Raw genomic sequence first — 113,577 nt, forward strand, 5'->3', positions numbered from 1 at the left:
CGATCGCGTTCGCCACCGCGGCCTGCGCGCCGCCGACCCCGGCCTCGCCCGCGCCCTTGTTGCCGTACATCGTGTACGGGCTCGGCGTGACCTGGTGCTCCAGCCGGGGCACCGGCAGGTCCGCCGGGCGCGGCAGCATGTACGCCTTGAAGCGGTCGCTGAGCAGCCGCCCGTCCGCGTCGAACACCAGCCGCTCGGTGAGCGCGGCGCCCACGCCCATCGCGATCGCCCCGTGCGCCTGCCCTTCGACCAGCGCCGGGTTGATCATCACGCCGCAGTCGTGGGCCATCACGAAGTCGAGCAGCCTCGCTTGCCCGGTCTCCGCGTCGACCTCGACCACGGCCGCGTGCAGCGCGCTCGAGTAGGTCGGGTACGGCTGGATCCGGCCGTGCTCGTCCGGGACGTGGTCGATGTTCCCCGGCTTGAACGCACGGGTCGCCTCGAGCGTCGGCTCCACGCCGGACGCCTCCGCGAACGCCCGGGTGAGGATCGCCGCCGCGACCTCCGGCACCGGTACGGCACGGCCGTCCCCGGCCCGTACCTCGCCGTCGGCCACGGTCACCGCGTCCGGGTCGGCCCCGAGCAGCCGCGCGCCCACCGTGGCGATCTTCTTCCGCAGGTCGCGGGCGGCGAGGGCGGCCGAGCCGCCGCCGGTCACCATGCCGCGCCCGCTGAAGTTGCCGAACCCGTTCGGGCACCGGTCGGTGTCGCCTTGGACCACGGTGATCCACTCGAGCGGCACGCCCAGCTCGTCGGCGACGATCTGGGCGATCCCGGTGTCGTTGCCGCCGCCCGGGCTCGTCACCCCGGTGAGCACGGTGACCCCGCCGGTCATGCTCATCCGCACCGTGGTGACGTCGAACCCGGAGACGAACGTGCCGGGGCTGTCGGCCGACTCGGGGGTGAGCTCGAAGGCGAGCCCGATCCCCAGGTACCGGCCCTGCTCGCGCAGCTCCGCCTGCCGCCTGCGCAGCCGCTCGTAGCCGAGCGCCTTGAGCGCCTTGTCGAGCAGCCCGGGGAAGTCCCCGCTGTCGATGTTCAGCCCGGCCGGGGTCCGGTACGGGAAGCGGTCCGGCGGGACGAAGTTGGCCCGGCGGACCTCCGCCGGGTCGAGCCCCAGGCGGCGGGCCACCAGGTCCACGACGCGCTCCATCACGAAGTGCGCCGAGTCCTTGCCGAACCCGCGGGCGGCGGAGAGCGGCGGCTTGTTCGTCACCACGACGTGCAGCTCCACCTGTACGGCGGGCACGAGGTAGCCGGAGGAGAGCGTGGTCGCCGTCATGTTCGGCATCGCCCAGCCCGCCTGCGCGGTCATCGTGCCCGCGTCGGCGATCACGCGGTCCCGGAGCGCCGTGATGCGCCCGTCCCGCGTCACCCCGACCTCGACGTGGTGCACCTGCTCGCGGGCGCCCAGGAGGAGGGACTCGTGGCGGTCCTCGATCCACTTCACCGGCGCGCCGGCGAGCCGGCTGAGGACGCAGACGAGCACCTCCTCCGGGTGGCCCTGCATCTTGAGCCCGAAGGCGCCGCCGACTCGGGCGGTGACCACGCGGATCCGCGTCTCGTCGATGCCGAGACTCCTGGCGACCATCCACCGCAGCTGGTGCGGGTTCTGCAGCGACCCGTAGACGGTGAGCGTGCCGTCCATCCGGTCCCAGGACGCGAGGTATCCCCGCGGCTCCATCGGGGCTGTCGAGGTGCGCCCGGTCCGGATCGTCTCGGTGATGACGAGGTCGGCCCCGGCGAGCGCGGCGTCCACGTCGCCGGTGCCGTACCACCGGTGCAGGACCACGTTGTCCGGCCACTCGTCGTAAACGCGCGGCGCGTCCGGCGCGAGCGCCGCCTCGGCGTCGAGCACGTGCGGCAGCCGCTCGTACTCCACCCGGACCAGCCGGGCGGCCGCCTCGGCCTCCCGGCGGGTCCGGGCGACCACGGCGGCGACCGGCTGGCCCGCGTACACCACGGTCCCGTGGGCGAGGCAGCGGATGTCGACGCCCCGCGCGCCCCGCACCACCGGGTCGATGAAGTACGGGATCGGGCCCGCGTGCTCGGCCGCCTGCTCGCCGGTGAGCACGAGGACCACGCCCGGGCTGCGCTCCGCCTCGGTGACGTCGATGCGCCGGATGCGCGCGTGCGCCACCTCGCTGCGCACCACCACCGCGTGGAGCATGCCCGGCAGGGTGATGTCGTCGACGAAACGGCCGCGGCCGGTGAGCAGGACGTCGCCGTCCGCCTTGCGGACCGACGAGCCGATGGCCGGGCCGCGCCGGGTGGCGGCCTGGCTCATGGCAACTTGACCCGGATCCGCTGGCCGACCCGGTAGACGGGGTTGCGCTTCTCGACGTCGTACATGTCGAGCTCGCCGTTCTCGTCGAGCCGCTGCTGCAGGCCCTTGGTGAGCCGCTCGTGGCTGGTGATGAGGAACATCTGGCCGTCGATCGAGGGGAACGGGGGCTCGTGCCAGGTGCCGCGGTGCAGGTTGATGCACACGTCACCCGGGATGATGAACGCCCGGACCGTCTCCAGCGGGGGGAAGCCGTTCACCAGCGGCACGTCCGGCGGCGCCACCACGGCCACGTACGGCTGCCCGCCGAGCGGGATCATCGTCTGGGTCATCTCGACGTGGCGCTCCAGGTTCTTCACGGTGTCACCGCGAAGGCCGACCCGGAACACCAGGAACTCCGGCGGGGTGTCGGAGTCGAGCTTCACCGGGCCGTGGACCCGGTTCTTGCCCTGGTAGAAGTCGATGGGCAGCCGCGGGGTGGCGTCGAGCGACATCACCTCGCCGAACGGGGCGAAGTCCTCCGCGGTCACCTCTTGCGGGGTGAGCAGGTGCTCTGGGATCTCGAGGCTGGACAATGCGTCCTCCGATGATCGTTGCTGGGCGGGATGGTCGCGGGGGCGTGGCGTGGGGACGGCCCGGCGACGCGGGCCGGGGTGGGCGGCCCACCCCGCGGTGGCCGTACGGCCGAGCGGGGCGGACCGCCGCCTGCCGGTCGATCGGTCGGTCGGGGGATCGCGGGGGCTGATCAACCGGCCGGCCGTGCCACGGGCTCACCCGGTGGTGGTGAGGCGCTTGGGGAGCCCGGGAGCTCGGGGGTGAGGAGGGCGAGCAGGTCGGCGACGGCCGCGTCCGCGGGCGGGTCGAGCAGCAGCCCGGCCGCCCGGTCCGCGTTGCCCTCCCCGGCCACGGGCGCGACGTACCGCAGGAACTTGCCGACCAGCTCGTCCCGGGTGAGCGGGGCGCGCCGGTCGCCCGCGGGCAGGTCGACGAAGCGCTCGTACCGCTCGCCGGACCGCGTGGTGACGGTCACCCGGGTGGCGGTGTACTCCGGGTAGCGGGCGTTCATCCGGTCCGAGGCGTGGATCCGGACGACGGCCGCCACCCGGTGCACCAGCGGGTCGGCGATCCGGTCCGGCGCGTACTGCGCGCCGGTCACGTCCCGGTCGACCAGCGCCGCGGCCGCCACGTACGGCAGGCTCAGCGTGCACGGGATCGCCGAGCCGCCCGGCTCGACGGTGCGGTCGACGAGCACGCGGGCGACGTCGTAGGTCTCCACGTCGACGTCGGCGATCTCCGCCGGGTCGAGGTCGTGCTCGGTGGCGATGGCCACGCACGCCTGGGCCGCGCCGTGGGTGTGCCGGCAGCCCGCGAACCGCTTCTGGTGCACCTCGAGGATCGTCCACTCCTCGCCGAGCCCGGCGGTCAGCGCCGGGTCGCCGGGCGCGCCGCGGAACAGCGCGACCAGGCCCTTGGGGTGCTCGAGCACCTGCGGCCAGCCGGTGAGCCCGGCCTTGGCGTGCAGCGCGCCCTCGGCCCCGGCCCGCGCGATCTGCCCGGCGAACGCGGGCTTCGCGGTGGGCCCGGCGAAGATCGACTCGATCATGATCGCGGGGACGAAGAACGCCGCGGCGCCCATCGCCGAGACGATCCCGCCGGCGTCGAGGCCGAGCAGCCGGGCGCACCCGGCGGCCGCGCCGTACCCGGCCGCGATCGGGAACCAGCCCGCCGCGGTGGCGCCCGGGTGCAGCACCCGGCCGATCCGGTTCGCCACCTCGTACGCCGCGACCGCCGCGACGGTGAGGTCGCGCAGGCCCGCGCCGGTGGCCTCGGCCACGGCGAGCAGCGCGGGCAGCGCGTGCGACGGGTGGAAGCCGCCGAACCGGTAGCCGTCCTGGTGCTCGAGCACGTCGGCGGCGCAGCCGTTGAGGTACGCGGCGTCGGTGACCGGCGCGGCGAAGCCCGCGCCCAGCACCGTGGCCTCCGGCCTCCCGCCGCGGGCCCGTACCAGCTCGGTGATCGCCCTGACCTCGGGCACCCGGCCGCCCGCGAGGGCGGTGCCGAAGAAGTCGAGCAGCAGCGCCCGCGCCTTCGCGACCACCTCGTCCGGCAGGTCCTCGTAACGGAGGCCGGCCGCGAAGCGGGCGAGGGCGGCGGTCGCCCCGGTGTCCGGTTCGCTCATCACGCCTCGCCGAGCTGCTCGCGCAGGTGGTGGGCGATCTCGCCGAACCGCGGCGCCTTGGTGATCTCCAGGGGCCGCGGCCGGGGGAAGTCGACCTCGACGATGTCCTGGATCCGGCCGGGCCGCTGGGAGAGCAGCACGATCCGGTCCGCCAGGTACACCGCCTCGGAGATCGAGTGGGTGACGAGCACGACCGTCTTGCCGGTCTCCAGCCACAGCTCCTGGAGCATCACGTTCATGCGGTCGCGCGTCATCGCGTCGAGCGCGCCGAACGGCTCGTCCATGAGCAGGATGGACGGGTTGTGGATGAGCGCCCGCGCGATCGCCACCCGCTGCTGCATGCCGCCGGACAGCGCCCGCGGGTAGTGGTCGAGGAAGGCGGCGAGGCCCACCATCTCGGCGAGCTCCGCGGCCCGGCGGCGCCGCTCCTTGCGGCTCACCCGCTTGACCTCGAGCGGGAGGGCGATGTTCTTCCAGATCCGCCGCCAGGGCAGCAGCGTGGCCTGCTGGAAGACGAACCCGAGCGAGCCGAGCGCGTCCCGGGAGGGCTCGGTGTCCCCCTCGGCGAACAGCGGCCGGTCGCCGATCACGATCGAGCCCTCGGTCGGGGTGATGAGGCCGCCCAGCATGCGCAGCAGGGTGGTCTTGCCGCAGCCCGACGGGCCGAGCAGGACGACGAACTCGCCCGGCCTGATCTCCAGGTCGGTCGGGAGCAGGGCGCGTACCCGCCCGCCGTCGCCGACGTACTCCTTCCCGACCCCGCGGATGGAGATCGCCGCGCCGCTGCCCGCGCCGGACCTGTCCTTCTCCGGCCGTCCGCCGGGGGCGGGTTGCTGCATCGTCGCTCCAGGGGTGGTGGGGATGGTGCTCACGTGGCCGTGTTCAGTCGGCATAGGCGCTCTCTGACAACTCGTCCCAGCGCCCGCCCGGGCCGGGAGTGCGGTACTCGGTGGTGGGGGCGGCGTCGGAACGGATGAACGACATCGTTCCGCCGCGCGAGTAGAGGGGGCCGTGGAAGACGTCGGGAGAGCGGAAGAAGTAGCCCCCGGCGCGCATCACGCCGAGCGGGCCCATGAGGACGTCCCCGTAGATCTTGAAGGACTCCTCGTAGACCGGGTGCGCCTCCTCCATCGGCGACTTCCAGCCGGGGAGCATCGCCGCGAGATAGATATAAGCGGTGTCGTCGTGGCGCAGCACCTTCGACATCGCGCCCGGCTCGAGCTGCACCTCACCGCTCCACCCGGCCGGCACCCACGGGATGCGCTCGGTGGCGATGCGGAGCAGCGGCTCGCCGGAGCCGGTGCCGGAGGCGAAGCCGGGCGCGCCCCAGAACCCGCAGTAGAGCACGAGGCCGCGCGGCGAGGCGGTGAGGTCGATCTCCGTGCCCGCCTTGGCGTAGACGTAGTCGTTCACCTTGAGCGGCTCGCCGTCGAGCACGCCCTCGCCGGAGAGCACGTAGATGTCGACGGCGCTCGCCAGCACGCCCCTGTGCCGGCCGGTGAGGCGGACGAGCGTGGTCTCCGCGCCGTCGGTCGCGTCCCGGCTGAGCACCTTCTTCAGCCCGCCCTGGGCGAAGCCGAACTCACCCTCGGGGACCGGCTGCCAGGGCAGGTCCTGGCTCTGGATGAAGTCGACGTCGGGCCGGTTCCACATCACATGCTCCCGGGGTCGTGCGGGGCGCCGGCCGCGCGGCGGCCGAGCAGCCGCCCGAAGCTCAGCGCCGGGGTGACGCTCATGCCGCTCACGAACGCCTTGCCGGAGAGCGTGCTGCCGCCGATCACCTCGCCCGCGGCCCACAGGTTCTGGAACGCTCCACCGGAGGTGACCACGCGCAGCTCGTTGTCGACGACGACGCCGGCCGGGCTCTTGAGCACGGTGCCGTGGTTGAGCACCGCGTAGAACGGCGGCTTGGCGATCGGGGCCGGCAGGTGGGTACGGCCGAGCGGGTCTTGGCCGGTGGCGACGGCCGCGTTGTACTCGGCCACGGTGCGGGCGAGCCCCTCCGGGTCGATGCCCGCGGCCTTGGCGAGCTCGCGCAGGTCGTCGGCCTTGGTGAAGGACGGGTGGCTCGCGAACGCGCGCTCCAGCTCCTCGGCGCTCCAGGTGGGGAACAGCGCGGGGGCGGTCTCCCGGATCGCCTCGTCGTACACCACCCAGAACTTCAGCTCGGGCTGCTCGACCAGGTGGCGTTCCCGCAGGTCGACGCTTGGCGCGTCCTCGGCGACGAACCGCTCGCCGTGCACGTTGACGTGGATCTCCCAGGGCTGCCGGGACTGCGGGGTGAGCACCGGGAAGTCGTCGAGGTGCACGGTCTCCCAGGTGCTGCCGGGCTTGAGCACGCCGCCGTAGGTGGGGAGGAACCGGTCCTGGCCGCGCACCCGGCCGCCCGCCTCGACCACCGCGAGGATGCCCGAGCCGTCGCAGTTCGGGTCGGCCGGGCCGGCGAGCGGGGCGCCCTCGGTGAGCTTGGGGAACAGCTCGGGGTTGCCCGCGTAGCCGCCGGTGGTGACGATGACCACCTGCGCGTCGATGTCCTGGAGCGTTCCATCCGGTTTGCGCACCGTCACCCCGGCGACCCGGTCCGGGCCGTCCACGCGGATCGCGACGAGCTCGGTGTTGAGCTCGAGCGTCGCCGAGCCCGCGCACGCCTTCTCGAACTCGCGGGCGAGCACGTCGAGGATCGACCTGCCCGCGTTGCGGCCCCAGTAGGTGCGGGGCAGCAGGTACGCCTCGTGGAAGTGGAGGACCGTCGGGCAGTCCGGGTCCATGTCGAAGTCGTGCGCCATCAGCCACTCGACGGTGCGGGGCGCGTGGTCCACCGCGAGCCGGACCAGGCCGGGGTCCGCGGTGTTCTTGCTGATCCGCATGACGTCCTCGAAGTGCAGGTCCGGGCTGTCGAGGATGCCCTTGCGCCGCTGCAGGGACGTCCCGCCCGCGGAGAGCTGGCCCCACGAGCGCCACAGCGTGCCGCCGATGCGGTCGGCCTTGTCGATGACCGTGACCCGCAGCCCCTGGGCCGCCGCCTCGATGGCCGCGGGAAGGCCGGCCGTACCGGCGCCGACCACCACGACGTCCGTCGTCATACGCTCTCCTCGGGGGCCGAGTAGTGCGACATGTGCCTGACCTCTCAGATCGCGTCGAGGAACTCGGTGGTGACGAAGTCGCTGACCGGCCGGGACGTGTCCTTGATGATCCCGGACTTGCGCATCAGGTCGATGCCCTTCTCCCAGGCGGCCAAGTCGATGGAGAGGAAGTCGCCGTTGGCGGGCTTGGACACCTTGAGCTCGGCCTCGAGCTTGGCCTTGGCGAGCGCCTTGTCGGAGACCTCGATCTCGTTGTACTTGCCGACCGCCTCGAGCACCTTGTCGTGGTTGGCCGGGTCGGCCATGAAGTTCCAGGCCTTGCGGCAGGCGCGCAGGAAGCCGGTGATCGCCTCCTTCTCCTTCTGCGCCACCTCCTTGGTGACGAAGTAGGAGTCGCCCGGCATCGGCGCGAACTGGTCGGTGTTGAGGTAGTGGAGCTCGATGTTCTTCTGCCGGAACGCGGTCTCCGAGCCGATGTAGGTGATGAACCCGTCCACCTCGCCGCGGGTGAGGAACTCCAGCGAGCTGACGTCCGCGCCGGTGACGACCTTCTTCACCTTGGTCGGGTCGAGGCCGACGGCGACCGACATCGCGTCGAGCAGCAGCTCGGTGGACCCGCCCTTGGAGATGACGCCGATCGTCTTGCCCTGCCACTGCTCGGGGTGGGTGAGCGGCTTGTCGGGCGCGGACGCGACGCTGTACTGGCTGACCTGGTCCTTCTGCCCGATCGTGACGATCTCGGTGTTCTGGTCCGCGATGAGCGGGCAGGTGATGATCGACGCGGCCTTGCCGAACATCGCCTGGCCGGCGGCGACCTGTGAGACGGAACTCGCGGTGCCGGTACCGCCGATGGCGGTGATGTACAGGCCCTCCTCGGCGAAGTAGCCCTCGTGCTGCGCCACGTAGACGTCGGCGTGGGCGATGATGTGCTGGAACGGGGTGACGTAGACGAGGTTGCGGAGGTTGTCGGCGGCGGAGCCGGGGGAGCCCGCCGACTCGGTGCCGGACGAGCCGCCGGCACCGCAGGCCACGAGGAACTGGCTACCGGCCAGGGTGGTGACGAGGAACCCGGCACCGGTGAGGAACTTGCGGCGATCCATGGTGTGTTCCTGTTCTCACAGTTTCAGAGCGAGGTGGGGCGACCGGACGACTCGTGCCAGGGGATGGCGAAGCGCCGGATGGCCGCCGTGATGGCGTAGAGGAGGAAGCCGAGCACGGTCATCACGATCACGACCGCGAAGAGCATGTCGGTACGGAGACCGGAGAGCATGGTCACGGCGAGCGCGCCCAGACCCTCGTCGCCGCCGAGGTACTCGCCGACCACGGCACCGGTGATGGCGAAGACGATGCCGAGCTCGATGCCGGTGAGCACGTACGGCAGCGCGGACGGGATGTCCAGCGAGATCACCCGCTTCCACCACGGGGCCTGGATCACCCGCATGAGGTCGCGGTGCCCGGGGTCGATGGAGCGGATGCCGAGGATCGTGTTCTGCATCATCACGAAGAACGCGATGATCGCCGCCATGACCACCTTTGAGGTGGAGCCGAAGCCGAACCACAGCAGGAACAGCGGGACGATGGCCACCTTCGGCACGACCTGCGTGGCCACGAGGAACGGGGAGAGGACCTTCTCCAGGTTCCGGGCCTTGCCGAAGATGATGCCGAGGGCGATGCCGACGACCGCGGCGAGGAGGAAGCCGGCGATCGTCTCGTACAGCGTCACCTTCATCGCGTCGTAGATGACCTGGCCCTGCAGCAGCTGCACCATCGCCTCGCCGACCTGCTCGGGCGGGGGAAGCATGAGGGGCCCGACGTTGAACACCACCGTGTAGGCCTTCCACGCGCCGAGGAAGGCGAGGAAGAGCAGCGGGGTGGTGATCCACAGCGTCAGCGTGGAGACACCCTTCCTCCGGCGTCCCGCACGACTGGTTTCGGACGACTTCGGCTGGGGATCGGACATAGCCGCCTCCGTGTGTGTTGGCCCGCTGAGCGGAACGCCGTACCGGATAGGAGGATGCTGACGATGCTAAAGGCGGCCCCAGGGGTGGTCAAGGTATGAAATGTACGTTTTACAGCTAACTGAGGGTGGTGGGATTGTTACTGAAGTCGCACGGTTTGGGGTGTCGTCGCCAGCGAGGTATGGGGGATTTTTCCTGTTTGATGGCTATATATGCGCGACTGGGGGGATGCTAACGTCACAATGTGATGCGGACGTTACGCTAAGCGCGAACGTTCCTGTCACCGGAACGGTGGCCAAGCTGGCGTGACACCTCGGCCGCGGCCTCGCGGACGAGCGCGCCGTACTCCTCGACCTTGCCGACACCCAGCCGGCCGACCGGCCCGCACACCGAGATGGACCCGTACACCCGGCCGGTCGCCTCGTACACCGGCGCGGCCACCGACGCCGCACCCTGCTGGCGCTCGCCGAGGCTCACCGCGTACCCGCGGGAGCGGATGACCTCGAGCTCCTCGCGCAGCCGCTCCGGATCCTGGATCGTGATCGGGGTCAGCGGCGCCAGCGGCTGCTTGGCGAGGTAGTCGCGGATCTCCTCGTCGTCCAGCGCGGCGAGGATCGCCTTCGACGAGGCGCCCGCGTACAGCGGGTAGAGCCGCCCGAGCTGGACGGACATGTGGATCTCCTGCGGCGACAGCACCTGCGTCAGGTACATGCGCTGCATGCCGTACCGGACCGAGAGCGTCGCGGTCTCCCGGGTGCTCGCCACCAGCCGCTCCAGGTACGGCTGCGCGATCCGCGGCACCTCCATCTGGGCCATCGCCGCGAGGCCGACGCTCACCGCCCCCGGGCCGAGGCGGTAGCGGCGGGTGCGTTCGTCGAACGAGAAGAAGTCGGCGGCGGCGAGCGTGCGCACCACCCGGTGCACGACGGTCTTGCTCATGCCGAGCGTGCGCGCCAGCTCCGAGACGCCCACGTCGGGCCCTTTCGCCTCCGCGACGGCGAAGATCACCTGAAGGGCACGCTCGATTCCGCTGCTCGTCTGCCCTTCCTCGGAAGACGAGCCGTTCCGAGATCTGGAAGACGTCGTCTTCTTCTCCGCCCGCACACTGCGAGCATAGCGGGATCCCGCGGAACGGCGTTCCGGCGCGGATTTGCTACAACTGTCCAATGGCCACGAAGACCCTGGTGGTCGGCGGTGCGGGCGGCATCGGCCGCGCCTGCGCCGACCGCTTCCGTGCCCTCGGCGGCGATGTCGTCGTCCTCGACCGGGCGTTCGGACACGACGCCTGCGACCCCGAATCGGTACGGCAGGCCCTCCGCGACGTCGATTCGCTCACCAACGTCATCCACGCCGCGGGCTCGGTGGGCGCGGGCGGCATCGAGGACCTCACCCTCGACGAGTGGCGGCGCGTCCTCGACGACAACCTGACCTCCGCGGTGGTGGTGATCCAGGCCGCCCTGCCGCTGATGCGCGACGGCGGCTCGATCGTCCTGTTCAGCTCGGTCAACGGCCGCCACGGCGGCAACCGCCTGTCCGGTCCCGCCTACGCCACCGCCAAGGCCGGCCTCATCGGCCTCACCCGCCACCTCGCCAAGGACCAGGCCGCCCGCGGCATCCGCGTCAACGCCGTCGCCCCCGGCCCGGTCGCCACCCCCATGCTCGCCCGTCTCTCCGAACCCGAGCTCGACGCCCTCCGCGCCCAGATCCCCCTCGGCCGCATCACCCATCCCGACGAGATCGCCGCCACCGTCGAATGGCTCTGCTCCCCGGCCGCCGCCTCCATCACCGGCGCCGTCATCGACGTCAACGGCGGCATGTGGATGGGCTGACCTCCCGCGCTTGCAGCCGAAGCGTGACCCGGGTGCGACGGGGCGCGAAACCGACGCGCGATTCGGGGCGCGCCGCGGGAGGAGGTGCGGCGACCTGGGACCGCGCGTGGCGGGTTGGCCGCGTGTCCGCGGCGTCAGGGCGGGTTCGACCTCGGCGCGGCCCGGGCGGCGGCGGTCGGCGGAAGAACCGGGCGGGCGGGCATCGGTCCGGTCGGCCTCGCCGATCGGTTGCCGGATACCGGGCCGTGGTCCTGGCCCATCACCCCTGTTTGGCCGGGGAGCCGCCGCTCGGCGGCTCGTACTCCAAGGCGAACATGCCGCAGATCTCGCGCAGGCACTCCTCGAAGACCGGCTCCAGATCGCGGTAGGCGAAGTCGAGCTGCTTCATGACCTCCATGCAGAGCAGGCCGTACAGCCGGATCCACGCGTTGAGGAACACATGAAGGGCCTCCGGCGGCAACAGCCCGCCGACCCTGGCGGCGTAGTCACACACCTGGGCGCGGAGGGACGGATCCAGCTCGTCGAGGTCCGGAACGGGGAAGCCCTGCCCCTCCCAGACCTTTGCGATCTCCTCCATGAAGACCCGCCCGAACTCGTACCCGGCCTGGTAGCGGGGTGAGTCGGCGTCGGCCTCCCCGGGCACCCCACGCGGGCTGGCGAACATCCACCCGAACTCGGCGGGATGCGCGATCGACCAGCCCCGCAGCGCCCGGCACATGGCGAGGATCCGCCGGTTGGCCGGTGCCGCCGCCCACGCCGCCCGCGTCTCCTCGAGCACCGTGGTGAGCTCGCGATAGAAGCCCGCCGTCACGGCCTCGACGAGCTCGTCCCGGCTCGCGTAGTAGCGGTACAACGCGGGACCGCTCATGCCGAGCTCCCGCGCGAGCGCGTTGATCGTCACCGCCGAGGAGCCCTCGCTCACCAGCAGCCTTCGCGCGGCCGCATGGATCTGGCGCACCGTCGCCTCCCGCAGCCGCTCCCTGCGACTCGCGGTGTTGCGTGCAGTCATCGAGCCCCTCTCGCACGTGCCGTTGACACGGCCAAGTATCGCAGTGTTAGAGTCATTAACCAAGTTAATACCTCTAACTCAACGTATGGCGACGCAGCCACACGACGTTATTCGGGGAGCTCCGCATGGAATCCGACAGCCTGACGCCCAGGCGCGGCCGTACGGCGATCAAACCCCTGGAGCGGATCTTCGCCAAGCACGTGACGGAGGGAACGGTCACCGACGTCGGCCTGGTCACACCGACGCTCAAGCGCATCCGCATCCACTGCGCGACCCTGGACGCCTGGGCCTACACCCCGGGTCAGCACGTCAGGGTGGAGATCAACGACCCCCTGTCCCTGTACGGCATCCTCCGCCCCGGAGACACCCTGCGCACGTACACCATCTGGGATTTCTCCGTGGCGGACCGCACGTTCGAACTCCGCGCCCACCTCTACAACGGAAACGGCATCGGCCTGAACTGGGCCCGCAACGTCAAACCCGGCGACCCGGTGAAGTTCTGGGGCCCCATGGGTGATTTCCACCCGAACCCCGAGGCCCTCTACCACGTCTTCATCGGCGAGGAAACGGCCTCGGTCGCATTCGGCCCCATGATCCGCGCGCTGGGCCCGACCGCGTCGATCTACGGCGTGCTGGAAAGCGAAACCCCCGACGACGAGGTCCCCATCCCCGGCCCGCACCGCCTGGTCCGCGTCCACCGCAACGGCGCCTCCGCCGTGGCCTCCCACACCCTGCTCACCGCGGTCTGCAACCTCGACCTCCCCGGCAACGCCGGCATGGCCTACATCGCCGGCGAGGCCCGCACCTGCCAGCTCATCCGCAACCACCTCGTCCGCGACCGCAACTGGCCCCGCAAGTCCATCAAGGTCAAACCCTTCTGGGCTCCGAACAAGCGCGGCCTCCACCACTGACCGCAGGGCGACAAGGCGACCAGGACGGTCCCGGCCGACGCGACTCGACGTCCTGCAGCGCAAGCCTCTTCGGAGAACATCCCCCAGGGGGACACCGAACTTGCCGGGGCGACCGGAGAATCGTCCGATACGTGAGAGCGCGAATCGTTGCCGTGACGTGCCGATATACCCTTCCGGCATGTTCATATTCCCGATAAGTGTTTGCCTCACCTGATAGGCGCTTCGCAGACTTCAGGCGTCGATTCGCGCGGCCGCGCGCACCCACATCCCGCGCTCACCCTCTTTGGAGGCTGTCCTCCCCATGTCGCCGCTGGACAAGGCGATCCGGCTGTATCGGATCGACGCGATAATCGCCTTCGGACTGGCCGCGATCGTCGTCGGCATCGGGCTCTATACGAGGAACGTCCTCGGCATCATCCTCTGCCTCGTGGTCGCGGCCGTTCCCGCCATGCCGGGCTTCGCCGCCCTGATGGTGGTCAAGGGCTTGCAGACCGGGAACGCGGACAAGGTCTTCCGAGGCGTTCAGGCCCTTCGGAAGTTGCTCTACTTCACCTTCCTGGGCATCGGCGGTGGCCTCGCCGCCGCGGTCCGGCTGCTGCTCGATGAGTTCAAGCCGACCACGCTGATCGGCGCGCTCATCCCGGTGGGCCTGCTGACCGGCGTCGCCGTCCTGCTCCGCTACTCGTTCCGCGTGCTGGACCACCCGCAGATCCAGGAGCGCCTCGTTCCCCGTCCACAGCAGGAAACGCACCCAAGCTGAGGCTCCTCGCCCAGGCCGAATCCGGCTTCCGCCTTAGTCTCCAGTACTCCTCGCAGGCGGACGGAGGGCAAGCGAGGTCAAGATCCGGAAACCGTCGGCGCTGCGCATCCGTGGAACCGCGATCATGGCTGCGGTCTCGCTCGCACGGGCGTTTCGCCTCGTGGCCGAATCAGCGCCAGTTCGTGTGTTCGCCAGGCGGTTGGGTCTCTGCGGGCGGAGGAGAGACACTGCGCGCCGCTACGTGCCCTGGTCAGTGGCGGTGTTGAGGGGTGATCGCAGGTGGTGCCGAAATAGGACGGTACGGACGCTGAACTAAGAGGTGGGGGCGAGCTGGATAAGGGCCCAGACCGTGCGCCCGTGCGGGTCTCCGTAGACGCCCCAAAGGGTCGCCATGTCCTCTACCAGGTAGAGGCCCCGCCCGCCGGTGGCGTCGACCCCGACGTGGCGAACCTGTGGCGGGTCGGCCGGCCCACCCTGGTCGGTAACGCCGATGACGAGGAGGTCATCGCGGTTGTCCAGAGTCAGCCGAAAGCGGCCTTCGGGTAGCCCGCTCCGAGTGTGCCGCAGCGCGTTGGTGACCAGTTCGGAGGCGACGAACTGCGCGACCTCGGCACTGGGTCCGTTGCCGAGGTAGTCGGCGATCATCTGGCGGACCACACCCACCTGCCGGTTCGTACCGGGGAAGCTGCGCCACAACCGGCGGACCGGTTGTCTGTCGCTCAGCGCTCGGGTCATTGCGCTCTCCCTGTGTTTGTCCAGGTCAACCCTGAGATTGATATTGAAAGTACTAGTGCTGTACTGTAAGTACAAGCACTTTGAGTACTTGCATGTAACTCCTGGTACTGCTCAGGTATGGAGGAGTGATCCCGCGCGAGGCCGGGTGACCCGAGGAGGGCGCACATGTTCGGACTCGTGGTCCGATTCACCTGCAAGGACGAAGCCAGCGCCGAGGCGTTCGACCGCCTCGTCGCCGAGACCATCGAACAGATCCGCCGACACGAGCCCGGCACGATCGTCTACGCCTCCCATCGCGTGGAAGGCCGCCCGCTCGAGCGGATCTTCTACGAGCTGTACCGGGACCGGGACGCTTTCGAGGCCCACGAGCGGACCGAGCACACCCGCCGTTTCCTGGCCGCCCGCGACGAGTATCTGGCCTCGGTCGAGGTCGACTGGCTGCACCTACAGGACGGGAAGGGCGTCACCCCGTGAGCACCGAGTACCAGCGCGCCCTGGGCCGCCGCATCGCCCAGGAACGCCGACGCCGCGGGCTCTCCCAAACGGAGCTGGCCCGTCTGGTCGACCGATCGGTGGCCTGGATCTCCCAGGTCGAGCGCGGCGTACGCAGGATCGACCGCATGTCGGTCCTGGAGAGACTCGCCGAGGCACTCGACGTGCCGCTGGCGGAGCTGGCCGCCGAAGCGCCGCTGATCGCGGCGGCCGACGAAGAGATGCCGGGGACCGCAAAGCTACGTCTGGTGCTGTCGGGTGTCCACGCCCTTCATGCGATGCTCCACCCCGCTCCCGCCCCACCCGTGAGCGAGCTTCGCTCGCAGGTCGAGCGCGCGTGGGAACTGACCCACGAAAGCCGGTACACCGAGCTGGCCGACCTGCTGCGCGGCCTGATCCCCGAATTGGAGGGCGCCGCCCGCTCGGCCGAGGCCGACCGTCGGCCCGAACTGTTCGAGCTGCTGGCCACCACGTACCAGACCTGCTCGGCATCATTGGCCAAGCTTGGCGAGCCGGAAGCAGCGTGGATCGCCGCCGACCGTGCCATCGCCGCGGCCGAACGTACGGGCAATCCGCTCCTGATGGCGGCCGGAGCCTACCGCCTCGGCTTCGTCTTCCTCGGCGCCCGCCACTTCGACCAGGCCGAGGAGGTGGCCCGCACCGCCGCGGATGCCCTGTCGAATCTGGCCGACGAGGGAAATCCTGAGGCGATGTCGCTATGGGGCGCCCTGACCTTGCAGCGCGCCATGGCCGCCGCCCACCTCAACCAGGCCGACCCCGCCTATCACCACCTCGCCCGCGCCCGCGAAATGGCCGAACGACTCGGCGAAGGCCGCAACGACTTCAACACCGAATTCGGCCCGGCGAACGTCGCCCTGTACGAGGTCGCGGTGGCCGTCGAACTCGGCGACGCCGGCCGCGCCATCCGAATCGGCACAACCGTGGACACCTCCGTTCTCTCCAGCGAACGCCGAGCCCGCCTCCACATCGACCTCGCCCGCGCCCACGCCCAGCGCCGCCAGGTCGACGATGCCGTCGCCGCCCTGCGAACGGCCGAATCCATCACCCCAGAGCAGGTGCACAACCACCGAGTCGTCCGTCGCCTCGTCGCCGACCTTCTCACCATGCAGAGTCCCCCGTCCGCGGAGTTGCGCGAGCTGGCCGAACGGGTTGGCGCGTAGGAAGCGCAGCTCGATATGGCCGTATCAGGGGCCACCGTTCCTGGTGGCGAAAGGCTCGGCACCCAATCACGACCGAGCTGGGCAACGCGACTTGATAAGCAACTGATTCAACTGGTTGATCACGGCGAATCTGATGCATTTGGTAATAGAAATGATTCGTGTGTCGATGTTGCTTACAGGTCTCTGCTAAATGGATGGGAAGAGTTTCTTGCCTGTCCGTAGAGATCGCTGGCGCCGGATGGTTAGGGTATTGTTGCTGGTCGGTTATGTTGTGGGTCCGCTACGTTGCTGGTGTGGCCCGGAGGAGGAAGAGTTTCTTAGAAAAATACTGGGGTTACGGCGTACTTGTGGCCATTATCCTCGGCTGGTGGTTTGCGGAGGACAAAGGCAAGATCGCCCCCTTGCTGATTGTGGGTAGCCTGCTGGCGATCTTTTATTTTCTCTTCAGAGTCCCCAGGACGTGCGGTGCCGAAGGTCGCGAGGGTCCGTGCCGAAACAACGCCCAAGGCCTTCTCTTCGGATGTAACCAGGTCCGCCAACACAAGCGGCAGAATTTCGCGAGACGGCTGGGTAGAGAGCGATGGCGCAGACTGAACAGAGGACTCTGGACCTCACCTAAGGATGCCGTGGCGACACTCTCATGTCTCGGTACGGTGGTCTCGGCCATAGCGGCAACAATGGCGGTCATTCTGGACCGAGGTTAGACCGCTGGCGTCCTTTCCGGCTAGAGGAAACTCCGGAAACTAAGCTCACCTTTCCCTGGCTAGTGGTGAGACTCGATGGTTATGCCTTTATCGGTGTCTCACAGTGGACTGGGAATGGCGAAATACTTGGCGGTTCTCTCGCCTGCCGACACTGAGATTCACTTGGTCTCGAGGTCGCGGTGGCGGAAGCCGTACAGGCCAAGGGCGACCAAGGCGGCTGCGATGGCGGTCAGGGCCAGCAGCGGGGTCCAGGTGAGGTCCTCGACCGGGAGGCGGGGGATGTGGCTGAACGGGGACAGGCTCGTCAGCCAGGTGGGGAGCCGGAGGATCATGCCCAGGTAGCCGGTGACGGCGATGTAGCCGACATAGACCCAGGCCAGGGCGGTCGCCCGGGGGAGCCAGCCGACCAGGGCGACGGTGAGGCCCGCCGTGGTCCAGAGGGCCGGGATATAGGCGGCGGAGGCGGCCATGGTCTTGGCGAAGAGGTCGGGGTCGGACGTGGTGGGGGCGCCGGTGGCGGCGAGGGCCAGGCCGGAGAGGAGGAGCATCGCCGGGCCGCCGATCAGGGCCACGGCCAGGTGGCTTGCGAGCCAGCGGGTTCGGGACAGGGCGGTGGCGAGGACGGCTTCGGCTCGGCCGGAGGTCTCCTCGGCGCGGGGGCGCAGGGTGGTGAGCACCACGTGGATGGTCGCGACGATGGTGAAGACCGTCATGACCATGGCGATGAACGCGTCGGTCACCGTGGTGCCGCCGAGGTTGGCCAGCGCGTCCTGCAGCACCTGGATGTCGCGGAACATCTCCTCGATGTCGCCGAGGAACGGGCCGTACGACGCGCCGAGCAGGAGCATGCCGACGGCGAAGCCGATCAGCATGCCGCGGTGGAGGCGCAGTGCGAAGCCGATCAGGGTGGTGAGCAGGCGGGAGGCGGCCGGGCGGCCGCGCCGGGCGGCGCGCAGGCCGGCGCCGAGGTCGCGGCGCAGGCTGAGGGCGAAGCCGACGGCGGCCAGTACCGCGGCCGTGGCCAGGTTGAGCAGCAGGGGCCACCAGCGGTTGTCGAGGTAGGGGAAGGTCTGCTGGGCCCAGCCGATCGGAGAGGCCCACGACAGGGCGCTGTCCGCCGAGTCGCCGGCCGCGCGGACCAGGTACGCCGCGCCGACGACCGCGATGCCCATGCCCGAGGCGCCCCGGGAGTGGGCGGTGATCTGGACGGCCACCGCGGCGACTCCGGCGAACGTGATGCCGGCCGCCGCGTACGCCGCGCCGTACAGCAGCGAGCCCTCCCAGGTCATGCCCTCCAGGCCGAGTGCGCCCATGCCGAGCGCCAGGAGGATCCCGAGGGCGACGTTCACCGCGACGGCCAGGATCAGCGCGGCGGCGAGCTGGGCGTGGCGGCCCACGGCGGCCGCGCGGATGAGCTCGGCGCGGCCGGTCTCCTCCTCGGTCCGGGTGTGCCGGGTCACCAGGAGGACGCTCATGATCCCGACGAAGACCACCACGAAGCCGAGCAGCTGGTGGCTCACGATCGAGCCGTAGTGGTAGTCGGTCAGGTAGTGCGCGGGGCCGGTGAACGCCAGCCCGGCGGGGGTGTTCATCGTGGCGGCCGTGGTCTGGCGGGCGGCGGCGGTGGGGTAGATGTCGCCGAAGGCGGCCGCGGTCCACACGCTTCCGAGGGCGAGGGCGGCGAGCCAGACCGGGATGCGGACGCGGTCGCGGCGGAGGGCGAAGCGCAGCAGGCGGCCCGTTCCGGCCAGGGCGTTTCCGGTTGCCGAGCCTGCCGTACGGCCGATGGCGGGGGTGGCGGTGGCCGTCAATCTCATCACCTTCTCGCGGGGGTGCCGCCGGTCTCGGTGGCGAGGTCGTCGCCGTAGTGCCGGAGCATGAGCTCCTCGAGCGTGGGCGGGTGGCTGGTGAGCGCGCGGATGCCGAAGCCGACCAGGTGCCTGATCGCGCCGTCGAGGTGGGCGCCGTCGACCGCGAACCGTACCCGGGTGCCGTCCACCTCGGCGTCGTATACGCCGGGCAGCCGGTCGAGGCCGGTGACCGGGGTGGCGGTGTCGGCCTCGACGGTGGTGCGGGTGAGGTGCCGCATCTCGGCGAGCGTGCCGGACTGCACGATCCTGCCCAGGCGGATGATGCTGATCCGGTCGGCGAGCTTCTCGACCTGGGCGAGGATGTGGCTGGACAGCAGGACGGTACGGCCGGCCGCCTTGACCTCGCGGATCACGTCCTGGAACACGACCTCCATCAGCGGGTCGAGGCCGGCGGTCGGCTCGTCGAGCAGCAACAGCTCGGCGTCGGAGGCGAGCGCGGCCACGATGGCGACCTTCTGGCGGTTGCCCTTGGAGTACGTGCGGCCCTTCTTCGACGGGTCGAGGTCGAAGCGTTCGATCAGCTCGTCGCGGCGCCGCCGGTTCAGCCCGCCGCGCAGGCTGCCGAGCAGGTCGATGGCCTCGCCGCCGGTGAGGTTGGGCCACAGCTCGACGTCGCCCGGCACGTACGCCATGCGCCGGTGCAGGGCCACCGCGTCGGCCCACGGATCGCCGCCGAGCACGGTGACCGAGCCCGCGTCGGCCCGCAGGATGCCGAGCAGGATCCGGATGGTGGTGGATTTCCCGGCGCCGTTCGGCCCGAGGAAGCCGTGGACCTCGCCCGGGTTCACGGTGAGGTCGAGGCCGTCGAGGGCCCGTGTCGCCCCGAAGGTCTTGACGAGTCCGGAGGTGGCGATGGCAGCGGTCATGTCGTGTCCCGGTCCGTGCTTTCGCTCTGCTCGGTGGTGGCCTGCCGTTCGGCGGCCTTCATGGCGTCCCGCCAGTTGTCGTAGATCTCCTCGTTGATGACGCCCTTGGCGAGGATCTCGGCGTTGATCCGCATCCACTTGACCAGCGAGCGGGGGTCGCCCTCGACGAGGTCGATCCCCAGCAGCCGCTTGACGTGTTCGTGCAGGACGAGCGTGCCCAGTTGCCACAGGCACAGCAGGGCCGCCGATTCCCGGAGGTTCTCGGTCGGCTTGAGGAGCCCGTTCGCGATCCCGTCGGTCAGGTAGGACAGCGAGTCCTCGACCATCTCGTCGATCAGTTCGGCCACGTGCGGAGAACCGTCGGCGATCGTCCTGGCGAGGTACTTGAGGATCGGCGTGTCGCCGTACGCGTCCCGGATCGCCTGGAGGGGGTCGAGGTTCCTGCCCTCCGACATCGCCCTGCTCTTCTGTTCCCTGATCAGGGAGGCGATGTGTTCGTCGCAGGCGGCCTTGAGCCCTTCCTTCGAGCCGAAGTGGTGGATGACGAGCGGTGGCGACACGCCCGCGTCGGCGGCGATGTCTTTCAGGTTGGTGGCCGCCACGCCGTGGGTGGCGAAGCGCTCGATCGCGGCGTCCCGGATGCGCGCCCGCGCGGTGCGGTCGGGATCGTCGGTTCGCCTGCGCCGGGGCGGGCCGTTCGTGCTCATGCTCGCCATCCGCCTGAACTCTGGTCAGTTCCCTGAATCGAGTTCAAATTAAATCGCGTTCAGTCCGCTGTCAACGGTTCAGCCGTCCCCGGTCGCCGCCCGGTACGGCGTGCCGCGCGCGACGGCCAGGCGCGCGTGCAGCCCCGCCAGGCCCGCCAAGGAGTCGACCTCGCGCTTTTCGTATTTGTCCGGCGTGCCGTCACGGCCGTACCCGTTTCGCCGCCACGTCAGGACAAGGTCAAAGACAGGGAAGGCGATCGTCGGAGATTGGTCAACGAACACTCGGCGTGTCGGCTCGCATACGGAGCGACAAGCCGGTGGGCTTGGAGGCGGCCGACGCAGCCCCGCTGCCGAGGCACGAAGGCATACCGCTGTCCTGTTGACCAGAGACGTCCGCGGTGATCCAGGCACCGTCGGGCCGGCCGTACCCGGTCCGCCCGGGAACGGCCCCGGTACGGCACGGCCGTACCCGCGATGCCTGCGTCACGGGACGTGGCGAGGGGGAGACATCCATGACCTTAAGACCGGTCGCCACCGCGTTACTGGCCGTGGCGCTGGCAATGACCGGCGTCCAGCCGGCGAGCGCCCACGAGCCGGGCACGCCCAACGTCGCCCCGCGGTCCGTCCAGGCGAAGCAGTGGACCAAGCTGGCGGGCACGTTGGCCCGGGTCAACGATGGGGCGGGCGCGCTCCGCCTGGCCTCGTACTCGCTGGTCTCCGGCGCCGGTCAGAGACTCGAGGCGTACCTGCGCGAGGGCGACAGGTTCGTCAGGACGCCGTACCGCGAGGCGGTGGTGTCGCCCGGGCAGCGCTGGGTGGCCGCGATCCGGGGCCACCGGGTGGGGGAGGCCGTCCGGTCGCTCGACCTGATCGACCGGCGCACCGGCGTGACGCACACCATCACCATGCCCGCGCCGGTCACGTCCCCCGAATGGTCGCCGGACGGGCGCAGGCTCCTGCTCACCGCGTACCAGCCGCGCCGTGGCAGCGGCCTGGCCGTGATCGGCTTCGTCGTCATGGACGTGGCCGACCGCGAACCCCGGCTGGTCCGGACCGGGCCGCGCAGCGTCGTCCACGACCGGGAGGCCGGGCGTGAGTACCGCTTCTTCTTCGCCGGCCGGCCCGATCGGGTGCTCCGCACGCACGGCGAGGGAGAGGGGACCACGACCGGGTCCCTGATCGCCGTCTACGACCTCCGCGGCAGGCCGGCCGGGCGGTACGCGGGGGTCGGCGTGCCGGACGGGTGGTCGGCCGCGCCGCTCTTCTCGCCGTCCCGGCGGTTGTTCGCCACGGTGGCCCGCCACGACCGCGGCGCCAGGGCCGAGATCCGCATCGTCAACGCGTCGACCGGCAGGGTGCTCAGCCGGATCGGCGACAGGGACATCCGTGCCTTCGCCGGCTGGTACGACGACGAGCACATCATCGTGAAGCGGGAACGCGGCCGTACCGCGCTCTACCAGCGCGTCGACCTGTCCGGCCGGGCCGACCTGGACCTGATCAGGGAGAGGCTCGTCCTCACCGGTGGCGAACTCAAGCCGCGCCTGGACCGGGTGTACTTCGTGCGCCGGGGCTAGCGGCGTACATGCACGTCACATCGGCCTCGCACCGCCTTCCTCGGTGCGGGGCCGATCGCGCGTTTTCCGCCGTTGACCGCGTACGGCTGGGCGGCCGCGGCCGAGCCGTACGGGTCGCCCTGCCAAAGGCGGGATGGTGGGCCGGAGCCCCGGGGCGCGGCGCCGGCGCGCTATGAATCCGGGCGTTCCCCGGCCGGTGGCGTCGAGCCTGTCGTACGGTCGCCGCTGTAGTGGGCGATGAGCGGCAGGAACAGGTCATCCACGACGGCGGTGATCCGCTCGTCCGGGACGGTGTCGAAGGTCATGAGCATGTCGTGCCGCAGCAGGTCGAACGGCATGTCGAGCACGTGCCGCGGGACGCGGTCGAGGTCGAGTTCGCCGCGCTCGGCCGCCCGGTCGTAGACGCGCCGCGACGAGGGACGTCTGCCGCCGAGGGCGAGCTCGCGCAGCTCGGCGGGGCTCGTCCGCACCTCGGCGAACAGCACCCCGAGCTGGGTCCCGATCATGGCGGCCAGCTCGCCCCGCCTGCGGGTCATCGCGCGCAGCAGCGCGATGAGGTCGCCGCGCAGGCTGCCGGTGTCCGGGATGGGGAGCGGGTTGGTCTCGATGTGGTGCCGGATGGCCGCGACGGCGAGGTCGGCCTTGCCCGGCCAGCGGCGGTAGAGCACCGCGCGGCCGGTGCCCGCGCGCACGGCCACGCGTTCCATGGTCAGCCCGCCCCGATCTCGCGACGGCCTTCCGGGGTACCTTCTGGTGGGCCACCGGCTTCACCGTTCTCGCCGCCCTGCTCGCCCTCACCCTCCCCGGCAGGGGCGAGGCCGCGGGGGAGCCCGTCACAGGTCCTTCCGCGGACGTCCGCGTCGGCGCGGCCACCTGATCCGGCGTGGGCAGCCGGCGCCCGGCATGCGGGTACGGCCCGCCGCCCTGACCTGGCCCGTCACAGGTTCTCCCGCGCGTGGCGGCCCCAGTCCGGGGTGGTGCCGTCGACGTCGGTGAACCCGTACCGCTTGGCGAGATCCCAGCTCGTGGTAGCGGTGCCGGTGAGGCTCATCCGGTCCGGGTCGGCCGCGAGGTGGGCGATCCCGCGCCCGATGTAGCGGGGCGTCTCTGACGCGGCGAAGTGCGGATCCTTGGCGATCGCGTCCCGCCAGGTGTCCGCGGTCACGCCGAAGTGGTCGAGCACGGCCTCGGACCGCAGGAACCCGGGCGTCACGGCCACCGCCGCCGCGCCGTACGGCCTGAGCTCCTCGGCCTGGGCCCGGGCGAGCCGGATCACCGACGCCTTGACCAGGTCGTAGAACAGCGAGCCGCGGTAGCCGTCCCCGACCCCGTCGGTGACCTCGACGACCAGCCCGCCGGGCGCGCGGGTCAGCAGCGGGGCCGCGTACCAGGCGGTGATGATGTGCGTGTCGATCGCGTTGCGCAGCATCCGCAGCCCGTTGCCGAGGTCGTGCTTCCAGAACGGCACGCCCCACTCGGTCAGCGGGTCGCCGCCCCAGATGTCGTTGACGAGCACGTCGAGCCGGCCGTACTCGTGGTCGATCCGCTCGACGAGCGCCCGCACCTGGCCCGGCTCGTTGTGGTCGACCCGTACGGCGATGCCGGTCCCGCCGGCCTCGGCGATGAGCCGTGCCGTCTCCTCGATGGTCTCCGGCCGCCGCATCGGCGACGGCGAGTCCGCGGTGGTCCTGCCGGTCACGTAGACGACCGCACCGGCGGCCCCCAGCTCGACGGCGATCCCGCGTCCGGCGCCCCGGGTAGCACCGGCGACCAGCGCGACCCGCCCGGTGAGGTCGATGGCGGTGGTGGCAGAGGTCATGCCGCCGAACTTACTTTATGTCCATTAATAAAGCAATTCGGTCTAAGATGGCCCCATGCCCGGTCGCCCCCGCTCCGTGAGCGACGAGGCCATCTTCGAGGCCGTCACCGCCGTGATCTCCGACGTGGGCCCGAAGGGCCTCACCCTGGCCGCGGTCGCCAAACGCGTCGGCCTCACGGCCTCCGCCCTGACTCAGCGCTTCGGCTCCAAGCACGGCCTACTCGTGGCCTTCGCCACCCGCGAGGCGGCCAACGTCGCCGGCATCTTCGCCAAGGCCAGGGCCACCCACCTCGACCCCCTGACCGCCCTCATCACCACCCTGTCCACCCTCCCGACCGGCATCACCACCCCCGAAAGCCTGGCCAACAACCTCGCCTTCCTCCAGCTCGACCTCACCGACCCCGAACTCCGCCCCCACGCCGTAACCCAAAGCCGGGCCCTCCGTGCCGAGATCACCACCCTCCTCACCGAGGCCATCGAGTACGGCCTGCTGGCCCCAACCACCTCCCCGGAAACCCTGGCCGCCGACCTGTATGCCACCTACTGCGGCGCCATGCTCACCTGGGCCATCGACGGCACCGGCCCCCTGCCCGACTGGCTGACCCAGCACCTCGAGCGCACCCTCGCCCCCTACCTCACGCAGTCGACGGACGCCACCCGTTGAGTGGCCGTCCGTCGAGTCTTGGGTGCCTTCAGGAGTCCTCGAGGGTGCCGGTGGCAGGGTGAAGACGACAGCAGCGGGCGAGACCCGGCGAGACGCGATCGACCGCCGAGCGGATACCCCGCATCAGACGGCGAACTGCAACGCGCGACCTCACAGCAGTGATACGGGCCGTGGCCCGGCAAGTGGCCCGAGGCGCGAACGACACAAAGGCCGACCGCAGTAGCCCGTGGCGTGGATCAGCCGCGAAGCTCAGCCGCCCGCCCAACGGAAGGAACCGCCGGAAAGCGGTAGTGGACAGTTCGCTTATTTGGACTGGGCCATCTTGCCCCACTGCATCCCGTAGTCACTTTTGGGAAGGATGCCCTTCCCCTCATATGCGACTTTGTACTGAGTCGGGTCCCATTGACCGTCGGTATCCCGTAGTACGGCGGTCAACTCGAAGGGGCGCCCTTTGTTGTCGATGATCAGGGGAACCTTTTGGCCATCGTGGAGTATGTCGGCGAGGAATTTGAACGAACAGTACCTTTGTCTTGTCGTGACGTAGAAGAAGAAAACCACGTCCTCGTCGCGTTTGAGGGAGATGGTCTTCTCGGAGAAGTAGGGCCCCACAAACCTATAGCCCTTCAGTTCCTGGGCGTGCGAAGGGTCCGAGTCCAGGTCGAACCCCAGCCGTATGATGTCCTCCTCCGCGCCGCCGGGAGGATCCCAAAAGATCGTTCCATCGTATGGTGACGAGCACCTCTTGTCGGCGGTGATCTGCATGATACGCACTTGCTTGTCGCTGTTTCCGCGCAGGACGACCTTGAGCTGCATCCGGTCGAGCGGAACGCTCCCGTTCCGCTTGAACCACCCCCTCTGGTCTTGATGGGTGAGTTTGTTCAACTGGGCGAGTTCGGAGTCGCTCAGATCGATTGGTTCGGGTAAGACATGGGTGTTTCCGAGCCCGAATTCCTCCGACTCCATCTCCACAAGGTCGATTGCGACCGGCGGGTTCCCCGCGACTGACGTGGACGGACTGGTGGGTGAGCTCGAAGGCGGCTGCTCTGAATCCTCTGAACCAGGAGTGGGAGTGATGCCCGCCAAATACTCGGCCGCATAACTGATCGCAAACGGCAGGATCACCACCGAGCCGATGATGGCAAGCCGCTTACGCTTTCGAGTATTACGTGCTGTCGCGGCCTTCCGCGGACGACCAGTTCCGGTAGAAGTACGAGATCCGCGTCGCCCCATCCACTCCTCCCGCCGGCTTGGTCTGGGATTGTGATCCTAACTCGTACAGAGATTTCGCGCGATGGTTTGCTTTGCGATGTCACGTGACGGCGATCGGCCCACTCCGCCTGGGAGTGGACGCGAGAAGCCGTTCAAGAAGGAGGGAGCCAAGAGATGGGCCGGCCTAGGTCGTGAGCGGAAAGCCGCTGCCGATCGCGATGAAGTCGCTGGCCGGGATCCGTTGATCGGGTGCGAGCACCCAAAACGACACCCTGGGCCGAAGTGGGTCCGCGACGCCCGTCGTTATTGTGAGACTCAAATGGAGCGGGCGCGTGAGATGGCCGAACGATTCTTGACGCTGCCGCAGCCTCAGCGCCGGGCGTACACTCAAGGGCGGTCGCCAGGGCCGTTGCTCTGATTCTCGGCGACAACGTCGACACCCTGCGCCGGTTGTCCCCCTCACTCATATACGGCCAACGAGGCCTTCGAGCGAGTCCTGCACGACGCGCTCATCAGGAATTCGCCTTGCGGAGCCGAGAACCAACCGACGCGCTGACCTGCTGAGACTTGACCATCGGCTCGACCGCGGTTTCCGGCTGTGCTCGGTCGCCCCTGGCTGAGGTTCTTCCCTCGCCCCTGGTCATCCGTTCAGCCGCGCGATCACTGTCTCGGCCCGGTGCTAGCCGATGTGCGGCAGCCCGGTTCCGGCAAGGTAGTGCCCGATCCGCATGCGCATCGACCGATCCATCGGGTAGTCGCGGACCTGGTCGCGCGGCACCCAGCGGACCTCGCGCGACTCATCGCTCGGCGTCGGGGTCCCGCCGATGGCGCGGGCGGTGACCACGATGGAGAACTCCTGGCGCACCTCGCCGTTGGAGGTGTACAGGATCACGTGACGCGGGTCGGTGTAGATGCCCACCAGCCCGGTGATCTCACACTCGATCCCGGTCTCCTCGCGGGTCTCGCGGATCGCGGCCTGGGGGAGGGATTCGCCCAGGTCGATGGCTCCGCCGGGGACGGCCCAGTTGTCGTTGTCGGACCGGCGGATCAGCAGGATGTCGCCGGCGTCGTTGGTGACCACGACGTTGACCGAGGGGACCAGGCTGTTGGCGGGCGGGGCCGCAGGGTCGTCGTAAAAGTCGATCCTCCGCGCCATGACCACAACCCTAGCCGCAGATCAGTCGACCGGCCGGGCGCCGTCCCAGACGCGTTCGAAGCTGGTGGTGTAGGTGGTCGCCATGTCGCCCCCGGTGACCTTGCGCAGGTGCAGGACGGGGGCTTGGGCGGCGGGCGTGCCGTAGACGTGGGTGTTGACGAACAGCTGGTCGTCGGCCCGGTAGATGGAGTTGTACAGGATCGTGCGGTGAAGCCGGATCTCCACTGACTGCTGGCCGCGGATGGGCCGGTATAACACCAGCGCGTTTCTGATCCGTGCGGCCATCGCCTCGTTGATGCCCTCGTCGGCGCCGCGCTGGGCGACCTCGGGGCAGTCGGGATCGCCGAGCAGGATGCGTACCCGCACGCCGGCGGCGGCCTTGTCCTTGAACAGCCGGACCATGCCCGGGTCCTCGGCGAGGAAGAGCCCGGAGTAGACCAGCACGCCGATCTCCTGCTTGGCCTCAGCGAAGAGCCGTTCCCAGGTGCCGCGTGGTACGGCCCAGCGGTGGGGTAGACGGCGATGATCTCGCTTTGGGAGGCTGCGGCGACCTGCTCGCGGCTGAGCGCGTCGGGCCACAGGTAGGACTCGTCCACGCCGAGGAACGCGGCGACGGCGTACCGGTGGCGGCGGTAGGGTGTGCGTCCCTTGGTGATCCAGCGTTCGACGGTCTTGGGGTCGACTTGAGCGACGGCGGCCAGGTCGGTGAGGGTCACTCCGCGTTCGAGGAGTACGGCGCGCAGTCTCTCGTTGGCCATCTCACCTGTCCGCTTCGGGATGTCAGGGGACGCGCAAACCCTAGCCGTACGTCCTGAACAGTACCAGCCATGTGCTGAGAGCGTTCTCGTCCTCCTCTTGCACCCTCGGTGCGAACAGAGCACCAAGGCAGGGCGGGCGGCAATGTGATCGACAAAGCGCCCCTCTGCAAGGGATCCAGGAGACCTGGCCGGCGGCTGCTCTTGGTCGAATGTGAGTACGCGCAAAAAGGCCCAGGTCAGGGCTGGTATGGGCTGGTCGGAGGAGTGCCCCCGGCAGGATTCGAACCTGCGGCACCCGCTTTAGGAGAGCGGTGCTCTATCCCCTGAGCTACGGAGGCTTGATGGTGTAAGCCTACCGAACTGTGCGGGCTTGGTGTGCCTCATGGGGACGTGGGTCGGGGAAGGGGGTGGTCATCGGGGGTGTGGTGGGTGGCAAAGGTCTGGTAAGCGGTGGGTTCGGTGGGGTGGGGGCTGATTACCGTCACCTGGCATGAGCGAAGGGATGCGAGGGACGGAAGGGCGGGCTCCGGAGCGGGCGGGGTGTCTGCCGAGCGGGGTGGGGCGGCCCTGGGTGCTTGTGGTGGCGATGCTGGTCCCGGCTGCGGTGGGGGGTGCCCTGATGGTCGTGTCCCTGGCCGGGGTTGGGGTGCAGGAGCGGCAGGCGGGGGCGGTTCGGGCCGACGCGGGGGTGGTCGGGGCCGAGCCGCGGAGGCAGCCGTCGTTCGCCATGCCGGAGGTGGTGTACGGCCGGGCGGTGGTGAAGGTCTCGAGGGCCGGAGAGCGGCGACGGCCGGAGGCGGCCGGGCCGCGGAAGGCGCCGGCGAGGTCGGGGGTGGGGTCGCGGCCGGAGCAGGGTGAGCGGGAGCGCGGGCCTGTGCGGCTGCGGGGTGAGCGGACGCCGGTGCCGGCGGTGATGCAGCGCGGGCGGGTGGTGGAGCCCGGCGGCAAGGCGCGGGAGCGGAAGCGGGAGAAGAACGCGGAGGAGTGTCCGCCGGGGGAGCGTGGGCGTGGGGAGGTCGGTGAGAGGCGCGTCGGGGCCGGTGGGAAGCGCGCGCAGCGCGCACAGGTCGGTGGCAAGCCTGTGGAAACCGGCGGGAAGGGCGTGCAGGCCGGTGATGAGCCCGCGCAGGGCGGTGGCAAGGTCGCGCAGGTCGGGGAGAGGCCTGTGGAGGCCGGTGAGCGGGTGAAAGGGCAGGAAGGGGCGGCGCCGCTGTTGCGGCTGCGGATCCTGGCCACGGAGGCCGAATAGCCGAATAACGGGCATTCCCGTAAAACTGCTCACGTTGGGGGCGTGGGTGTGTTTCACTCTTAGGCGGCCGGTGGCGCTGGTGGGCAGGGCCCTGGCCGTCTTGCGGTGTGGACTGCGTGGCGTGATGTGGCCGGATGTGCGGCGCCGGGGCTGACCGGTATGGCCCTGGCGGCGTGTGAGGTCGTCGCGTACTGCTGCGACTGAGACTCACGAAATCATCCTTCTCGGTACATACCGGTCGTGGAGAGTTCCCGTCGGGGGCTCGTTTCCCTGTAGTAACGTGCCTTGCGGTTCGGATCGCGAGTTGGCAAACGGAGGAGTCGGACGTGGCATCTCCTCGGTCAGCGGGGCTGATCGCGGTCGTCATGGTGGTGACTTCGCTCGTTGGAGAGGCCTCCTCGGCGAAGGCCGAGGCCCGCGTCGCGATCGGGGCCACGAACGAGGCGGGGACCGAGCGGCAGGGGGCGGACAAGGAGCCGACCACGCTGCTCGAGCTTCGGCGGCAGGCGCAGAAGGCCACCGCGGACATCGAGGCGGCCACGAAGGCGCTGGTCAATCGGCAGAAGGCGCTGGAGGAGTCGCAGAAGAAGCTCGCGGCCAAGCTCAACCAGCTCCAGGAGGCGAACCGGGAGCTCGCCAAGATGCGGGAGCCGTTGGCCGAGCTGGTGCAGTCGCTCTACCAGGTGCCGACGATCGGCGGCCTGTCCACCTTCATGTCGGGTAACGAGCAGGCCAGCCTGCGGGCGATGAGCGACGCCACGCACCTCGTCGCCGCCAGGAACCAGGTACTCGAAGAGAGCGGGAAAGCGTTCCAAGAGCGGGAGCGGCTCGCGGCCGAGGCGCAGGAGCTGCGGGCGGCGAACCTGCTGCAGGAGGCGCAGCTCAACGCCGAGATCGACACGCTGCGGAAGCGGTCGCAGAAGCTGGTGAAGAACCTCACCGCGGCGCTGCAGAAGGCCGGCGTACGGCTCAACAAGCAGGCCAGGACGACGGGGTGCAATCCCTCGCTGGTGCCGACCGCCGCCCAGTACCCCAACGGTCTGCTGCCGCAGGCCTATCTCTGCCCGCTGCCGAACACCAAGGGGCACCAGCTGCGGGCGGACGCGGCGATCGCGTTCGCCGCGATGAACGAGGCGTACCGTAAGCGGTTCGGCAGGCCGCTGTGCGTCACCTCGAGCTACCGCAGCCTCGGGGCGCAGCAGGCCGTCTACTACCAGCGGCCCGGCCTCGCGGCGATCCCCGGGAAGAGCAACCACGGGTTCGGGCTCGCGGTCGATTTGTGTGGGGGTGTGGAGGTTTTCCGGTCGCCGCAGTTCAACTGGATGGAGGCCAACGGCAAGAAGTTCGGGTTCATCCACCCCGACTGGGCGTACCGGAGTCCTTTCGAGCCCTGGCATTGGGAGTACGACCCCGAGCTTGGTGCGAAGCTCTGAAGTCGGGCTTCTGCTTCTCCTCTCTTCTCCGTTCTTCTCCTCTTCCTCCTCCGCTGCGCTGCTCTTTCGCGCGCTCGGGTGAGGGGCGTGTGTCTCCGTGCGGCTTCCCGCCGAGCGGCTTGGGGTGAAGGTGCTCGGATGCACCGGTCATCGGCGGGGGCGGATCGCCACGGAGAGGCGGCCGGTCGATTGGGCGAGGGCCAGGTGGGCGGCCTGGGCCGGGGTGGTGGCGAGGACGACGAGGGCTCCGGTGCCGCTGTCGCCGGTGGGGGTGGTGATGACGCGGACGTTCTGGGCCACCGGGAGAGCGGCGGTGGGGCGGTCGGTCAGGTCCGTCGGGGCGCTGAGGACGTCGATCGTGTCGCCGGGGGAGAGGAGCTTGGCGGCGTCGGCGTCGGCGATGCGGACCGGGGTGGCGAGCAGGTGAGTGCCGTAACCGGCCAGCAGGCCGGGGCCGAGGAGGCGGGCGTCGGTCAAGGGCTCGCCCGCGCGCATGGGGGAGGCGAGGACGCGGCCGGTCACCTGGGCGCCGGGGCGGAGGACGCCCGCGGGGAGCACGTCGGGTGGGAAGCGTGCGGAGGTGACGTCCGCGGCGGTGAGCGGGCCGCCCGGGAGGTCGCGGGCCGCCACGAGGATCTCCACGCCCGGGGCGGGGCGGACCGAGATGAGGGCGCAGGCCATCGCGGTGGCGGCGAGCAGGGCGGCGATTGGGCGACGTCGCCGGGCGAGGAGACGACGCAAGGTGTGCATGGTCGTTCGTGACTCCTGAGGCGGGGTCGGGGCGTCGGCATCGATCGGTGGTCGGTACGGCTGCGCGGTTCGGCCGTGGACCCGGTCGCGGGCACGACCTGGCTGGGCATGGTGCGCAGCCGGGGTTGGGTCTGGTACCGCTGCCGTCCTGCCGCCGCGCCGGTCGCGGGGGGCGAGGCGGCAGGGGCAGGTCGGTCTCGTCACGCCAGGGTGTGGGGGATGGGCGCGCCAAGGTGGCAGGTGCCGGCTCGGGTTGTGGCCGGTGCCGTCCGCCGAGGGGCGTGGCGGGTCGTCGGCGGGCTCGGCGGCCGGCCGGTCAGTGGCTGGCCGGATGGACGGTCGCCGGGCTAGGGGAGCTCGAAGGGGAGTTTGATGCCGTCGAGGGCGTGGCCGCAGGGGCAGGTGCGTTCCTCGGGGAGGGCCTCGACGACCTTCGCCACCAGGGAGCGCATGCGTTCGATGTTGGCGGCGAAGAAGGCGAAGACCTCCTCCTGGCTCACGCCCTCGCCCACCTCCACGCCGGCGTCGTGGTCGGTCACGAGGGAGAGGGAGGTGTAGCAGAGGGCGAGCTCGCGGGCGAGGACCGCCTCGGGGTGGCCGGTCATGCCGACGATGGTCCAGCCGTTGCTCGCGAACCACTGGGACTCGGCGCGGGTGGAGAAGCGGGGGCCCTCGATGACGACGAGGGTGCCGCCGTCCACGGTGGGCCAGCCCTCGGCGCGGGCGACGGAGACCGCGGCGGCGCGGCCGGCCGGGCAGTAGGGGTCGGCGAAGGTGACGTGTACGGCTCCACCTTCGTCGTAGTAGGTCTGGGGGCGGCCGGAGGTGCGGTCGACCAGCTGGTCGGGGATGACGAGGGTGCCGGGGCCGTACTCCTGGCGGAGGGAGCCCACGGCGCTGGGGGCGAGGACCTGGCGTACGCCGAGGGAGCGCAGGGCCCACAGGTTCGCCCGGTAGGGGATGCGGTGCGGGGGATAGCGGTGGCCCCTGCCGTGGCGGGGGAGGAAGGCCACGGTCCGGGAGCCGATGCGGCCCACGGTGATGACGTCGCTTGGGGGGCCGTAGGGGGTGTCGACCTGGAGCTCCTCGGCCTCGTCGAGCAGGGAGTAGAAGCCGGAGCCTCCGATGACGGCGATGTCCGCGCGAGTGACCATGGCGCCGACACTAACGAATGCGGTGGCTCGTGCGGATCCGGGTGGGGTGGTCCTGTGGATAACTCCGCACGGGTGGGCACGGCCTGTGGATGGAGGGCCGCGCACCTGTGGACAAAGTCCCGGGCAGGGCTCGTCGGCAGGGCGTTACGTGAGTGACTCCGTCGGCCCGAGGCCGGGTCCTGCCGTTTTGGGTCGCGTTTACCGCACGGTTGACGGAATCAGGGTGCCGGTACGGCGAGCCGAATCAACCGGTAAAACCGCGTGAATCGGGGTGGGATTTGGCATTGCGAAGGCGTACGAGCCGGGTCGCCGAGATCGAAGGGCCGTTTCCGCCGGCCGTTCTGCCGCGGCGCGGCGCCGACGACGGCATGGGGAAAGGGCTTGGGCGGAGACCGTCAACGCCCTTTGCACGCGATGGCGTTTTCCCCGCAATCCGTAAAGGCGTGCGTGAAGCTTTCGCGGGCCGTACGCGATGGCGACCCGGCCCGTACGCGCCGTTGCGTCGGGGAAAGGGAGAATCCACCACCCGGCGGCAGGTCGTCCCTCGATGCGCCGTTGTGGCCGGATATGCCGCAGGCCGCGCCGATGGGTCGTGACCGACGTGGCCGAGGACGCCGTGCGGCCACTTGGTGCGGCACCGCACCAGGTCACGGTCGTGGCCGCGAAACGCACGGGGCGTCCGAATGCTCGCCACCTCGCACGTGCGCCGGAGACCGGCCTGCCACGGGCCGACGGCGAAGTCCGGGGTCGGGTGCGGTGGCGGGAACGGCGGCGGAAGGCCTGGGGACGATGTGGGGATCGTCCGGGCTGTGGCCGCAGGCCCGGCTTGGGCCCTGTGGGGCCGGGCAAACCGGGCCGGGTACGGAGTGCCGAGCGGCGACGCCCGGGCGACGCCTGTATCCGCTTGCGGGCGGAGGAGTGGCCGCGCTCAGCGGGATGCGGTCGGCTCAGGCGGCCGAGGTCGACGCGGTGCTGCTCGTGCTGTCGGACTTGCTGCTGCTGTCGGACGAAGAGGAGCTCGAGGTGCTCTTGCTCCCGTTCGAGCTCGACGAGGACGACGAGGACGAGCCGTTCGACGAGCGGTTGTCCGTGCGGTAGAAGCCGGAGCCCTTGAAGACGATGCCGACCGGCGAGAAGACCTTGCGCAGCCGTCCCTTGCAGCTCGGGCACTCGGTCAGCGGGTCGTCGGTGAACTTCTGGACGACCTCGAGCTGCTCGGAGCAGGCGGTACAGGCGTACTGGTAGGTGGGCACGCACTCCTCCTCAATGGCTCACACCGACTGGCACTCTGACGGTGCGACTGCTAATGGTACGGCTCGGACTAGCATAAATGCCACTCAGGTCCGGTCTAGCCCGCTTGACCAGCGCCTTCGCATCGCACGGCCCCGTGCGCCGCCGACCCGCCGCACCACCGCGGCACGGTCGCCAACACCGTCCGCCCCCTACCACACGGCGATCCCTCCCCGGTACGGCACAGCCGCCTTGGCGCCTGCCAAGGCGTGACGCAGGCCACGGTAAAGGCCGCAGGCGGCAGCCTCAGTCCCCCCGCTCGCCGTACCACCCGGCAAGCTTGCCGCTGCGGCTCACGGCCCGCAGGCGGCGCTCCACGGCCTCCCGACACGCGGCCGTGGCGACCACGAGAAGCTGGTCCCCGGTGAGCAGCCGGGTGCTCGGCTCGGGCACGAAGGCGCGGCCCTGGCGCACGATCATGGTGACCGCGGCGTCGCTGGGCAGCCGCAGCTCGAAGATCTCCACGCCGTCGAGCCGGGAGCCGGGCGGCACGGTGACCTGGAGCAGCTCGGACTTGAGCTCCTCCAGCGGCGCGGCCTCCACGTCGAGGTCGTGGGCCTCGCCGGGATCGGTGACCTTGAGCAGCCGGGCGGCGAGCGGCAGCGTGGGCCCCTGGACCAGGGTGAAGACGATCACGATGACGAAGACCTCGTTGAAGATCGTCTTCGCTCCGGGCACCCCGGCCGCCCACGGGATGGTGGCGAGCACGATCGGCACCGCGCCGCGCAGCCCGGCCCACGACAGGAACGCCTGCTCCCGCCACGGGATGGCGCCGATCCGGGCGACCCGGGCGAGCAGCGCCGAGGCCACCACCGAGGCCGGCCGCGCCACCAGGATCAGCGCGAACCCGGCCACCAGCCCGGGGACGAGCGCGGCGGGCAGCTCGTCCGGCCGGGCGAGCAGCCCCAGCATGACGAACAGCCCGATCTGGGCGAGCCACGCCGCCCCCTCGGCGAACCCGCGGGTCGCGGCCCGGTGCGGCAGGCCCGCGTTGCCGAGCACCACCGCGGCGAGGTAGACGCCGAGGAACCCGCTGCCGTGCGCCAGCACCGCCCCGCTGTACGCGCCGAGCGCGACCGCGAACACCGCGAGCGGGTACAGACCGGACGCGGGCAGCGCGACCCGGCGCAGCGCGAACGCGGCGAGGAACCCCACCCCGAGCCCGATCGCCCCGCCGATCGCGAGCTCCAGCAGCACGTCGAGCACGAGGATGCCGGCCCGCGTCGCCGCCGCGCCCCCGGTGCTCAGCGCGGCCACGAGGATCACCGCGGGCGCGTCGTTGAAGCCGGACTCCGCCTCCAGCGTCCCGGCGAGCCGGGCCGGCAGCGGCAGCCGGCGCAGCACCGAGAACACCGCGGCCGCGTCGGTCGAGGCGAGCACCGCGCCGAGCAGCAGCGCCGACCGCCAGTCGAGGCCGAGCGGCCCCGCCGTGCACGCGGCGAGCACGACCACGCTCACCCCGACCCCGGCCGTGGCGAGCACGATCGCCACCGGTACGGCCGGCCGTACCTGCCGCCAGTTCGTGGTCAGCCCGCCCTCGGCGAGGATGACCGCGAGCGCGACCAGGCCGATCTCCCGGGCCAGCTCGGCGTCGTCGAACACGAGGCCGAACCCGTCCTCGCCGAGCAGCAGCCCGAGGCCCAGGTAGATGAGCAGGCTCGGCAGCCCGGTGCCGTGCGCGATCCGGACCGAGACGATCGCGGCGATGACCACGCCCGCGCCGAGGAGCAACCAGACGTCGAGATGCATCCGGCGCCCCCTCCCCGCCCGGTCTCACCGGCCGTATCCGTGCATGTGAGCCACGTAATTTCCGTTACGTCGCCGCCTCGACCCGCCCGACCCTCACGATTCCCGAGGGGAGTGCGGCGTACCGGACGGGCTGGTCGTGGGGCTCGGCGGGCACGCCGTCGACCAGCTCGCCCTCGTGCAGCAGGGCCACCGTGGGCACGTTCGGGCCCACCCGGGCGAGCGCCCGGTCGTACGAGCCGCCGCCCCGGCCGAGCCGTACCCCGGTGGTCCGGTCGACCGCGAGGGCGGGCACGATGACGAGCGCGGCGGTGCGGATCGCGTCCACGCCGCGGCGGGTGTCGACCGGCTCGAGCAGGCCGTTTCTCCCCGGGGCGAGGGAGTCCGGGCCGTCGTAAACCGCCCAGTCAAGATCGTTGTCAGGGCGCAAAACCGGCAGCATCACGGTCGCGCCGTGCTTCCACAACGCGTAAACGAGGCCGTGGGTGGAGGGCTCGGTGCCGAAGGACCAATAACACGCGACCAGCCCCGCCATCTGCACCCACGGCTGGTCGAGAAGCGACTCTCTGATCGCGGCCGCGGCGCCCTGCGGGTCCTTCACCGTGGCCCGCCTCTCCAGGATTCGGCGACGCCACTCCCGCTTCTCCATAAGCCCCTCCATTAAAGTCAATGCATGGCTGACTTCGACACTGTGACGAAAGCCGTCATCCCCGCGGCGGGTCTCGGAACACGATTCCTCCCCGCCACCAAGGCAACGCCGAAAGAGATGCTGCCCATCGTCGACAAGCCGGCCATTCAGTATGTGGTCGAGGAGGCGGTGGACGCCGGACTCCTCGACGTGCTGCTGGTCACGGGCCGGAACAAGCGTTCCATCGAGGACCATTTCGACCGAGCGTACGAGCTGGAGGAGGCGCTCGCCGCAAAGGGGGACGAGGTACGGCTGTCACAGGTGCTGGAGACGGCCGACCTCGCCACCGTGCACTACGTACGGCAGGGCGAGCCGAAGGGCCTCGGCCACGCGGTGCTGTGCGCCAAGCAGCACGTGGGCGACCACCCTTTCGCCTGTCTGCTCGGTGACGACCTGATCGACCCGCGCGACCCGCTGCTCAAGCGCATGATCGAGGTGCGCAGGCGGTACGGCGGCAGCGTGGTGGCGCTGATGGAGGTACCGAAGGACCAGGTCTCGCTGTACGGCTGCGCCGCGATCGCCCCCACCGAGGAGGATGACGTGGTGCGGGTCACCAACCTGGTGGAGAAGCCCGCCCCGGAGGACGCCCCGTCGAACTGGGCGGTGATCGGCCGCTACGTGCTCGACCCGGCGGTCTTCGAGGTGCTGGAGGAGACCAAGCCCGGCCGCGGCGGCGAGATCCAGCTCACCGACGCCCTGCTCACGCTCGCGGGACGGGACCGTGACGAGGGCGGCCCCGTCCACGGCGTGCTGTTCCGCGGGCGTCGCTACGACACCGGCAACAAGGCCGAGTACCTGCGCACCGTGGTGACGTTCGCCGCGGAACGCGAGGATCTCGCGCCCGAGTTCCTGCCGTGGCTGCGCCGCTTCGTGGAGGAGCGGGTCCGGTAGGCCACAATAGGCAACGTGCACGATCCCCGACGCCCCGGTGACGGCGTCACGCTGAAGCCCGTCGACCGGCACCTGGAGGAGATCCTCGCGACCGTGCGGGCGGTCACCCCGCTCGAGCTCGATCTCGACCAGGCGCTCGGCACCGTACTCGCCGAGAACGTCACCTCCCCGCTGCCGCTGCCGCCGTTCGACAACTCCGCGATGGACGGCTACGCGGTGCGGGCCGAGGACGTGGCCGGCGCGTCCGAGACGCGCCCGGTCGTGTTGCCGGTGATGGACGACGTGGCGGCCGGGGACGGACGCACGTACGCGGTGGGCCGCGGCATGGCCGCACGCATCATGACCGGCGCCCCGGTCCCCGGCGGCGCCGACGCGGTCGTGCCGGTGGAGTGGACCGACGGCGGCACGGTGCGCGTGGCGATCCGCCGCGCGCCCGAGCCGGGCAACGCGATCCGCCGGGCCGGCGAGGACGTCCGGCCCGGCCAGGTCGTGCTCCCGGCCGGGACGCCGATCGGCCCGGCCCAGCTCGGCATCCTCGCCGGGGTGGGGCGGCGCCGGGCGCGGGTGCTGCCGCGCCCGCGCGTGGTCGTGATGTCGACCGGCGCGGAGCTCGTGCCGCCGGGCGAGCCGCTGGCCCCCGGCAAGATCTACGAGTCGAACAGCTACACCCTCTGCGGCGCGGTACGGCAGGCCGGGGCCGAGGCGTACCGCGCCGAGGCGGTGACCGACGACCCGGCCGTGTTCCTCGACCGGCTGGAGTCCCAGCTGGTGCGGGCCGACGTGGTGATCACCAGCGGCGGGGTGTCGATGGGCGCGTACGAGCCGGTCAAGGAGGCGCTCGCCCCGCTCGGCACGGTGCGGTTCGACAAGGTCGCGATGCAGCCCGGCATGCCACAGGGGTTCGGCGTGGTCGGCGAGGACCGGGTGCCGATCTTCTGCCTGCCGGGCAACCCGGTGTCGGCGTTCGTGTCGTTCGTGCTGTTCGTCCGGCCCGCGCTGGACAAGATGCGCGGCCTGCCCGCGGGCCCGCCGAAGACCGTGCCCGCGACCGTGGACGCGCCGCTGCGCTCGCCCAAGGGCAAGCGCTCGTTCCTGCGCGGCGTGCTCGACGGCGACGTGGTGTCGCCGGTGCGCGGCCAGGGGTCGCACCAGCTCGGCGCGCTCGCCGCGGCGAACGCGCTCATCGTCGTGCCCGAGGACGTCACCGAGGTGCCCAAGGGCGCCACGGTCCGGGTCATTCCCCTCTGAGCACGCGCCCGACGTACGATCTGGGGTATTCGTACGGTTGAGCGACTGCCGGCGGCGGCCGGTCAGGAGGGCGATATGCGTGGGCTGACCCATATCGACGAGACCGGTGCGGCCCGCATGGTCGACGTGTCCGCGAAGGACGTGACCGTGCGCACGGCTCGCGCCACCGGCCGCGTGCTGCTGTCGCCGGAGGCGGTGGCGCTGCTGCGTTCCGGCGAGGTGCCCAAGGGCGACGCGCTCGGCGTGGCCCGCATCGCCGGCATCCAGGGCGCCAAGCGCACCCCGGACCTCATCCCGCTGTGCCACCCGATCGCGCTGCACGGCGTCAAGGTCGACCTGACGGTGGTCGACTCGGGCGTGGAGATCTCCGCCCGGGTGAAGACCGCCGACCGCACCGGCGTGGAGATGGAGGCGCTCACCGCGGTCAGCGTGGCCGCGCTCGCGCTCATCGACATGGTCAAGGCCGTGGACCCGGCGGCCGTCATCAGCGACGTGCGGGTGGAGGAGAAGACCGGCGGCAAGACCGGCGTGTGGACCCGGGACGCCGCCGCCGAGGGCCCGGAGGCGTCCTCGTGAGGGCGCTCGCGATCACGGTCTCCAACCGGGCATCCAAAGGCATCTATCCGGACAAATCCGGCCCGCTGCTCGTCTCGCTGCTGGAGGACGCGGGCTGCGAGCAGGTGGACGGCCCGCTCGTCATCCCCGACGGCGAGGCGGTCGAGACCGCGCTGCGCGACGGCGTGCGCGACGGCTACGACGTGATCGTCACCACCGGTGGCACCGGGCTCACCCCCACCGACCTCACCCCCGAGATGACCCGGCGGGTGCTCGACCGGGAGATCCCCGGCATCGCCGAGGCGATCCGGCAGGTCAACCGGGATAAGGTGCCCACCTCGATCCTGTCGCGCGGCCTCGCCGGCGTGGCGGGCCGCACCCTGATCGTGAACCTCCCGGGCTCGTCGGGCGGCGTCAAGGACGGCATGGCCGTACTCGCGCCGATCCTGCGGCACGCGGTCGACCAGATCCACGGCGGCGACCATCCGCGGGGCTGAGCGTCCACGGGCTGAACGCCGCCGTCCCGAATAGGGAGAATTCGTGGCAAAGGAGGACGGCGTGGCGGATCGGCGGTCGCAGGGGGATGATTGACAGGTGGATCGACTTCGCGGTTGGCCGGTGACCCTGACGGAGGGGCCGGTCGGCCTACGGCCCATCCGGCTCCGTGACGTACGGGTCTGGCGTGAGACGCGGCTGCGCAACATCGAGTGGTTGCGCCCATGGGAGCCCACGAATCCGGAGACGCCGCTCTACCGCACCGGCCTGGGGCCGTACATCGCCATGGTGGGCACGCTGCGCCGGGAGGCGCGGCAGGGCCTCGCCATGCCCTGGGTGGTGACCTACGAGGGGCGTTTCGCCGGACAGCTCACGATCGGCGGCATCACGTGGGGAGCCGCCCGTTCCGCCCAGGTCGGTTACTGGATCGACAAGGCGCTCGCCGGTCGCGGCATCATTCCGACCGCGCTCGCCATGGCCGTTGACCACTGTTTCTTTACCACGGGTCTACATCGCCTGGAGGCCAATATCCGTCCGGAAAACCACGCCAGCCGTAGGGTGGTGGAGAAGCTCGGTTTCCGGGAGGAGGGCCTACGCCGACGTCAACTGCACATCAACGGCGCCTGGCGAGACCACATCTGCTACGCGCTGACGCTGGAGGACGTGCCGAACGGCCTTTTGGCGCAGTGGCGGCGTACCCGGGAGGCGGCTGCTCGCGACGGCTCCTGAATGACCAGTGCGTTAACAGCCTTGCCGATCTCGCGACACACCGCACCGAATACTCGTCAATCAATGACACACAGTCTTACGGTGCGTGACGTGAGCACATCGGTGACGGCAAAAGACCCAGGATGTGTTCACGCTGCCCGGAGGCGGTGCCATGGGTAGCGTATTCCTTTATCTCGCCATCGTCCTGATGTGGCTGTGCGTCCTGGTCCCGATGTGGCTGCGCCGGGACCGTACGGACGAGGGTGAGCTCGTGCCCGTCTTCGCCGAGGACACCGCCGACGACTCCGCGGGTGACACCGGCGGCTCCACCCGCGACGATAACAGTGATCAGTCCCGCGACGAGACCTCCGAGGAGATCCGTGACGAAAGCGGCGGCGACACCCTCGTCGACGACGCCCCCGGCTCCGCGTCCCGGTCCACCGCCGGGTCCGCGGCGTACCCGGGCGGCGGCTCCTCCGGGTCCGGCGCCGCCCGGACCGGGGACCGGAGCGACGCCGACACCGGCGCCGACCTGAGCTCCGGCGTCCGGTCCGACACCGCAGCATCCCAGGCCGCCCTCTCCCCCGAACCCGGCGACAACACCTCGAGCACGCCGTCCATGTCCTCCCGAGCCGCCCGCCGCCGCGCCGCCCAGCGCCGCCGCGCCCGCATCATCGCGCGCCGCCGCCGGCGCCTGTTCTGGTCCGTCCTCCTCGTCCTCGCCTCCACCGTGACCGCCGCCACCGGCGTGGTCTCCTGGTGGGGCGTGATCCCGTCCGTCGTCCTCCTCCTCGGCTACCTCGTCATGCTCCGCGTCGCCGCCCGCATCGACGCGGAACGGCGGGCCCAGGCCGCCCGCCTCCGCGCCGAGCGCGCCCGGCGCCGCCGCGAGGCCCTCGCCGCCCGGCAGACCACCGCCGACGTGCTCGAATTCCAGGGCCCGCGGCATGCCGAGCTCTTCGACCAGTACGCGGATCCGCCGCGCCGCGCCGTCGGGGACTGAATCCCTGGCGCGAGCACCCCCGAAAGTTTGCTACTCTGGTCGCGTCCTTGGGGCTATAGCGCAGTCCGGTAGCGCACCTCGTTCGCATCGAGGGGGTCAGGGGTTCAAATCCCCTTAGCTCCACCCAGGTCAGGGGCCACTTCCGATCTTCGGAAGTGGCCCTCTGGGTGTCTGTACAGCAGCAAGTACAGCAACGGCTACGCCAGCCGCCTGCCCAGCTTCCTGAGCGCCTCGAGCGTCTCCTCGGAGTACACCTCGCTGTAGACGTTCATCGTGACGCCGATCTGGCTGTGGCGAAGGATCTGCATCACGATCCTCGGGTGGACGTCGAGCGCGACGAGCAGGGAGGCGCACGTCTTGCGGGTGGCGTGCAAGGGGATGCGCGGCACCTGGGCATGCCTGATCGCGGCGGCGAAGCTCCGGTTGAAGTTCCGCGGCTCCACCGGCCGACCGGTCACGGTCGTGAAGACCAGGCCGGTCTCAACCCAGTCGCGGCCGGCCCTCAGACGGGCCGCGTTCTGCTCTGCCCGCCGGTCCCGTAGAGCGGCCACGCACGGCTCTACGAGCGGCAGCACGGCGTCTGAGGACTCGGTCTTGGTCTCCCGGTGGTACAGCCGTCCACGGACCCGCTGAAGCTGCCATCCGATGCTGATTTCGGCGTTGTCCAGGTCGACGTCCTCCCACCGGAGTCCGAGGACCTCGCCGCGCCGGAGACCGAGAACGAGGATGAGCACGTACGCGGCATAGAGCGGATCACGGCGGGTACGGGCGGACTCCAGGAATCGCCGGGCTTCGTCGACCGTCCAAGGCTTGATCTTCCTTCGGCGAGGCTTGGGTACCCGTATCAGAGCCGCAACGTTCCTGGCGATCAGCTCTTCGCGGACCGCGTTGTTCAGCGCGGCCCGCAGCACGGCCCAAGCGTCCCGGACGGTCCGGTCGGAGGGGAGCTGCCGACAGCAGGAGCCCACCGCGCAGCACTTGCGATCACTTTCATGCCGGCGGGCGTCCTTGCCCTGGGCGCAGCACTGGCAGGTCTTGCGCAGCCGGGTGCACCAGCTCTGCACGTCACGCACGGAAAGCCGATCGAGCCGTTTGCGGCCGAGATCGGGCTTGATGTACAGCCGGGCGAACATCTCGTAGTTCGCCACCGTCGACGGCGCGAGGTTCGGCTCGACGACGTCCCGAACCCAGTAGTCCAGGTAGGCGCCGAGCGTGGGCACCTTGCTCGCGATCGGCCCACGGGTCGCCTGGGCATGCAGCTTGATCCACTTACTGTGAGCTTCCTCACGCGACTGGCCGTAGACCCATTTGCGGGTCTTCTTGCCTTCCGGCGTGGTCACCCAGACGTACCCGGCCCAACCGTTCCGGTACGGGAAGATCGAACCCTCGCCGTTGGCACGCCGACCCATCAGGCGGCCTCCTCACACAGCCGGGCCACGTACGCGTCCAAGGCGGACCGAGGGATACGGCGACACCGCTCGCTGACGAGCACCGAGACCAGCTCACCCGAGCGTATGAGCTTGTAGACGGTCCACCGGCTGACCTTGAGCGCAGCCATCACTTCGGGAACGGTGAGCATGTCAGGGGTCACGGGGCGCATTCCTTCCGATCAGAGCGGCAAGCGCGGACTCGCCAGGGGTGAAGCCCTGGCCGGCGAAACGCCAGTGAGCGAGCACCAGGGTGGTTTCGGGATCGTGGGAGCCCTGGGCGCGCAGGGTGCGGCAGTAGTCGACTCGGGCCTGACGCAGCGCGCCGAGCGTGGTCGAGTAGGCGCGGCTTTTGGTCGAGAAGTGGCCGCGAAAGCCAAGCATGTGCGCCCACTGCCGTAGCCGCAGATTCGCCAACTCGGGATAGGCGGCAGGGTTGCCCAGCTCCCAGGCGGTGCGGATCAGCCGGGCGGCATGCTCGGTGACGCCCAGCTCGCCAAGTCGGCGAAGGTCGGCCCGGTTGAGACGCCGATCCACGGTCCCGGCGGCTTCGGCGGCCTTGACGGCGTACTTGGCGATGTAGCCGGCGACCTTGGTCTCGGTCAGCTCGCCGTCGTCCAGGTCGCCGGTATCGATAGGGCGGATGTCGAGCTGTTCGCCCCAGCAAAGGCGTCGCGTGGGCTGGCCGAGGTCGGGTGCCTCGAGATGCACGGCGGCTGCGGCAGTGGTGATCGCACGGGTGAGCAGATCGACGGTGGCCCAGGACGGGGGAGGGACGATCGCATCACCCTCACCGCGCCCATCCAGGCGGATCACAGCGTGGAAGTGGACCACTCCGCGAGCCTGGTATTCGGCGACCTTGGCATAGGAGACCTTGACCTGCCGGGCGAATTCGGCCTGTGTCAGCCCGGCGGCGGCAGCCAGGTGACGACGCAGGTAGATCGTGAAACGCCGCCACAGGTCGCCGGCGTTGGCGTTCCACAGCACATGCCCGACGTAGTCGTAGGTGTCAGGGTCGAGGGGCTGACCGATGCGCGGATCACCGGCGGCATGCCGCTCAAAGCAGGCAGGACCACGGCGACGCGGGTGACACACCGGCGAACGGCCGGTCTTGTCCGGGCCACGGTGGACCGGGCCGAAGCTCGGAGCGGTGAACGTGGCCAGCACCCGCGGATGAGTACGGACGGTTTCGGGCACGCCTTTGCTGCCGCCGAGCAGCCCGGCTTTGAGCAGGTGGTAGGTATCGGCCCGGTAGACCTCGGCGCAGGAGGGGCAGCGGGAGGCGCGGCGGTTGCCGCAGCGCACCAGCAGATGCCCATGCGGCTCGCTTGCGGTGGTGTAGGCGTGCAGGACCTCGCCGGTGCGGGTGTCGACAGTGAGCGACTCGCCGGTCAGCCGTACCGGTTCGGCGCAGCCGCGAAGGCGCGTGGCCTGATCGATCCAGCGAACCAGGTCGGCGACCGAGTACCGGGCCAGGTCACGAACGGCCGACTCGGCAAGCTCGGCAAGAGTAGCGGCAGCGGTCATGCTGCGCGCCCCAGTTGGCCGATAACAACGAGGTGCTTGTCAGTGTCGAGGCAGCCGAGGCCGCCCACGGCTAGAGGTTGGGCAGGAGGCAGCAAGCAAGGCATACTTGTGGCTCCTTCGCTGACACGTGAAGGGGGAGACGCCCCGCGGGACGGCGGTTGCCGCCAAGCTCTGGCCGTCCCGTGGGGGCGTCGGACTGTGACGAAGGGCGTCGGCTCAGCTGTTCTTGTTTTCGGTGTCCTGCTGGGCCAGCTGGGCGTCGTAGGCCTCGCGGACCGAGGCGGGTTCGCCGTTGGGCCAGGTGCCGGGACGCCCCTGGTCGAACTCGATCGTGATCACGTGGTCCTTGCGCATCGGTGGTTCTCCCTTCGCTGGTAGCGGTTGCGGTCAGTGGTCGAGGTGGGTGTCCAGGCCGGTGCCGTTGCAGTCGCGGCAGTCCTCGCCGGATGTGTCACGGCCGGTTCCGGCGCAGGTGGCGCACGGGTAGAGCGCGCTGTCGGGCAGGTCGGCAGGGTTGAGGCTCACCGGCGGGCCTTCCATCGCGGGACACGACCGGTGCCGTTGCAGGTCCAGCAGGAGTCGACGTAGGTGACGGTGCGCCAGAAGATGAACAGTCGGCGCCTGACCTCGGCGACACGGACGCGGCCGACTCCGGAGCAGTCAGCGCACAGCGAGCCACCGTCGGGAGGAGGGGTTCGAGCTGGGATGCGGGCCATGAGGACCTCCTAGGGCTTGAGTTGGGTGATCAGGGCCGAGACGGCGTCGGACGACCTGGTGGAGCAGCACCAGCAGCGCCGAGGCGGTGTCGGCGGCTTGGGCCGGGCGGGTGACGATGTAGAAGGCGGCGAACAGCAGCACCAGTCGCATCGCCCAGCGGCGCATCAGGCGGTGACCTGGCCGTACGGGCTGAGCAGGATGTCCCAGTCGTAGGCGGGTGGGGCTGGGACGGCCGCGCGGTAGGTGATCGGGCCGAAGTCACGGGTGGTCTGGTAGTCGAGGCCGTCGCTGGCGGGGCGGTCGATCAGGGCGGCGATCCGGTCGACGGTGGCCCGGTCATGGACGTGGATGCTGATCTCGGTGCCGTCGCTCGGCACGGGCACCTTGGGATGGGTGGCCAGGAAGTCGGCCAGGCGGCGCAGGCCGGCGATGAATTCGGCACGGACGGTGCTGTCAGTGGTGAACATGAGCAGAGTCCTTTCGGGAGCGGTTGAGCAACGCGAGGTTGCGGAGGGCCAGACACGCCCGGTCCGGGGCGTGTCCAAAGGCCGGTCAGGCGGTTGTGGTGATGCGGGCCAGCAGGTGACGTGCGGTCGCAGGCGGCAGGCGCAGGCGCTTGCCGAGCTGTTCCGGGCTGATCGGTTCGCCGTGCAGCCGGGCGTGTTCCTGGGCGATGTAGCGGGCGTCCTCGAGCAGGGCCTCAGAGACCTGGGGCTCCATATCACCGTCAGGTGCGGCAGCGAGGGCTTCCCGGCTGTCGACTGGTCGCCCGGACGGTGCCGCCTCGACCAGAGGTCCGGCCGTACCGTGGCCGAGGGCACCGGAGGTCACCGCACCGGCCGAACCGCGGGGTTGCAGGTCGGGCATCACATCGCGGTGCACGGTGTCGACCACGGCGACCCCACGCGCCTGATCCACCGGTGAGGCGACCTGGTGTGCGTGGGCAGCGCGGCGCTCGAGCATGGAGACCGCGATCAGGAACGCCCCGGCGGGGGTTCCGGCCACGATCCAGCCCCACGGGCTTGGGTGGGCTTGGGCGAGGTTGGCCGCCAGGGTGAGCGTGATGCCGCCGGCGAGCACCAGCGTGGGCCACGAGACCGGCCCGCGCGGGCGGCGCCCGAGCCGCTTGTCCCGCTGGCGTTCGCGGGCGGCCATCACGCACATCAGGTCGATGCACACCGCCACCGCCCAGGAGCGCCAGCCGGTTTGGCCGTACCGAGCGGCCAGGTGGCTGATGTGGTCGAAGCTGCCAACAGCGGCGATCACCGCGAGGATCACCACCGGCCCGTTGTCGGCCAAGGCGGCTTTGACGCGGCGCATCAGGGGTCTCCTTCGAGCTATGAGGTACGACGAGAGCAGGTGCAGCCGGGCGTCTGGCACCAGCCGGAGGCGTTGGCCCAGGTCGGGTCGTAGATCGCCCAGCCGTCCTTTTTCGCGCCTCCGGTGTGGACGGCCTTCTGGTGGCCGCACCGGCGGCAGGGCTTTTCGAGCACGCGCATTTGGGCAAGGTCCATGCGGCGCATGGAGTGCGCCTCCGTGTGAGGCGACGAGGGCATGGATCAGGCAGGGACCTGGCGTGATCAGGGCTCACGCCATGCCCGAGCCGGGGAGATCAGGAATCAGGCGGAGGTCGAAGCCGAGAACTCGGCCAGTTCCTCGGGGGTCACATCGCTGGCATCCACCGGGTCAGCCGAGGCGCGTCCGGTGAGGTCTTCCCAGGAGGGTGCCAGGTGTGTCCAGGTGTCGGCGGCGGCGTCGGCCTCGTTCTCGGACACGTAGGCCGAGCGCATGCGCCGCCAGCGGCCATCGGCGCCGATGACCACCGAGGTGCCGGGCATGGAGGCCGGGATCTTCCGGGCGGCTGCCAGCGCGGCAGGGTCCATGTCGCCGAGGGCCATCTTGGCGGTTTCCTCGTCGTTGACCTTGTGGCAGATCCTGCCGGTGAGCTGGGCGCGGAGCGCGGTCACGCCCGAGCCGAGGTCGGAGCCGATACGCTGACCGCAGACCACCAGGTAGATCCCGAACGCCCGGCCGATCTGGGCCACCCGAAGCAGCCGGGTTGCCAGGGCCGAGACCTCCTCCTGTTCCTTTTTCTTGTCGGCCATCAGGAACAGCTCGGCGACCTCGTCGACCAGCAGCACGATCGGGATCGGGCGCTCGGCATCCGGCAGGCCGGGCTGCCAGATGTTGCGCACCCGGTAGGTGCGGCACAAGGCCATGCGGTCTTTGATGACGCCGATCAGGTCGGCCAGCAGGGCGATGCACTCGGCTCGCTCGGTGGCCAGTGCGCTCAGCCGGCGCTCATACGGTGCCAGCTCCACGCCGCCCTTGAGGTCGAAGCCGACCAGCGCCACCGGCTGGGGTGCCAGCCCGACGAACAGAGCGTTGATCAGGTTGGACTTCCCGCTTTGGGTCGCGCCGACGATCATCCAGTGCGGCACGGTGCGGAAGTCGATGACGAACGGCTCACCGGTGTCCAGAAGGCCGACCCGGACCCGCAGCAGCCCATCGGGTGCGGCGGGGAAGGGCACCTTGGCCAGCGGATCGGTGAGCGTCGCGACCAGGACGATGCGGCCCGGTTCCCACGAGGCCAGCCGTACCGAGTGGACCCGCCAGGCGTGGGCGAGCTTGTCCAGCACCCGGACGTAGTCCTCGGGAGTCTGCCCTTTGTGCAGGCGGATCGAGACTTGGAATCCCTGGCGGGTGGGGCGGATCAGCCCGATGCGGGGAGCGCGCTCGACATCGACGCGCCGGAGCTTGCGGCGCTGGTCAAGGGTGACCACGTGACGCGCTGCCATCGGCTCATCCCCCAGGCCGGGGAAGGTCCAACGCCAGCGGCGCTTACGGCGCGACAGCCCGCAGCCGGAGGCGACCGAGCGCCAGGTGCCGTAGATCATCAGCATCCGCAGCGGGAACCCGACCAGGTACCAGAACGACACCGGATGCATCCGCTGCCAGACCCACAGCCCGACAGCTACGGATGCCGGTGCCAGTAGGCCCCAGACCCAAAGGTCGGTCATACTGGAGACCTCCTATGCCTTTCCTGGATTCGGCTGGGAGACCCCGGAGCGGTCCGAGCCGGCCAAGCTATGACCGCTCCGGGACCAAGCCTGCTGGTTCAAAACAGCGGCTCCATCGACGAGACAGAGGGAGCCGGTAGGCGACGCAGCCCGCGGAACGGGCGCACCACCTTCGAGCCGTCCTCGCGCTCGACGAGCACGTTGCGCGGGCCACCACCCCGACCCCACCCGATCAGGACGCGCACGGGACGGCCCTTCTCCAGGTAGACGCGGCCCACGATGCTCATCAGGCCCTCGCCGCCTCGACCGGGCGGATCGCCTCGGCGCGGAACCCGAGGCCCGCGCGCCCGTTCATCTGCCAGAAGAAGGCCGACAGCCCGACCGGGCGCACCTGAATGCCCTGGGGGATTCTCGGGAAGTCGACCGACGGGAAGGTGACCATGATGACCGGGTTGCGCCGGTCGTCGTTCGGCTGAGGCAGCAGCGGGATCGTGTACAGCTCCCGCCCCTCGGCGTCCTTCTTGATCTCACCGGTCGCCCGATCGATGATCTTCGGCTCCGGCTCACCGGCGACGGTGAACGACAGCGACGAGATGTCCACCGGGATGTTGCGCATGACGCCCTCCTTCGCATCGATCAGCTAGACGGCTACTCGTCTAGAGGAGTTGTAACATGTATAGAGGAGCTGAGCGGCATGCGTCAAGCCTTAGTGCGCGGGAAGTTCGTAGGAGAGCTGATAGGCGTCGCCGCGCATGATCGTGTCACAAACCTCCACGGCGCGACCTTCGACGTCATAGGCTGTACGGATCAGCCGGAAAACTGGAGTGCCATCACCGAGGGACAACAACCGGGCCTCTTCACGCGTGGGCATTCGCGTGTACACGTCTTCCACGAAGCGTTCCAGCTGATGCCCCTGCTCTTCGAGTCTCTCGTAGATCCCGCCGGGCCCGGGGTTGTCATCCATGATCCGGGTACCGCGCGCCAAGTCCACGGGGATGTACGACGTGGCAAGCTCCACCGGCCGACCATCGAGCAGGTAGCGCCGACTCCGGGAAACGACGATCTCACCCGTCTGAATCTTGAGACGTTCGGCGACATCGGCGGGCGCCGGCACCTCGCTCACCCGGATCATGTCGACGTCTGCTCTCGCGCCCACGGCCTCCGATTCGGCCAAGAAAGCCGCCTTGCCCTCTTTGCGGTGACGTCGAGCGAAGCGATCCGAGGCCAACCGCTTGACCGGCGGACGGGAGCGCACGAACACACCACGGCCGTGCTGCGACTCGACGTGCCCTTCCGCCTTGAGCTCCTGAATGGCCTGGCGCACGGTCATGCGGGCCACGTTGTAGTGCTCCATGAGCTGTGCCTCAGAGGGCAGCTTGTCACCCGCGCGCAAACGGCCGTTCAGGATGGCCTCACGCAGGTGGTCAGCGATCTGACGGAACACCGCACGATCACTTGCCTGGTCAATCTGCCGGGCAAGAATCTCAGGGCCCGCCATGCCGTACTCCTTGACTCGTCCAGACGTCTACTACTGTTCAGCCTATCCGCAGAAGGGACACCAACGATGAGGGCAGATGCTCGACACTCTGTGAGCGTCGCGGGGGTCATCGTCGATGACCGTGGCCGCGTGCTGCTGACCCAACGCGCCGACAACGGCCAGTGGCAGGCACCCGGTGGTGTGTTGGAGATCTCAGAAGGGATCACTGAGGGCCTGCGTCGCGAGGTTCTCGAGGAGACGGGTCTCACCGTGGAACCGGTCGCCCTCACCGGTGTCTACAAGAACATGGCTCGAGGCATCATCGCTCTGGTCTTCAGATGCAAGGCGACGGGCGGAAGCCTCACGCTGAACGACGAGGTCCGGGACTTCCATTGGGCCACGCCCGATGAGGTGTCAGAGATGGTCACGGAGGCCTTCGCAGTCCGCGTACTGGACGCATTGCACGACGGCACGCCCGCCATCAGAGAGCACGACGGCACGCACCTCGTCTAACAGCGCGTTACGAATTTCCATACGTCGTCAAGCCCGCCGCAAGCGGCGGGGGAACACCAGGCAGCAGGAACCAAACAGCCTTAGACCAAGCACCGTCGCACCCGCCACACGGGCGCCCGCGACAAGCCGCGGCACCGCCGAACGCCAACCGGCCACAACACCCAAGGCACCAAGCACCTTTGCCCGTGACACCACCGCTGCGGACCCAACCAGCACACTCACACACGCAGCCTGCGGACCCGGCGGCCTTGCTCTCCCCGATCGAGAGCACACCCACACAGCCAGGTGCCGGGCTCGCGCCCGCTCGCCGGCGGGCTGCGGCCCGGGGCCGGTCCCGCCGGCGGCGGCGCGGCCCACGCCGCAAGCGGCGTGGCCACGAGCACGGCAGCAGACCCACCCGCGACGACCAGGCCTGTTTCCACGCGGGTGAACCACAGCATGGCGCAATGCCCTGTCCTTGAGCCCAGCGCACGGCATGACCAGGCGAACGACGCCCAGAGACACAAAGCAAGGAGAAAAGGAAGGGAGGATCGGGAACGGGGCCGGGTGGGTGCGGGGAAGGTCTGTTTTTTGCCTCCGGCGGGGGCCTCCGGCTCCGGGAAGATCGCGATCTTGTGGTGGATGACCGTGAGGGCTGAGGTGGAAGCCCTGATCGTCCCGCCTGCCATCGGCCCGGGCAAGCCCAGCAGACCGGCTCCTGCGTGTCAAGCTCGGCAGCACCGGAGGACAACAGCCCACGCGGAAGGTCACCGGCCAAGGGACATGCGATGCCGAGCTTGACACTCCGTCGCCGGCCCGCTGCCCCTGGCGGGGCGGGCCGACGGCAGACGGGAAGATCAGGGCAGATGGGAAGGGTCTGCTGGACACCTGGGCAAAAGCGTGCTGCGGCGAGCTAGTCAAATCGCTTGCGCATTACTTCGAGGACGCCACCCGGATTTAATAGGTGATACGCCCGCTCGTGTCACGCGCTTGCTGGCTTCGCAGCACCGGGGCTATGGGGTGGTACCCGGCGATCTTTCGCAGGTTCACATCTACCTGTGCACTCAAGCTGGTGTCCTCACCAATCCTGCGAAGGACGACAGCTGGTACAGCAGCGGAGTACAGCAACGCCGTCTTGCTCGACCAACCAGAAACGCTCTCCAACCACCGCTCTACCTGGGCAGAAACGCCCCAAAGAGCTACCTGCCTTTCTTTCGCATCGAGGGGGTCAGGGGTTCAAATCCCCTTAGCTCCACAGGTCGAGGGCCACCTCCGGATCCGGAGGTGGCCCTTCTGCTTTCGGTACGCCGCCCGCGTGGGCGGAGCGGACGCCGGTGCCGGGGCGGCGTTCCCCACACGCCCGCCCCGAGGGTTGAGCCGTAAGAGATCGCCGATCAGGCTGGACCCATGGCGCGAACGGCGACAGTGCACGACATCCCGGAGCTCGTCCGCCTCCGGTCGCTGCTCTTCGACGACCTCGGCGGCGACTTCTTCAAGCCTCCGAACGCCGGTGACGACTGGCGCGAGGCCCTGGCGCGGGTGCTCGAGCACAAGCTGGCCGACCCGGACTGCCGGATCCTCGTGGTGGACGGCGACACCGGGCTGGCCGCGTGCGGCGTCGGCGTGATCGAACAGTGGCTGCCCGGTCCTCACCTCGCCAACGGGCGGATCGGTCACGTCTTCGGCATGGTCACCGACCCGGCGTACCGGCGGCGCGGGCACGCGCGGGAGATCATGCTCGGCCTGCTCGACTGGTTCCGCGAGCGCGAGGTGGCCCGGGTCGACCTCACCGCCTCCCGCGAGGCCGAGGCGCTGTACCGGGAGCTCGGCTTCTCCGAGCATCCCGATCCCCTGCTGTGCTGGAAGCCCTGAAGACGACCCGGTACGGCACGGCCGTGGCGGCGCCGCCGGGCGCACCGGCCGGGCACGGCACGACGGCGGCCTGCAGCGGGCGATCCGAAATCGGGTGGAGAACAGGCGGGAGAAACAGGCAGCATCCCTGCATGTCGCTCAGATTCCATGAGATCGCCGAGGGCGGTCACCGCATCCTCAACCCGCTCACCGACGCGAAGCTCGACCTCCTGGGCCGGATCGCCCGGCTGCGGCCCGGCATGCGGCTGCTCGACCTCGGCTGCGGGAAGGGCGAGATGCTCTGCCGGTGGGCCGCCGACCACGGGATCGAGGGGGTCGGGATCGACATCAGCCGGGTCTTCCTGGACGCGGCCCGCCGCCGGGCGGAGGAGCTCGGGGTCACCGATCGGGTCAGGTTCGAGCTCGGCGACGCCGCGGACCACCGGGCCGAGCCGGAGGCGTTCGACGTCGTGTCCTGCCTCGGGGCCACCTGGATCGGGGGCGATGTGCGGGGCACGATCGCGCTCATGCTCCCGCCGCTCAAGCAGGACGGCATCCTGCTCGTCGGCGAGCCGTACTGGGTGGACGAGCCTCCTCCCGGCGCGGCCGAGGCGCTCGGCCTCGCGCCGGGCGCCCACCTGTCGCTCGCCGGGACGTTCGACCGGTTCGAGGCGTGCGGCCTCGAGGTGCTGGAGATGGTCCTCGCCGATCCCGACGACTGGGACCGGTACGTGGCGAGCCAGTGGTGGACGCTGAGCGACTGGATCCGCGTCAACCCCGACGATCCGGACATCGAGCGGGTACGCGAGTTCCTCGCGCGCTGCCGCCGCAGCCACATCGAGTACGGCAGGCGCTACCTGGGCTGGGGCGTGTTCGTGCTGCGCCGCCGCTGAACGGCCGGCCGTACGCCGCCCTGCGGTCACCAGTGGGCGGCGCTCGCCTTCAGGTGGGCGCGGACCGCCCCGACGGCCGGGTGGGGGACGGCGGAGGAGCGCCAGGCGAGGTAGAAGGTGTTGATCGGCGGGTCCTCGGGCTCGTGGAGGAGGACGAGCCGCCCGGCGGCCAGGAGGTCGGTGATCAGGTAGCGGGGGAGCGCGGTGTAGCCGGCCCCGGCGGCGCAGGCGGCGGCGACGGCGCGCAGGTCGGCGACGACGACCGCGGGCGGTACGCGCGGCACGGGGCGGCCGAACACGTGCCGCCAGTAGCGGCGCACGATCGGCAGCTCCTCGCTGTAGGCGACGAGCGGCAGGCCCGCCAGCACGCCGGCCGGGTCGGCGGCGAGCCGGTCGCGGTCGAGGCCCGCGGCGAGCTGCGGGGAGGCGACGAGCACGAACTCCTCGTCGGCGATCGGCACCCCGGTGATCGCCCGGCCGCGGGGCCGGATCGTGGAGACGACCAGGTCGAGGCCGCCGCCCGCCAGCTCGGCCAGCAGGTCGTCGGCGAGGCCGGTGGTGACCCGTACCCGCAGGCCGCGCGAATACAGCTCGCCGAGCGACGGCAGCACCCGGACCGCGGTGAGCTCGGGCGGCCCGCCGAGCAGCACGGTGCGGGTGAACGGCGAGTCGGCCGTGGTCACCACCTCGTTGAGCGCCGCGGTCAGCGCGTCGAGGTGCGGGCCGACCCGGAGGGCGAGTTCGTCGCCCGCGGCGGTGGGGGTCAGGCCCCGCCCGGCCCGGTGGAACAGGGTGACGCCGAGCCGCCGCTCCAGCCGCCGGATCTGGGCGGTCACCCCGGGCTGGGACAGGCCCAGCTCGGCAGCGGCCTTGGTCATCGAGCCGGCGCGGTGCGCGGCGAGGAAGGTGCGCAGCAGCGTCAGGTCGATGTCGTCCACGGAGCCGGGAAACGGCGGTTGGGGCAGGTGGCGGGCGTCCGGCACACCGCCCGACCTATCACGTTCGTAATGACCGGTGCAAGCGACGGTTGTTGGACGGTGATACCCGCGGTGGGTCATCCTCCCCACGGACCGGATCCCGTTCGTCCCGGTCCGTCGGATTGGAGGGGAGTGAACCATGTCCAACGCCGCCTCGCGTGACCGCGCGCTGATCGTGCTCACCAGCCACGGCGAGCTGGGTGACACCGGGCGGAGCACCGGCTTCTACCTGCCGGAGGTCGCCCACCCGTGGAAGGTGTTCGCCGAGGCCGGGCTGACGGTCGACCTGGTGTCGGTGAAGGGCGGCGAGCCGCCGATGGACGGGCACGACCCGTCCGACCCGGTGCAGCAGAGGTTCCTCGAGGACCCGGAGATGTCGGCCAAGCTGAAGAACACGCCGAAGCCGAGCGAGGTCGACCCATCCCGGTACGGCATCGTGCTCTACGCGGGCGGGCACGGCGTCATGTGGGACTTCCCGGGGAACGCCGAGCTCGCCGCGATCGGCCGCCAGGTGTACGAGCAGGGCGGCGTGGTCGCCGCGGTCTGCCACGGCCCGGCCGGCCTCGTCGACCTCACGCTGAGCGACGGCAGCCACCTGGTCGCGGGCAAGCGGGTGGCCGCGTTCACCAACGACGAGGAGTCGGCGGTCGGCCTCACCGAGGTGGTGCCGTTCCTGCTCGCCGACAAGCTCACCGAGCGCGGCGCCGTCCACGTCCCGGCCCCGAACTTCGAGGCGAACGTGGTCGTCGACGGCCGCCTGGTCACCGGCCAGAACCCGGCCTCCGCGACCGGCGTGGCCGAGGCCGCGGTCGCGGCCCTGCGGGAGCAGGCCAAGGCCTAGCCGTACGGCCGGGCGCGCCGAGGGCACTGGCCAGAGGACGGCCGTCGCCACGACCCTCGGCCCCCCCGTACCGCGCCGTGCCGTACGGCCGAGGCGCGACCGGCCGTACGGCACCCGCGGCCCGGCGTACGTCAGGGCACCGACCGGCGCCGCGCCGGCGGCCGGGCGAGGCCCTCATGACCTCGGCGGTTTCGCCCATCCGCCTGCGGGAGCGGTGGTGCGCTGCCGATATGATGGCGCCCGCTTCACCACCGACGGCACGTGAAAGAGGCGAACCATCATGCGGCGAAGAGCGTTGCCCGTGATCTACCTGGCCGTCTTCGTCGACATGCTCGGGTTCGGCATCATCCTGCCGCTGCTGCCGTTCCACGCCGAGCAGCTTGGCGGCTCCGGGCTGTGGGTGGGCGGCGTGCTCACCGCGTACGCGGCGGCGCAGTTCGTCGCCGGGCCGGTGCTGGGGCTGCTGTCCGACCGGTTCGGGCGGCGGCCGGTGCTGCTGGCCGCCCTCCTCGGGTCGGCGGTCTCCCTCGCGCTGACCGGCCTCGCGAACTCCCTGCTCACGCTGTTCGCCGCCCGGCTGGTGGCCGGGCTGTGCGGCGGCGCGATCCCGGTCGGCCAGGCGTACGTCGTGGACCTCACCGAGCCGCGGGAACGCACCAAGGCGCTCGGCATGGTCGGCGCCTCGATCGGCATGGGCTTCGTGTTCGGGCCCGCCATCGGCGCGGCGCTGTCCGGTCTCGGGTTCGCCGGGGTGAGCTTCGTCGCGGGCGGCATCGCCCTCGCCAACTTCCTCGCCGGGCTCCTGCTGCTGCCCCGGCAGACCCCGGCTCGTACGGCGGAGCAGGACGGCGGGCGCGCTCCCCGCAACGCCTCGCCCGCCGTGCTCGTCACCGCGCTGCGCGTGTCGTCCATGCGGCCCGTCCTCATCGCGATCTTCGCCGGGACGTTCGCGTTCACCGGCATGGAGGCCACGTACGCGCTGCTCGGGGAGCGCCTGTACGACCTCGGCCCGGCCGGGCTCGGCATCGTCTTCACCGGCGTCGGCCTGGTCATGGCCGCGGTGCAGGGCGGCCTCGTGGGCAAGCTCTCCGCCCGGTACGGCGACCGCCGCGTCGCCGTCGGCGGCACTCTGCTCATGGCCGTCGGCCTGCTCGCCCTCCCGCTCGGCGTGACCTGGCTGAACTACGTCGGCCTCGCCGTACTGGCCGCCGGTCAGGGCCTGATGACCACGGCCACCTCCGCCCTCATCGCCGAGGCGGCCGGCGCGGCCCTCGGCGGCGCCTTCGGCGTCGGCCAGTCCTCCTCCGCCGCGGCCCGCGCCATCAGCCCTGTGGCCGCCGGCGCCGCCTTCGACGTCCACCTCGCCCTGCCGTACTACCTCGGCACCGTCCTCTGCGTCGCCGCCGCCCTCCTGCTGCGCCGCCGCCCCGCGGCCCCGGCCCCCGCCCCGAGCCCGGCCGAGGCCGTCAAGGACGATCAGGCGGTGTCCTGACCTCGGCCATCGGGGTACGGCACGGCCTCCGCCATGCCGTGCCGCCGTTCGCGGGCGTCGCGAAGGCCGGATTGTCTGACGCGTTGTGGACCCGACGTCAGACGCCGACATGTCGCGGCCCTGTGGCGAGCAGATCGCGCAGTTCAACGACCGCCGGGCGGTGACGTTCTCCGGCGGGTACGGCCTGCAGGAGTCTCCGCCCGATCTGGTCGACCTGGTTCGTCCGGTACTGCGCGGGAAGGTCGCCGATCGTGGTGGCGGCGTGCCGCACCCCCTCCAGGACCCCGCCGCTTCTCACCGTGCACAAGGCCAGTTGCAGGTTTGACATGACGCGGTACTGGTAGTCCTGAACGACCGACAGCACGCGTTCGCAGGCCTCGGCGGTCGCTTCTTCGTCGCCCGCTTCGGCGTTGACCCACACTTCGGAGTACTCCAGCTGACCGCCCTGCATACGCCAGACCGTCGGCATGATGCTCGCGGCCGGTGGCTCCGACTCCATCACGTCCCGGCACTCCTGAAGCGTGGCTTGAGCATCGCCGTGCCTGCCCAGGGTGGCGAGCGCCTTGGCGCGTGTGCACAGCAAGAACGCCCGGCCCGTGGAGTGCGCGTCGCCCGCCGACTCCAGTGCCTCATCGGCGAGACGGAGAACCGTCGCCGGATCGCGCTGCCCGTGCCCCAGAGCATGGCCCCCTGACGTGGCACGGATCCCGAGCTGCAGATGGAGATCTCCCGTGGCGTCCGCGGCAGCACGGGCGGTGTGCCACCAGCGCAGCGCCTCGTCGCGCTCGCCGAGACGTGACAGCACATTGGCTTGTAGTGAGGAGAGTACGGCCATGACCCGGCGCAGTTCGGTGATATCGGTGGCGTTCGAGGCGCTGTGGAGCCGCCGCCGCAGAGTGGCAAGATCGGCGTTCAGGTCGGCGCTTGCCCTGGCGGGCGGGAGAGTGTGAATCGCTTTCAGGTGCTCGTTACAGGCAAGGTGCCAGTCCTCGACCGTGCGGCCTTCGGGAAGCCCCAGGCGCAGCATCCAGCGCTCTAGGCCTCCCGACTGGTCGAACGCGCCGAGTCCGGCGCTTACGGCCGTGAGCAGTAGCAGATGTCGGCGTTCCGTGGTGACCCCCTTGTCCGGACGGAGGGCGGTGAGCCCTCGTGCCTGGCTATGGTCTGACTCGGTGTCCACACCAAAGAGGCCTTCAAGGTCATGCCTCGCCTCTCCTGGTCGCCGCCACGTCCCGCAGCCGGTCTCGGGCGGCGCGCAGCTCCGGATCGTTCATGGCTGCGGTCGCGTCGAGGATCCGGGCCACGCGCCTGTCCACGCGTCCGGACGTGACGAGGGGTAGCGCTCGCGACAGGCGGTCCATGTACTCGCTCGCGAGCGAGAGGTCCCCGGCCCGAAGGGCGGCCTGAATCCGGCGGCCGAGGTACTGCGCGTGGAACAGCGGTGACGCTTGGCCGATCCGATTGATCGCCGTGCCGAGCAGCGTCTGGGCTTCGGCGTGTTCGCGCAGGTGGATCATGCCGACGCCGACGTCTCCAGCGATCGTGGCCTGGTCAAGCGGCGAGAGACCGTGGGCTTCCAGGGCGGTGCCGAGCGCGGCGCGCGCGGCGCACTCCCCGCCTGGGGTGCGGGCGAGGCAGCGCCCGAGCCGCATGTACAGCGAGGCCCGCCGTTCTGGGGAAAGGTCGGGGATGCGAAGACCTTGCCGGGCGTACCGGATCCCGCGCGCATGATCACCTGAGTAAAGGCTCAGGCGGCTCAGGTTGTCGTACGCGTGGGCCTGGCGGTCCGGGTCGCCGGCGCATAGCGCGAATTCAAGCTCGAATGCCGCGATCTGTCTGGCCTGTGGCAGTCTTCCGGCGTCGTACAGAACGAGGGCGATCTGCGACATCAACTCCGCGGCCGCGGCGAACGTCGCCCTGTCCTTGTTTCCGTCGATCGCCGAAAGTGCCGATACGGCGTGGGCAAGGGAGCTCGAGACCAGCGGAGTTCCACCGAGTGCGTTCCTGCCGCGCTCAAGAGAGACGGACAGGGCTTTCAGATGTTCGCGATCTCGGTAGTCCGAGCCACGGGGCGCGACGAAGGGCGCGGCCGCGGCCGCGGCCAAGAACTCCCTGCGCTCCACGAGTCGGTTTCCCCACCCGGTCAGATGCTGACGTGAGGTTTCGTGATCAACAGGTGCCGAAGGTCGTTGACGGCGGGGTGCTGGCGCTGTTCCTCCGGGATGATCTGGAGAAGTTGGCCGCCGAACTTATCGATGTAATTTGTCCGGAATTCTGGGGGTACGCTGCCGATCGTGTCCGTGGCGTACCGGACACCCTCGACCATCCCACCGGCCTTCACAGTGCACATCGCGAGATGCAAGTGCGCGATGATGCGGTACTCGTAATCCTCGGCCAACGACAGGACGCGATCGCGCGCCTCAAGTGTGGCCTTCTCGTCACCCGCCTCCGCGCTGACCCACAGTTCGGAGTACTCCAGCTGGCCTCCGCGCATGTACCAGACCTCCGGCATGATGTCCGCGGCCGGCGGGGCCGCTTCCATCACGTTCCGGCATTCGCGCAGTGCCGCTCGGGCCTCCTTGTGTCGGCCGAGCGTGGCGAGCGCCTTGGCGCGCGTGCACTGGATGAACGCGGTTCCCATGGAGTGCGCGTCACCGGCCAGCTCCCGGGCTTGGTCGGCGAGCCGGAGCACGGCCGCCGCATTGCGCTGTCCATGTCCCAGCATGTGGCCCGCCGTGCTGGCGCGGATGCCGAGCCGGAGATGGAGGTCACCTGTGGCGTCCGCGGCCGTTCGTGCTGTCTGCCACCAGCGCAGCGCCGCGACGTGCTCGCCCAAACGGGACAGCACGATGGCCTGGAGGTAGGAAAGCGCGGCCACGACCCGGCGCAGCTCGATGACCTCGGTGGCGTTCGAGGTGATGCGGAGTTGCCGCTGCAGCTCGATGAGGTCGGAGCACAGGTCGGTACTCACCTTGTCGGGCGGCCGGGTGCGGAGGGCCTTTAAATGATCGCTACAGGCGGTTTGCCAGTCTTCCACCGTGCGATCGTCGGGCAGGTCCATGTGGAGGAGCTGGCGAATGGGCTCGGCCGTCGGATTGAGCGCGCCGAATCCGGCGCTCACCGCGGCGAACTGTAATACTTGTCGGCGTTCCGTGGCGTCCACCCCATTTGATTGTGTTTTTCTTACCAGAATACGTAGCCGCTCCAGTTCGGCAACAAAGGCGTGGAGTGCGATCAGCCGTCCGTTCGCGCCGTAGACCTCGTCCAGGCGGCGTACCGTGTCGGCCTGCGGGCGCGCAAGTCCCCGCTCCCATTTGGACAGGTCGGCGTCGTCGCAGAATGCCAGTTTGCCCGCCTGTCGCAGGGTGAGGCCGCGGACCTGGTCGCGCCAATACCGGAGTTCGGCGCCGAGCAGATGCCACGGGGACTCGCAGGGGTTCACCGGCTCGGGTTTACGCGGCATTCCCACACTCCCTGATTCTGACGGTAGCGGGATGTGAGCTCTCCTACATCAAAAGTACACGCGTTCCTCATGAGTAGTCCCATGATTCGTTTCCGAACGGCAAACCACAGGCAATGGTGAGCCATCTGGAGCGAATTCATGAGTGATCTCGATATCGTCCGCGATTCTTCAGATATGCCCGGTTTGGGGTATGCGATAAATGCGAGCATCTCCGACCATTTGTCGCTCATCGTCGGCCTGGTCGTCGCGATCGCGATCACTGGCGTGCTGGTATGCCGCCGCATCGGCGGCGCGGGGACGGGGACAAGACGTGGCGGACCGGGCCGCGGGCGGCACCGGCGAGGGGTGCCGCGCGTGGCCTGGACGCCGATCCGGTGGGACGTGCGGGAACAGGCGGCCGCGGCCGGGCTCGACCTGGTCGAGCCGGACTGGGTGATCGTCTACCGGGTGTGGGCGCGGCGCTTCTACGCGGTGCCGGCCTGGCCGCTGCCCGGCCTGGCCGGGGTCGAGGCACCGACGATCGCAGGCCTGCGCGCGCTCATGCGCCAAGCCGAGGCGCGGGCGCACGGACTCCGGCGGGCGCGGGCATGAGCGGCGGCGTCCACCCCGCGCACCCCGGCGAGCCGCTGCTGTACGTCTACCAGGCCGACAGCGGCCAGGGATACGGCGTCTACGGCGTCACCGACGTGTTCGGGGTGGCCAAGCGGCGGCTGGTCGAGGCGCTGACGGCGATGCCGTACGGGGCGCGCGGGTCGATCCGGCGGGCGCGGCTGGACATCCTCGCGGTGCCGTACCCGTCCTACCGGTACGGCTCGGCCGTGGCCTGCGCCTGGCGGGACACCCGGAGCGGCGTGATCGTCGCCGTGGGCACGCTGCTCGAGTCCGAGCTCGCCGCGGACGACTCCGGCGAGAGCCCGCTCAGCCTGTGGATCCTCGACGCCGCGCCGCCGGAGGGACGCCGCTGACGGCCCGCCGTACGGCGGGCCCGCCCGGCGGTCACGGCTTGGCGAAGTGGCGGTGGAGGAAGTCGGCGACCAGGCGGATGAGCGCGATGCGGTGGTCGGAGAGCGCGTGGTCGGTGGGCAGCACGTGGTGCTCGAGCCGCTCGACCGGGTGCCGCCGGTACGCCTCGACGACCGGGCGGACGTGGAACGGCTCGGGGGAGACGGTGTCCCGGCCCGCGCCGACCAGCAGCACGGGCCGGTCGGCGAGCCGCGGCGCGAGGTCGGCGAGCCGCCACGCCTCCCCGGCGGTCTCCATCTCGGTGAGCAGGGCCTGCGGGGAGGTGCCGCGCAGCGGCAGCATGCACTCCTCGAACATCCGCAGGCACCAGTCCCGCTGCTCGGCGTCGGTACGGCAGGCCACGCCCATCGCGCCGAAGTCGAACGGGGCGATGGAGACGACGGCGGCGACCGCGGGATCGGCGGCCGCGGTGTGCAGGGCGGTGAAGCCGCCGAGGCTGTGCCCGGCGACCGCGACCCGCCCGGGGTCGAGCCGGTGCCGCGACGCGAAGCCGGGGTCGCGGACGGCGGCGACGACCGTGGCGGCGTCGGCGAGCACCTTCGCCCACGAGTAGGAGCCGCCCATGCCCCACGAGCCGCGGTAGTGGAACACCAGCGTGGCGTACCCGGCCCGGCGCAGCGCCTGCGCGATGTCGAAGTTGCGCTCGTAGCCGGGGAAGCCGTGGAGGATCACCACGATCGGGTGCGGGCCCGGCCCCGCCGGGATGTGCAGCACCCCGGCGAGCTCCTCGCCGCCGCTGCGGAACGCGACCGCGGGCGTCTCGGCCGGGGGCGTCAGGTCGCGCGGGGGATCCGTGAAGAGGGCGTCGAGCATGTTTCCCACGTTCACCGCCAATGGGTCATTCGACGCAGAGGGTAACACCGGCGGCCACACGTGATCGCGGCGGGTTCGGGCGCCGGGAGGCCGCCCGGCCCCGCGACCGGCATGCCCGCCCTCACCTGGGCGAACGCCGGGGCGCGCGATCACGGGACGACCGCCACGCGGAGGCGCCGGTCCGCGGACGTACCCTCGTATGTGTGACGCCTTTGCCGGAGACCGATGCGTGAGCTGAAGTCGGCCGACGAGGTCCGTTCCGCGTGCGCCGACGACGCGCTGATCATGTGGGCCGCCCAGGGCATGAAGCCGGGCGTACGCGCGTGGGCTGCGGGGAACGCCGTCGCCGTCGCCGCCCCCGACCTGTTCCGCCGTGACCGCATCATCGTCATCGGCGACCCCGGCCCGGCCGCCGGCCTGGTCCGGCACGCCCTCGCCGAATGCGGTCCCACCTTCCGCGTGGTCGGTGACGAGCCCTTCGTCCGTGAGCTCACCGCCCGGCTGCCGGAACTCGAGTCCTACGTCGTCTTCGACTGGATGGACACCGACCGCCTCACCCCGCCCGGCCCGTACGGCACGGCCGCCTCGGCCGACGGCGTGGCCGTCCGCTGGCTGGACCCGGACGAGGACCCCAAGGTCGCGAACCTGCTCGAGGTGGCCTCGCCCACCTCATGGGCCCAGCCGGGGCTGCCCGGCGTGCGCCGCTGGGCCGGGGCGTGGCGGGACGGCGAGCTCGTCGCCTGCGCCGCCGACGCCTGGTCGTCCCCGACCGTGGGCCTCATCGCCGGCGTGGCCACCGCGCCCGCCCACCGGGGCCGCAGGTACGCCGAGGCGGTGTGCCGCCACATCGCCACCGCCCTGCTCGCCGCACACGGCCGGGTGGCCCTCATGGTCGACGCCGACAACCACGCCGCGATCCGCGTCTACACCCGCCTCGGCCTCACCCGCCGCGGCATCGCCGCCGCCCGCGTGGGCTAGCCGTGCTCCAGCAGTACGGCCTGACGGCGTGCCGCCGACCACCGATATAAGAGGCCCTACGAACTGGACTGAGGCTCGGTGGTGTCGTCGAAGAGGTCGTCGATGTGGGTGGCGTCCAGGGCGCGCCGGAGCCACAGGTCGAGGCGGTCCCGGTCGGTGCAGTCTTTGATCTGCTGTTCTCGCTCAGGTGGTACGTCGATGCCGCGGTGGCGGAGAATCGTGAGCACCGAGGCCGCCTCTCCTTTGGCGAGTCCTGCAGCCTCGCCCTTGGCGAATCCCGCGGCCTCGCCCTTTGCGAATCCGGCGGTCTCGCCCTTTGCGAATCCGGCGGTCTCGCCCTCGCGGTAGAGGTTTTGTGCCCAGGGGCTGTGCTTGGGGACGTAGACGGACACGGTCTCCTCCAGACGCCGGCGAGCCTCAGGCCCGGCCATGTCGATAGTGTAACCAAACAGAGACGTAGCGTCATCGGCCGGCAGATCGCCCAGAAGCTTGACGAACGCCTCGGTCACTTCCCGGCGATGCCCGTGCGCCATCACCGACAGCGCCGCCATCAACAGGTCGTCGGCCATCGCCTCGGGGCTGGTCAGCACGGGGATCTCGCCGGGTCCGGCGATCACCGGGGTGATGGTGACGCTCACGCAACCGTCGCCGACCTGCACGGCCTTGGTGAAGCGGGCCGCGTCCGGGTCGGGGGTGAGGAAGACCACGTAGACGGGTTTGCGGGTCTCCAGCCACAGGATGTTCGCGGCGACCGCGGTCTGGCGCAGCTTGTCCTCGGACATGTGGGTCTCGACCTCGACGATGACCGAGTACCAGCGGTCCTGCAGCGGGCCGCAGAACACGACCGTGTCGGCGTGCAGCTCACGGGAGATGCGGTCGCGCAGGTCGCCGGGGCCGACCGAGAGCCGGCCGCCGACAGGGAGGTCGATCCCGCCGATCTCGCGGAGCAGGCGGATGGGTAGGTGGGGGTGTTCTCGGACGAGTTTGTTGAGTGCGTCGTGCCGGGGGGATGGCATGTGCGAGACGTTACCACACGATTACTAATCGTGTTCACGTTTTGAGGTACGGGCCGCCTGCGACGACGCGAGCCGCCAAGACGTCGCGGCGCGCGGGGGGAACCGGAGCCGGCCCACGGGGAGCCAGGGGCGGCGTCAGCGCGGGGTGATGTACCGGCGCGGGCGCAGCGCGTGGGCGCGGAGGGCGGCGAGGGCGGCGGCCTGGCCGGCCGGGGTGAGCTGTTCGGCGCCCGAGCGCTGGCGGGCGCGCAGGCCGAAGGCGTCGAGGCGGCGGCGCAGCCGGTCGAGCAGCCGGGACGCCTGCGGGCCGTGCGTCGCCGCCGGGGAGGCGTCCGCACCGCCGTACGGGCGGCGGTCGTCCACCGCGGCGACCTCGGCGACCCGCGCGGTGAGCTCGCCGTCGCGGAGCGGGCGGCCCTCGGCGAGGATCATCAGGGCGATCTCGTGCATCGTGGCGTCGCTGCCGCCGTCCTCGGGCGCGGTGAGCGCGGCGGTGGCCGCGTCCCACATCGCGCCGGGGTCGTCGAGCAGGCGCCGGCCCTCGTTGGTGATCACGAGCCTGGCCCCGGTACGGCGCAGCGCCCGCAGCTCGCCCCGGGCGATGCCGTGCAGCGTGACCAGCTCGGGCACGTCGGCCTCGGCGCGCGGCACCCGGCCGCCGCGGGCCCGCCAGCCGAACCGTTCGGCGGCCTCGATCGCGACCGCGCGGGCGAGGTTGTGCCGCCGGGTGAGCGGCACCCCGGACACGCCGAGCTCGAGCAGCCAGCGCAGCGGCTCCAGGTGGTCGCCGTCCGGCGGGGGCACCGGGGCGTGCAGCCGTACCTCGTACGGCTGGGCGAGGGCGCGGCGGGCGGCGCCGCGGCCGAGCACCCACCGGTTGAGCCGTTCGCCGTGCACCCGCTGCAGCCAGTTGTCGCCGCCGAGCTCGGGGCGCGGGGTGAGCAGCCAGCGGGCGGTGAGCCGGGCCCGGGCGCGGTCCGCGCCGGGGGTGAGCTCGCCGGAGACGATGGCGAGCTCGAGCGCGGCCGAGCAGGCGGTGTGCGCGGCGGACTCCTCCGGCCCCATGATCGTGCTCCAGGTGAGCTCGGGCACGTCCGGCGGGAGCACGCCGGTGGCCTCGAGGGCGCGCTGGCAGGCGGCGAGGCCCGCCTCCTCGCCCGCGCGCCGGTAGGTGCGCAGGATGCGCGCGGTGGTGCCGGACAGGCACAGCGCCGCGTACCGGGGCATGCCGCCGAGCCGCAGCAGGCGGCCGAGCGCGTGGGCGATGCGCAGCCGTTCCTCGTCGGTGGCCTCGATCCGGACCGGCAGCGTGTACCAGAGGAAGTCGCACACGTCGATCTGCGCGATCGTCGCCAGCGGCCTGCCGCCGGTGAGCCAGTCGACGGCGAGGCGGGCCGCGTCCGCGGTGGCCGGGTCGGACCGCTCCAGCTCGATGAGCAGCGCGGCGACGTCCGGCGCGGGAACGCTCCGCACCCGGCCGAACCCCACGTGCCCCGGCCGATGCCCGAAGCCACGCCCCCGATAGCGCATCACGTCAGCACCCACCCGGTCCAACCGTCAGATCCACGAATTGAACAGCATGCGCCGGTGCCAGTCGGCGTGCGTGATGAGTTCGCCGGCGAGAACCGGGTACAGCCACCCGAAGTTGATCAGCGCCAGCAGCGTGAACGCGCCCACCACGACCGCGCCGGTCAGCCGCCGCCGCTGCGACGCGCCGCCGGTGCCGAGCAGCAGCCCGGCGACGAGCACGATCGCCAAGATCATGAACGGGACGAGCGGCAGCGCGTAGAACTGGAACATGGTCCGGTTGTCGGCGATGGCGTAGTAGAACCACGGCAGCCAGCCGACCGCGAGGGCGAGCAGCACCGCCCCGGCCCGCCAGTCGCGGGTCGCCACGTAGTAGGCGACGAGCCCGACGATCGCCACCAGCGCGCCGTACCAGATCACCGGGGTGCCGGTGCCGAGCACCGCCTGCGCGCAGTCCTTCGCGCCACAGCCGGTCGGCTTGTCGGCCCAGAAGAACGCCACCGGGCGCAGCAGCAGCGGCCACTGCCACGGCTCGGACTGGTAGGGGTGCTTGGCCACGAGCCCGGTGTGGAAGTTCAGCACCATGAAGTGGTACGAGAACCACGACCGCACCGAGTCGACGACGAAGAACACCGGCCCGGCCGTGGTCGCCTGCTCCCAGTTGCGGCCGTAGCCGAGCGGCGAGGCGAACCAGCCGATCCAGCTCGCCACGTAGGTGATCGCGGGCACCAGCCCGAGCGCGACCGCGGCGTTCCGCAGGTCGAAGGCGAACACCCCCCGGTACGGCCGGCGCAGCCCGACCGCCCGCCGCGCCCCGGCGTCCCACATGAGACTGAGCACGGCGAAGCCGATGAGGAAGAAGATCCCGCTCCACTTGCTGGCGCACGCCGCGCCGAGGCAGAGCCCGGCCGCGATGCGCCACGGCCGGATGCCGAGCCGCGGCCCGGTGTCGGTGAGCGGGGAGCGTTCGTACCAGTCGACGAGCCGTTCCCGCATCTTGTCCCGGTCGACCACGAGGCAGGCGAACCCGGCGATCACCCAGAACGTGAGGAACCCGTCGAGCAGGGCGAACCGCCCGAGCACGAAGTGCAGTCCCTCGATCGCGAGCAGGAACCCGGCGAGGCAGCCGAGCAGCGTCGAGCGGGTCATCCGGCGGGCCGTCCGCGTGAGGATGAGGATGCCGAGGGTGCTCACCACCGCCGCGGCGAACCGCCAGCCGAACGGCGTGGCGCCGAACAGCGCCTCGCCGAGCCCGATCATCCACTTCGCCAGCGGCGGGTGCACCACGTACGCGGCGCACTGGTCGGCCTGGTCGGCGGCGCACTGCTTCCAGATGTCGGTGTTGCCCGCGAGCAGCATCTTGTCCGCGTCGTCCACCGGCGTGCGCTCCACGCCGAACTCGATCAGCGAGAGCGCGTCCTTGGCGTAGTAGGTCTCGTCGAAGACGACCGCGTGCGGGACCGCGAGGTTGTAGAAGCGCAGAAAGCCGCCGAAGGCCGTGACGAGCAGCGCGCCGATCCAGCCCCAGCGGGGATCGCCGGGCATCGCGGGCACCAGCCGGTCGCGCAGCGAGCCCGCCTCGCGCACCGTCCCGGCGGCCTCCTCGGCGGTTCTCGGTGGCTGCCCCGGACGCTCGTTCGCCTGGTTCTGGAATTCGGTCACGGCCACTCGGCCATCGTACGGGGCGACGATTAACCCGGGCCTAAGAAACAGGACTGCATGCCCCATATGACGGCTTTCCTCTGGGAGGTTCGACGGCCGGCGGGCCGGGAGCGGGAAGATGGGCGGGTGGGCAACGCGCATGACGGCCGAACGGACGGGCCGATGACCGGTACGGCGGGCACGCCGGAGGAGGGCCGCGGGCTGCTGGTGCTCGCCGGGGCCCCGATCGGCCAGGTGGGCGACGCCTCGCCGCGGCTGCGGGCGGCGCTCGCCGAGGCCGACGTGGTCGCCGCCGAGGACACCCGGCGGCTGCGCCGGCTCGCCGCCGACCTCGGGGTGACGGTCACCGGCCGGGTGGTGTCGTACTACGACGTGAACGAGGCGACCCGGGCCGCCGAGCTGCTCGAGGAGCTGCTCGCCGGGCGGACCGTACTGGTGATCACCGACGCGGGCATGCCCGGGGTGTCCGACCCCGGCTACCGGCTCACCCGGCTCGCGGTCGAGCACGGGATCCGGGTCACCGCGCTGCCCGGGCCGTCCGCGGTGACCACCGCGCTCGCGGTGTCCGGGCTGCCCAGCGACCGGTTCTGCTTCGAGGGCTTCCTGCCGCGCAAGGCGGGGGAGCGCGCCCGCCGCCTCGCCGCGCTCGCCACCGAGGAGCGCACGATGATCTTCTTCGAGGCGCCGCACCGCCTGCACGCGGCCCTCGCGGCGATGGCCGAGGCGTTCGGGCCCGACCGGCCCGCCGCGGTGTGCCGCGAGCTGTCCAAGACCTACGAGGAGGTACGGCGCGGCGGCCTCGGCGAGCTCGCCGAGTGGGCGGCCGGGGAGGTGCGCGGCGAGATCACCGTCGTGGTCGGCGGCCACGTGGCCGAGCGGGGCGCCCGCGACATGGCCGAGCTCGTCGCCGAGGTGGCCCGGCGCGAGGAGCAGGGCGTGCCGCGCAAGCAGGCGATCGCCGAGGTCGCCAGGTCCGCCGGGGTGTCCAAGCGGGAGCTGTACGCGGCGGTCCACGCCTGACCCTCGGCCCGGCCGCGGCGCGGCTCAGGCCGGGTCGTCGTCCGCGTCGGGCTTGCCGCGCTTGTCGGTCTTGCCGGAGGTGTCCGGGTCGAGGTCGCCAGGGACCGGGGCGGCGAGCGGCATGGTCGTGGTGCGGGCGGGTTCGGTGCTCCGCCCGGCCGTCGCCTCGGCCTCGCCGGCGCGGGCCAGGCCACCGCGGGCGGCGCGCCGCGCGGCGAGACGGGCCCGGGCGAACGCGGGCAGCGGCACGCCGTGGCGCAGGCTGATCGCGGCCGCGAGGCAGGCGAGCGGCACCGCGGGCAGCAGGTAGCGGTAGTCGAACTCGGCGGTCGCCGCCGGGGCGAGGATCAGGCCCACCGCGGCGAGCCAGGGCAGGGCGACCGGCCCGCCGAGTTTGCGCCAGCGTACGGCCACGCCGTACAGGCCGACGAGCAGGATGAGGCCGAGCACGAGCCCGGGCAGCCGCACCACCCGCTGGTAGGCCTGCATGACGTTCGCCCACGGGGCGACGATCCGGGTCGCGGCCGGCCCCTGCTCGTAGGCCATCGCGTCGGTGTCGGCCCGGCCCTTGTAGAGGGGCCAGGTGGGTAGCGGCTTCTCCTCGTTGCGGAACTCGTACTGGTTGTAGGTGTTCGCGTCCGGGAAGACCGGCCGGTCCCAGCGGAACGCCCGGAAGAAGTCACGGGCCACCACGGCGAGGTAGTCGAGCGGCTGGGCGAGGATCGCCTCCTTGGCGAACTTGCTCGCCCACTCGTTCACGTCGCCGTCGAACTTCGGCGTGCCGTACCGGTGCGGCGGGCCGCTCGGGTCCCACAGGTACCACTGCGAGTAGTCCTTGCGCTGGGTGGTGCACAGGACGATGAGCTGGACCTCTTTGGGCTTGATCTTGTTGCAGTCGGCGAACGCCATGGTCCGCATGTAGAGGATCAGCCCGTCGCTGTTGGTCATCGCGAACCGGCCGTGCGCGCTCTTGAACCACGCCATGTACGCGAGCACCGGGATCGCGCACGCGGTCACCACGGCCACGACCGGCCGCCAGCCCACCCGTTTGACCAGCAGGTACGCCACGACGAGCGCGAGGATCGGCAGCCCGATCGAGCGGGTGAGCGCGGTCAGCGCGAGCAGCAGCCCGACCACCACCCCCATCCGGGCGCTCATCCTGCGGTGCCACAGAATGAGCGTGATCACCCCGACCACGAGCAGGGTGAACATGGTGTCGGACATGATCAGGTGCTCGAGCTGGATCTGGTACGCGTCGAAGATGACCGGGGTCACCGTGAGCGTGGCGCCCCAGCGTGGTAGGTCAAATTTGCGTATCAGAAGCGCGTAGATCAGGACGGCCGTGGCCAACCCCATTACATGCTGGGTGAAGACCACAAGCGAGAAGCTGTGGAACGGCTTGAGCAGCAGGAGCCAGAAGCCGTATCCGTCCGGACGGATCGGGTGCGGCCGAGGGTGCAGTGCGACCGAGACGTACTCGTAGGAGTCGTTGAACCACATCGCCGGCCGGTAGCCGAGCATGGTGATCATCCGTAGCACCGCACCCAGGCTGAGGGCGACGACGAGGTGGCGATGGCGCAGCAGGAAGCCGCGCAACCGTGCGCCTCGGCTCGCCCCCGGAACGCGTACCCGAGTCCGTTCCGCAACGGTGACCATGGTTAACAGGATGCCAGCGGTTGCACCGAGTTGACTCGACGATGACGAGGCTCGGGCATCATGGGGGAATTCACGCATGCCTAAGCGAGGGGTTGCGACGTGGAACTGACCGTTGTAATGCCGTGCCTCAACGAGGCCGAGACCGTTGCCACGTGCGTGCGTAAGGCCATCGAGTGCATGGAGCGGCACGGGATCGACGGCGAGGTGGTGGTCGCCGACAACGGCAGCACCGACGGGTCGCAGCAGCTCGCCCGCGACGCGGGCGCTCGTGTGGTGCACGTCGCCGAGAAGGGGTACGGCAACGCCCTCATGGGCGGCATCCGCGCCGCCCGCGGCAAGTATGTGATCATGGGCGACGCCGACGACTCGTACGACTTCACCGCGCTCATGCCGTTCGTGGAGCAGCTCCGGGACGGCGCCGACCTGGTGATGGGCAACCGGTTCCGCGGCGGGATCAAGCCGGGCGCGATGCCCCCGCTCCACCGCTACCTCGGCAACCCCGTGCTGTCGTTCATCGGGCGGCTGTTCTTCGGCAGCAAGGTCGGCGACTTCCACTGCGGGCTGCGCGGCTTCCGCCGCGACTCGATCCTGAGGATCGGGCTGCAGACCGGCGGCATGGAGTTCGCCAGCGAGATGGTGGTGAAGGCCACCCTGCACGGCCTCGACGTGCGCGAGGTGCCCACCACGCTCTCCCCGGACGGCCGGTCCCGCCCGCCGCACCTGCGCTCCTGGCGTGACGGCTGGCGCCACCTGCGCTTCCTGCTGCTGTACAGCCCGCGCTGGCTGTTCCTCATCCCCGGCCTGGTGATGATGGCGATCGGCCTGGTCGCCGGGGTCCTGCTCACCAAGGGGCCGGTGGTCATCGGCGCGCTCGCCTTCGACGTCGACACCCTCGTCGGCGCCTCGGCGATGGTGGTGATCGGCTTCCAGGCGGTGCTGTTCGCGCTGTTCACCAAGGTGTACGCGGCCGAGGAGGGCTTCCTGCCCGAGGACCGGCGGGTCCGCCGGCTGATCGAGGTGATCAGCCTGGAGAAGGGGCTCGTCGCGGGCGGCCTGCTCGCCCTCGCCGGGCTCGGCGGCCTGGTCGCGTCGCTGGTGCACTGGAAGGTGAACAACTTCGGCGAGCTCAACCCGCGGGAGGCGCTGCGCATCGTGGTGCCGTCCGCCACCGCGCTGATCATGAGCTTCCAGACGATCTTCGCGGCGCTGTTCATCAGCATCCTCGGCATCCGCCGGACCAAGGAGAACCCGGAGGACGTGGCCGCGTCGGCGGTGGAGGAGGCCGCCGAGGCCGTCACCCGGGCGCCGAAGGACGCCTCCGCGATCGTGGACAAGGAGACGGCGGAAACCACCTGAGCCCGCCGTACCCCCCAAACCGTTTCGAGACAGGTCTCCGCGCCCTCTAGGCTTGTAGCATGCCTCAGCACATCTTGACCGCCGTCGCGTGGCCGTACGCCAACGGGCCGCGCCACATCGGACACGTCTCCGGATTCGGCGTTCCGTCCGACATCTTCAGTCGCTACCAGCGAATGGCGGGCAACAAGGTGCTGATGGTGAGCGGCACCGACGAGCACGGCACGCCCATCCAGGTGCAGGCCGACCAGGAAGGGGTGAGCACCCAGGAGCTGGTCGACCGGTACAACCGGATCATCGCCGAGGACCTGACCGCGCTCGGCCTCTCCTACGACCTGTTCACCCGCACCACGACCCGCAACCACTACGCGGTCACCCAGGAGATCTTCCGCGGCCTGTACAAGAACGGCTACGTGGTGCCGCAGACCACGCTGGGCGCGGTGTCGCCGTCCACCGGCCGGACCCTGCCCGACCGCTACATCGAGGGCACCTGCCCCATCTGCAAGTACGACGGGGCGCGCGGCGACCAGTGCGACAACTGCGGCAACCAGCTCGACCCGATCGACCTGATCAACCCCCGGTCGAAGATCAACGGGGAGACGCCGAAGTTCGTCGAGACCGAGCACTTCATGCTCGACCTGCCCGCGTTCGCCGACGTGCTCGGCTCCTACCTGCAGAGCAAGCACGGCGAGTGGCGGCCGAACGTGCTCAGGTTCTCCCTCAACCTGCTCAACGACCTGCAGCCGCGCGCCATCACCCGCGACCTCGACTGGGGCGTCCCGATCCCGCTGGACGGCTGGCGCGACCTGGAGAACAAGCGGCTGTACGTCTGGTTCGACGCCGTCATCGGCTACCTCAGCGCGTCGATCGAGTGGGCCAAGCGGTCCGGCGACCCCGACGCCTGGCGGGCCTGGTGGCAGTCGCCCGACGCCCGCAGCTACTACTTCATGGGCAAGGACAACATCGTCTTCCACTCCGTGATCTGGCCGGCGATGCTGCTCGGCTACAACGGGGAGGGGGCGAAGGGCGGCAGCCCCGGCTCGCTCGGCCGGCTCAACCCGCCCACCGAGGTCGTCTCCAGCGAGTACCTGACGATGGAGGGGCGCAAGTTCTCCTCCTCCCGCCGGGTCGTGATCTACGTGCGGGACTTCCTGTCCCGGTACGACGCGGACGCGCTGCGGTACTACATCGCGATCGCCGGGCCGGAGACCCAGGACACCGACTTCACCTGGGCCGAGTTCCTCAACCGGAACAACGGCGAGCTGGTCGCGGCCTGGGGCAACCTGGTCAACCGGTCGATCTCGATGGCCGCGAAGAACTTCGGCGAGATCCCGCAGCCGGGTGAGCTCACCGACGCCGACCGGGCGCTGCTCGAGCGGTCGAAGGCGGCGTTCGCGACGGTGGGCGCCGAGCTGAGCCGGTCCCGGTTCAAGAACGCGCTCACCGAGGCGTTCAACGTGGTGCGCGAGGCGAACAAGTACCTCGCCGACCAGGCCCCGTGGAAGCTCAAGGACGACCCGGACCGCCAGCGGTCGATCCTGTACGTGGCGCTGCAGATCGTCGACGACGCCAAGACCCTGCTCACGCCGTTCCTGCCGAGCTCGTCGAACAAGGTCTACAAGATGCTCGGCGGCGAGGGCACCTGGTCCTCCATGCCGGAGCTCCGCGAGGTCGAGGAGGAGGGCGGCCGGCCGTACCCGGTGATCACCGGCACGTACGAGGACGACGTCGCCACCTGGGAGTCGCGGCCGATCCGGCCGGGCACCCCGCTGTCGGCCCCGACGCCGCTGTTCCGCAAGCTCGACCCGAAGATCGTCGACGAGGAGCTGGCCCGCCTTGAAGGGTGAGCGGCCGCCGGCCCCCGAGCCGCTGGCCGGGGAGGTGTTCGACAGCCACTGCCACCTCGACATCATGGTGGGCGCGCGCGCCGCGTCCTCCGGCGACCCGATCGCCCTCGCCGCCCAGGCGGCGGGGGCGGACGTGGCGCGCATCCTGGAGGAGTCGCGCGCGGTCGGGGTGACCCGGGTGGTCACCATCGGGTACGACCTGCGGTCGTCGGAGTGGGCGGCCGAGACCGCCGCCCGGCATCCCGACGTGTACGCCGGGGTGGCGATCCACCCGAACGAGGCCGGGTCGGCGACGGACGAGGCGCTCGCCCGCATCGAGGAGCTCGCCAGGCTGCCGCGGGTGCGGGCCGTGGGGGAGACCGGGCTCGACTACTACCGCGACTGGGCGTCCCGCGAGGACCAGCACGCCTCGTTCCGGGCGCACATCGAGATCGCCAAGCGCACCGGCAAGGCCCTGGTCATCCACGACCGGGAGGCGCACGACGACGTGCTGCGCGTGCTCGCCGAGGCCGGGGCGCCGGACGTGGTGGTGTTCCACAGCTTCTCCGGCGACGCGGAACTTGCGAAAAAGTGTGCGGATGCCGGATATTACATGTCGTTCTCGGGGCCGGTGACCTACAAGAACGCCGCATACCTTCGGGAAGCGGCGAAGGTGGCTCCAAAAGAGCTGATTCTTGTGGAGACCGACGCTCCTTATCTGCCGCCGACACCCCATCGCGGCAAACCGAACTCCCCTTACCTGATCCCGCTCACGCTGCGTTGCCTCGCCGAGGTGAAGTCCATTCCGGAGGACGAGCTCTGCGCGGTGATCAGCGCGAACGGCGAGCAGGTCTTCGGCGCCTGGTGATTCCCGCCATCGGCGCCGGTTTTCTCCGGTTTCGTCCCGGCCGTGCCGTACCCGCCGTGGCGGGTGGCCCGGAACCGGGAGGCCGGTAATCGTCTCCCCGCCTTTCCTCACCGGCGGCGAAAGTCAAGCGTGGCCAATGTCACGCTGTGCGTTGCGGTGATCCGGTTGAGGCCCCTGTGATCTCACCGCTACCGTCAACCCGGCGACGCACCGTGGCGATAGTCCGGGTCGGCGCACTGAGGACGACGTACTGGTGACGATGTGCTTGGGGAGCCGATCAATGCCTGACCGTCACGCCAGGATCCTCACCCAGCCGACATCGATGCCCGCCCGTCCGACCGCAGACCACGCCGCCGCCGTCCCGCCCGCCCGTGAGCCGATCTCCGACGCCTTCCCCGTACCCGTCCCCGGCCCCGGTGACGATCCCGGCCGGCCGCAGGATGGCACGCCGGCGGAGGGCATGGCCGAGCCGGCGCGCGGGCCGCAGGACGGGACGCCGCCACAGGGTGTGACGGCTCCGTCGCATGTCCCACAGGCCGCTCCCCGGCCTCCTCAGCGTGATTCGGTCCCGCCGCGGCGTCCAGCCGGTGCCGCGCCGCCTTCCGGTGAGGGCGGGCGGCCGGGTGCAGGTGGTGGGCCTGCACCCGTACGTGTTTCCGGCCCGGCCCGTGAGGGCGGGGCGCCGCAGGGCGGGACGCCGCCGCAGGGCATGCCCGGTCCGGTGCGTGCGCCACAGGGCGGGACCCCGCCGCAGGGTGCGACTCCGCCGCACGGCATGACGGCTCCTGCGCGTGCTCCCCAGACCGTCCCACGTCCTCAGCAGCGCGACTCGGCCCCGCCAAGACGCCCTGCCGGTGCCGCGCCGCCTTCCGGTGAGGGTGGGCGGCCGGGTGCAGGTGGTGGGTCTGCACCCGTACGTGTTTCCGGCCCGGCCCGTGAGGGTGGCGCGCCGCATGGCGGGACGCCGCCGCAGGGCATGGCCGATCCGGCGCGTGCGCCACAGGCCGCGCCGCGGCCTCCACAGCGAGACTCCAGACCGCAGGGGCATCCCGGCACGCCCGCGCCGCCCGCCGGTCAGCGTGGTGGGCGACCGGATGCCGGTCCGGCACCGGTATCCGGCCCGAGGCGCGAAACCGGTGCACCGCAGGGCGGGACGCCGCCGCAGGGGGTGATGGCTCCTCCGCGTGGGCCGCAGGCGGCTCCGCGGCCTCCGCAGCGTGATGCGGCTCCGCCGGGGCGTCCGGCCGGTGGCTTACCCCCTGCCGGGGCGAGCGGTGGACGACCGGAGGGAGGTCCTCCCGCTGCGCCCGCACGGGTCGCCGGGCAGAGGCGGGAAAACCGTGCTCCCCAGGGCGGGACGCCGCCGCAGGGCATGGCCGAGCCGGCGCGTGGGCCGCAGGACGCTACGCCGCCACAGGGAGTGACGGCGCCTTCGCGTGCACCACAGGCGTCTCCGCGCCCTCAACAGCGTGATTCGGCCCCGCCGGGGCGTCCGGCCGGTGCCGTACCGCCTGCCGGCGACGGTGGTAGGCGGACCGAGGGGAATCCTGCGCCTGCGCCCGCGCATGCCTCCGCGAGGCGTGAGGACGGTGCTCGTCAGGGCGGCACGCCGCCACAGGGTGTGACTCGGCCGCAGGGCATGGCCGGCCCGCCGCGTGGGCCGCAGGCGGCTCCGCGGCCTCCGCAGCGTGATCCGGCCCCGCCGGGGCGTCCGGCCGGTGCCGTACCGCCTGCCGGTGACGGTGGTGGGCGGCCGGAGGCGGGTCCGGCGCCTGTTCCCGGGCCGGTGCGTCAGGCCGAGCCGCCGCAGGACGTGCCGCGGCCCTCGCAGCCGGACGGCGCGTCACAGACGACTCCCGGCCACTCCGCGTCGCCCGCCGGTGAGCGCGACGAGCAGCGGCCGCAGGCGGGTCCGGTGCCCGAGCACGACCGGGAGGCCGCGCCGTCGCAGGAGCCCGCGCGGAGCCCTGCCTCGCCGCCGGTGGCCGAGGGTGCGGCGGAAGCCGCAGGCGGCGACGGCCAGGCTCAGCGGCGCCGGAAACGGCCCGCGCCCGCGGTGAGCGGCGCCAAGCCGCGGACGCGCAAGGGGAAGGGCAGGCCGGGGCGGTCGCGCCGGATCTCGTCGATCCTGATCGGGGTCGCCGGCTCGCTGGTCGGCGGTGTCTCCCTCGGCATGTTCGTCGTGTTCGGCCTCGCCAAGGAGGTCCACCTCATGGTGGACGGCGAGCCGATCGACATCCACACCTTCGCCGACACCGTCGCCGAGGCGCTGGAGCGTGCCGACGTGAAGATCGGCCCGGCCGACTACGTCTCGCCGAAGCCCACCCAGCGCATCGCCGACGAGGGCCGCATCGAGGTACGGCACGCCCGCAAGCTCACCCTGATCAAGGACGGCCGCACCACGGTCCACACCGTCACGGCGCTCAACGTCGGCGACGCGCTCGAGGAGCTCGACCTCGACCCCGACAAGGTCAAGCTCTCCGCGTCGGTGATGCGGCAGATCCCCCTCACCGGCCTCCGCCTCAGCGTCACCACCATCCGCGAGATCGACGTGGTCAAGGACGGGCGGCGGATCCGCATGACCACCACCGCCCGGACCATCCGCGAGGCGCTGGAGAGCAACGGCATCACCGTCGGCAAGGACGAGAAGGTACGGCCCAAGCTGTCCGCCTTCCCGGAGGACGGCCAGGTGGTCCGGATCATCCCGGTCACCCCGCCGCGCACCGAGCCGATCCGCCCCGAGGTCGCCCGCCTCAACTGGAACGCTCTCGCCCAGTGCGAGACCGGCGGCAACCCGCGCGCGGTCGACCCGGCGGGCACGAACTTCGGCATGTACGCGATCAGCCTGCAGATGTGGCGCGCGGTCGGCGGCAAGAAGACCCCAGTGGACTGGCCCGCCGAGGAGCAGACCTACCGGGCCCAGCTGCTCTACCAGAAGGTGGAGGGCCGCTGGCAGCGGCAGTGGCCGAACTGCGGGTCCCGGCTCTTCGACTGACCGCGGCGCGGCACGGCCGGGGCCGTCCGGCCCGGTCCCGGGTACGGCCGTGCCCGCCGTACCGCGCGGACGACCCGAGCGCCCCGCCGGGTGCGAGACACTTGGGGGGTGCTTAGGGGAGAGACGGGGAGTGGGAAGCCGTGAGCCTGCTCGGCCCGGCGGACATCCGGGTGCTGGCCGACAAGCTGGCCCTCCGGCCGACGAAGCGGCTGGGCCAGAACTTCGTGATCGACGGCGGCACCGTGCGCCGCATCGTCCGTACCGCTGAGCTCAGCGCCGACGACGTGGTGATCGAGGTGGGCCCGGGCCTGGGCTCGCTCACCCTCGCCCTGCTCGAGCAGGTGCGCAGGGTGATCGCGGTGGAGATCGACCCGGTGCTCGCCCGGCAGCTGCCGCACACCGTGGCCGAGCGCATGCCCGAGGCGGCCGACCGGCTCACCGTCATCACCGCCGACGCGCTGCGGCTGCGCCCGGACGACCTCGACGAGGCCCCGGACGTGCTCGTCGCCAACCTGCCGTACAACGTGGCCGTGCCGGTCGTGCTCCACCTGCTCGAGGTGCTGCCCACGCTGCGCGGCGGCCTCGTCATGGTGCAGGCCGAGGTGGCCGACCGCCTCGCCGCCCGCCCCGGCTCCAAGATCTACGGCGTGCCCTCGGTGAAGACCGCCTGGTACGCCGAGGTGCGCAAGGCCGGTCCGGTCGGCCGTACCGTGTTCTGGCCGGTGCCGAACGTCGACTCCGGCCTGGTCGCCCTCGTCCGCCGCGACCCGCCCCCGACCGCGGCCACCCGCGAGGAGGTCTTCGCCGTCGTCGACGCCGCCTTCGCCCAGCGCCGCAAGACCCTGCGCGCCGCACTCGCCGGCTGGGCGGGCGGCGCCGCCCGCGCCGAGGAGATCCTCAAGGCCGCCGGCATCGACCCGGCCGCCCGGGGCGAACAGCTCGAGATCACCGACTTCGCCCGGATCGCCGAGGCCGCCCGGAAAATCGGGTAGCCGCCGTGGTCAGGGCGTGCCCTGGCCGAGCGCGTCCTGCGGGGCGAAGGTGATGGTGATCTGGCGGCCGTTGGCGTAGCTGACCACGGGGCGCTGCAGCATGCCGCCGACCCGGCGGGCGACCGCCTGGAACGGCTCCACCATCTCCGGGGTGTCGGCGCTCACCCGGAACCGTCCGCTCTCCACGAGGTGCCGGGCGACCAGGGGGGGCGAAGTTCGCCTCCGCCCGGATGCGCTCCTCCGCGTCGAGCGGGGTCTGCCGGGACGCGGGCTGCGCGCCGGTGGACCGGGTGTCCAGAGGGCGGGGCATCGCGATCTCCTCGGGTCGGCTCTGGGTAAGAGAGCCAGAAGTGCCCCGCCCGGGTTGCGTGCCGCCGCTACGGCCACCTCGCCCGGCGGTGGGCGTCGGCGAGGGTGTGCACGATCTCCGGGGCGGTCGGCCGCGGCGCGGGGGAGCGGGAGAGGGCGCGGCGGACCAGGTGGTCGAGCGGCCGGGGGAGGTGGCCGAGGCGGGGGTCGGCGTGGACCACGCGCTCGGCCATGGTGAGCGGGTCGCCCTCGCCGAAGGGGTGGATGCCGCTCGCCGCGTACGCCACCAGGCAGCCCCAGGCGAAAATGTCCGCGGCCGGGGTCACCTCGCCGCCGGTCACCTGCTCGGGGGCCCACCAGCCGGGGGAGCCCACGACCTCGCCGGTGAGGGTCTCGACCGTCGCGTGCCGGAGCGCCCGGGCGATGCCGAAGTCGATCACGCGGGGACCCGCCGCGGAGAGGATCACGTTCGCCGGTTTCAGATCCCGGTGCACCAGGCCGGCCGCGTGGATCGCGGCCAGCGCGGCCGCCGTGCCGTACGCGGTCTCGAGCAGGAGCGCGGGCTCCAGGGGACCGGCCTCGCCGACCCGCTCGGCCAGCGAGATGCCCTCGATGTACTCGGTCACCAGGTACGGCCGGCCGTCCCCGGTCACCCCGCTGCCGAGCACCCGGGCGGTGTGCGGCGACACCACCCGGCGGGTGTGCGCCACCTCGGCGCGGAACCGCGCCACGAGGCCGGGGTCGGCGGCGTACTCGCGGCGCAGCAGCTTCACCGCGACCGGCCGCCCCGCCGGGTCCGCGCCGAGGTAGACGGTCCCCATGCCGCCCTCGCCGAGGCAGCCCAGCAGGGTGTAGCCGCCGATCCGCGCCGGGTCGCCCGCCCGCAGGGGCATGCGACCGCGCGGAAACCTGGACGTGCGCGGAAAATGGCGCGCGCCTGGGCGCTGTGTGCGATGCAAAAGATCCCCCTCGACGCTTGGTCCCCCTCGGAAACGCAGGCGCGGAACGGCGCGTGGACGCGCCGCCGCCGGGTCACCCGGTCACGACGGCTCCGAAGTCCACGGACGCGGCGATCTCGCGCGACCGGGACAGGCCGCCGGCGTGCGGGAGGTGGGGGATGCCCTTGTAGCCCGGGGCCAGCAGGTGCACGTCCCGGTGCACGCCCTCGCCGAGCAGCCGGACGAGCGCGACCGCGCCGCCGTGCGTGGCCTGCTCGTCGGGCACGCCGACCGCCATCCACTCCTCGCCGACGCCGGTCACCGACCAGCCGAAGTGGTCGTAGGCCTGGATGCGCACCCGCCCCTCGGTGACGAACGAGCCGGGTCCGCCGTCGAGCGGCACGACCGTCACCGAGCCCGCCTCGGGCAGCCCGCGCACGGCCTCGAACGGGGCGCCGACGAGCAGGTTCCCGCCCGCGAACCCCAGCGCGTGGCCGAACTCGTCGCCGCGCTCCGGCGCGTCGGGCAGTCCGCCCGCCCCCTGGCGCAGCAGGCGCACCGCCCGCGGCCCGGCCTTCCCGCCGGCCTCGTAGAGCCGTACCACGCCCGCGTCGGTGGCCTCGCCCACGTCCGCGCCCGGGGCACCGGCCGCGAGGTAGCCCAGGCCGCCCCACTCGCCGTAGGCGAGCGCGTGGCCGTACCGGTCGCCCGCCCGCTCCGGCAGGCCGTCGTCCGCCCCGGCCAGGTGGCGGCTCACCGCGTGCACCCTGCCGCCGCCGCGCCCGGTCACGTCGTACACGATCGTGATCGCGCCCGCGTCGCGCCCGGCCCCGGCCTCGATGTCCTCGTACGGCGCGCCGATCACCAGGTCGAGGGCCTCGGGGTCGCCGCCGAGCCGCCCGAGCGCGAGCGACCAGCCGAACATGTCGCCGGGCTCGGCGACCCCCGGCACGCCCGGCGTCTCCTGGGTGATCCGCAGCGCCTTGGCCACCTTGCGGCCCGGCCCGACGGTGAACACGTGGACCGCGCCCGCCCGGCGCACTCCGCCCACGTCCTCGTACGGCGCGCCGACCGCGACCACGCCCTCGGCGGCGGCCACCGACCAGCCGGCGTTCGCCCCCGCGCCCGCGTCGACGGGGAGCGCCGTGGCGTCGACCTGGGCGAACGTGGGCCGGGCGCCGCGCCCGCCCCAGTAGATCACCGCGCGGTTCCGCTCGGCGTGCGGGCTGCCCACCACGAGGTCCGCGCAGCCGTCCCCGTCCACGTCCGCCAGCCGCATCGCCGCAGGCGCCCGCGCGCTGGTCAGCAGCGCGTCGGCCGCGTCGACCCGCGGGAGGCCCTCCTCGGTGCCGAGCAGCACGTGCACCGACCCGGCGCCGGGTTTGCGGAAGTGCGCGTTCGGGTCGCCCACGGCGAGGTCCGGGTACCCGTCGCCGTTGTAGTCGGCCCCGTCCCCCGGGGCGCACGCGAGCCGCGTCGCGTCGGCCGCACGCACCCCGCCCGTACCGTCGAGCCGCGGGACCCCACCGGCGTGTGTCGTGGCGGCGAGGAGGAGCGCGGCCGCCAGCGCGCCCACCGCCCTCACAGCCGGACCCGGATCGTCTCGCCGCCGGGCACGAACCGGCCGACCAGCATGCGGGGGAACGCGGTGTTCGCCAGGCCGTAGCTCACCGTGAGCATGAGCCGCGCGCCGGGCGCGATCGTGGTGGGGACCTGCCCCGGGTAGTACGGCCGGTGCCGCTGCCCCAGGTCGTCGACGAGGATGGGCAGCTCCCCGGCGAGGGGCGCCTCGTCCGGCCCCATGTTCACCAGCGTCATGCGGATGCGGCAGGTCTGCCGGTCGGGGTTGAGCACGCCGCCGGTGTGGTTCCGGTAGCCGCACTCCGGCTTCTCCACGACGAGCTGCGGCCCGTGGTACGTGGCCGCGAGCGGGATCCGGCGGCCGACGTCGGTGACCCGCGCGGGCTTGTCGAGCACGTCGAGCGAGTCGGGCCGCTCGTTGTGGTCGATCCGCGAGGCGACCATCAGCGTCACGGTCACCGCGAGCGTCACCAGCAGCGCGGCCCGCGCGGCCCGCAGGCCACGCCCCGGGCCGGACCGCGCCGGTTTCCCCTCGTCCTCGCCCGCCCCCGGGTCCCCGTCCGGCTCGGCCTCCCGCCCCGCCGCGGCGTCCGTCGTGCCGGCCGCCTCGGCCGGGGGCGGGGTGACGGCCGCCGCGGGCGCCCCCTCCGCCGGTACGGCACGGCCGGCGGCGGCCATCGCCGCGCTCGGGGCGGCCCGCCGCGCGCCCGCGGCCCCGGCGGTGAGCGCCATGTCCGGGGCCGGCCCGGCCGTACCCGCACCGAGGTCGCCCTCGGCGGGGTCCGGCACGCCGTACCCGCTCGGCGACGGCGGGCGGTCCGGAAGGCCGATGGCGGGCGCGTCCGCGTATCCGTTCGCCGCCGCGGCGCCGCGCAGCCAGTTCGGGCCGGGGTCGGTGTTCGTGATGTCCGGGGCCACCGGCCGGGTGCCGGGCGGAGGCGCGGCCGCGGGCAGGGCCGGCCCCTCGGCCGCGGGCGCCGCGTCCCCCGGCTCGACGAGCCGCAGCAGCAGGTCACGGGCGGTGGGCCGACGGTCCGGATCGCGGTCGAGGGCTCGCCGTACCAGGTGGTCGAGCGGCGGCGGCAGCGGGCCGATCTCCGGGTCGGCGGTGCGCACCCGCTCGGCCATGATCTCCGCGTCGCCCTCCCCGAACGGGTGGCGGCCCGTCCCGGCGTACGCGACCAGGCAGCCCCAGGCGAAGATGTCCGCCGCCGACGTCACCTCGCCGCCCGCGACCTGCTCCGGGGCCCACCAGCCGGGCGTGCCGACGAGCACACCCTCCCCGGACGGGTCGTCGAGCGCCCGGGCCACCCCGAAGTCGATGATCCGCGGCCCCAGCGGGGAGAGGATCACGTTCGCCGGCTTCAGGTCGAGGTGCACCACCCCGGCCGCGTGGATCGCCGCGAGCGCCGCGGCCACCCCGAACGCGACCCCGTGCAGCGACCCGGAGTCCAGCGGCCCGGACCGCCGGATGCGCTCGGCGAGGGAGATCCCCGGGATGTACTCGGTGACCAGGTACGGCCGGCCGTCCTCGGCCACCCCGTCGTCGAGCACCCGGGACGTGCAGAACGACGACACCCGCCGCGCGCTCATCACCTCGGCGTGGAAACGCTCGGCGAACCCCTCCCGCCGGGTGTGCACCTCGCGGACGATCTTGACCGCGACCGGCCGACCGTTCTCGTCGCCCGCGAGATAGACCGTGCCCATTCCGCCTTCACCGAGGCGGCCGCGCAGCCGATACGGTCCCAGCCTTTCCGGGTCGTCCGGACGTAACGGCTGCGCCGTCGAGTCGTGGCCGTCGATTGGAGTCCCTTTCCCGTCCACCCGAGAACCCCCGACCGGTAACCGTACCGACAGCGAATCGACCCCTCCACCCCGAAACGCATAGGGCTGTACGGAATAGCCATCACAAAACGCGACAAATAGCGATGGAATATCAATTTCAAGGACAAAAAGGTCGTTTTACTCGGGCCCTGGAACGGCCGTTGGCCCGCGGGCGGGCGGGGGCGGTTCGCGGCGGGCTCTAGGATCGGGATGCCGGTGTGGCGAGGGAGAGGCTGTGTCGGATAGCAGGGCGGATAGCAGGGCGGATACCAGGTACGTGACCGTCGAGGCCCCCGCGAAGATCAACCTGCGGCTCGCCGTGGGCCCGGTGCGCGCGGACGGCTACCACGAGGTGCTCACCGTGTACTTCGCCGTCGGGATCCGGGACCGGCTCCGGGCGAGCGCCGCGGACGACCTGACCGTCGAGGTCGTCGGCCGCCAGGCCGAGCTCGTGCCGGTCGACTCGAGCAACCTCGCGGTGCGGGCGGCGCGGCTGCTCGCGGAACGCGCCGGGGTCCGGGCCGGGGCGCACCTGCGCATCGACAAGCGCATCCCGGTCGCCGGGGGCATGGCGGGCGGCAGCGCGGACGCCGCCGCCGCGCTCGTCGCCTGCGACCGCCTGTGGAACCTGAACCTCGGCCGCGACGCGCTCATCGAGCTCGGCGCCGAGCTCGGCAGCGACGTGCCGTTCGCGGTGCACGGCGGCGTCGCGCTCGGCAGCGGGCGGGGCGAACGGCTCGATCCGCTGCCCACCCGGCACGTCTTCGACTGGGTGCTCGTCCCGGCCGAGGGCGGGCTGTCCACCCCCGCGGTGTACGCCGAGTGCGACCGCATCCGCGAGGAGACCGGGTGGGAGCCGGTCCCGCCGCGGGTGGAGGAGGAGCTGATCGGCGCGCTCGAGCGGGGCGACGCCGCCGCGCTGGGCCGGGCGCTCGCGAACGACCTGCAGCCCGCCGCGCTCCGGCTCAACCCCGCGCTCGAGGCGACCCTGCGCACCGGCCGCGAGCTCGGCGCGCTCGGCGCCCTCGTCTCCGGCTCCGGCCCGACCTGCGCGTTCCTCGCCGCGGACGGCGCGCACGCGGCCGCGCTGTGCAAGGGGTTCGCCGAGGCGGGCCACACCGCGATCCACGGCACCGGCCCGGCCCCCGGGCCGCGGGTGGTCGACGACGGCCGCTACCCGGACGAGGCCGCCTGGTGCGCGGCCTTCCCCGCCGCCGATAGCCTTACCTGACGATGAATCTGGTCAATCTGGAGTCGGTCACCCTCGCCTACGGGCCCAAGCCGCTGCTGCACGAGGTCTCCCTCGGCGTCGCGGAGGGCGACCGCATCGGGGTGGTGGGCCGCAACGGCGGCGGCAAGACCACCCTCATCTCCGTCCTCGCCGGGGTGCTCAGGCCCGACTCGGGCCGGGTGACCCACGCCCGCGACGCGCGCATCGGCTTCCTCGCCCAGCGGGACGAGCTCGACCCGGACCGCACCGTGGGCGAGCTCGTGCTCGACGGGCGGGCCGAGCACGAGTGGGCGGGCGACGCCCGGATCCGCGACATCCTCGCGAGCCTCCTCCCCGACGTGGACCTGTCGGCCCAGGTGGGCCCGCTGTCCGGCGGGGAACGGCGCCGCGTCGCGCTCGCCCGGCTGCTCGTCGGCGAACACGACCTGATCATCCTCGACGAGCCGACCAACCACCTCGACATCGAGGCGATCGACTGGCTCGCCCGGCACCTGGTGGCGCGCCGCTGCGCGGTCGTCGTGGTCACCCACGACCGGTGGTTCCTCGACGCGGTGTGCACCCGCACCTGGGAGGTCGTGGACGGCGACGTGCACCGGTACGAGGGCGGGTACGCCGCGTACGTGCTGGCCAAGGCGGAGCGGGCGCGGCTCGCCGCCGCGGCCGAGGAGCGCCGCCAGAACCTGCTCCGCAAAGAGATCGCCTGGCTGCGCCGCGGCCCGCCGGCCCGGACCTCCAAGCCGAAGTTCCGGATCGAGGCCGCGCAGGCGCTCATCGCCAACGAGCCGCCGCCGCGCGACACCGTCGAGCTCATGGCGTTCGCCTCGGCCCGGCTCGGCAAGACCGTCTACGACCTGGAGCGGGTCACCCTGCACGCGGGCGGCCCCGGCACGGGCCCGCTCGTGCTGCGCGACTGCACCTGGCAGCTGGGGCCCGGGGACCGGATCGGGCTGATCGGCGTCAACGGGTCCGGCAAGACCACGCTGCTGCGGCTGCTCGCCGGCGAGGTGGCCCCCGACTCGGGCCGCGTGGTGCGCGGCAAGACGGTCCGCCTGGCGTACCTGTCGCAGGAGCTCGCCGAGCTCGACCCGAACCAGCGGGTGCTCACCGCGGTCGAGGAGATCCGCAAGTACGTGCGGGTCGGCAAGCGCGAGTGGACCGCCTCCCAGCTGCTGGAGCGGCTCGGCTTCCGCGGCGAGGCCCAGTGGAAGCTCATCCGCGACCTGTCCGGCGGCGAGCGGCGGCGGCTGCAGATCCTGCGCCTGCTCATGGACGACCCGAACGTGCTGCTGCTCGACGAGCCCACCAACGACCTCGACATCGAGACGCTCAACGAGCTGGAGGACCTGCTCGACGGCTGGGCGGGCACGCTCGTCGTGGTGAGCCACGACCGCTACTTCCTCGAGCGGGTCGCCGACCGCTGCGTCGCCCTGCTCGGCGACGGCCGGCTCTCCCTGCTGCCCGGCGGCGTCGACGAGTACCTCGCCCGCCGCGCCTCCGGCACCGCGGTCACCGCCCGTGCCGCCGAGGCCGCCCGGGCGGCCCGGCAGGCCGAAGCCGCGGCCAAGGAGGCGGGTCAGGCGAAGGCCGCGACGCCGTCCGGCCTGTCGGCGAAGGAGCTGCGCGAGGCGCAGAAGGAGCTCGCCCGGCTGGAGCGCCGCCTGGAACGGCTCGCCGAGCAGGAGTCCCGGCTGCACGAGGCGATGGCCGAGGCCGCGGGCGACTACACCCGGCTCGCCGAGCTCGACGCCGAGCTCAAGGAGATCCAGGCGCAGCGGGAGGCCGTCGAGACCGAGTGGCTGGAGCTCGCCGAGCGCATCGGCGGGTGAGCCCGCGGCACGGCCCGCCCCGCGCGGGCCGTGCCGTACGGCGCGGCCCTACCGGTCGGAGTCGAACGGCGCGAGCAGCGTGCGCAGGTGGTCGGCGAGCGTGCGCTGGGCCTCCCTGTCGAGCCCGGCGAGCAGCTCGCGCTCGCGGCGCAGCAGGTCGGCGAGGGCGGCGTCGACCCGGGCCATGCCCTCCTCGGTGAGCGAGACGAGCACGCCGCGGCGGTCCTCCGGGTCCGGGCGGCGCCGTACCAGCCCGGCCGCGGCGAGGCGGTCGATGCGGTTGGTCATCGTGCCCGAGGTGACGAGCGTGGCCCGCAGCAGCTGGCCGGGGCTCAGCTCGTACGGCGCGCCGGACCGGCGCAGCGCGGTGAGCACGTCGAACTCCCACGGCTCCAGGCCGTGCTCGGCGAACGCGGCCCGGCGGGCCCGGTCGAGGTGCTTGGCGAGCCGGGACACCCGGCTGAGCACGTGCAGCGGGCTCACGTCGAGGTCCGGCCGCTCCTTGCGCCAGGCCCGGACCAGCCGGTCGACCTCGTCCTCGACGGCCGGCGCGGCCTCGGGCTCGTCCCCGGTCCTGCCGCCGGGATCGGTGTCCGTCATCGGCCGGGTACCCTCGTCCCGGCCCGTCCTGCCCGCCGCGCCCTGAGCGCCCTGACCTGCCCCGCCGCTGCGTTCCACCACGTCACCAGTGTAACTCTCTTGACGTCGAGATATCTCGCTCGCCTATCATTATCTTGATGTCGAGAGATATCTGGGACCCGGACGCCTACGCGCGGTACGCGGACGAGCGCGCAAGGCCGTTCTTCGAGCTGCTCGCCCGGGTGCGCGCGACCGACCCGGCGTACGTGGTCGACCTCGGCTGCGGCACCGGCGAGCTCACCGCCACGCTCGCCGCGCGCTGGCCGGGCGCGACCGTGCACGGCCTCGACTCGTCCCGGGCCATGATCGCCAAGGCACAGGAGACCGCCCGTGCCGCGCCGGGCCGCTCCCTCGTCTTCGAGGAGCTCGACCTGCGCGCCTGGCGGCCGTCCCGCCCGGTCGACGTGCTCGTCTCCAACGCCGTGCTGCACTGGGTCCCCGAGCACCGCGACCTGCTGCCCACCTGGGTCGACGCGCTCGCCCCGGACGGCTGGCTCGCCTTCCAGGTGCCCGGCAACTTCGACGCCCCGAGCCACGTGCTCGTCCGCGAGCTGTGCCGTACCACCTGGCGCGACGAGCTCGGCGACGCGGCCGCCGCGGTGCTCGCCGAGGCGCCGGTGGGCGACCCGGAGGAGTACCTCGGCATCCTCGCCGAGGCCGGGTGCGCCGTGGACGCCTGGGAGACCACCTACATCCACGTGCTGCCCGGCGAGGACGCGGTGCTCAACTGGATGACCGGCACCACGCTGCGGCCGCTGCTCGACCGGCTCACCCCGGACCGCCGCCGCGCGTTCCTCGCCGACTGCGCCCGGGTGCTCGGCCGGGCGTACCCGCGCGAGCCGTACGGCACGCCGTTCCCGTTCCGGCGCGTCTTCGTCGTCGCCCACAAGGGCTGAACGCGCGGCCCACCGGCGCGGGTCCGCCCGATCCCGGGGCGGCCGGGCGGTCAGATCGGCGTGTAGCGCAGGATCGCCGCGAGGTCGCCGCCGCCGGGCACGTCCGGGCGGCGCAGCGCGTACACCCGGCCGCCGGTGAGCCACACCCGGGTCACGATCTCGTCCACCACGCCGTAGACCGGGCCCTCCATGGCGTCGGCGAAGGTCACCGCGCCGGTCTCCTCGTCGACGTGCCCCGGCACCACCGTGTCCATGTCGAAGAAGAGCGTGTCGATCGCGCCGGTCGTGGCGAACCGCGCGGCGTCCGCGATGTCGGTGACGGTACGGCCCCGCGCGTAGCGCTCCTCGAACAGCTCGTGCAGCGCGCGCAGCCGGTCGGCGTGGTAGCGGTCGAGCACCTCGCGGGCGTCCTTGAGCAGCACGTCGTCGCCGAGCGGCTCCGGGCTGAGCGGGATCGTGATCGGCACCAGGTCGGGGTAGCGGCAGACCGCCCGGAAGGCCCCGTCGAGCGGCTCGGTCGCGGCGAGGATGAGCGGGATGCCGCGCTCCGGCAGCACGGGCCGCAGCGCGTCGTTGACCAGCCGGGCGAACTGCCGTATCCGCACCTTCTTGCCCTCGAGGCCCTTCAGCCGGTGCACGGCCGCGTGGTCGGCGACCGTGCCGGTGCCCACCGAGCTCTCCAGGTCGGCCGGCATGCCCGGCACCGTGATCGTCTCCAGCGGCAGGTCGGGCAGGATCTGCATCACCCGCACCGAGTTCTGCGACAGGGCGAGCACGAACGCGGTCTGCGGGAACGTCACCGCGCGCAGCAGCGGCTTGACGTAGAACCGGTCGGCCACGACCGCCTGCCGTACCAGCCGGTTGGGCAGCCGGAACGTGACCAGCGACGACACCGTGGCGAACAGCGCGAGCGTCCGGGCCTGGTGGCGCCAGAACAGGTCGTCGTCCGCGAGCGCGGCGATCTGCTCTCCACGCCCGCGATCTCGTCCTTGTCCGCGCCGAGTGCGCGCATCCGCTCGAACGCCTCGCGGGTGAGGTTCCCCAGGCCGATGCGTTCCGCCTCCCCCAGCGACTCCGGCGAGGTGGGCAGGTAGAGCGAGACGCACCAGGGCAACCGGGTCCGCATCAGCGCGTCGATGTCGGACCGGGTCGGAATGTCGGTATGCAGCTTCATGGCTTCCCTCTCCTTTTCGCCGTACCTGGCGGTTACCCGCCAGAACCGGAGGGAAGCCTGACGGCCCGCACCAGGGCCGGCGGCGGCTCAGCCCGCGATCGCCCGGGCGAGCGCGTTGCTCCCGTCCGGGCTGAGCGGCTCGGTGAGGAACACCGGCCCCTGGGCCATGAACCGCGGCTCGGTGCCCCGGTGCTCGTCGGCGGCGTGCACGGTGAGCGGGTGCACCAGGTACACGTCGCCCGGCGCGCCGGTGGCGTACGCGAGCGGCCGGTGCGCGCTCGCCTCGTCGAGCAGCGGCCCGGCCTCGAACGGGTCCCACGTCTTCTCGCCCAGCACCTTGAGTGCGTCCCGGTGCGACCCCACCCGGATCCGGGTCGGCGCGTCGTCCGGGCCGACCTCGGACAGCAGGGTGAGCAGCAGCATCGTGTGCGAGCGCGCGCCGCACCGGAAGGAGCCGTCCGGCATCGCGATGTTGAGGTCGATGTGCCAGCCGCGGTCGTCGGCGGGCGGCACCCGCGGGAACCGGATCGGGATCGTGCCGAGCGCGCCGCGCGGCCGCCACCCGCCGGGCCCGCAGATCTCGTCGAGCGCCTGCGCGAGCCGCGGGCTGCGGGCGATCTCCCCGAACGGCCCCTCGCCGGTCATGTCCGACGCCCACACCACCGGCTGCGTCCATCCGCCCGGGTCGTCCGGCGACAGCCCGATCCGCCGCCACAGCAGCTCCCGGGCGGCGTCCGCCACCTCGCGCGGCACGGACGCCTCCAGCTTGACGAACCCGTCGGTGACGAACCGCTCGACGTCCACAACGCTCATGGCCCCCACGCTATCGGGCGTGTCCACCGATTTTTTCCGGCCGAATCCGGGGCCGCCGGTGCCCGGAAAGCGGGCCGGACCGCCCCAGGGCGGCCCTGGGACGGTCCGGGTGGGTGCCGCCGCGGGACGGGTCACCGCACGGTGACGGTGACCGGCTGGTGGACGCCGCGGCGGGGGAGCCGCACGGTGAGGGTGCGGCTCGCGGCGTCATAGGTGTACGAGCCGGGCCGCAGCGCGGCGCCGTCGACGGTCACGGCCGACGGCCGCGCGGCGTTGCGCAGCGACAGGGTCCACTCGCGGGCGGTCGCCTGCCCGCGGTAGGCGCCCTTGGCCGGGCCGATGCGCACCCGGTGCACCGGCCCGGTCCGGGTGTAGTCGATCCGGGTGGTGAGGCTCTTCAGCCGCCCGGCGGGCGCGCCGTCGTCCTCCTGCAGGGTGAACGAGCCGGGGGAGCCGAGGCCGACGGTGACCGTCACCTCGGTCAGCGGGTGCCGCGCGTGGTTCGCGACGTCGCCGGTCCGGGTGACCAGGATGCCGCCCGATTTGAGGAAGACCGGCATCGTGTCGAGGGTGCTGGTCACGGTGTGCGTGGTGCCGCCCGGGTAGGTGCGGCCGGTGAAGATGTCGGTCCACTCGGCGCCCGGCGGGAACCAGACCGTGACCGAGGCCTGCTCGCCGGGCCGGGTCACCGGGGCGACGAGCAGGTCCGGGCCGTACAGGTACTGGGTGTCCGCGGTGGCGTAGGCCTGCTCCTCGTCCGGGTACTCCAGGTACATCGGCCGCACGATCGGCACGCCGGTGGCGTGCGCCTCCCGGGCGAGCGTGTAGGTGTACGGCACCAGCCGCTCGCGCAGGTTGAGGAACCTCTTGGCCGAGGCGTTCGCCGCCGGGCCGTACTGCCAGGGCAGCCGGTCGCCGTGGTTGCTGTGCAGCCGGTCGATCGGCTGGAAGGTGCCGAGCTGCACCCAGCGGGCGTACAGGTCGTCGGGGAGCCTGGTGGTGTACCGGATCTCGTCCCCGACCTTGTACCGCTCGGAGCCGCGCAGGTTCCCGGGGTCGTTGTGGCCGCCGATGTCGTGGCTGATCGCGGCCGTGCCGGTGGCGGCGGACTCGGCCGGGGTGGCGCCGACGGCGTACCGCAGGGTGCCCCAGCTGCCGGTGCTGTCGCCGGTGAAGTGCACCGTGGTGCGCTTCTCCGCCCACGGGCCGGTGGGCGGGCCCGCCGGCCCGGCGTACGGCCCGGACTGCAGCGAGCCGTAGGCGCGGGAGAGCACGAAGCCGCGGCCGATGAGCCGGTCGGCCCGGCGGGCGTAGTGGTGGTTGATCCACGCGTCGGGGGTCACCCCGGCGAGCGAGGACCGCGACGCGTCACAGCACCAGTCGAGCCACCAGAAGTCGGTGCCCTGCTCCTCCATCTCGGCGTGCAGGTCGAGGTACGCCTTGAGCTGGTCGGGGTCGCCCCAGTCGAAGACGTGGCAGTCCGGCCCGGCCGGGCAGCCGCCCCGCTGCAGCCTGCCCTTCGCGGTCTGCTGCGCCCGGGCGAACTTCGGGTCGTCGCCGAGGATGCTCGGGTGGATGTTGAGCACGGTGTGCAGGCCCTGCGACCTCGCCCAGGCGAAGAACGCCTTCGGGTCGGGGAACTTGGCCCGGTCGATCTGCCACCCGCTCCACGTGTTCGGCGCCTTGAAGTCGGTGTCCACCACGAGCACGTCGAGCGGCACGCCCTCGGCGCGGAACCGGGCCACGAGCGTGCGGAAGTCCTCGTCGGTGCGGTCGAAGTACTGGGAGAACCACACCCCGTACGCCCACTGCGGCAGCAGCGCGGGCGGCCCGGTCAGCGTGGCGAGCTCGGACAGGCCGCGCTTGTAGTCGAGGCCGTAGCCGAACACGTACCCGTCCTGGTACGGCCGGCCGCCGTGGCCCGGCCGCGGCGTGACCGTGCCGCGTGACGGGTCGAACAGCGCGGAGTGGGTGTCGTCGAGCAGGTACCAGCCGTCCCGGTGGAGCAGGCCCGGGGTGGCGGGCGGGTCGCCCTGGTCGCCGTCCACGCCGTCGAGGCTGCGGCGGTAGCCGCCGAGCGCGAGGTGCGGCGGCGGCGCGGCCGCGCCCGCGGCGGTCACCGCGATCGTGTCCGGGTTGACGTGGCAGCTCGCCGCCTCCGGGCAGCCGAGGGTGATCTCGTTCGTGCCGGCCTTGAGCGGGACCGGGACGGAGACCGTGCGCCACGTGGACCAGTCGTCGGTCTTCGGGAAGGTGATCTCCCGGGTGTCGTCGCCTGCGGTGACCGTGGCGGTGCGGTCCTGGTGCCGCCCGTCGGCCCCGGTGCCGTTGGCGTACCGCACGTGCAGCAGGTAGGTGCCGTCGGCGGGCACGTCGGTCACGCGGGTCGTGAGGCTCGCCCCCTGGTGCAGCTCGGCGACGAATCCGGTGCCCGCGAAGCCCTTGTGGTCGGCGGCGATCTTCCCGGATCCGGTCACCCGGCCGGACTCGGCCTCACAGCTCGTGCCGTACCGGCAGGACGCGATCGCGGTGGCGGAGACCGGCGGGTACTCGGCGTCCGGCGGGGTCAGCGCCACGCTGTCCACGTTGACGTGGCCGGAGTCGTCGGCCGTGCGGGTGAGGGCGATCAGGTGCCGCCCGGCGTCGAGCTCCAGGTCGGCCGTTGCCACGGCCCAGGTGTCCCAGTCCGGGGTGGTCGGCAGGGTGATCGTGCGGGCCGCGCCGCCGTCCACCGTGAGGCTGAGCGTGCGGGTGGTGTGCCGCCCGTCGCCGCCGACGGCGTTGGCGTACCGCACGGCGAACCGGTACGTCCCGGCCGTGCCGACGGTCACCTCGGCGGTGAGCGTGTCCCCGACCGCCTCGAACCCGGCGAGGAAGCCGGTGCCGGTGTACCCGGCGTGGTCGGTGGCGACCGCGAGCCCGGCCTGCGACTGGCTCTCGGCCTCGCACAGCGCGCCCACGTCGCAGACGACCCGCCGCCACGGGGTGGCGGTCACCGGGGTGCGCCCGGCGGTGAGGCTCACGGTGAGGTTCTCCGGGCCGAACGGGCCCGAGCCGAGCCGGTAGCGCAGCGTGAGCGCGCTCGTCTTGATGGTGAGCCAGCCGTCCGCCTGCGTCGCGGTGAACTTCGGCCGCGGGAACGCGTCCCGGCCGATCACGTTGAACGTGGGCTTGTCGACGAACCGGCCGTCGTCGGCGTACTCGGTCCGGATCAGCGTGGGGGACAGCACCTGGAAGCGCGCGTTCCCGGCCGTCACCGTCCGGTCGCGGCCGGTGGTCTCCGCGGCCGCGCCACCGGCCGTCGCGGTGGTCGCGGCGACGGTCGCGGCCGCCGTCACGGCGGCGAGGCGGCGCACCGCGGTCCGCCACCGGGCGCCGCGCCGTGGCCTGGGTCCGGTCACGTTGCGTCTCATGGTCACCTCGAGCGATGCAGGCGAGTGCCGGGCCGACCTTGTCCGAACCGTTCACGTTCGATCGAGAATGCGACCGATCATGAACGTTTAATCGCAACTATTGACCGAGAAAGTGCGAAAGGCAAGACAAGATTGCTGACAATCGGTCATCGGAGGATGTGCCGGGCAGGCCGTGCGGGCGGCCGCCGGTCGCGGCGCGCGGTGCCGGAACGGCGGCGCGCGAGCGGGCCGCGGCAGGTGGGTCAGGGCGCGGGGAGATCAGATCACGTAGCGCTCGAGGGCGGTGAGCCGGCCGCCGGCGTGGTGGGCGACGGCGAACGCGCCCTTGTCGAGGTGGGTGTCGGCGAGCCGCCCGGCCTCGGGGAAGCGCTGCTCGGCCACGGCGGCGAGCAGCTCGGGCAGCACCTTGCCGTGGCTGCACACCGCGGCGGGCTCGCCCGCGTCGAGCAGCCCGAGGGCGGCCGCGAGGGTCTCGCGGGCGTCGTACCCGGTCTCGGAGAACCGCTCGTCGCGCCGGATCTCCAGCCCGGCGCCGCGGGCGTACGGGGCGAGCGTCTGCACGCAGCGGCGGCTCGGGGAGCTCACCAGCACGGCCGGGCGGTAGGCGCGCAGCACCCGGGCGAGCGTCTCGGCCTGGGCCTCGCCCGCCTCGTCGAGCGGCCGCAGCTCGTCGTCGCCCGGCCGGCCGGTACGGCTGCCCGCGGTGGCGTGCCGGACGAACACCAGGGGGGTGGCGAGCAGCGGGAGGCGGGCGAACTCCTCCAGCAGGGCGACGTCCGCGAGGTAACTGAGGCGTTCGCGGGCCTCGCGCACCGGCAGCCAGGCCACCTCGTCGATCTCGTCGCCGTCGGCGGGCTCGCCGTACCCGATCACGCGGGCGGTCCAGTAGTCCACCCGCTTGAGCCGGCCGCGCACCAGGTAGTGGACGGGCGGCAGGGCCGGCCCGAGGACCACCTCAAGGCCGGTCTCCTCGGCGACCTCGCGCAGGCACGCCTCGATCACGTGCTCGCCGGGGTCGAGCTTGCCCTTGGGGAACGCCCAGTCGTCGTAGCGGGGCCGGTGTACCACCGCCACCTCGGGGTCGGCGGGGTCGCCCCGCCACACCACGGCACCGGCCGCGAGGATCGGGTCGATCGGGCGGGCGTACGGCTCAGGCATCGACCGACCTCCACCGGCGGGTCGCGATCAGATGGTGGTGCAGGTCCACGAGCGGCTCGCCGTTCTCCCCGCGGTGGTGCCGGGTCCAGGTGCCGTCCGGGTTGAGCCACCAGCTCGCGGTCGTGTCCGACATCGCCAGGTCGAGCAGGTGGGACAGGTAGGCGCGGTGCTGCGGGCTCGACACCCGCACCAGCGCCTCGACCCGGCGGTCGATGTTGCGGCGCATGAGGTCGGCGCTGCCGATCCAGATCTCCGGCCGCCGTCCCCCGCCGAACTCGTAGATGCGCGAGTGCTCCAGGAACCGGCCGAGGATGCTGCGTACCCGGATCGTCTCCGACAGCCCCGGGATGCCCGGCCGCAGCGCGCAGATGCCGCGCACCCACAGGTCGATCGGCACCCCGGCCTGGGACGCCCGGTAGAGCGCGTCGATGATCTGCTCGTCGACGATCGCGTTCACCTTGATCCGGATCCGGCCCGGCCGCCCGGCCTTGACGTGGGCGATCTCCCGCTCGATCCGGGCGAGCAGGCCCGAGCGCAGCGAGTGCGGGGCGACGAGCAGCCGCCGGTACGCCGAGTGGTTGGAGTAGCCGGTCAGGTGGATGAACAGGTCGGTGACGTCCTCGCCGACCAGCGGGTCGGCGGTGAGCAGGCCGAGGTCCTCGTACTGCCGGGCGGTCTTGGGGTTGTAGTTGCCGGTGCCGATGTGGCAGTACGTACGCAGCTCGCCGGAGGCCTCCTGGCGCACCACGAGCGCGAGCTTGCAGTGGGTCTTCAGGCCGACCACGCCGTACACCACGTGGCAGCCGGCCTTCTCCAGCTTGCGCGCCCAGGAGATGTTCGCGTGCTCGTCGAACCGCGCCTTGATCTCGACCACCACGACGACCTGCTTGCCCGCCTCGGCCGCGTCGATGAGCGCGTCCACGATCGGCGAGTCGCCGCTGGTGCGGTAGAGCGTCTGCTTGATCGCCAGCACGTCCGGGTCGGCCGCGGCCTGCTCGATGAACCGCTGCACGCTCGTGGCGAACGAGTCGTACGGGTGGTGCAGCAGCACGTCGCGCTCGCGCAGCACCGCGAAGATGTCGTCCTCGGCGTGCACCGCCTCGGCCGGCACGAACGGGCGGTAGCTCAGCTCGCCGCGGTCGAGGTCGGCGATCGCGTGCAGGCCGGTGAGGTCGAGCGGCGCGGGCAGCCGGTAGATCTCGTGCTCGGCGACCCCGAGCTCGGCGACGAGCAGGTCGAGCACCTCGCGGCTGATGGTGTCCTCCACCTCCAGCCGCACCGGCGGGCCGAACCGGCGCTTGAGCAGCTCGCGCTCGAGGGCCTGCATGAGGTTCTCGGTGACGTCCTCGTCGACCTCGAGGTCCTCGTTCCGGGTGACCCGGAACACGTCGTGCGACACGATCTCCATGCCCTTGAACAGCTGCCCGAGGTGGGCGGCGATCACGTCCTCGAGCGGCACGAACCGGGTCGGCGACACCGAGACGAAGCGCGGCAGCTGGGAGGGCACCTTCACCCGGGCGAACACGGTGTGGCCGTTCGCCGGGTTGCGCACGGTCACCGCGAGGTTGAGCGACAGGCCGGAGATGTACGGGAACGGGTGGGCGGGGTCGACCGCGAGCGGGGTGAGCACCGGGCGGATGCGGTCGCGGAACAGCCTGCGCAGCTCCGTGCGCTCGTCCCGGGACAGGTCGTCCCACCGCACGATCTCGATGCCCTCGGCGGCGAGCGCGGGCAGGATGCGCTCGTGGAAGCAGGCCGCGTGCCGGCGGGCGAGCTCGTCGGCGAACGCGGCGATGCGCACCAGCTCCTCGCGCGGCTTCAGGCCGCTCTTGGTGCGCAGCAGCAGGCCGGTCGCCATGCGGCGCTTCAGCCCGGCGACGCGCACCCGGAAGAACTCGTCGAGGTTGCTCGCGAAGATCGCCAGGAAGCGCACCCGTTCCAGCAGCGGGACCGCGGGGTCCTCGGCCAGCTCGAGCACCCGCTGGTTGAACCTGAGCCAGCTCTCCTCACGGTTGAGGAAGCGGTCGGCGGGAAGCGGGGTCCGGTCCGCTTCCCCCGCTTCCTCGGGGTGCACAATCCCGGCAGACATGTGACAAAACTGCCCTATCAACGTGAACGACGCGTGAAGCGCGTCGCAACGGACACTTCACGTTAGTCGCTCAAGCTAACTCTCGTCAGCGTTCGCGGTCGCGTGATCACCGTCCGTGGCGGCGGCCGTGGCCTGCGGCGACGCGGCGGGCGCGGGGCCGGTCACGCCGGCCTTGGCGGCGGCCTTCGCCTGGCGCGCGGCGAGCTTGGCCTGGGCGCGCAGCTGCCGGGCGCGGGCCTTCTCCTGCTCGCGCCGCAGCTTCTCCAGCTCCTTGCGCTGGCGTTCCCGCGCCTTCTCCTGCTCCTTGATCCGCCGCTCCCGCGCCTTCTCCTGCTCGCGCCGCTCCTTCTCGCTGAGCGGTGCGGTGGTGATCGTGGTGACCGGCGGGGTGATGATCAGCCCGCGCGACTCCTCGCTGATCGTGGGGTTGGGGTCGAGGCGGTTGAGGCCGTTCCAGGCGAGGTTCACCAGGTGGGCGGCGACCTCCTCGCGGGGCGGCTTGCGTACGTCGAGCCACCACTGCCCGGTGAGCGCGACCATGCCCACGAGCATCTGCGCGTACATCGGCGCGTAGTGCGGGTCGTAGCCGTGCGCGGCGGCCGCCTCGGCGAGCACGTCCTCCACCTGGCGGGCGATCTCGCTGATCAGGCTGGCGAACGTGCCGGTCCCGGAGGCGGCGTGCGAGTCGCGGACCAATATGCGAAAGCCCTCGCTGCTCTCCTCGATGTACTGGAGCATCGCGAGGGCCGCGCGTTCCAGTTTCAGCCGGGGAGGCGCGTCGACGAGTGACTGGGTCACCATGCTGAGGAGCCGTTGCATCTCGCGGTCCACCACGACCGCGTAGATGCCCTCCTTGGCTCCGAAGTGCTCGTAGACGACTGGCTTGGAGACCTTCGCCTTGGCGGCGATCTCCTCTATCGAGGTCCCGTCGAAGCCCTTTTCGGCGAAGAGAGCCCGGCTGACCCCGATCAACTGCTCACGACGTTCCTTGCCGGTCATGCGTCTACGGGATCGGGGTTCCGTCATATGTCAAATAATGGCCCGCGCGCCGGGGTGCGTAGCAAGTCGATCACCCGGCGCGCGCGCCTATGGGCAGGTCAGGCGGCCTTTATGGGCCGGGCGGCCTTCTCGGCGTTGGCGAGCCGTGTCGCCAGGCGTTCCGGATCCGGCCATTTGACGCTATGGACCCAGCCGAGTTGTTCGAACCACCTGATCACCCGGGCGCTGGGATCGAGCTGGCCCTTGAGCGCGCCGTGCCGCGCGCAGGTCGGGTCGGCGTGGTGGAGGTTGTGCCAGGACTCGCCGAACGACGGGATGGCGAGCCACCACACGTTGCGCGACTTGTCCCGCACCTGGAAGTCCTCGTCGCCGAACACGTGGCAGATCGAGTTGACCGACCAGGTGACGTGGTGGAGCAGCGCGACGCGGACCAGGGTGCCCCAGAAGAACGCGGTGAGCGCGCCGCTCACGGACCAGGTGACGAGGCCGCCGATGAGCGGGGGCAGCAGCAGCGAGGCCGCCGCGAGCACCGGGAACAGGTCGTGGATGCGCTTGATGTCGCGGTCGGCGAGCAGGTCGCGGGCGTACTTCTCCCGGTTGGTGCGCTCCCGGGAGAACAGCCAGCCGACGTGGGCGTAGAACAGCCCCTTGGTGAGGGCCTTCCAGTCGTTGCCGAAGCGCCACGGCGAGTGCGGGTCGCCCTCACGGTCGGAGTACTTGTGGTGGCGGCGGTGCGTGGCGACCCAGTCGATCACGCCCATCTCGAGGGCGAAGCTGCCGGCGACGCCGAGCACGATCTTGAGTAACCGGCTGTCGGTCTTGAACGACCCGTGCGTGAAGTAGCGGTGGAACCCGACGGTGACGCCGAGGCCCGCGAACACGTAGAACACGGCCCCGATGATCACGTCGGTCCAGCCGATGAACCGTCCCCACGCCATGGGGATCGCGGCGAAGAGCGCGAGGAAGGGGACGACCACGAAGACCACGAGCAGCACGCGCTCGAGGTTGCTCTTCGGCTCGGGTTCCAGGTCGGGTTTGGGCGGGGGAGGGACTCGATCGACCGTGACTGTCATGGGCTACCTCACGTTGTGCGGAGTTCGACTGGCTACGCCACCGTAACCTACGCCAGCGTAAGTAAGGAATCCAGAGCAGATAAATGTGGAGAAGGTTACGGCTCGCCCCGCATCTCGTGGTGCTTTCGTGACTTGCGCCGCGGGGTCGGATCTGCTACTGCCCGAATTGGGCACGCGTACGCCGGAGAAGGTCGGTATCCTGAGATCGTGTTTCGGGCGTGAGCTGCCAATCGCGCGAATGCCCGGACGCAACCGATCCCGGGTCGTCTAGGGGCAAGACTACAGATTTTGGTTCTGTCAACGGAGGTTCGAATCCTCCCCCGGGAGCCGATCTTCCATCAACTCCCCCGCCGTCCACCGGGGCGCCGGACTCCGGCACCCCGGCGTGTCGGCGTGTCGCCACGCCGGGACGTGCCCGAACGGGGCGGGGCCCGGTGGCCGGCGGGGGAGTGGCAGGTAAGCTCACCATGGCGGGCTGGTAGCCGTCTGGGTGCGTGAGTACCGTTTAGGTGCGTTGGGTAGCTGTCGGTTGTCCTGGTCCGTCATGTCCATTCGACGCCGAGGGAGCCGCAGTCCGTGAGTGTGCCGCGCCCGGCCGCAGTGATCGTCCTCGCCGCAGGCGAGGGCACCCGGATGAAGTCGAAGAAGCCGAAGGTCCTGCACGAGCTGTGCGGTCTCGCCATGCTCGACCACATGCTCGCCGCCGCGCGCGGCCTTGAGCCCGAACGGCTGATCCTGGTCGTCGGGCATGCGCGGGAGCAGGTCGAGCGGCACGTCGCCGCCTCCGCCCCGGACGCCGAGATCGTCGTCCAGGAGGAGCGGCGGGGCACCGGGCACGCCGTGCGCACCGTGCTGGAGAAGACCGGCCCCATCGAGGGCACGATCCTGGTGACGTACGGCGACACGCCGCTGCTGCGTACCGAGACGCTCGCCGCACTGCTCGGCGACCACGCCCGGGAGGGCAACGCGGTCACCGTGCTCACCGCGGTGGTGCCGGACCCGACCGGGTACGGCCGCATCGTCCGGGACGCGGCGGGGGCCGTGCTGGAGATCGTCGAGCACCGGGACGCCACGCCCGAGCAGCTGGCGATCCGGGAGATCAACTCGGGGGTCTACGCCTTCGACGGCACCCTGCTCGCGGACGCGGTGAAGCGGGTCTCCTCCGCCAACGCGCAGGGCGAGGAGTACCTCACCGACGTGCTCGCCATCCTCCGCGAGGACGGGCACCGCGTGGGCGCCAGCGTCGCCGCCGACCACGTCGAGGTCGAGGGCGTCAACGACCGGGTCCAGCTCGCCTTCGCGCGCCAGGTGCTCAACCGGCGCATCCTCGAGCGGCACATGCGCGCCGGGGTCACCGTGATCGATCCGGCCTCCACCTGGATCGACGTGAACGTCACCCTCGCGCCCGACGTCGTGATCCATCCCGGCACCCAGCTCCACGGCCGGACCACCGTGGGGGAGGGCGCCGAGATCGGCCCCGCGACCACGCTCACCGACACCGAGGTGGGCGAGTACGCGGTGGTGCGGAACGCGGTGAGCGTCGGCGCGGTGATCGGCCCGCACGCCCAGGTGGGACCGTTCGCGTACCTGCGGCCCGGCACGGTCCTCGCCCGCAAGGCGAAGGCCGGGACGTTCGTGGAGATGAAGAACACCCAGGTCGGCGAGGGCACGAAGGTGCCGCACCTCACCTACGCGGGGGACGCCGTGATCGGCGCGGGCACGAACATCGGCGCCGCCACGGTTTTCGTCAACTACGACGGGGTGGCCAAGCACCGGACGGTCGTGGGCGATCACGTGTTCATCGGCTGCGACACCATGCTCGTCGCGCCGGTCACCGTCGCGGACGGCGCGTACACGGCGGCCGGCTCGGTGATCACCGATGACGTTCCCCCCGGTGCGATCGGCGTGGCGCGGGCGCGGCAGCGCAACGTGCGCGAGTGGGTGCTGCGCAGGCGCGCGGGCACCGCGTCCGCGGCCGCGGCGCAGCGGGCGATCGCCGAGCAGACCGAGGCGACCGATCGGGTCGAACAGACCGCAGAGGTCGACAAGGTCGGGACGGTCGACGGCGCCGGCCCGGCCGCGGAGCAACAGGAGAAGTAACGTGAGCGGTATGAAGAAACCCGGTGAGAACAATCTCATGTTCTTCTCCGGCCGGGCCCATCCGGAGCTGGCCGAGGAGGTGGCGACGCATCTCGGTATTGAGATCACGCCGACGAAACTCACCGATTTCGCCAACGGCGAGATTTATGCCCGTTATCTGGAATCGGTGCGTGGGTGCGACGCCTTCGTGATCCAGTGCCACACGGCGCCGATCAACAAGTGGATCATGGAGCAGCTGATCATGGTGGACGCGCTCAAGCGGGCCTCCGCCAAGCGCATCACCGTGATCATGCCCTTCTTCGGCTACGCCCGGCAGGACAAGAAGGGCCGCGGCCGGGAGCCGATCACCGCGCGGCTCATCGCCGACCTCTTCAAGACCGCCGGCGCCGATCGGCTCATGGCGGTCGACCTGCACACCCCGCAGATCCAGGGCTTCTTCGACGGCCCGGTGGACCACCTGTTCGCCCTCCCGGTGCTCGCCGGCTACATCGCCGACAAGCTCGACCCCGAGACCACCACGGTCGTCTCGCCCGACACCGGCCGGGTACGGCTCGCCGAGCGCTGGGCCGACCGGCTCGGCACCCCGGTGGCCTTCATCCACAAGCGCCGCGACCTCGACGTGGCGAACCAGGTGAAGGTCTTCGAGGTGGTCGGCCAGGTGAAGGGCCGTACCTGCGTGGTGATCGACGACATGATCGACACGGCGGGCACGATCTGCAAGGCGGCCGACGCGCTCTACGAGCAGGGCGCGGTCAACGTGATCGCCGCGGCGACCCACGCGGTGTTCTCCGGCCCGGCCGTGGACCGATTGAAGAACTCCTCGATCAGCGAGGTGGTGGTCACCAACACCCTGCCGATCCCGGAGGAGAAGCGGTTCGACAAGCTCACCGTGCTGTCCATCGCCCCGACGATCGCCCGGGCGATCCACGAGGTGTTCAGCAACGGCTCGGTCACCAGCCTGTTCGAGGGCGACACCTGAGCCGGCCGTGAGGAAGGCCCCGGTGGGCTAGACTGCTGGGGCTGCGCGCTCGTAACGCCTTCCGCTAGGGCGGGTGAGGGGGAGCGCGTTATCCGACCCAATCCAACCGATCCATCCCTAGGAGCTTTGCCGTGTCCGAAGTAGTCATCAAGGCCGAGAAGCGCACCCAGTTCGGTAAGGGTGCGGCGCGTAAGATCCGCCGGAACCACAAGGTTCCCGCCGTCCTCTACGGGCACGGCAGCGAGACCCGGCACCTCACCCTGCCGGGCCACGAGCTGATGATCGCGCTGCGCACGCCGAACGTGCTCATCCGGCTGCAGGGTGACGGCATCGACGAGCTCGCGCTGCCCAAGGGCGTGCAGCGCGACCCGATCAAGGGCTTCCTCGAGCACGTCGACCTGCTGCTGGTGAAGCGCGGCGAGAAGGTCAGCGTCGAGGTCCCGGTCGTGGCCGTCGGCGACGTCGTCTCCGACGGTGTGGTCGACCAGCAGCTCACCGCGGTGAACGTGGAGGCCGAGGCCACCCACATCCCGGAGAAGATCGAGGTCAGCGTCGAGGGCTTCGAGATCGGCGCCGAGGTCCACGCGCGCGACCTGAAGCTGCCCCAGGGCGTCACCCTGGTCGACGACCCCGACGCCCTCGTGCTGCACGTGATTCCCGCCCAGGTGAGCGAGGAGCCCGCCGAGGGCGGCGAGGAGGCGGCCGCCGAGTAAGGCAGGGCGGCGGCGCCGCGCGATCCGTGCGCCATGGCGGTGCGGATCCCCCGTGGATCCGCACCCATGCGTCCGGCGCGGGATCCGCGGCACGGCCGTACGCTGCCGACGCGAAAGTCCGAGAGCAGGCCGGACGGCCGTGTGCCGTCCGGCCGCCCGTGCGACTGGGCCGGGTTCGCGGATTCGCGCGCCGACGGCGGCACCGGACCGGGCCCAGGCCGGATACGGTGTCGGATGCCGGGCGGGCGCGGCATGCGGCGGGCCCGCCCGCTGCTCGCGTTCCCCGAGCGTGTGCGATGAGCAGGGCCGGAGGGCAGGTCGTCCGAGCAGGAGGTGAGCCGGCGTGACGGCGGAGACGGAGACCCGGCGGTGGCTGGTCGTCGGGTTGGGCAATCCCGGGCCGGAGTACGCCGGTAACCGGCACAACGCGGGCTTCATGGTGCTCGACGAGCTCGCCGCCCGCGTCGGCGGGCGCTTCAAGGCGCACCGGTCCCGGGCCGAGGTGGTCGAGGGGCGGCTCGCCGGGCACCCCGTGGTGCTCGCCAAGCCGCGCTCGTACATGAACCTTTCCGGCGGGCCGGTGAAGGCGCTCGCCGACTTCTACAAGGTGCCGCCCGCCGAGGTCATCGTCGTGCACGACGAGCTGGACATCCCGTACGGCGCGCTGCGCGCCAAATTCGGCGGCGGCGACAACGGGCACAACGGCCTGCGGTCGATCACCAACGCGCTCGGCACCCGGGACTATTTCCGGGTGCGGTTCGGCATCGGCCGGCCGCCGGGGCGCATGGACCCCGCGGTGTACGTGCTGCGCGATTTCGCCACCGCGGAGCGCAAGGACCTGCCGCTGCTCGTGGACCGGGCCGCGGACGTGGTGGAATCGCTGATCACCCGGGGCCTGGCGGAGACGCAGAACCGTTTCCACGGCGCCGACCTCAATCCCGCCAAGCCGCCCCGCTGATTCGCATGCGGAATCGGTGCCGAGGGCACGCGATCACACATCCCGCTAATCCGGCAAACAGGTATGGCCGGAGATTTCCGAATTGTTGGTGTAATTGGCGCACAGCCATCCCGTACGCTTTCCAAGAATCGGCACGGGCACCGGACGGCGTGGTTACGATTTCATCACCGCCGGGGCGCGGCGCGGCGGGACGCCGCGGATTCGGGGCACAACGGCCTGGGACGGCCCCGGGAACGCGGAATCGGGTGCGGTGGGGCGGCGTTACGTTATCGGACCGGCGTTGACGTTGGATCTACCGCCCGTGAAGACCCCGGTCGGCCGCGACGAGGCGGAGACGGTCGGTGACGAGGAGCCGAAGGAGCCCGGAAGACACGTGAGCACCGCGAACGTACGCGACGACCACGAACTGGCGAGGGACCTGGCCACCGAGGCCGGCGAGCGACTGCTGGAGCTGCGCGAGCGCCGCTTCGCCGCGGGCGACGACCCCAAGGCGATACGCGACGCCGCCGACCTCGGCTCGCACCGGTTCCTCGCCGACGCCCTCGCCCGGCTCCGCCCGAGCGACCACCTGCTGTCGGAGGAGGCGACCCGCGAGGAGCGGCTCGATCCGCGCCGGCTCACCGCCGACCGGGTGTGGATCATCGACCCGCTCGACGGCACCCGCGAGTACGGCGAGCCGGGCCGGGCCGACTGGGCGGTGCACGTCGCCCTGTGGGAGCGGACCCCGGACGCGCCCGAGGGGCGGCTCGTCGCCGGGGCGGTGGCGCTGCCCGCGCAGGGCCGTACCCTGTCCACGGTGGAGCCGCCCAAGTTGCCGGGCCCTGCCGAGCGGCCGCGCATCGCGGTGAGCCGGACCAGGCCGCCCGAGTTCGTGGAGCGGCTCGCCGAGCAGGTGGGCGCGGAGCTGGTGCCGATCGGCTCGGCCGGGGCGAAGATCGCGGCCGTGCTCACCGGCGAGGTCGACGCGTACGTGCACGCGGGCGGGCAGTACGAGTGGGACTCGGCGGCTCCGGTCGCGGTGGCCCTCGCCGCCGGGGCGCACGCGAGCCGCATCGACGGCTCGGCCCTGACCTACAACCAGGCCGATCCGACCCTGCCGGATATCCTGGTATCCCTACCGGAACTGGCGCCCATGCTCCTTGCCGGCATCCGTGATCTGCACCGTTAGGGGAAGCGATGCCTCTGTGTGACTACACCACGTCGCAGCTCGACGTGCTCGAAGCCGAGTCGATCCACATCATGCGCGAGGTGGTCGCCGAGTTCGAGCGTCCCTGTCTGCTCTTCTCCGGCGGCAAGGACTCCATCGTCATGCTCCGCATCGCGGAGAAGGCGTTCTGGCCCGCGCCGATCCCCTTCCCGCTGATGCACGTGGACACCGGGCACAACTTCCCCGAGGTGATCGACTTCCGCGACCGCCGCGTCGCCCAGCTCGGCGCCCGGCTCATCGTCGCCAGCGTACAGGACTCGATCGACGCCGGCCGGGTGGTCGAGGAGACCGGCCGGCGCGCCTCCCGCAACCGGCTGCAGACCGTCACCCTGCTGGACGCGATCGAGGAGCACGAGTTCGACGCGGTGTTCGGCGGGGCGCGGCGCGACGAGGAGAAGGCCCGGGCCAAGGAGCGGGTGTTCTCCTTCCGGGACGAGTTCGGCCAGTGGGACCCGAAGAACCAGCGGCCCGAGCTGTGGAACCTCTACAACTCCCGCATCCGCAAGGGCGAGCACATCCGCGTCTTCCCGCTGTCCAACTGGACCGAGCTCGACGTGTGGGACTACATCCGGCGGGAGAACCTCGAGCTCCCGTCGATCTACTTCGCGCACACCCGCAAGGTGTTCGAGCGCGACGGCATGCTGCTCGCCGACTCCCCGTACGTCAACCGCGGTGACGACGAGCCGGTCTTCGAGGCCACCGTGCGGTTCCGCACCGTGGGCGACATGACCTGCACCGGCGCCGTGGAGTCCACCGCGCGCACGGTGGACGAGGTGATCGCCGAGATCGCCGCCACCCGCATCACCGAGCGGGGCGCGACCCGGGCCGACGACCGGTTCTCGGAGGCGGCGATGGAGGATCGCAAGAAGGAAGGGTATTTCTGATGGACATCTTGCGATTCGCCACCGCCGGGTCGGTGGACGATGGCAAGTCGACGCTGATCGGCCGCCTGCTGTACGACTCGAAGGCGATCTTCGAGGACCAGCTCCAGGCGGTCGAGCGCACCTCCCGGGCCCGCGGCACCGAGTACCTCGACCTGTCGCTGCTCACCGACGGCCTGCGCGCCGAGCGGGAGCAGGGCATCACCATCGACGTCGCCTACCGCTACTTCGCCACCCCGCGGCGGAAGTTCATCATCGCCGACACCCCCGGGCACATCCAGTACACCCGGAACATGGTGACCGGCGCGTCCACCGCGGACCTCGCGATCATCCTCATCGACGCGCGCAAGGGCGTGCTCGAGCAGTCCCGGCGGCACGCGTTCATCGCCTCGCTGCTGCGGGTGCCGCACCTGGTGCTCGCGGTGAACAAGATGGACCTCGTCGACTACTCGCAGGAGCGGTTCGAACAGATCCGCGAGGAGTTCACCGCGTTCGCCAGCAAGCTGAACGTCACCGACCTCACGTTCATCCCGATCTCCGCGCTGCACGGCGACAACGTGGTCTCCCGGTCGGAGAACATGCCCTGGTACCAGGGCTCCTCGCTGCTGCACCACCTGGAGAACGTGCACATCGCCTCCGACCGCAACCTCGTCGACGTGCGGTTCCCGGTGCAGTACGTGATCCGGCCGCAGAAGGCGACCGACCCGCGGTTCCACGACTACCGCGGGTACGCCGGCCAGGTCGCGGGCGGCGTGCTCAAGCCCGGCGACGAGGTGCTGCACCTGCCGTCCGGGCTCACCACCCGGATCGCCGCGATCGACACCTACGACGGGCCGGTGCAGGAGGCGTTCCCGCCGATGTCGGTCACCCTCCGGCTGGAGGACGACATCGACATCTCCCGGGGCGACATGATCTGCCGCCCGCACAACCAGCCGACCGTCACCCAGGAGCTCGACGCGATGGTCTGCTGGATGTCCGACACGACCAAGCTCACCCCGCGGGCGAAGTTCACCATCAAGCACACCACGCGCACCGCGCGGGTGCTCGTGCGCGACGTCCAGTACCGGCTCAACATCAACACGCTGCACCGCGAGGAGTCGGTCGGCGCCCTCGGGCTCAACGAGATCGGCCGGGTGACGTTCCGGGTCACCCAGCCGCTGTTCGTCGACGAGTACGCGCGCAACCGGGCCACCGGCGGCTTCATCCTCATCGACGAGGCCACCAACGCCACGGTCGGCGCCGGGATGATCGTCGACGCCCGCTGACCACCCGACGCCCGCCGGCGCCGGTCCTCGTCCGGCCGCGCCGGCGGGCCGTACGGCCCGCCGGGGACGGGCGCACGGCAAGCGCGGGTAGATCTTTGACCTTTCCTAGAGTTTTCGGTTACCGTTAGCGATAGCTTCGGCACGGTCCGTAGCGATAAGTAGGAGACCGTGCCTGTGAGTCATCGCGTCATCTATGTCGGCGGGCTGGGCCGGAGCGGCACCACCCTGCTGGAACGCCTGCTGGGCGAGCTCCCGGGCGTCGTCGCGCTCGGCGAGGTCGTCCACCTCTGGGCACGCGGGATCGACCGGGACGAGCCGTGCGGCTGTGGCCTGCCGTTCTTACGTTGCCCATTCTGGCGGCGGGTCGGCGAGCGCGCGTTCGGCGGCTGGAGCCCCGAGCTCGCCCGGCGTGTCCTCGCCCTGCGCCGCCGGGTCGACCGCACCCGGCGCATCCCCGTTCTCGCCCGGCGAACCACCCGGCCGGGCCGTACCCCCCGTCCCGGAAGCGCGCCCCCGGCACGACGCCCGGACCGGCTGCGCGAGTACGCCGAGGCGTACCGGCGGCTCTACCGGGCGGCCGGTGAGGTCACCGGCGCCGAGGTGATCGTCGATTCCAGCAAGCACGCCTCGCTCGCGTTCTGCCTGGCGAGCGCGGGCGAGCCGGTGAGCGTGGTGCACATGGTCCGCGACGCCCGGGCCGTGGCGCACTCGTGGAGCAGGTGGGTGCCGCGCCCCGAGGACGGCAGCCCCATGACCCGGTGGCGCCCCGCGGCGACCGCGGTGCACTGGCTCGCCCAGAACCTCGCCTTCCACCTGCTCGCCCGCCGCGGCGTGCCGGTGACCCGGGTGCGGTACGAGGACCTCGTCGACGCGCCCCGCCAGACGCTCGGCCGGCTCGCCCGCCGCCTCGGCCTGCCCGCGGCGCAGCCGTCCTTCCTCGCCGACGACGCGGCCGTGCTCTCGGTCGGGCACACCGTGTCCGGCAACCCCATGCGGTTCGCGGTCGGCACGGTGCCGCTGCGCCGCGACGACGCCTGGCGCACCGGCATGGCGCGGCGGGACCGCTGGCTGGTCACCGCGCTCACCTGGCCGCTGCTGCTGCGGTACGGCTACCGCCTCGCCGGGCAGGGGGCGTCGGCATGAGCGGCCCGTCGGTGGGCGTGGTCATCCCCACCCGGGGGGATCGGCCCGCCCTGCTCCGCGCCGCGCTCGCCGCCGTGCTCGCCCAGCGCCACCCGGGCCGCCTCGAGGTCGTGATCGTCGCCGACGGCTGCGACGTGGGCGCGGTGCGCCGCCAGGTGGCGGACCTCGCCGCGGACGGGCCGCGCCGGGTGCGGGTGCTCGCCAACCCCGGCGGCCCGCACCTCGCCCGGGCGCGCAACGCCGGGATCGCCGCGCTCGACACCGAGTGGACCGCGTTCTGCGACGACGACGACGTCTGGCTGCCGGGCCGGCTCGCCGCCCAGCTCGCCGCGCTGCGCGCCGAGCCCGGCGCGGACTTCGCCAGCTGCGCGATCGAGGTGGAGTACGGCGGGCGGCGCATCCCCCGGCTCGCCGGCACCGACCGGATCGGCCCGGAGCACCTGGTGCGCTCCCGCATGGTCATGGTGCACTCCTCGACCTTCCTGTTCCGCGGCTACCGGGTGGACGAGGACGCCCCCGGCGGCCAGAACGAGGACTGGGACCTCGCATTGCGCGCGGCCAAGCGGCGGCCGATCGTGCACGTGGACCGGCCGCTGGTGCGGGTCCGCTGGGGCCTGTCGCACTACGCCACGCACTGGGCGGGCCGCATCGCGGGCCTGGAGTGGATGCTCGACCGGCACCCCGAGCTGGTCGCCGACCGCCGCGGCGCGGCCCGCGTGTACGGCCAGCTCGCCTTCCACCACGCGGCGCTCGGCAACCGCCGGGCCGCGGCCCGCTGGGCCCGGCGCGCGCTCGGCCGCCGGTGGGCGGAGCCGCGGGCGCCGCTCGCGCTCGCGGTCGCGGGCGGCCTGCTCTCGCCGCGGTTCGTGCTCGGCCTGCTGCACGCCCGGGGGCACGGCATCTGATGGGGGCCTGGGTGCGCAAGGCGAAGACCCGGACCCGGCGGGTCCGGGTCGGGCCGATCTCGGTGAACCCGATGACCGAGGTCGAGGTGGTCGACCACGTGGTCGCGGCGCTCAAGCGCGGCGAGGGCGGGCGGATCGTCACGCCCAACGTCGACATCTGCCGGGCCGCCTCCCGGGACCCGGAGATCCGGGCGCTGGTGGAGCACGCCGACCTCGCGGTCGCCGACGGCATGCCGGTGGTGTGGGCGGCGCGGCTGCTCGGCACCCGGCTGCCGGGCCGCATCACCGGGGCCGACCTGATCTGGTCGCTGTCCGAGGCCGCGGCGTTCTACCGCTTCCCGATCTACCTGCTCGGCGGCCCGCCCGGGGCGCCGGAGCGGGCCGCCTGCGCGCTCGTCGACCGCTACCCCGGGCTGATCGTCAGCGGCTGGCGCAGCCCGCCGTACGGGTTCGAGCACGAGCCGGGGGAGGTCGCGGCGATCCGGTCGGCCCTGGTCCGGGCGAACCCGCGGATCGTGTTCGTCGGGCTCGGCTTCCCGCGGCAGGAGCGCCTCATCGAGACGCTGCGCGAGGAGCTGCCCGCCGCGTGGTTCGTCGGCTGCGGCGCCGCGATCGCGTTCGCGGCCGGGGCCGTGCCGCGCGCCCCGCGCTGGATGCGGCAGGCCGGGCTGGAGTGGCTGTTCCGGCTCGCGAGCGAGCCCGGACGGCTGGCCCGGCGCTACCTTGTCGACGACCTGCCGTACGCGCTGCGGCTGTTGACGGTCTGCGCACTCAAACGCCTGTTCTCGTGACCAGATCCCCGTCGGAAAAGTCGTCAGGCACTACCATCGCGGATGGGATGGACGAATGCGATCGTCGGCAGTTGCCGCCGGAGCTGCGGCTGCTGTTCGCTGATGACGGCGTGGGCCGGGTGCTGCCCACCGACCTCCCCGAGGGGGCGGTGGTGTGGCCGGACCCGAGTTTCGCACGCTTTCCTTCGCGTTCGCCTTCACGGCCCGCGTTCTGGCTGAGCGACGAGCCGGTGAGCGGGGAGCTCTGGGCGAAGCTGCGGGCCGCCCACCCCGAGTCGGGCCTGTGGCCGCTCCTGCTCGAGGACTCGGTGCAGCCGTGGTCGGCCGGCCAGATCGCCCCCGACAATCCGGCGCTCATCGACAACTTCGAGGCGGGGGCGTTCATGGCGGAGGTGTGGTCGGACTGGCTCGCCCAGGCCAGCCCCGAGCAGATCGAGGACCTGTTCCCGTTCGGCCGGGAGTGCCCGGGGCTCGCCCCGCCGGGGCGGCTGCTCGCCGAACCGGACGCCGTCGCCGACTGGTACGCGTGCGTGCTCGCCGAACGCCGCCCGCTGCTCGGCCTCGCCGCCGCCGACCGGGGCGCGGACGCGCTCGTGGTGATGGGCTGGCAGGGCGCGGTCAACCACAACGAGTGGGCGGTGCCGATGGCGGCGGTGGTGCGCAGCTGGGAGGAGCGGTTCGGGGCGCGCGTGGTCGGGGTGGGGTTCAACACCCTGGAGCTGAGCGTCGCCGCCCCGCCGGTCACCCCGGAGCACGCGATCCGGGTCGCCGCGGAGCACTGGACCTTCTGCCCGGACAACATCATCCAGGGCCCGGGCAACCTGGTGGACTACAGCGAGCAGATCATCGGCAAGTACTACTGGTCGTTCTGGTGGGACTGACCCGGGCGCCGGCCGCCCGGGTCAGCCCGGCAGCCCGGTCGATCCGGTGAGCTGTGCGACCCGGGCGATCTCCTCCGGGGTGAGCCGCTCCCGGTAGGAGGTGAGGTTCGCCGCCGGGTCCATGGGGCGGAACGCGGTGCGGGACAGCCCGGTACGCCGGAACGGCCGGTCCGTGGCGGCCGGGCCGGAGCAGGCCCGGCGGATGCGCACGGCGGCCCGCTCCGACCAGGGCAGGCCGCACCACTCGTACAGCTCCCGGTAGCGGCCCACCGGGTCGCGGGCGAGGTCCTCGTACCGCACCAGCCGGATGTCGGACCGGGCCGCAGCGAGCGAGACGGCGACGTCGCGGGCGACCGTCCACAGCGTCGCCGTGGCGGCGATCGGGTCCGCGCCGTGGCCGCGCAGCCGCTCCACCACCGGGTGGTCGCGCACCAGCAGCGGCTGGCCGAGCAGCTCGTGCACGTCGACCCGCCAGCCGAGCCGCCGCCAGCTCCCGACGAACGCCACCGGGTCGCGGATGAGCACCACCGCCCGGCAGCCCAGCCGCTCGCAGAACCACGCGGTGGAGAACAGCGCGAACGGGTCGTCGAGCAGCGCCCGGCGGCCGAGCAGCCGGCCGAGCGTGAACGCCGTGCCGTACTTCGCCATCCGCGCCAGGTCGTACGGCGAGCGGTTGCGGCGCAGTTCGGCGAGGAACCGGTAGCGCAGGGCGATCGTGTCGGCGAACGCGGCGAGCCACGGCTCCTCGTTGTCGGCGCAGATGTACTGGAACCGGTGGGTCACCGTGGCGTTGAGCACGCCGGGCGACCGGCCGGGCGGGTGCTGGGGGTTGAGCGGCTCGTTGACGTAGACGAGCCCGCCGCCGGCGGCGAGCATCTTGCCCGCCCAGCTCGTGCCGCTGCGCGGCAGCCCGGTCACGAGCAGCGGCGGCCGCCCGGGCGGGGCTACCGGCGCCATGACGGGTCGGCGCCGAGCCACGGGCGCAGCCGTTCGTCCCACGGGGCGAAGTGCTCGCGCAGCGCGCGGCGCAGCCGGTCCGGCATCGGCGAGGTCCGGGGGCGGGCGTTGTGCCGGCCGAGCCGTACCTCGCCCGCGGCGGGCAGGCCGAGGAAGGCGTACAGCCGCTCGAACGCGGGCCGCGGGTCGGCGAACAGGTCGCCGCTGTCGAGCACGAGCACCCGGTCGCGGCCGAGGTGCGCGGCGAGCCGGTCGAGCTGGTCGGCGTACCGGCCGCGGGCGAGGTAGGCGTGGTGCCGGTGGGCGTGGCTGACCGCGTACGGCTCCCGCCGCAGCCGCTCCTCCTCCCCGGCGAGCCGTTCCTCCTCCAGGGCCACGGCCCGCTCGAACGACGGCTCGGTCTCGAAGCCGCGGGCCAGCTCGTGCGCGTGCGCCGACCAGGCCCGCTCCACCGGGTCGCGCACCAGCACGATCACCTTCACGCCGGGCAGGTCGCGGGCGATGCGCTCGGCGGCGAGCGGGTGGAACAGGTAGTACGGCGAGGACTCGAAGGCGAGCGGCATGCGCCCCTCGCGCCGTGCCACCCGGCGCGCGGTGGCGGCGAGCGGGAAGTGCGCCCGGTACCAGGCCGGGCCCTTGTGGTAGGCGACGTCGAAGTAGTGCACGCCCTTGCGCCACACCGCCTTCAGCACGAGCGGGTGGCGGGCGAGGGAGCGGTAGAGCGAGGTCGTGCCGCACCGCTGCGCGCCCACGATGAGGAACGACGGCAGGACGCGGTGCGCGGCGGTGACCCGGCCCAAGGCCCAGGAGAGGCCGTGCGCCGCCCGCTTCGCCGCGGTGCGCGGCAGGGCCGGGTTCGCGCCGCGGCCGGGCGGCGCGGGCGCGACTTGGGCAAGGGAGTCGGGGATCACGAAGGCACCTCCAGAAGCGGGGCAAGCCATGCGGCAGGGGAGCCGAACGGCTCGTGGCCGTCGCGGCGATGCCGGTCGGCGAGCGTGACGAGGTAGCGGGCCGCGGTACGGCGGGCCGTGGCGGCGTCGACGCCGAACGGGGCGAGCAGCAGCGGGGCGCGCTCCAGGCACAGCCGGGCGGCCCGGGCCGGGCCCGCCCGCCGCAGTGACCGGTGGAGGAAGTGGTGGAGCGCGTCGAAGCCGAGCGGCACGCCGACCGCGAACCGCTCCCAGTCCCACACGAGCAGCCGCCCGCGCGGGCCGGGCGCGATGTTCCACGGCGCGAAGTCGCCGTGCCAGGCCCAGACGTCCGCCGCCGGGTCCGCGGTGTCCGGTGCCATGCCGTACGGCACGCCGGGCAGGGTGTCCGGCGGCAGGGCCGGCACGGTCCGGGGCAGCGTTCCGGTCGCCCTGCCCGTCGCGGTGCCGGTCGCGCCCGCGAGCGCGGCGCCCGCCGCGGCCGTGAGCGGCAGGTCAAGGGGCTCGGTCGCGGCCTCGTCCGCCGCGCCGTACCGGGGATCGGGCATCCGCCACCGGGCGTGGGCGGCGAGGCCGCCGATCTCGCGGATCGCCGCGGCGCGCAGGGCCGTGGACGGGCCGCGGCGCAGCCGGGGCACCGGCAGGGCGGACAGCACGAGCACGTCCATGCCGCGCCACAGGCCGTGGTGGAGCACCCTGGGGGCGACCACCACCTCGGTGGGCACGGTCTCGAGCATGCGCAGCACCGCGGCCTCGTGCCGGACCAGCCCGCGCACCCGGTCGGTGTCGGCGATCTTGGCGAACGCGATGCGCCGCCCCGCCTGGTACACCTCGAGCACCGGCTTGCGGTTCGCCCGCCGCGCCGGCCGTACCCGCAGCGCGACCCGCACCTCGCGGCCGAGCACCCGGCACAGGTGGGCCTCGATGCCGCCGTCGCCGACCGGCACCCGCACCGCCCGGCCGACCAGCCGGTGGTACGGCTCGCGCGGCACGAGGCGGCGCGGCACGAGCCGGTGGGGCAGCAGCGTGTACCGCCGCCAGGAGCCGCCGGGGGCGGCGGGGAAGAGCACGGCGAGGACCTGGTCGAGGTAGTCCAGCCGGATCCGGCGGTCGCTCATGCGTCCCCCCACATGAGCCGCCCGCGCCCGCCCGGGCCGTGGTCCGCGGGCCCGCCGGGGCACCCATCACCCCCGTACGGCACCGGCCGCCCGGGAGCGGGGGAGCGGGCGTCCACGCGCGGAAGCAGGCCGCCGAACGGGCGGCGGTGGCGCGCGCGGTAGGGGCCGCGCACCGGCGGGCTGTCCTGGTTGCGCCACAGCAGGGCGAACGAGATCAGGTACATGATCAGGGCCGTCACCAGCCCGTCGTAGATGAACATGTAGAACAGGGCGAGGATCATGACGAGCACTCCGGCCTGCCCGATCGGGGTGCGGTCCCGCCAGTGGCGGCGGATCGCCCCCAGGTAGAAGGCGACGTACAGGGCCGCGCCGGTGAAGCCCTGGCTGATCAGCAGCAGCCAGAGCTGGCCGTCGCTGCCGAGCGGGGGATGCGCGCACTCCCGGCACCACTGGGTCTTGCCGGTGGTGATCGACCGGTGGTTGCCGTGCGCGTTGCGGGTGTTGCCGAAGCCGATGATCGGGGAGTGCACGGCGGCGGCCACGGTCGCGGTCACCGTGAACGCGCGGATGTCGTTGCTGTGCGGGCTGTCGAGGCGCTGGCTCACGATCGTGCTGAGCGGGGAGAGCGCGAGCAGCACGGCGGCGGCCGCGACCGCGAGCAGCAGCCCGGGGCGGCGGCGTCCGCGCAGCACGACGTAGAGCACCGAGATGCCGAGCCCGATCCACAGGCCCCGGTTGAGCGAGTACACGATCGGCACCGCGGCGAGCGCGATCAGCACGCCGCACGCGATGCGCCGTGCCGTACCGCCGTAGACCCACCAGCCGACGACGAACCAGATGATGAGGATCGAGATGTTGCTGCCCCACGCGTTCGCCCACTCGAACGGCGCCTCGGGCCGCGGCGAGGCGTGGCCGAGCACCCGCTGGGTCTGCGACACCGTGGGGTGGATGAGGTTCTGCACGAACGGGTGCCCGCCGATCCAGTCGGGCAGCAGCATCTCCAGCGGCGCGGTGAACGAGAAATCCGGCGCGAGCACGCCGAGCAGCCCGCCCGCGACCGTGGTGACGAACAGCGCACCGAGCATGCGCACCAGGGTGAGCTGCGGCAGCTCGCGATGGCTGAGGTTGCCCAGGTAGAGCACGGTGATCAGCACGGACAGGTAGAGGGCGAGCCGGACCAGGTAGCCGATGACGCGGCCGGGGGAGAGCTCGCCGTACGTGCCGGGCGGCGTGGCCCCGAGCATGCACGCGGAGATCAGGTAACCGGCGAGGAGCAGCAGCCACAGCCCGAACCCCCGCGGCATGCGGATGGGGCGGCGCCGCCACAGGATCACGGCCATCGGTACGGCGAGCACGATGATCGACAGCCCGCCGAAGCCCAGGGCCCACCAGATCGGGTAGCCGACGAGCAGCGCCGCGATCGGCCAGACTGCGGGGCTCACCACGCGTGGGCGTGGGCCATGCGCGGTGCCCGGCTCTCCCGGTACACCGCCACGCCGCTGCCGACGAGCAGGCCGAGGAAGAGGCCGCTGCCCAGGTAGAGCGGCAGCCCGGGGCCGGTGGGGGAGTCCGGGGGCCGGGCCGGGCTGATCACCGTGCCCGGGGTCACCGCCACGGTGCGGAGCGCGTCGGCCTTGGCGGTGAGCGTGGCGACCTGCCGGTTCAGCAGGGTCTGCCGCCGGGTGGCGTTGAGGTACTCGGCCGAGCCCTTGGCGAGGGTGGGGAGGGAGGCGGTGACCTCGGTGAGCGCCTTGTCCGCCTCCCGGATCGCGGCCGCGACCAGCCGCTGCTGCGCGGCGAGCGTGCGGTTGGCGATGGCCTCGCGGTTGGCGAGGTAGGCGGTGGCGACCGCCTGGGCGCCGGAGGCCGCGGCGGACGGGGTCGCGGCCGAGTAGGAAACGGCGAGAATCGCGGAATTCGGC

General features: G+C 71.7%; 106 protein-coding genes and 3 tRNA genes (2 of these 109 only partly in view). 45 read left to right on the forward strand and 64 right to left on the reverse strand.

The window, feature by feature from the left end; all coding sequences use genetic code 11:
* The 9 genes from FHX40_RS00745 to FHX40_RS00785 form a co-directional block, all read right to left on the reverse strand.
* On the reverse strand, positions 1 to 2,287 hold the 5' portion of the coding sequence (locus FHX40_RS00745) for a xanthine dehydrogenase family protein molybdopterin-binding subunit (RefSeq protein WP_142257809.1). It extends 95 nt beyond the left edge of the window; only the first 2,287 of its 2,382 coding nucleotides appear in the window; its start codon is at positions 2,285 to 2,287; its stop codon lies off the left edge, out of view.
* Positions 2,284 to 2,859, reverse strand: coding sequence for an ureidoglycolate lyase (locus tag FHX40_RS00750; protein WP_142257810.1), 576 nt, complete (start codon positions 2,857 to 2,859; stop codon positions 2,284 to 2,286). The genes FHX40_RS00745 and FHX40_RS00750 overlap by 4 nt, the downstream gene beginning before the upstream one ends.
* A 170-nt stretch (positions 2,860 to 3,029) precedes the next feature.
* Positions 3,030 to 4,463: an MmgE/PrpD family protein gene (locus tag FHX40_RS00755; RefSeq protein ID WP_142257811.1), complete on the reverse strand. Its 1,434-nt coding sequence runs from the start codon at positions 4,461 to 4,463 to the stop codon at positions 3,030 to 3,032.
* Entirely contained in the window at positions 4,463 to 5,356 is an 894-nt protein-coding gene (locus FHX40_RS00760; RefSeq protein WP_229788813.1) for an ABC transporter ATP-binding protein, read from the reverse strand. Before FHX40_RS00760 ends, FHX40_RS00755 begins: the two co-directional genes overlap by 1 nt.
* Entirely contained in the window at positions 5,346 to 6,116 is a 771-nt protein-coding gene (locus FHX40_RS00765) for a hypothetical protein (RefSeq protein WP_142257812.1), read from the reverse strand. Before FHX40_RS00765 ends, FHX40_RS00760 begins: the two co-directional genes overlap by 11 nt.
* Complete coding sequence (locus FHX40_RS00770) at positions 6,116 to 7,546, reverse strand: FAD-dependent oxidoreductase (protein WP_142257813.1); 1,431 nt, start codon at positions 7,544 to 7,546, stop codon at positions 6,116 to 6,118. Before FHX40_RS00770 ends, FHX40_RS00765 begins: the two co-directional genes overlap by 1 nt.
* A gap of 44 nt (positions 7,547 to 7,590) precedes the next feature.
* Positions 7,591 to 8,646 (reverse strand): ABC transporter substrate-binding protein, encoded by a 1,056-nt coding sequence (locus tag FHX40_RS00775; RefSeq protein WP_142257814.1) that lies wholly within the window; start codon positions 8,644 to 8,646, stop codon positions 7,591 to 7,593.
* A gap of 23 nt (positions 8,647 to 8,669) precedes the next feature.
* Positions 8,670 to 9,506, reverse strand: coding sequence for an ABC transporter permease (locus FHX40_RS00780; protein WP_142257815.1), 837 nt, complete (start codon positions 9,504 to 9,506; stop codon positions 8,670 to 8,672).
* A 259-nt stretch (positions 9,507 to 9,765) separates the two neighbouring features.
* Positions 9,766 to 10,608, reverse strand: a complete 843-nt coding sequence (locus FHX40_RS00785) for an IclR family transcriptional regulator (RefSeq protein ID WP_142257816.1) — start codon at positions 10,606 to 10,608, stop codon at positions 9,766 to 9,768.
* 62 nt (positions 10,609 to 10,670) lie between these two features.
* Here FHX40_RS00785 and FHX40_RS00790 point away from each other — a divergent pair, with 62 nt between their 5' ends.
* Complete coding sequence (locus FHX40_RS00790; RefSeq protein WP_142257817.1) at positions 10,671 to 11,333, forward strand: SDR family NAD(P)-dependent oxidoreductase; 663 nt, start codon at positions 10,671 to 10,673, stop codon at positions 11,331 to 11,333.
* A gap of 259 nt (positions 11,334 to 11,592) precedes the next feature.
* On the opposite strand, the gene FHX40_RS00795 is transcribed toward FHX40_RS00790, so the two are convergent.
* Positions 11,593 to 12,342, reverse strand: coding sequence for a TetR/AcrR family transcriptional regulator (locus FHX40_RS00795; RefSeq protein ID WP_142257818.1), 750 nt, complete (start codon positions 12,340 to 12,342; stop codon positions 11,593 to 11,595).
* A 125-nt stretch (positions 12,343 to 12,467) separates the two neighbouring features.
* Here FHX40_RS00795 and FHX40_RS00800 point away from each other — a divergent pair, with 125 nt between their 5' ends.
* Positions 12,468 to 13,253 carry a siderophore-interacting protein gene (locus FHX40_RS00800; RefSeq protein WP_142257819.1) on the forward strand — a complete coding sequence of 262 codons (786 nt, stop codon included), beginning with the start codon at positions 12,468 to 12,470 and terminating at the stop codon, positions 13,251 to 13,253.
* Between the two features lie 301 nt (positions 13,254 to 13,554).
* On the forward strand, positions 13,555 to 14,013 hold the full coding sequence (locus tag FHX40_RS00805) for a hypothetical protein (RefSeq protein ID WP_142257820.1): 459 nt from the start codon (positions 13,555 to 13,557) through the stop codon (positions 14,011 to 14,013).
* Positions 14,014 to 14,325: 312 nt separating this feature from the next.
* Here FHX40_RS00805 and FHX40_RS00810 read toward each other — a convergent pair whose 3' ends face one another.
* Positions 14,326 to 14,748, reverse strand: a complete 423-nt coding sequence (locus FHX40_RS00810) for an ATP-binding protein (protein WP_142257821.1) — start codon at positions 14,746 to 14,748, stop codon at positions 14,326 to 14,328.
* Positions 14,749 to 14,913: 165 nt separating this feature from the next.
* On the opposite strand from FHX40_RS00810, the gene FHX40_RS00815 reads away from it, so the two are divergent.
* Entirely contained in the window at positions 14,914 to 15,222 is a 309-nt protein-coding gene (locus FHX40_RS00815; RefSeq protein ID WP_142257822.1) for a putative quinol monooxygenase, read from the forward strand.
* Complete coding sequence (locus FHX40_RS00820; protein ID WP_142257823.1) at positions 15,219 to 16,421, forward strand: helix-turn-helix domain-containing protein; 1,203 nt, start codon at positions 15,219 to 15,221, stop codon at positions 16,419 to 16,421. Before FHX40_RS00815 ends, FHX40_RS00820 begins: the two co-directional genes overlap by 4 nt.
* 862 nt (positions 16,422 to 17,283) lie before the next feature.
* Here the strand turns inward: FHX40_RS00820 and FHX40_RS00825 are convergent.
* From FHX40_RS00825 to FHX40_RS00840, 4 genes are all read right to left on the reverse strand, one after another.
* Positions 17,284 to 18,936 carry an ABC transporter permease gene (locus FHX40_RS00825; protein ID WP_142261461.1) on the reverse strand — a complete coding sequence of 551 codons (1,653 nt, stop codon included), beginning with the start codon at positions 18,934 to 18,936 and terminating at the stop codon, positions 17,284 to 17,286.
* A gap of 5 nt (positions 18,937 to 18,941) precedes the next feature.
* Positions 18,942 to 19,862, reverse strand: coding sequence for an ABC transporter ATP-binding protein (locus tag FHX40_RS00830; protein ID WP_142257824.1), 921 nt, complete (start codon positions 19,860 to 19,862; stop codon positions 18,942 to 18,944).
* Entirely contained in the window at positions 19,859 to 20,569 is a 711-nt protein-coding gene (locus FHX40_RS00835) for a TetR/AcrR family transcriptional regulator (RefSeq protein WP_142257825.1), read from the reverse strand. Before FHX40_RS00835 ends, FHX40_RS00830 begins: the two co-directional genes overlap by 4 nt.
* A 78-nt stretch (positions 20,570 to 20,647) precedes the next feature.
* Positions 20,648 to 20,851 carry a hypothetical protein gene (locus FHX40_RS00840; RefSeq protein WP_142257826.1) on the reverse strand — a complete coding sequence of 68 codons (204 nt, stop codon included), beginning with the start codon at positions 20,849 to 20,851 and terminating at the stop codon, positions 20,648 to 20,650.
* A 230-nt stretch (positions 20,852 to 21,081) separates the two neighbouring features.
* On the opposite strand from FHX40_RS00840, the gene FHX40_RS00845 reads away from it, so the two are divergent.
* A complete protein-coding gene (locus tag FHX40_RS00845; protein WP_142257827.1) occupies positions 21,082 to 22,143 on the forward strand; it encodes a TolB-like translocation protein in 1,062 nt (353 codons plus the stop codon).
* 170 nt (positions 22,144 to 22,313) lie between these two features.
* Here FHX40_RS00845 and FHX40_RS00850 read toward each other — a convergent pair whose 3' ends face one another.
* The gene (locus FHX40_RS00850; protein WP_142257828.1) at positions 22,314 to 22,850 is read right to left on the reverse strand and encodes a TetR/AcrR family transcriptional regulator; all 537 of its coding nucleotides are present in this window, start codon (positions 22,848 to 22,850) and stop codon (positions 22,314 to 22,316) included.
* Between the two features lie 230 nt (positions 22,851 to 23,080).
* The gene (locus FHX40_RS00855) at positions 23,081 to 23,962 is read right to left on the reverse strand and encodes an SDR family oxidoreductase (RefSeq protein WP_142257829.1); all 882 of its coding nucleotides are present in this window, start codon (positions 23,960 to 23,962) and stop codon (positions 23,081 to 23,083) included.
* Positions 23,963 to 24,017: 55 nt separating this feature from the next.
* Here FHX40_RS00855 and FHX40_RS00860 point away from each other — a divergent pair, with 55 nt between their 5' ends.
* On the forward strand, positions 24,018 to 24,626 hold the full coding sequence (locus FHX40_RS00860) for a TetR/AcrR family transcriptional regulator (RefSeq protein ID WP_142257830.1): 609 nt from the start codon (positions 24,018 to 24,020) through the stop codon (positions 24,624 to 24,626).
* 303 nt (positions 24,627 to 24,929) lie between these two features.
* Here FHX40_RS00860 and FHX40_RS00865 read toward each other — a convergent pair whose 3' ends face one another.
* The 4 genes from FHX40_RS00865 to FHX40_RS00880 form a co-directional block, all read right to left on the reverse strand.
* Positions 24,930 to 25,751 carry a hypothetical protein gene (locus FHX40_RS00865; RefSeq protein ID WP_142257831.1) on the reverse strand — a complete coding sequence of 274 codons (822 nt, stop codon included), beginning with the start codon at positions 25,749 to 25,751 and terminating at the stop codon, positions 24,930 to 24,932.
* 763 nt (positions 25,752 to 26,514) lie between these two features.
* Positions 26,515 to 26,991 carry an NUDIX hydrolase gene (locus FHX40_RS00870; protein WP_142257832.1) on the reverse strand — a complete coding sequence of 159 codons (477 nt, stop codon included), beginning with the start codon at positions 26,989 to 26,991 and terminating at the stop codon, positions 26,515 to 26,517.
* Positions 26,992 to 27,012: 21 nt separating this feature from the next.
* Positions 27,013 to 27,435 (reverse strand): hypothetical protein, encoded by a 423-nt coding sequence (locus tag FHX40_RS26150; RefSeq protein WP_306465709.1) that lies wholly within the window; start codon positions 27,433 to 27,435, stop codon positions 27,013 to 27,015.
* A gap of 579 nt (positions 27,436 to 28,014) precedes the next feature.
* Positions 28,015 to 28,087: transfer RNA gene (locus FHX40_RS00880), tRNA-Arg, on the reverse strand.
* Between the two features lie 242 nt (positions 28,088 to 28,329).
* On the opposite strand from FHX40_RS00880, the gene FHX40_RS00885 reads away from it, so the two are divergent.
* Both FHX40_RS00885 and FHX40_RS00890 read left to right on the forward strand, forming a co-directional pair.
* The gene (locus FHX40_RS00885) at positions 28,330 to 28,998 is read left to right on the forward strand and encodes a hypothetical protein (protein WP_142257833.1); all 669 of its coding nucleotides are present in this window, start codon (positions 28,330 to 28,332) and stop codon (positions 28,996 to 28,998) included.
* A 326-nt stretch (positions 28,999 to 29,324) separates the two neighbouring features.
* Positions 29,325 to 30,431: a D-alanyl-D-alanine carboxypeptidase family protein gene (locus FHX40_RS00890; protein ID WP_142257834.1), complete on the forward strand. Its 1,107-nt coding sequence runs from the start codon at positions 29,325 to 29,327 to the stop codon at positions 30,429 to 30,431.
* A gap of 147 nt (positions 30,432 to 30,578) precedes the next feature.
* On the opposite strand, the gene cpaB is transcribed toward FHX40_RS00890, so the two are convergent.
* The 5 genes from cpaB to FHX40_RS00915 all read right to left on the reverse strand — a co-directional run bounded on the left by cpaB (position 30,579) and on the right by FHX40_RS00915 (position 36,020).
* Positions 30,579 to 31,181 carry a Flp pilus assembly protein CpaB gene (gene cpaB / locus FHX40_RS00895; RefSeq protein WP_142257835.1) on the reverse strand — a complete coding sequence of 201 codons (603 nt, stop codon included), beginning with the start codon at positions 31,179 to 31,181 and terminating at the stop codon, positions 30,579 to 30,581.
* Positions 31,182 to 31,528: 347 nt separating this feature from the next.
* Positions 31,529 to 32,335 (reverse strand): S-methyl-5'-thioadenosine phosphorylase, encoded by an 807-nt coding sequence (locus tag FHX40_RS00900; protein ID WP_142257836.1) that lies wholly within the window; start codon positions 32,333 to 32,335, stop codon positions 31,529 to 31,531.
* 947 nt (positions 32,336 to 33,282) lie between these two features.
* Positions 33,283 to 33,588 (reverse strand): FmdB family zinc ribbon protein, encoded by a 306-nt coding sequence (locus FHX40_RS00905; protein ID WP_142257837.1) that lies wholly within the window; start codon positions 33,586 to 33,588, stop codon positions 33,283 to 33,285.
* Between the two features lie 283 nt (positions 33,589 to 33,871).
* Positions 33,872 to 35,374, reverse strand: coding sequence for a potassium/proton antiporter (locus FHX40_RS00910; RefSeq protein ID WP_142257838.1), 1,503 nt, complete (start codon positions 35,372 to 35,374; stop codon positions 33,872 to 33,874).
* Between the two features lie 64 nt (positions 35,375 to 35,438).
* Complete coding sequence (locus tag FHX40_RS00915) at positions 35,439 to 36,020, reverse strand: 5-formyltetrahydrofolate cyclo-ligase (protein ID WP_142257839.1); 582 nt, start codon at positions 36,018 to 36,020, stop codon at positions 35,439 to 35,441.
* A 24-nt stretch (positions 36,021 to 36,044) separates the two neighbouring features.
* On the opposite strand from FHX40_RS00915, the gene galU reads away from it, so the two are divergent.
* The 7 genes from galU (at position 36,045) to FHX40_RS00950 (ending at position 41,082) form a co-directional block, all read left to right on the forward strand.
* The gene (galU, locus tag FHX40_RS00920; protein WP_142257840.1) at positions 36,045 to 36,950 is read left to right on the forward strand and encodes a UTP--glucose-1-phosphate uridylyltransferase GalU; all 906 of its coding nucleotides are present in this window, start codon (positions 36,045 to 36,047) and stop codon (positions 36,948 to 36,950) included.
* 51 nt (positions 36,951 to 37,001) lie between these two features.
* Positions 37,002 to 38,198, forward strand: coding sequence for a molybdotransferase-like divisome protein Glp (glp, locus tag FHX40_RS00925; RefSeq protein ID WP_142261462.1), 1,197 nt, complete (start codon positions 37,002 to 37,004; stop codon positions 38,196 to 38,198).
* Positions 38,199 to 38,273: 75 nt separating this feature from the next.
* A complete protein-coding gene (gene moaC, locus FHX40_RS00930) occupies positions 38,274 to 38,774 on the forward strand; it encodes a cyclic pyranopterin monophosphate synthase MoaC (protein WP_142257841.1) in 501 nt (166 codons plus the stop codon).
* A complete protein-coding gene (locus FHX40_RS00935; RefSeq protein WP_142257842.1) occupies positions 38,771 to 39,250 on the forward strand; it encodes a MogA/MoaB family molybdenum cofactor biosynthesis protein in 480 nt (159 codons plus the stop codon). The genes moaC and FHX40_RS00935 overlap by 4 nt, the downstream gene beginning before the upstream one ends.
* Positions 39,251 to 39,347: 97 nt before the next feature.
* Positions 39,348 to 39,977, forward strand: coding sequence for a GNAT family N-acetyltransferase (locus tag FHX40_RS00940; protein WP_142257843.1), 630 nt, complete (start codon positions 39,348 to 39,350; stop codon positions 39,975 to 39,977).
* 151 nt (positions 39,978 to 40,128) lie between these two features.
* Entirely contained in the window at positions 40,129 to 40,959 is an 831-nt protein-coding gene (gene sepX, locus FHX40_RS00945; RefSeq protein WP_142257844.1) for a divisome protein SepX/GlpR, read from the forward strand.
* 49 nt (positions 40,960 to 41,008) lie between these two features.
* Positions 41,009 to 41,082, forward strand: a tRNA-Ala gene (locus tag FHX40_RS00950).
* 74 nt (positions 41,083 to 41,156) lie between these two features.
* Here the strand turns inward: FHX40_RS00950 and FHX40_RS00955 are convergent.
* The 11 genes from FHX40_RS00955 to FHX40_RS00995 form a co-directional block, all read right to left on the reverse strand.
* Positions 41,157 to 42,368 (reverse strand): site-specific integrase, encoded by a 1,212-nt coding sequence (locus tag FHX40_RS00955; protein ID WP_211350123.1) that lies wholly within the window; start codon positions 42,366 to 42,368, stop codon positions 41,157 to 41,159.
* Positions 42,368 to 42,550, reverse strand: a complete 183-nt coding sequence (locus tag FHX40_RS00960) for a helix-turn-helix transcriptional regulator (RefSeq protein ID WP_244941576.1) — start codon at positions 42,548 to 42,550, stop codon at positions 42,368 to 42,370. Before FHX40_RS00960 ends, FHX40_RS00955 begins: the two co-directional genes overlap by 1 nt.
* Complete coding sequence (locus FHX40_RS00965) at positions 42,540 to 43,913, reverse strand: replication initiator (protein WP_142257847.1); 1,374 nt, start codon at positions 43,911 to 43,913, stop codon at positions 42,540 to 42,542. Before FHX40_RS00965 ends, FHX40_RS00960 begins: the two co-directional genes overlap by 11 nt.
* A 216-nt stretch (positions 43,914 to 44,129) precedes the next feature.
* Entirely contained in the window at positions 44,130 to 44,267 is a 138-nt protein-coding gene (locus FHX40_RS24855; RefSeq protein ID WP_170198669.1) for a hypothetical protein, read from the reverse strand.
* A gap of 33 nt (positions 44,268 to 44,300) precedes the next feature.
* Positions 44,301 to 44,438 (reverse strand): hypothetical protein, encoded by a 138-nt coding sequence (locus tag FHX40_RS24860; RefSeq protein WP_170198670.1) that lies wholly within the window; start codon positions 44,436 to 44,438, stop codon positions 44,301 to 44,303.
* A gap of 356 nt (positions 44,439 to 44,794) precedes the next feature.
* Complete coding sequence (locus FHX40_RS00970) at positions 44,795 to 45,097, reverse strand: hypothetical protein (protein ID WP_142257848.1); 303 nt, start codon at positions 45,095 to 45,097, stop codon at positions 44,795 to 44,797.
* An 85-nt stretch (positions 45,098 to 45,182) separates the two neighbouring features.
* Positions 45,183 to 45,950: a DUF2637 domain-containing protein gene (locus FHX40_RS00975; protein WP_142257849.1), complete on the reverse strand. Its 768-nt coding sequence runs from the start codon at positions 45,948 to 45,950 to the stop codon at positions 45,183 to 45,185.
* 299 nt (positions 45,951 to 46,249) lie between these two features.
* Positions 46,250 to 47,650, reverse strand: a complete 1,401-nt coding sequence (locus FHX40_RS00980) for an FtsK/SpoIIIE domain-containing protein (protein WP_142257850.1) — start codon at positions 47,648 to 47,650, stop codon at positions 46,250 to 46,252.
* A gap of 98 nt (positions 47,651 to 47,748) precedes the next feature.
* Positions 47,749 to 47,937, reverse strand: a complete 189-nt coding sequence (locus tag FHX40_RS00985) for a hypothetical protein (RefSeq protein WP_211350124.1) — start codon at positions 47,935 to 47,937, stop codon at positions 47,749 to 47,751.
* Complete coding sequence (locus FHX40_RS00990; RefSeq protein WP_142257851.1) at positions 47,937 to 48,266, reverse strand: SCO3933 family regulatory protein; 330 nt, start codon at positions 48,264 to 48,266, stop codon at positions 47,937 to 47,939. Before FHX40_RS00990 ends, FHX40_RS00985 begins: the two co-directional genes overlap by 1 nt.
* A 90-nt stretch (positions 48,267 to 48,356) precedes the next feature.
* Positions 48,357 to 49,148, reverse strand: coding sequence for a GntR family transcriptional regulator (locus tag FHX40_RS00995; protein WP_142257852.1), 792 nt, complete (start codon positions 49,146 to 49,148; stop codon positions 48,357 to 48,359).
* Between the two features lie 90 nt (positions 49,149 to 49,238).
* On the opposite strand from FHX40_RS00995, the gene FHX40_RS01000 reads away from it, so the two are divergent.
* The 3 genes from FHX40_RS01000 (at position 49,239) to FHX40_RS01010 (ending at position 52,363) form a co-directional block, all read left to right on the forward strand.
* On the forward strand, positions 49,239 to 49,640 hold the full coding sequence (locus tag FHX40_RS01000; RefSeq protein WP_373286896.1) for an NUDIX hydrolase: 402 nt from the start codon (positions 49,239 to 49,241) through the stop codon (positions 49,638 to 49,640).
* 1,386 nt (positions 49,641 to 51,026) lie between these two features.
* Entirely contained in the window at positions 51,027 to 51,491 is a 465-nt protein-coding gene (locus FHX40_RS01005) for a GNAT family N-acetyltransferase (protein ID WP_142257854.1), read from the forward strand.
* Positions 51,492 to 51,622: 131 nt separating this feature from the next.
* A complete protein-coding gene (locus FHX40_RS01010) occupies positions 51,623 to 52,363 on the forward strand; it encodes an SAM-dependent methyltransferase (protein WP_142257855.1) in 741 nt (246 codons plus the stop codon).
* Between the two features lie 26 nt (positions 52,364 to 52,389).
* Here the strand turns inward: FHX40_RS01010 and FHX40_RS01015 are convergent, their stop codons facing one another.
* Positions 52,390 to 53,292 carry a LysR family transcriptional regulator gene (locus tag FHX40_RS01015; RefSeq protein ID WP_142261464.1) on the reverse strand — a complete coding sequence of 301 codons (903 nt, stop codon included), beginning with the start codon at positions 53,290 to 53,292 and terminating at the stop codon, positions 52,390 to 52,392.
* A 187-nt stretch (positions 53,293 to 53,479) separates the two neighbouring features.
* Between FHX40_RS01015 and FHX40_RS01020 the strand changes: the two genes are divergently transcribed.
* Positions 53,480 to 54,181 (forward strand): type 1 glutamine amidotransferase domain-containing protein, encoded by a 702-nt coding sequence (locus FHX40_RS01020; RefSeq protein WP_142257856.1) that lies wholly within the window; start codon positions 53,480 to 53,482, stop codon positions 54,179 to 54,181.
* A gap of 301 nt (positions 54,182 to 54,482) precedes the next feature.
* A complete protein-coding gene (locus FHX40_RS01025) occupies positions 54,483 to 55,673 on the forward strand; it encodes an MFS transporter (RefSeq protein ID WP_170198671.1) in 1,191 nt (396 codons plus the stop codon).
* A 97-nt stretch (positions 55,674 to 55,770) separates the two neighbouring features.
* Here the strand turns inward: FHX40_RS01025 and FHX40_RS01030 are convergent, their stop codons facing one another.
* From FHX40_RS01030 to FHX40_RS01040, 3 genes are all read right to left on the reverse strand, one after another.
* A complete protein-coding gene (locus FHX40_RS01030) occupies positions 55,771 to 56,700 on the reverse strand; it encodes a tetratricopeptide repeat protein (protein ID WP_142257858.1) in 930 nt (309 codons plus the stop codon).
* A gap of 172 nt (positions 56,701 to 56,872) precedes the next feature.
* A complete protein-coding gene (locus tag FHX40_RS01035; protein WP_142257859.1) occupies positions 56,873 to 57,796 on the reverse strand; it encodes a hypothetical protein in 924 nt (307 codons plus the stop codon).
* Between the two features lie 20 nt (positions 57,797 to 57,816).
* Positions 57,817 to 59,136 (reverse strand): helix-turn-helix domain-containing protein, encoded by a 1,320-nt coding sequence (locus tag FHX40_RS01040; protein ID WP_142257860.1) that lies wholly within the window; start codon positions 59,134 to 59,136, stop codon positions 57,817 to 57,819.
* Positions 59,137 to 59,274: 138 nt separating this feature from the next.
* Here FHX40_RS01040 and FHX40_RS01045 point away from each other — a divergent pair, with 138 nt between their 5' ends.
* Both FHX40_RS01045 and FHX40_RS01050 read left to right on the forward strand, forming a co-directional pair.
* Positions 59,275 to 59,727: a hypothetical protein gene (locus tag FHX40_RS01045; RefSeq protein WP_142257861.1), complete on the forward strand. Its 453-nt coding sequence runs from the start codon at positions 59,275 to 59,277 to the stop codon at positions 59,725 to 59,727.
* Positions 59,724 to 60,101: a hypothetical protein gene (locus FHX40_RS01050; protein ID WP_142257862.1), complete on the forward strand. Its 378-nt coding sequence runs from the start codon at positions 59,724 to 59,726 to the stop codon at positions 60,099 to 60,101. Before FHX40_RS01045 ends, FHX40_RS01050 begins: the two co-directional genes overlap by 4 nt.
* Positions 60,102 to 60,132: 31 nt before the next feature.
* Here the strand turns inward: FHX40_RS01050 and FHX40_RS01055 are convergent, their stop codons facing one another.
* Entirely contained in the window at positions 60,133 to 60,972 is an 840-nt protein-coding gene (locus FHX40_RS01055; protein ID WP_142257863.1) for an alpha/beta hydrolase family protein, read from the reverse strand.
* A 225-nt stretch (positions 60,973 to 61,197) separates the two neighbouring features.
* On the opposite strand from FHX40_RS01055, the gene FHX40_RS01060 reads away from it, so the two are divergent.
* Positions 61,198 to 61,950, forward strand: a complete 753-nt coding sequence (locus FHX40_RS01060; RefSeq protein ID WP_142257864.1) for a GNAT family N-acetyltransferase — start codon at positions 61,198 to 61,200, stop codon at positions 61,948 to 61,950.
* A gap of 56 nt (positions 61,951 to 62,006) precedes the next feature.
* Here FHX40_RS01060 and FHX40_RS01065 read toward each other — a convergent pair whose 3' ends face one another.
* The 3 genes from FHX40_RS01065 to FHX40_RS01075 all read right to left on the reverse strand — a co-directional run bounded on the left by FHX40_RS01065 (position 62,007) and on the right by FHX40_RS01075 (position 66,161).
* The gene (locus FHX40_RS01065) at positions 62,007 to 62,966 is read right to left on the reverse strand and encodes an RpnC/YadD family protein (RefSeq protein WP_142257865.1); all 960 of its coding nucleotides are present in this window, start codon (positions 62,964 to 62,966) and stop codon (positions 62,007 to 62,009) included.
* Between the two features lie 135 nt (positions 62,967 to 63,101).
* Positions 63,102 to 64,439, reverse strand: coding sequence for a hypothetical protein (locus FHX40_RS01070; protein WP_229788820.1), 1,338 nt, complete (start codon positions 64,437 to 64,439; stop codon positions 63,102 to 63,104).
* Between the two features lie 84 nt (positions 64,440 to 64,523).
* Complete coding sequence (locus FHX40_RS01075; RefSeq protein ID WP_306465711.1) at positions 64,524 to 66,161, reverse strand: dolichyl-phosphate-mannose--protein mannosyltransferase; 1,638 nt, start codon at positions 66,159 to 66,161, stop codon at positions 64,524 to 64,526.
* A gap of 156 nt (positions 66,162 to 66,317) precedes the next feature.
* Between FHX40_RS01075 and rsmI the strand changes: the two genes are divergently transcribed.
* Positions 66,318 to 67,175 carry a 16S rRNA (cytidine(1402)-2'-O)-methyltransferase gene (gene rsmI / locus FHX40_RS01080; RefSeq protein WP_142257867.1) on the forward strand — a complete coding sequence of 286 codons (858 nt, stop codon included), beginning with the start codon at positions 66,318 to 66,320 and terminating at the stop codon, positions 67,173 to 67,175.
* Between the two features lie 24 nt (positions 67,176 to 67,199).
* Here rsmI and FHX40_RS01085 read toward each other — a convergent pair whose 3' ends face one another.
* Positions 67,200 to 68,771: a hypothetical protein gene (locus tag FHX40_RS01085; RefSeq protein WP_229788823.1), complete on the reverse strand. Its 1,572-nt coding sequence runs from the start codon at positions 68,769 to 68,771 to the stop codon at positions 67,200 to 67,202.
* Positions 68,772 to 68,930: 159 nt separating this feature from the next.
* Between FHX40_RS01085 and FHX40_RS01090 the strand changes: the two genes are divergently transcribed.
* The 5 genes from FHX40_RS01090 to rsmA all read left to right on the forward strand — a co-directional run bounded on the left by FHX40_RS01090 (position 68,931) and on the right by rsmA (position 76,865).
* On the forward strand, positions 68,931 to 70,187 hold the full coding sequence (locus FHX40_RS01090; RefSeq protein ID WP_211350125.1) for a glycosyltransferase family 2 protein: 1,257 nt from the start codon (positions 68,931 to 68,933) through the stop codon (positions 70,185 to 70,187).
* A 59-nt stretch (positions 70,188 to 70,246) separates the two neighbouring features.
* The gene (gene metG / locus FHX40_RS01095; protein WP_142257868.1) at positions 70,247 to 72,031 is read left to right on the forward strand and encodes a methionine--tRNA ligase; all 1,785 of its coding nucleotides are present in this window, start codon (positions 70,247 to 70,249) and stop codon (positions 72,029 to 72,031) included.
* Positions 72,021 to 72,878, forward strand: coding sequence for a TatD family hydrolase (locus FHX40_RS01100; protein ID WP_142257869.1), 858 nt, complete (start codon positions 72,021 to 72,023; stop codon positions 72,876 to 72,878). The genes metG and FHX40_RS01100 overlap by 11 nt, the downstream gene beginning before the upstream one ends.
* Positions 72,879 to 74,664: 1,786 nt before the next feature.
* Positions 74,665 to 75,873, forward strand: a complete 1,209-nt coding sequence (locus FHX40_RS01105; protein WP_142257870.1) for a resuscitation-promoting factor — start codon at positions 74,665 to 74,667, stop codon at positions 75,871 to 75,873.
* Between the two features lie 140 nt (positions 75,874 to 76,013).
* A complete protein-coding gene (gene rsmA / locus FHX40_RS01110) occupies positions 76,014 to 76,865 on the forward strand; it encodes a 16S rRNA (adenine(1518)-N(6)/adenine(1519)-N(6))-dimethyltransferase RsmA (RefSeq protein ID WP_211350126.1) in 852 nt (283 codons plus the stop codon).
* 9 nt (positions 76,866 to 76,874) lie between these two features.
* Here rsmA and FHX40_RS24865 read toward each other — a convergent pair whose 3' ends face one another.
* The 4 genes from FHX40_RS24865 to FHX40_RS25350 all read right to left on the reverse strand — a co-directional run bounded on the left by FHX40_RS24865 (position 76,875) and on the right by FHX40_RS25350 (position 81,517).
* A complete protein-coding gene (locus FHX40_RS24865; protein ID WP_170198672.1) occupies positions 76,875 to 77,030 on the reverse strand; it encodes a hypothetical protein in 156 nt (51 codons plus the stop codon).
* A 212-nt stretch (positions 77,031 to 77,242) separates the two neighbouring features.
* Entirely contained in the window at positions 77,243 to 78,067 is an 825-nt protein-coding gene (locus tag FHX40_RS01115) for a serine/threonine-protein kinase (RefSeq protein ID WP_142257871.1), read from the reverse strand.
* 139 nt (positions 78,068 to 78,206) lie between these two features.
* On the reverse strand, positions 78,207 to 79,688 hold the full coding sequence (locus tag FHX40_RS01120; protein WP_170198673.1) for an FG-GAP repeat domain-containing protein: 1,482 nt from the start codon (positions 79,686 to 79,688) through the stop codon (positions 78,207 to 78,209).
* 5 nt (positions 79,689 to 79,693) lie between these two features.
* Positions 79,694 to 81,517, reverse strand: a complete 1,824-nt coding sequence (locus tag FHX40_RS25350; RefSeq protein WP_268241040.1) for a serine/threonine-protein kinase — start codon at positions 81,515 to 81,517, stop codon at positions 79,694 to 79,696.
* A gap of 235 nt (positions 81,518 to 81,752) precedes the next feature.
* Here FHX40_RS25350 and FHX40_RS01130 point away from each other — a divergent pair, with 235 nt between their 5' ends.
* Entirely contained in the window at positions 81,753 to 82,748 is a 996-nt protein-coding gene (locus tag FHX40_RS01130) for a 4-(cytidine 5'-diphospho)-2-C-methyl-D-erythritol kinase (RefSeq protein WP_142257873.1), read from the forward strand.
* 2 nt (positions 82,749 to 82,750) lie between these two features.
* Complete coding sequence (locus FHX40_RS01135) at positions 82,751 to 84,574, forward strand: ABC-F family ATP-binding cassette domain-containing protein (RefSeq protein ID WP_142257874.1); 1,824 nt, start codon at positions 82,751 to 82,753, stop codon at positions 84,572 to 84,574.
* Positions 84,575 to 84,622: 48 nt separating this feature from the next.
* On the opposite strand, the gene FHX40_RS01140 is transcribed toward FHX40_RS01135, so the two are convergent.
* Entirely contained in the window at positions 84,623 to 85,174 is a 552-nt protein-coding gene (locus tag FHX40_RS01140; RefSeq protein ID WP_142257875.1) for a MarR family winged helix-turn-helix transcriptional regulator, read from the reverse strand.
* A 137-nt stretch (positions 85,175 to 85,311) separates the two neighbouring features.
* Between FHX40_RS01140 and FHX40_RS01145 the strand changes: the two genes are divergently transcribed.
* Entirely contained in the window at positions 85,312 to 86,109 is a 798-nt protein-coding gene (locus FHX40_RS01145) for a trans-aconitate 2-methyltransferase (RefSeq protein WP_142257876.1), read from the forward strand.
* Positions 86,110 to 86,159: 50 nt separating this feature from the next.
* Here FHX40_RS01145 and FHX40_RS01150 read toward each other — a convergent pair whose 3' ends face one another.
* The 8 genes from FHX40_RS01150 to FHX40_RS01180 all read right to left on the reverse strand — a co-directional run bounded on the left by FHX40_RS01150 (position 86,160) and on the right by FHX40_RS01180 (position 96,828).
* A complete protein-coding gene (locus FHX40_RS01150) occupies positions 86,160 to 87,002 on the reverse strand; it encodes a baeRF11 domain-containing protein (RefSeq protein WP_211350128.1) in 843 nt (280 codons plus the stop codon).
* Positions 86,906 to 87,283 (reverse strand): hypothetical protein, encoded by a 378-nt coding sequence (locus tag FHX40_RS25355; protein WP_211350129.1) that lies wholly within the window; start codon positions 87,281 to 87,283, stop codon positions 86,906 to 86,908. The genes FHX40_RS01150 and FHX40_RS25355 overlap by 97 nt, the downstream gene beginning before the upstream one ends.
* Positions 87,284 to 87,370: 87 nt before the next feature.
* On the reverse strand, positions 87,371 to 88,096 hold the full coding sequence (locus FHX40_RS01155; protein WP_142257877.1) for a phytanoyl-CoA dioxygenase family protein: 726 nt from the start codon (positions 88,094 to 88,096) through the stop codon (positions 87,371 to 87,373).
* A gap of 131 nt (positions 88,097 to 88,227) precedes the next feature.
* Entirely contained in the window at positions 88,228 to 91,509 is a 3,282-nt protein-coding gene (locus FHX40_RS01160; RefSeq protein ID WP_142257878.1) for a TIM-barrel domain-containing protein, read from the reverse strand.
* Between the two features lie 258 nt (positions 91,510 to 91,767).
* Positions 91,768 to 92,667 carry an NUDIX hydrolase gene (locus FHX40_RS01165; protein WP_142257879.1) on the reverse strand — a complete coding sequence of 300 codons (900 nt, stop codon included), beginning with the start codon at positions 92,665 to 92,667 and terminating at the stop codon, positions 91,768 to 91,770.
* Positions 92,660 to 94,756 (reverse strand): RNA degradosome polyphosphate kinase, encoded by a 2,097-nt coding sequence (locus tag FHX40_RS01170; RefSeq protein WP_142257880.1) that lies wholly within the window; start codon positions 94,754 to 94,756, stop codon positions 92,660 to 92,662. The genes FHX40_RS01165 and FHX40_RS01170 overlap by 8 nt, the downstream gene beginning before the upstream one ends.
* 75 nt (positions 94,757 to 94,831) lie before the next feature.
* Complete coding sequence (locus FHX40_RS01175; protein WP_142261468.1) at positions 94,832 to 95,755, reverse strand: TetR/AcrR family transcriptional regulator; 924 nt, start codon at positions 95,753 to 95,755, stop codon at positions 94,832 to 94,834.
* 98 nt (positions 95,756 to 95,853) lie between these two features.
* Positions 95,854 to 96,828 carry an acyl-CoA desaturase gene (locus FHX40_RS01180; RefSeq protein ID WP_142257881.1) on the reverse strand — a complete coding sequence of 325 codons (975 nt, stop codon included), beginning with the start codon at positions 96,826 to 96,828 and terminating at the stop codon, positions 95,854 to 95,856.
* A gap of 256 nt (positions 96,829 to 97,084) precedes the next feature.
* Between FHX40_RS01180 and FHX40_RS01185 the strand changes: the two genes are divergently transcribed.
* From FHX40_RS01185 to FHX40_RS01240, 12 genes are all read left to right on the forward strand, one after another.
* Positions 97,085 to 97,155, forward strand: a tRNA-Gln gene (locus FHX40_RS01185).
* A 249-nt stretch (positions 97,156 to 97,404) separates the two neighbouring features.
* Complete coding sequence (glmU, locus tag FHX40_RS01190; protein ID WP_142257882.1) at positions 97,405 to 98,928, forward strand: bifunctional UDP-N-acetylglucosamine diphosphorylase/glucosamine-1-phosphate N-acetyltransferase GlmU; 1,524 nt, start codon at positions 97,405 to 97,407, stop codon at positions 98,926 to 98,928.
* 10 nt (positions 98,929 to 98,938) lie between these two features.
* A complete protein-coding gene (locus FHX40_RS01195; protein ID WP_229788828.1) occupies positions 98,939 to 99,907 on the forward strand; it encodes a ribose-phosphate diphosphokinase in 969 nt (322 codons plus the stop codon).
* A 131-nt stretch (positions 99,908 to 100,038) separates the two neighbouring features.
* On the forward strand, positions 100,039 to 100,620 hold the full coding sequence (locus tag FHX40_RS01200; RefSeq protein WP_142257884.1) for a 50S ribosomal protein L25/general stress protein Ctc: 582 nt from the start codon (positions 100,039 to 100,041) through the stop codon (positions 100,618 to 100,620).
* Positions 100,621 to 100,963: 343 nt separating this feature from the next.
* Positions 100,964 to 101,578, forward strand: a complete 615-nt coding sequence (gene pth / locus FHX40_RS01205; RefSeq protein WP_142257885.1) for an aminoacyl-tRNA hydrolase — start codon at positions 100,964 to 100,966, stop codon at positions 101,576 to 101,578.
* Positions 101,579 to 101,951: 373 nt separating this feature from the next.
* Complete coding sequence (locus tag FHX40_RS01210; protein ID WP_142261469.1) at positions 101,952 to 102,746, forward strand: 3'(2'),5'-bisphosphate nucleotidase CysQ; 795 nt, start codon at positions 101,952 to 101,954, stop codon at positions 102,744 to 102,746.
* A gap of 8 nt (positions 102,747 to 102,754) precedes the next feature.
* A complete protein-coding gene (gene cysD, locus FHX40_RS01215) occupies positions 102,755 to 103,669 on the forward strand; it encodes a sulfate adenylyltransferase subunit CysD (RefSeq protein WP_142257886.1) in 915 nt (304 codons plus the stop codon).
* On the forward strand, positions 103,669 to 104,931 hold the full coding sequence (gene cysN, locus FHX40_RS01220) for a sulfate adenylyltransferase subunit CysN (RefSeq protein ID WP_142257887.1): 1,263 nt from the start codon (positions 103,669 to 103,671) through the stop codon (positions 104,929 to 104,931). Before cysD ends, cysN begins: the two co-directional genes overlap by 1 nt.
* Positions 104,932 to 105,099: 168 nt before the next feature.
* Positions 105,100 to 106,074 (forward strand): sulfotransferase family protein, encoded by a 975-nt coding sequence (locus FHX40_RS01225; RefSeq protein WP_229788829.1) that lies wholly within the window; start codon positions 105,100 to 105,102, stop codon positions 106,072 to 106,074.
* Positions 106,071 to 106,979 (forward strand): glycosyltransferase family 2 protein, encoded by a 909-nt coding sequence (locus FHX40_RS01230; RefSeq protein ID WP_142257888.1) that lies wholly within the window; start codon positions 106,071 to 106,073, stop codon positions 106,977 to 106,979. Before FHX40_RS01225 ends, FHX40_RS01230 begins: the two co-directional genes overlap by 4 nt.
* Positions 106,980 to 106,990: 11 nt before the next feature.
* On the forward strand, positions 106,991 to 107,770 hold the full coding sequence (locus FHX40_RS01235) for a WecB/TagA/CpsF family glycosyltransferase (RefSeq protein WP_229788830.1): 780 nt from the start codon (positions 106,991 to 106,993) through the stop codon (positions 107,768 to 107,770).
* 47 nt (positions 107,771 to 107,817) lie between these two features.
* Positions 107,818 to 108,651, forward strand: coding sequence for a DUF4253 domain-containing protein (locus tag FHX40_RS01240; protein ID WP_142257890.1), 834 nt, complete (start codon positions 107,818 to 107,820; stop codon positions 108,649 to 108,651).
* Between the two features lie 21 nt (positions 108,652 to 108,672).
* Here the strand turns inward: FHX40_RS01240 and FHX40_RS01245 are convergent, their stop codons facing one another.
* The 5 genes in view from FHX40_RS01245 to FHX40_RS01265 are tightly spaced (at most 59 nt apart) and all read right to left on the reverse strand, a layout consistent with a single transcriptional unit that may run on beyond the window.
* Positions 108,673 to 109,608 (reverse strand): sulfotransferase, encoded by a 936-nt coding sequence (locus tag FHX40_RS01245; RefSeq protein ID WP_142257891.1) that lies wholly within the window; start codon positions 109,606 to 109,608, stop codon positions 108,673 to 108,675.
* Positions 109,596 to 110,456, reverse strand: coding sequence for a sulfotransferase family protein (locus FHX40_RS01250; protein WP_373286898.1), 861 nt, complete (start codon positions 110,454 to 110,456; stop codon positions 109,596 to 109,598). Before FHX40_RS01250 ends, FHX40_RS01245 begins: the two co-directional genes overlap by 13 nt.
* Positions 110,457 to 110,515: 59 nt before the next feature.
* Positions 110,516 to 111,655 carry a hypothetical protein gene (locus FHX40_RS25360; protein ID WP_189136217.1) on the reverse strand — a complete coding sequence of 380 codons (1,140 nt, stop codon included), beginning with the start codon at positions 111,653 to 111,655 and terminating at the stop codon, positions 110,516 to 110,518.
* A complete protein-coding gene (locus FHX40_RS01260; RefSeq protein ID WP_229788832.1) occupies positions 111,652 to 113,097 on the reverse strand; it encodes a hypothetical protein in 1,446 nt (481 codons plus the stop codon). The genes FHX40_RS25360 and FHX40_RS01260 overlap by 4 nt, the downstream gene beginning before the upstream one ends.
* On the reverse strand, positions 113,094 to 113,577 hold the 3' portion of the coding sequence (locus FHX40_RS01265) for a Wzz/FepE/Etk N-terminal domain-containing protein (RefSeq protein WP_142257893.1). 317 nt of this gene lie beyond the right edge of the window; the window shows 484 of its 801 coding nt (coding positions 318–801); its start codon lies beyond the right edge, outside the window — the gene reads right to left on this strand; it ends in the stop codon at positions 113,094 to 113,096. Before FHX40_RS01265 ends, FHX40_RS01260 begins: the two co-directional genes overlap by 4 nt.

Source organism: Thermopolyspora flexuosa (genome assembly GCF_006716785.1).
Lineage (GTDB): Bacteria > Actinomycetota > Actinomycetes > Streptosporangiales > Streptosporangiaceae > Thermopolyspora > Thermopolyspora flexuosa.

Coding starts and splice junctions, on each gene's coding strand:
- FHX40_RS00760 (WP_229788813.1), bottom strand. CDS start 5,356: ATGCCGACTGAACACGGCCACGTGAGCACCATCCCCACCACCCCTGGA.
- FHX40_RS01010 (WP_142257855.1), top strand. CDS start 51,623: ATGTCGCTCAGATTCCATGAGATCGCCGAGGGCGGTCACCGCATCCTC.
- moaC (WP_142257841.1), top strand. CDS start 38,274: ATGCGTGGGCTGACCCATATCGACGAGACCGGTGCGGCCCGCATGGTC.
- cysD (WP_142257886.1), top strand. CDS start 102,755: ATGCCTCTGTGTGACTACACCACGTCGCAGCTCGACGTGCTCGAAGCC.
- FHX40_RS00765 (WP_142257812.1), bottom strand. CDS start 6,116: ATGTGGAACCGGCCCGACGTCGACTTCATCCAGAGCCAGGACCTGCCC.
- metG (WP_142257868.1), top strand. CDS start 70,247: ATGCCTCAGCACATCTTGACCGCCGTCGCGTGGCCGTACGCCAACGGG.
- FHX40_RS01055 (WP_142257863.1), bottom strand. CDS start 60,972: ATGCTCGACGCCCTCTTCACGGATCCCCCGCGCGACCTGACGCCCCCG.
- FHX40_RS01140 (WP_142257875.1), bottom strand. CDS start 85,174: ATGACGGACACCGATCCCGGCGGCAGGACCGGGGACGAGCCCGAGGCC.
- FHX40_RS00855 (WP_142257829.1), bottom strand. CDS start 23,962: ATGACCTCTGCCACCACCGCCATCGACCTCACCGGGCGGGTCGCGCTG.
- FHX40_RS00805 (WP_142257820.1), top strand. CDS start 13,555: ATGTCGCCGCTGGACAAGGCGATCCGGCTGTATCGGATCGACGCGATA.
- FHX40_RS00775 (WP_142257814.1), bottom strand. CDS start 8,646: ATGGATCGCCGCAAGTTCCTCACCGGTGCCGGGTTCCTCGTCACCACC.
- FHX40_RS01030 (WP_142257858.1), bottom strand. CDS start 56,700: ATGCTGCGCCTGGGGCTTCCCGAAGGCCGCACGGTCGAGGACTGGCAC.
- FHX40_RS25360 (WP_189136217.1), bottom strand. CDS start 111,655: ATGAGCGACCGCCGGATCCGGCTGGACTACCTCGACCAGGTCCTCGCC.
- FHX40_RS00755 (WP_142257811.1), bottom strand. CDS start 4,463: ATGAGCGAACCGGACACCGGGGCGACCGCCGCCCTCGCCCGCTTCGCG.
- FHX40_RS00870 (WP_142257832.1), bottom strand. CDS start 26,991: ATGGCGCGGAGGATCGACTTTTACGACGACCCTGCGGCCCCGCCCGCC.
- FHX40_RS00795 (WP_142257818.1), bottom strand. CDS start 12,342: ATGACTGCACGCAACACCGCGAGTCGCAGGGAGCGGCTGCGGGAGGCG.
- FHX40_RS01170 (WP_142257880.1), bottom strand. CDS start 94,756: ATGTCTGCCGGGATTGTGCACCCCGAGGAAGCGGGGGAAGCGGACCGG.
- FHX40_RS00990 (WP_142257851.1), bottom strand. CDS start 48,266: ATGCGCAACATCCCGGTGGACATCTCGTCGCTGTCGTTCACCGTCGCC.
- FHX40_RS01245 (WP_142257891.1), bottom strand. CDS start 109,608: ATGGCGCCGGTAGCCCCGCCCGGGCGGCCGCCGCTGCTCGTGACCGGG.
- FHX40_RS01180 (WP_142257881.1), bottom strand. CDS start 96,828: ATGACAGTCACGGTCGATCGAGTCCCTCCCCCGCCCAAACCCGACCTG.
- galU (WP_142257840.1), top strand. CDS start 36,045: ATGGCTGACTTCGACACTGTGACGAAAGCCGTCATCCCCGCGGCGGGT.
- FHX40_RS01050 (WP_142257862.1), top strand. CDS start 59,724: ATGAGCGGCGGCGTCCACCCCGCGCACCCCGGCGAGCCGCTGCTGTAC.
- FHX40_RS01115 (WP_142257871.1), bottom strand. CDS start 78,067: ATGCCCCTGCGGGCGGGCGACCCGGCGCGGATCGGCGGCTACACCCTG.
- FHX40_RS01175 (WP_142261468.1), bottom strand. CDS start 95,755: ATGACCGGCAAGGAACGTCGTGAGCAGTTGATCGGGGTCAGCCGGGCT.
- FHX40_RS01065 (WP_142257865.1), bottom strand. CDS start 62,966: ATGCCATCCCCCCGGCACGACGCACTCAACAAACTCGTCCGAGAACAC.
- FHX40_RS01195 (WP_229788828.1), top strand. CDS start 98,939: ATGAAGAAACCCGGTGAGAACAATCTCATGTTCTTCTCCGGCCGGGCC.
- FHX40_RS00965 (WP_142257847.1), bottom strand. CDS start 43,913: ATGACCGCTGCCGCTACTCTTGCCGAGCTTGCCGAGTCGGCCGTTCGT.
- cysN (WP_142257887.1), top strand. CDS start 103,669: ATGGACATCTTGCGATTCGCCACCGCCGGGTCGGTGGACGATGGCAAG.
- cpaB (WP_142257835.1), bottom strand. CDS start 31,181: ATGCACACCTTGCGTCGTCTCCTCGCCCGGCGACGTCGCCCAATCGCC.
- FHX40_RS00815 (WP_142257822.1), top strand. CDS start 14,914: ATGTTCGGACTCGTGGTCCGATTCACCTGCAAGGACGAAGCCAGCGCC.
- rsmI (WP_142257867.1), top strand. CDS start 66,318: ATGACCGGTACGGCGGGCACGCCGGAGGAGGGCCGCGGGCTGCTGGTG.
- FHX40_RS01040 (WP_142257860.1), bottom strand. CDS start 59,136: ATGCCGCGTAAACCCGAGCCGGTGAACCCCTGCGAGTCCCCGTGGCAT.
- FHX40_RS01165 (WP_142257879.1), bottom strand. CDS start 92,667: ATGCCTGAGCCGTACGCCCGCCCGATCGACCCGATCCTCGCGGCCGGT.
- FHX40_RS00910 (WP_142257838.1), bottom strand. CDS start 35,374: ATGCATCTCGACGTCTGGTTGCTCCTCGGCGCGGGCGTGGTCATCGCC.
- FHX40_RS00790 (WP_142257817.1), top strand. CDS start 10,671: ATGGCCACGAAGACCCTGGTGGTCGGCGGTGCGGGCGGCATCGGCCGC.
- FHX40_RS01160 (WP_142257878.1), bottom strand. CDS start 91,509: ATGAGACGCAACGTGACCGGACCCAGGCCACGGCGCGGCGCCCGGTGG.
- FHX40_RS00955 (WP_211350123.1), bottom strand. CDS start 42,368: ATGGGTCGGCGTGCCAACGGCGAGGGTTCGATCTTCCCGTACCGGAAC.
- FHX40_RS01155 (WP_142257877.1), bottom strand. CDS start 88,096: ATGAGCGTTGTGGACGTCGAGCGGTTCGTCACCGACGGGTTCGTCAAG.
- FHX40_RS00800 (WP_142257819.1), top strand. CDS start 12,468: ATGGAATCCGACAGCCTGACGCCCAGGCGCGGCCGTACGGCGATCAAA.
- FHX40_RS00860 (WP_142257830.1), top strand. CDS start 24,018: ATGCCCGGTCGCCCCCGCTCCGTGAGCGACGAGGCCATCTTCGAGGCC.
- FHX40_RS00975 (WP_142257849.1), bottom strand. CDS start 45,950: ATGCGCCGCGTCAAAGCCGCCTTGGCCGACAACGGGCCGGTGGTGATC.
- FHX40_RS00970 (WP_142257848.1), bottom strand. CDS start 45,097: ATGTTCACCACTGACAGCACCGTCCGTGCCGAATTCATCGCCGGCCTG.
- FHX40_RS00985 (WP_211350124.1), bottom strand. CDS start 47,937: ATGAGCATCGTGGGCCGCGTCTACCTGGAGAAGGGCCGTCCCGTGCGC.
- FHX40_RS01240 (WP_142257890.1), top strand. CDS start 107,818: ATGGACGAATGCGATCGTCGGCAGTTGCCGCCGGAGCTGCGGCTGCTG.
- FHX40_RS24855 (WP_170198669.1), bottom strand. CDS start 44,267: ATGCGCAAGGACCACGTGATCACGATCGAGTTCGACCAGGGGCGTCCC.
- FHX40_RS00770 (WP_142257813.1), bottom strand. CDS start 7,546: ATGACGACGGACGTCGTGGTGGTCGGCGCCGGTACGGCCGGCCTTCCC.
- sepX (WP_142257844.1), top strand. CDS start 40,129: ATGGGTAGCGTATTCCTTTATCTCGCCATCGTCCTGATGTGGCTGTGC.
- FHX40_RS00810 (WP_142257821.1), bottom strand. CDS start 14,748: ATGACCCGAGCGCTGAGCGACAGACAACCGGTCCGCCGGTTGTGGCGC.
- FHX40_RS01060 (WP_142257864.1), top strand. CDS start 61,198: ATGCGTGAGCTGAAGTCGGCCGACGAGGTCCGTTCCGCGTGCGCCGAC.
- FHX40_RS00780 (WP_142257815.1), bottom strand. CDS start 9,506: ATGTCCGATCCCCAGCCGAAGTCGTCCGAAACCAGTCGTGCGGGACGC.
- FHX40_RS00845 (WP_142257827.1), top strand. CDS start 21,082: ATGACCTTAAGACCGGTCGCCACCGCGTTACTGGCCGTGGCGCTGGCA.
- FHX40_RS01005 (WP_142257854.1), top strand. CDS start 51,027: ATGGCGCGAACGGCGACAGTGCACGACATCCCGGAGCTCGTCCGCCTC.
- FHX40_RS00900 (WP_142257836.1), bottom strand. CDS start 32,335: ATGGTCACTCGCGCGGACATCGCCGTCATCGGAGGCTCCGGCTTCTAC.
- FHX40_RS01135 (WP_142257874.1), top strand. CDS start 82,751: ATGAATCTGGTCAATCTGGAGTCGGTCACCCTCGCCTACGGGCCCAAG.
- FHX40_RS00835 (WP_142257825.1), bottom strand. CDS start 20,569: ATGAGCACGAACGGCCCGCCCCGGCGCAGGCGAACCGACGATCCCGAC.
- FHX40_RS01045 (WP_142257861.1), top strand. CDS start 59,275: ATGAGTGATCTCGATATCGTCCGCGATTCTTCAGATATGCCCGGTTTG.
- FHX40_RS01020 (WP_142257856.1), top strand. CDS start 53,480: ATGTCCAACGCCGCCTCGCGTGACCGCGCGCTGATCGTGCTCACCAGC.
- FHX40_RS00915 (WP_142257839.1), bottom strand. CDS start 36,020: ATGGAGAAGCGGGAGTGGCGTCGCCGAATCCTGGAGAGGCGGGCCACG.
- FHX40_RS00850 (WP_142257828.1), bottom strand. CDS start 22,850: ATGGAACGCGTGGCCGTGCGCGCGGGCACCGGCCGCGCGGTGCTCTAC.
- FHX40_RS25355 (WP_211350129.1), bottom strand. CDS start 87,283: ATGAAGCTGCATACCGACATTCCGACCCGGTCCGACATCGACGCGCTG.
- FHX40_RS00830 (WP_142257824.1), bottom strand. CDS start 19,862: ATGACCGCTGCCATCGCCACCTCCGGACTCGTCAAGACCTTCGGGGCG.
- FHX40_RS00980 (WP_142257850.1), bottom strand. CDS start 47,650: ATGACCGACCTTTGGGTCTGGGGCCTACTGGCACCGGCATCCGTAGCT.
- FHX40_RS00995 (WP_142257852.1), bottom strand. CDS start 49,148: ATGGCGGGCCCTGAGATTCTTGCCCGGCAGATTGACCAGGCAAGTGAT.
- FHX40_RS01145 (WP_142257876.1), top strand. CDS start 85,312: ATGTCGAGAGATATCTGGGACCCGGACGCCTACGCGCGGTACGCGGAC.
- FHX40_RS01230 (WP_142257888.1), top strand. CDS start 106,071: ATGAGCGGCCCGTCGGTGGGCGTGGTCATCCCCACCCGGGGGGATCGG.